The sequence below is a fragment of the Pseudoalteromonas peptidolytica genome (genome assembly GCF_012641745.1).
GTDB lineage: Bacteria > Pseudomonadota > Gammaproteobacteria > Enterobacterales > Alteromonadaceae > Pseudoalteromonas > Pseudoalteromonas peptidolytica.
This window is the reverse complement of sequence record NZ_WEHZ01000010.1, coordinates 57,092-152,736: the sequence shown is the minus strand read 5'-3', so window position 1 is coordinate 152,736 and position 95,645 is coordinate 57,092. Positions and strand designations below refer to the sequence as shown.

Genomic DNA, 95,645 nt, shown 5'->3' with positions numbered 1-95,645 from the left:
AGTAAAAAATGGACAATGCCCATTCAAAACTGGCGTCAGGCGATGAGTCGATTTATCATCGAGTTCGAGGAACGCCTCGAAAGACATATTAACTAAGTGGCAGTTACACAGAATCTGTTACAGGGTCCGTCACTGCCCCTAGTGTTTCGGTGCAACGTCAACAATCAGTTAAAATACACCTTGATTAGTATCCCCTGATTTTGTCGCTGAACATTCAGTATTAACCAAATGAACAGTACCTTTTTAACTACATTAACCGCATTTGTTTAATAAAGGTGGTAAGGTCATCAGCTATGTTTTGATGCTCTGTGGCGGTTGGATGCCAAATACAACCCTCTAAAGGGGTATCAAAGACGTGACTAAACAACATAGACATATTTTGCTGCTTGAGTCTTGCTATTGCCTCATTCGTTGCTGGAATAATAAAGTTATACGGGTAGGCAGGGCGTGGCATATAAATAATGGGCACAGCAGGGTAGCGGGCTCGTAACTGTTTAGTAAATGCAACCATAGTGTCCACCCATTGTGTTTTAACCTCTGAGATATTCTCCCATGGCTCGTTAGGGATTGGATCGGTACTAAAGTCATTAGTACCCACTTCAATTACAATGAGTTGAGGAAATTTATCTTCAAAGCTGCTGTTATCAGTAAATACAGCAGACATTTTATCATAGTAGTGTGTCAGCGTATGATGAGGCTGGTTGCCTCCCCAATTTCGGATCAAACCTAGGCCAGAATATGAAACTTGGGTGAAACTTGCATTCAACTGCTGAGCACTTATATAGGGAAATGCGTGGCGCGCATTACTTAAGTCGACAATTTCACTCCATTCACATTGCCTTTGGGTAGATTCACTACCAAATCCAGCGCTAATTGAATCGCCAATAAACAAAATGTGAGGCTTAGCCGTTTGTATTGGTGTTAATCTTCCTTCTACGTCGACACTCACGATTTGTGCATTATTTGAATAGTTTTCCCAGCGTTTGACCAACTTAATGATAACGGTTTCTTCTGTGGTACTTTCAAAAAGCGTAAAAGTTTGAGTAGCGCCACTGGGATCCGTCAGTAATTTTTTCGAGAACTCTCCATTGATCAATACGTCAAATTGGTCGCCGAAACCCTTTAGTGCAATATGAAAAGCCCGGCCGGTCAACTTTGTGTGAAGCTGTGTGCCTGGCCAGTTAAAACTGACATGCCCATTTTCATAGTTTTTATTAACACGCCCTTCATAGTGAATAGCGTGGTGTGTTGCGCTGAGCGATGAGGCAACTGCGAGATTTAGGGATGCAATCGCAGCGACAGTCATTAAGGTTTTAAACATGTTGTATTCCTTGTGAAATTATTCGCCTATTACTGTAACTGCTTTGTGTTGGTTTTTGAGTGGTGAAGAGGTTGAATTTTATTCAACTGAGCTTGCTTTTTTGTACCTGAAATATGGTATAAATCCATCTGTTGTTGCAGGTCAGCTTGTATTGGCGCAGATCCGATAAGGAGTTTAGGATGTTAGGGGGAATATTACTCAATGTATTAGTGACACTGTTGATTGTCACATCATTGGCTTGGACACTTTTCCATTGGAAAGTCGTTTTACTGGGTGTACAAAAAATAGCAGTAATAGCTTTTATCAGCTGGGTCGAGCAGCGTGGTGGTTTATCATTTTTATCCACCCTGTATTATTAGTTGGCATTTGGTTTTTGGCGCTCAACTTAAGTATGTTGATCTTTTGCCTGATAATGGTGCATGGCGCGTTTGGACGTATTTTTGCTACCAATATTGACGCGCGTTAACGGCCATGTAACGCTACAAAATTGCACGAGTGATAAGTAATATTAAAAATATCATAGCGCTTGAAATACAGCTACACTAAGACCTATTGATGTTGTCAGCTTTTTGACAAAGCTGACTGCTCTCAAACACAATATAAAAATAACATCAGCCAAATCATGCTCTAAGGAACGATTATGCCAAACTCGCAACCCGGTACTGTACTAAGTAATGCACAAATAAGAGCGGCAGCCTTAACCACAACAAATACCAATGAAGTACCTGCTACCAAGCAGTTTGCCGTCAATGCTACCGGTAATTTATTTATCGCAAGCACGCTCAATAGCACAGCAGGTGGCAGTGTGTTGCCACAAGAGGCTGAAAGTGCCTTTGGTGAGGTGAGTGTGTTTTTTGCCGCACTCACTAAAGCCATGGCGCAGGCAGGAACTAGCTTGTATGACTATGATGCGCTGAATAAATTGGTGTCAAGCTCGGGGCTGTTTGTCAAAGTGACAGAGAGCAATATCGAGTTTGAAAGCAAGCAAAGCGGTGTAACTTTATCGGGTCAACTTATCCAAACCTTATTGGGGCTTAGTGGTAACCTTGCCTCTATCGGTAAGTCGTTGATGGATATGATAGCGGGTATGGGGCAGGCCTCGGTCAGTATTAGTGCAAACTCAGATAGTCAGGACAAAAAGGTCGGCACCATTATTTTTGTGTGTGAATATTTGCTTGGCGCTATTTCTATTTCACCAATTATTATCTCTGCGGATGCAAGTGATGTTAAATCTATTTGGCAAGCGGGTCCCTGTTTAAAAGGCGGTCATACAGAAATACAATTGACGCTCTGCAAGTCAGTCTATTTATTTGTGCCCCCCGCTTTTGTGAAACAGGCGGCGTCGTTGAATGAAGCAATGTCAGATCCTGAATTTAATAATCTGATTGAGTCTATGCGTAGCGTGATTGCGCCGCCTTCAAAAAGCGCTCCTGTGGACAACGCGGCTAAAAAGAACAACTAATTTTGGGAGAAAGCAATGTTCTCAAAATGGTTTAGTAAAACAGCGCCGCCGATACAGGCAACACAGCAACCAATTTACACGCCAATCACTAAACATTATGTGTTTAATGAAACGGGTAACATTATGTTGTGCGCAACGGCAGATAGCATTCAAAGCTTTGACGTCGACTTAAAGAGTGCGTTTGTTGATATTAGTGTGTTTTTTGCTGCCATGACAAAGGCGGTCACATCAACTATAAATCCAGTGACTGGGAAACCATTTTCGATATTTAACTATCAAGCGGTAAAAAATATCTTGGCCGGATCCGGTTTATTTATAGAGACAAACGTGGAAGAAGGAACCTTCAGCCATGATGGTGTGGGAAACTCTCTTGGTAAAGCTTTGTTCCAGCATATTTTGAATCGAGAGTTTTCTGAAAAACAATTACCCTTTGCGAAGTCGATGTTTAATGGCATGCAGTACCAAAGCACAAGGGCGGCAGAGCAATCTTCCATGTCTGAAGAGCAGAAAAAATTATGCCGCAGCGGCAGCATTTTTTTTATCGGTGAATTATTAATGGGGGTGCCGCAAACGTCGGCTATTTTGTTGAGCATTGAGCCACAAAGTGTTGCAGACACACCCTCTGACACGCAAAGTGACTGGCAGGATTTGTTTTCATTGGTTGGGCTAGATGAAACAAGGCATCAAGCAAAGCACATTGTACGCCACTGGAAATTTAAAAAACGTACTTACTTGTTTGTCCCACCTCAGTTTATTGCTCACGGTGTGGCAGGGCTTGGAGATCTAGCCAACGCTGATTTTGAAGAGTATAGCCGCACATTAGCACAGAGCATCTCTAAATAATCTGAGCAAAAAAACGAGAGTTAGCCCATTCCTTATCCAAACTTCAGGTTAAATAACCCGAAAAAATTGGTATTAAAGTGCTTTGATTATCTCAGTTAAGGCGCTTTTTGCTATATCTAAATCAACTTGCTCAGTTTGCCAATTGCTCAAGGCTGCGCGGATCACCTTTTGCCCTTGCCAGCTACCCGGGCTGACAAAAATGCGGCCATCTGCGTTAATTGCTTGGAGTAATCGTTTGGTGGCGCTATCGTCTTGACCCTTAGGTTTGAATAACACCACGTTGAGCTTGCCGTAGTACACCAATTCATAGTCAGGTGAGCATGCAAACCAGTCAGCAAGTTGCTGGGCTTGGTCGATATTCTTACCCACCCATTGGCGAATTCCCTGTTTACCGTAAGCAAGTAACGACATCCACACCGGCAGTGCTCTAAAGCGACGCGAGTTCTCGACTCCCATTGAAAAGAAATCAGGCTCACACTTTGAGGTGACTAAATAAGGTGCTGGCACGTCACAGCTGGCAACTAAATAGTCAAGATGGCGAGTTAAAAACACACCGCAGTCGTATGGGACATTGAGCCACTTATGGGCATCAAGGGTAATGCTGTCTGCCAGCTCAATCCCTTTAGTGCGTCCATTTGCGCCATTGATAATTCGCTCAAAAATACCAAAGGCGGCATCGACGTGGAGCCAAGCTTGATGTTTGTCGCATAAGGCGCGGATTTGTATTAAGTCATCAAAATCCGTTCCTGTCACGGTAGCGGCACTGGCGATCACAATCTTGCTTTTAGCTTGACTGTTGTCTAATGCTAATTCTAGTGCGCGGATGTCGGTGGCTTCATTATTTGGCTGGGTTTTTATACGAATAAGTTGATTGCGCCCAAGTCCTGCAAGGCCTAACGCTTTCAACATGCTGGCATGTGGAGTTGCGCAAAAGACGGCAACATCTAAACCAAACACACCATCTTCTGCGACATTAATACCTTGCTGGTGGCCTGCAAATTGCCTAGCGACAACTGCCCCTAAATAATTGGCAGCAGTTGCTCCTGTGGTAAAAAGGCCATCAAAACTTGAGGGTAGCTCAAATAACTCGGTTAACCAGCGAATGGTTTGCCTTTCAATATTCGTTGCAATTGAGCCATCACCTTTAGACACATTTTGGTCATAGGTCGAGACCAACCAATCGGCAAAAGTGGCAATTGGGGTTGCTCCACCTGTAACAAATCCCCAATATCGCGGTCCTGTACTGACACTTAGGTTCGGGACTATGTGCTCACTAAATTGTTTAACAAGTTGTTCAATTGTCATGCCGGAGTCACTCAGGCAGAGCTCAGGCGGCGCAATATTTTGTCCTGCGACGGGGCGATTTTTACTTGATTCAATAAATGCAGTGGCGAGTTCAGAAAATGCAGAGAGTAACTGCGGCAATTCATGCCATGCGTTTAATGCTGCTTTCATGTGTATCCTTTGTGTGAAACGGTTACTGGAATTTCAGTGTAACTTACGCAAAAATAAGGTACAGATACAAAAAGGTGAAAGTTAAGGGGTACAGATGGCGAGAAAGTTTATCGCTTTGAGTGAGCAGGTGATTACTGACATCAACAATGGTGTGCGTCAGCAGGGAGAAAAAATGACTTCACTTCGCACGTTTGCAAGTCAACATAAGGTGAGTATGAGTACCGCCATACGAACGTATGAAGAGTTACAGGATAAAGGTTTTTTGGTCGCGCAGGCCAAGTCTGGGTTCTATATATGCAAACCGAGTTACACAAGTAATCATATTGATTTTGCTCAATTTAATAGTGAAATCAAGCCACCCAAACGTATAGATGACAATGCTTCTCTCACCCTAAATACGATGCTGTCTACCGCACAGGTAACTCCGGAATTTATGCCAACTCAGCGGCTCACCAAATTCGTGAAACAGGCTTTTGACTCACCGCAACTTCACCACTTTCATTACCCAAATGCAAAAGGGCTTACGGCATTAAAAGACAGTATAGAAAACCATTTTAAGCAAAAAGGCCTGGCAATAAAATCAGAACAACTTGTCGTGACCAGTGGTTGTATTCAAGCTGTCATGGCTGCGCTCAAAGCGGTAACGGTGGCGGGGGATTGTGTGGTGGTATCATCTCCTTGCTATCAAGGTTTGTTGCAATTACTCGGTGCGTTGGGACTCAACGTGATTGAAATTCCGTCGACCCCTGAGGGACTAGATCTAGCAGAGCTTGAGCGTGTGGTGAAGGAGCTGCCTGTCTCTGCGTGCTTGATCACCGCAAATCATCAAAACCCAACTGGGCATAATCTATCTATTACACAGAAGAAATGGTTGGCACAGTTTGCCAGTGACAATCAGCTTGTCATTATAGAAGATGACGTGTTTGGTGAGCTTAGTCACAACCATACAATGCCATTGCCTATCAAGGCGTGGGACAAAGACGGTTATGTGATCTGGTGCAGCTCGGTATCGAAAACTTTAGCACCGGGTTTGCAGGTAGGGTGGTGTGAAGCTGGGCGTTACAAAAATCAAGTAAGTAGAGTGTTACAAGCATTCCATGGGATCCCGAATCCTTGCTTACAATTAGCGGTGTCACGTTTTATCGAAACCGGACATTATCAACGTCACTTGAGAGAGCTCAATCGAGTGCTTGCATCACAATGCCACGCGTATCGAGACTATCTGAAGTTACATTTACCGAGTACGTGCAAAATTTCATCGCCACGAGGCGGAATGGCGCTTTGGTTAAAATTGCCTAATATTGATTGTGAGCAACTGGTCGTATATATGGCAACACTCGGTGTGGAAATACGCCCTGGTAGCGCTTTTACTAGTCGAGATTTATACCAAGATCATCTTCGTATAAATTGTGGTTGGCCACTGGCGCAGGTAAGACCCTGGTTAGATAAGTTATGTGACTATGTCCTCCATAATTGAGCCAAATTACCGCGTTAGGATATGGCTAAAATTACAAGGAAAAAATACAGATGACACCATTACTTAATGCGAACTCAACTATCACGCAAGCAGTACTTAACGCAATTGCACATATGCCAACTCAAAGTCTTGGGGTATTAATCAATGATGAGTTTGCTCGTAAGTTTAAAGATAGTGATTTTATGCGTATAGCCGTGTTACTCGCACAAAAAAGCTATGATGAGGGGGGATGTCCAATTGGCGCTGTGATTGTTGACAACAATACGAATCAAATTGTTGGTAAAGGACACAACACCCTGGTGCAAGAGAGCCACCCCTACAATCATGGTGAAACCTCAGCGATTAGAGATGCAGGCCGTATGGACTTTAGCAAAACAACCTTGTTTACCAGCCTCAGTCCTTGTGATGTGTGTGCTACTTTACTCTATATGCGTGGCTTCCAACGTGTGGTAGTTGGAGATATTACTAACGCATCAGGCAATGAGCCATTATTAGAAAGTAAAGGCGTGCAGGTGGATATTCTCGAAGATCAGCAGGGGATTGAACTATATGGGCGGTTTCGTGCCGAAAAGCCAAATCAAGATCTAGAAGATTGGCAGGGAGTGGCTGCAGTAAAAAGCGCAAGTTGTGAGTAGTCGCTGATGTTAAAAAGGGACAGTGTGAAGGTGTTATGTTTTATGCTGGTTGGATGAGCAATGTTAGGGTTCACTCTAAATTGAATTACAAGGTGAATACAGGCACACTGATGATATGATTATTCAGCTTATAGAGATAAAATGACTCGGGTCGCATTATTGCTTATCGCGCTGTTTGTTTCGGCTCAATGTATAGCACAGAATCGTGCTGTGGTTCGTTTTGTGGCGGAAGATTTGCCTCCTTATCATTTTATTAACGCTGAAGGTAAAGCGGATGGTGGTTTAGTTGTCCTTGCTCAAGCACTTGCAGCACAGGCGAATTTAATTGCTGAAATAGAAATAATGCCGATGGCTAGAGTGCGTCATCAATTTGAAAGTCAGTCAAATGTAGCGCTGTTATCTTGGTTAAAAACCCCCACTCGTGAGATGCACTTTAGATTTTTGGGGACTATGTGCCATGCGTCTGCCTCGCTCATAGGACTAAAAAAGTCACCGACACTTATCCAAAACCTGGATGCCGCGAAACGCTACCGAACTGGCACAATTCGGGGCTATTATAGCGAGACATTTCTTAAACAACATGGTTTTACTGAAGGGTATGAATTAGTACTAGTATCGAATTATGAAAGCCTGTGGAACCTTTTGTTTAAAGGGCGAATTGATTTCGTCTTAACGAATACCCTAACGTTAGAAAAAGAGCTGAGCGCCTTAAAGTTGGATCCTTCAGCGATTGAGCATAAGCTTATCTTAGCGCAGTTTCCAAGTGAGCTGGCGCTTGCTGTAAATGCAAAGTTTCCAGATGACTTAGCAAAACGTTTGCAAGACTCGTTGGCAGAGCTTCGTCAAAATGGCCAACAGCAGGCTATCCTTGAAAAGTGGAAAATACGTTCAGTAATACCAATTTGACTTAATACTTGCTCAATTTGAAGGAGTAAATCTGACGCTAACAGCGTTAAAAATTTCTCATTTAGAACAACTAAATAGCAAAATTTTTGCCTAGTTATCGACAAGATTTTCTCGCCTCAAAATAGACCACTTAATTAAGCAAATTGGTATAAATTCGTATTAATCTTAAATATAAGAAGATTGTTTGTTCTTACACTTAGTACAGAATGGATGACGCGAGATGTTATGTTGCAGGGATAGATAAAGTGTATCAAGAATGGATGAGCTACTTAGGTGTGGTAGCAAGCGTATGGTTTTTTGCTGGTGTATACCTAGCTGCCAAGCGTTACCCTGATTATAGTCATTGTTAATCAATTTTGTAGTGAACTAGGGGCCTGTGGTAGTCCAACACAGGACTTATCACCAAGAGTTAATAATTATCCACTAGCTTTGATATTTTGCGGTTTTGGTTTTTATGTGATCTCACATCCACAGGGCAATTGGGCACTTGACAGCATCGGCGTATTAATTATGTGCCACGGTATAGCAACAGCGGTAGCGGGGGTTTTTCCGATGGACGCTGATCCATATACAACAACTCCAAGTCAGGCATGTAATATTCATTCATGGGCTGGGGTTGTCATGTTGCTAAGTTTACTTATTGCACCATTGTTGGTGTGGTTTGTAACCCTGCTTGAAAAAGGCTTTGCGTGGTTTTCTACGGCGTGTGTACTGATGTGCATTGGTTTTAGCTTCAAGTTGGCAAAAGCCTACAAGCTAAAGCGCGGCGTAGGCTTGTATCAGCGCCTCAGTTACGGTGCTCAATTAGTGTGGTTAAGTGCGTTAGCCGTTATATTTTAACTTTCTGGTACGCCGCTAAAACAGCCTGCGCTTCAGGTTTACCTTTTGCGACGCGGGTATAGTGAGTTTGGACTTTTGCTAAATAGCGTGCTGATAGTTCCCCTTGCTGCCAAATTGCATCACCTAGAGTAGTAATCATGCTGCCCGTTTTATACGTGCTCAGGTAAAGCACTTCGTAGATCCGGTTATTCTCTTCCACAAGGCGCTCTTCTACCACATTTAAGTTTAGGGTTTGTAGCGTGTTTCTCAGTGTATATTGGTGGTGCACTGGACAGAGTAAAAAATCAACATGATTATCGTAATTGGCACAAATATCCCGCATCAAGTTAGCCGTTAAATCGCCACCAACGCCTGCGATAATAACCAATTGCCTACCGTGATGTTGGGCGAGTGGTAGCTTGGCAACATCGAGAGCGTATAGGCTATAGCGTGAGACTTGAGTGTCAAAAAAACGCTGTAAGTTGCTTTTTACTTTGTCAATGAGTTCAGGCACTACATCTACGAAGTGGATATGTGCTTCACTCGAGAGCAAAAACTGTGCACCTAATTGACCATGGTCGCAGCAGCAATCCCAAATATGTTGATAGTCTTTATCGACAATATCGTGCAGAGCTTGTAAACGTTTTCCTAACTTCAAATGCGTACCTATTCATTGCGAGAATAATGATGTTCAGTATTATACCGACTTGCTTAATAAAGTGTTCGACTTTGAGTAAGAACCTTTTGATTTATATCGGTGCACAGCTCAATTCAAGCGCGGTATAGCCATCATCTATATAAAAAAGTGAATGAACTTTTTTATATCTAAGGTCTAGTATGCAATAGCAGATGAAGAGGTTGGATATGTATTCCAAAACAGTTGATTATTCCGTTGCAAGCTTATTGGTGGTGAGCTTAGTGTTGCTTGGTATTTCATTTTTATTTGGTGCTGGTGCCAATTCGGTATCGAGTGCATTTGATTTTTATGGTCTCACCGATGTCATGCCTATATCTAACCTAGGGATGTTATCTGGCGTTGTATTAATGGTAACTAGTGGTTTTGTGGTGTTGCACCAAAGCAAGAGCATCGCAGCGCCTCTGCCACTGGCCGCGATAGCAGTTGTGTGCTTGTTCACTTTAGTCACTTTGTTTGCTGATAATCGTTGGATAGCTGCACATGGTGGGTTCCCAGTTATTGGCTCAGGGCAGGGAGTCATAAAATATTTTGCTCTCTTACCTATTGCTCTTTTTCTTTATTGTCGCCATCAGCTGAGTAAAAAGACGTTAATTTGGTGGAACTATTTCCCAGTCGCTTTGGTATTATTTTGGATTGGTGGAATGAAGTTCCTTGAGCTTGAAGCCAAAGCCATTGTTCCCTTAGTTGAAACTTCACCTTTTATGTCTTGGATGTATGAGTTATTTACCGTTCAAGAAGCTTCAAATGTAATCGGTATATACGACCTCTTGATGGCGATACTGTTGGGAATTGGTATTTGGTTTAATTATCGGCCACTGCTTATCGTCGCTTGGCTTGGTTGTATCGCGGTGTTTGTGATGACACAGACCTTTCTATTTACAGCGATGGGGGCATTGAGTGACACGAGCTTACTGACGGGACTTGGGCAGTTTGTGATCAAAGATCTGTGGTTTATTGCAAATATGCTCATTATTGCTTATCTCACCTTCGATCACCGTCAAAATGAACAGTAAGGTGTGACAGCGATTCATCGTTTGGATGTTGTAAAGAAGTGGTTTAGACGGCCACTTTTTTACTTTCTAGGGGAGCTGTTGGGCACAAGTGCGGTTGTGTTAATTTTTTTATAAAAATAAGCCCGTCGGCAGTGAAAATTAAATGTGAATAAGTTAAGGTCATAAAAAGTTTATTTGTGTGGTCTAAGCTTCATGGACGTACGTATAGACCTCATTCATCGAGCTTAACCATCGCTGAGTGCTGTGTAGCTGGCGTACAACATAGCGAAAATCCAAACTATATGGGTGTGCTATGTATTAGCGACACTGTGCGGTGAGAGGTTATCGGTAAAAGATTAAGAGCTGCATGCAGCGACATTGTGTGTACCTGGTTAGCAAGTTTAAAGAAGATTATTTTATGGAAAGACCAAATACATTAAAGCCGATCTGGCTTTCGGGTGATGATGTGGCGAAGAAGCGCGCACAAATTAAGGCGTACTTCAACAATAGCTGGCAACAATACGAATCCTTATTTAGCAATATCAACAATGACGACGCGTACTTTGTAAAAGCGGAAAGGTTAAGGCACCCACTAATTTTTTATTTTGGTCACACAGCTTGTTTTTACATCAATAAATTGATGTTAGGAAAATACATAAATCAGCGCCTTAATCCGCATATTGAGTCTACTTGTGCTGTTGGTGTAGATGAAATGTCTTGGGACGACCTTGATAGTAATAACTATGATTGGCCAAGTGTTGATGAAGTGAGAGCTTATCGGCAGCAGGTTAATACGTTGATTAATACACTTATCGATTCAATGGATATCAGTTTACCTATCACACAAGACAGCCTTGCTTGGGTGATTTTAATGGGAATTGAACATGAGCGTATTCACCTTGAAACTTCTTCTGTAATAATCCGCATGTTACCGCTAGCTGATTTAACACTCCAGCCCGGTTGGAGTGCGTGTGACGAGCATGGCGATGCGCCGGAAAATGCTTTGGTTCCTGTGGCGGGAACCGATATTCGCCTAGGCAAGCCTGAGTCAAACCAAACGTACGGGTGGGACAACGAATATGGCGTACAAGACGTTAACGTCGCGCCTTTCAAAGCCAGTAAATACTTGGTTTCGAATCAAGAGTTTTTAGCATTTGTTGAAGCCGGTGGTTACAAAAGCCCAGAGTTTTGGACTGACGAGGGCAAAAAGTGGTTGGCGTCAACAAAATCAACAATGCCACGTTTTTGGCTTTCAAAAGAAGGGAGCTATTGGCAGCGTAACTTGGCACAAGAGATCCCGCTTCCGCTCAATTGGCCGGTAGAGGTAAATTATCTTGAAGCCAAAGCATTTTGTAATTGGAAATCAGCTCAAAACGAAGCTCATATACGTTTGCCAACAGAAGCTGAGTGGCAGGTACTTCGTGACAAGTTAGATACCGATCTGCCTACATGGAGCGAAGCGCCTGGCAATATCAACCTTGAAGTGAGTGCTTCAAGTTGCCCAGTTAACCGTTTTGAAACGGCAGGTTTATTCGACATTATTGGTAATGTCTGGCAATGGACTGAAAGTCCGATTGATGCGTTTACCGGTTTCAAAGTGCACCCTTTGTATGATGACTTTTCGACTCCCACTTTTGACGGTAAACACAATTTGATCAAAGGTGGTTCGTGGATCTCAACGGGTAACGAAGCGGTTCGTGATTCTCGCTATGCGTTTAGACGGCACTTCTTCCAGCATGCAGGATTTAGATACATTGAAAGTGACAGTCCAGACGTACCGGTGCAAAAAGTGAACTTATGCGAAATGGACGTGGATGTAGCCAATGACTTACTAAGCCACTACGGTAAACCGGTTATGAATTTTGACAACCCGTTGCAAAGCGTTGTGTCGCACTTAATGAAACACTATCAAGGTCAAACAAATAAAGCACTTGATCTTGGGTGTTCTGTTGGCCGTGCGAGTTTTGAGCTTGCTCAATATTTTAGTCAAGTAGATGGTATTGATTTCACAGCTCGTAATATCCAGCATGCGTTAGCATTAAAAGACGGGACGCCAGTGCGCTTTGCCACAGAAATTGAGGGTGAAATAGTTGACTTTCATGAGGTGTCTACAAAGCAGCTAGGCTTTAACGAACTGAGCGAGCGTATTCATTTTTGTCAGGGAGATGGCCACAACCTTAAGCCACAATTTGCAGATTATGATTTGATTTTGTGTCATCGCTTAGTGGAATACTTATACTCACCTAAAACCTTTTTAAATCAAATTAAATCGCGTTTAAATTCAGGTGGTATTTTGGCTATCAGCTCAGCCTATCAGTGGGACAAATCGTTGACTGAATCAGAAAATTGGCTTGGCGGTTATAAGGTGAGTGGCGAAAATGTCACAGGGCGTGATGGCTTAGAGATTTTGCTAGGCCGAGATTTTGAGTTAGTTGCGCAAGATGAAGTCATGTCTGCCTTTGCTAAAAATGCTCGCAAAGTGGAGCTAGAGCGTTGCCAGCTGACGTTATGGCGACTGAAATAATTAGCGCTAGGCTGGCTTTGAGTCTGCCATTCGCTGTCTAGTGCCGAGCTTAAATGGCAAAGTACGTCAATAAAACATACCAGCCGCTGTGCTGGTATGTTACTTATTAGGTTGAATAATGGAACTAGTATTACCCGAACACATCAAGTTTGGTCAAAGTCTTACAGCGCCTGTTGATATTAATTTAAGCGATTCTTGTGCCCAAGGCGTGGCACTTAACACGCTTGTAGAATTGGCAGGTGAAGCTTGGTTTGAGCGTGAGCTTAGTTATAGCCCAATGGCGGGCAGCGACATGCTGCGGGCTGCGATTAAAGCCTATCATTTGCAACCACAGGTAGTGTTAAGCCAAGAGCAGATAGTCACATTTAGTGGCGCGCAGGAGGCTATCTTTACGGTGATGGCGCAACTGCTAAGTCCGCAAGATGAAGTATTGGTCTTTACGCCAAGTTATCCATCACTGGCAAAATTACCCACTCAATTTGACGCCGTAGTTAAATCCATCCCTTTACAAGCTAATAACCAGTGGCAATTTGATATCGAGCGACTTAAGCGTGAGGCAAACGCTAAAACCAAATTGATTATCATCAATGCGCCCCATAACCCCACTGGCGCTACCTTGTCTGATAAGGATGTGGAGGAAATTAAAAGGCTTGCACAGCACTTTGATGCTTATATCTTAAGTGATGAGGTATCAGCACAACGTGCAGATGATGCACGTATTGCAAGCGGTCGCTTCGCTGATTACGCAAAGTCAATTACCTTGGGTGTGTTATCTAAAAGCTTAGGGTTACCAGGAGTTCGGGTTGGTTGGGCAATATGTGGTAACAAAGCGCTTGCCGATCTCCTGTTGGCAGGTAAAAGCTACTTGAGCATTTGTGGCAGTCAAGTAGACGATATGCTGGCTTCAACCGCATTAAATCATAGCGACATTATCTTAAAAGAAAATGCCAAAATAATGGCTCGCAACGAAGCGGCAATGTGTGAATTTGTTCGTCAACATTCGCACAAAGTGAGCTGGGTAGCTCCCCAAGGTGGTGTGCTCTCGTTACTACAAATTCACTCAGTTAAAGATGCTAAGAGCTGGTCTCGGCAATTTGCAGAAGCGACAAGCACGCTACTGCTGCCTGCAAACTTATTTGTGATGAACAGTGAATGTCATTTTCGTTTAGGCATCGGCAAGCAAAGCTTTATTGAAGGATTAACTCGCCTCGAGTCATACCTACAATAATACTTGCTCATCATCACAAGCTATCCAGACAATATAGTATTAATCCCGCATTCAAACTGATTGACTATGATAGAAGGTAGAACGAAAAATACTACCGGAAGGAAAAAGTGATGATCAACGTTAAATCTGTGATGATGGGCTGCTTTGCTATGTTGCTCAGTGCCTGTGCGTCTATGGGAGATGGTGACACAGCACAAAAGCAACGCGCAATCTTGGATATGAAAAATGAAGTACTGACTCAACTCTACAGTACAAAGCCAGATACACGCGCCCAGATAGCCGCAGCACCGGGATACGCGGTTTTTTCCAATGCCAATGTCAATTTGTTATTTGTATCAGCTGGAACGGGTTATGGTGTTGTACATGATAACACTGCTGGACAAAATACTTATATGAACATGGCCGAAGGGGGCGTAGGTCTCGGAGTGGGCGTTAAGGACTATCGTATAGCCATGGTTTTTCATAGCAAAGCGGCAATGGATAAGTTTGTGACTTCTGGGTGGACCTTTGGTGGCAACGCAGATGCTGCGGCAAAAGCTGCTAACAAGGGGCGTTCGGTAGAAGGCGAGGCGTATTATGGCGATGTCACTGTGTATACCTTTACACAAAGCGGCTTGGCCTTACAAGCAACAGTAAAAGGTACCAAATTCTGGAAAGATAAGGAACTGAACTAATACCAATTAGACTTAATACTTGCTCGCTTTGAAGGAGTAAATCTGACGCTAACAGGACGCTGAAGCGGTGTCATCGACAAGGTTTTCTCGCCTCAAAATCGACCAATTAATTAAGAAAATTGGTATAACTTTAAAAGAAGCCCCGAATAGTGACGGGGCTTTTCTTTTTATTCGGCGACGTTTTCACGCTTGAGCCGTTTTTCAAAACGTCGAGTGAGCAATTGGCAGACGATGATCAATACAATAGCTGCAAACATAAAGCTAGAAAACGGTAAAGGTGACTCAGGAGTCGCTAGTGCAAGGAGCGGGCCGACCAACGCGCCGCTACCAAACCTCAGCGTTCCAATTACAGCCGTTGCCGTGCCTGTTTGATGTTCAAATTGCAATAGTATTAACGCATCAGCATTACTGGCAATAATGCCAAGACTCATCATCAATGGTGCTATTGCAGAGGCTAGCACCCATACTGACACTGACTGACTACTCAATATGACCAAAAGTGTGGAAAAGATAACGCCAATTGTCAGGCCTATATTGAGCATTTTTCTTGAGCCTAATCTTGGAACTAAGCGCGTATTCGCGAAGTTACCCAACATAAGGGCGATTACATTCATAGCAAATAGCACACCGAACAATTGCTCTGTGATACCGTAGTATTCAAGGTAAATAAATGAAACTGAAGTTAAAAAACAAAAGAATGCGAATGAGGCCAACATCGAAGACAGAATGTCGTAGCGTGCCTTTTTTTCTGTCAGAACTATACGATAGTTTTTCAGGAAAAATGACAAGCTAAGCGGTACGCCAGCTTTGGTTGGAATTGCAATACAAAAAAACTGTAAGACAACAACTACCAAAACTGCATATAGTGCTAAAAACCAAAAAATAGCATGCCAATCAAAGTACAGCAAAATCACAGCACCCAAAGACGGAGCAACAAGTGGTGCGATCATCATAATCATCGAGACATAGGACATTCCCTTGGCGGTGTGCTCTTTGTAGTAGTATCGTATTACACCCGGCACAACCACCGTTGCAGCAGCACCACAAAATGCTTGAACGACACGTAAGAGGCAAAACATATCGATGTCATTGGTTAATGCGAGCCCGACAGACGCTGCGGTAAATCCAGCCAATCCGAATATTGCCAAGGTGTGCCTAGAAAACTTGTCAGCAAGTGGACCAAATACCATCATGCCGACTGCATAGCCTGCCAAGTAGCTACTGAGAGAGACTTGTACTTGCTCAAGCGGGCTATTCAAGCTATCAGCAATCGCAAGCATCGCAGGGAGATAAAGGTCGATAGCCAAGGGTGTAATTGCAACAATACTAGCCAATAACGGTAATAGAATTGCAGGGAGTGTTGATGACTTCATATGTTGGTATTGTTACCTTATTGCTCTAATAAAAATATACTCATCAGATGAACTTAAAATGATGAAGAAGCCGTACACGCTAAAGCAGTACGATTAAAAATGCTGTTCTGATAAGCCGTTGTTCATGAAAAATTTTTTATATTGTACTAAGTTAGTCTCGTTAAGTGACGAAATTGCGGTAAACTTAGAACACTTTGGTTGTAAAATAAGAAAAGGAACAAGTTATGAAAAAACTGGTTCTCGCGATCGCGGTTGCAGCAACGCTGGTTGGCTGTAAAACATCGCCTACTGGACGTACTCAGTTAGCACTATACTCAGAACAACAAATGGACCAAATGGGTGTTGCAAGCTTTGAGCAGATGAAACAGGAGCAAAAGGTTGACCTGAGCGCAAATACTAATCGCTACGTCAAGTGTATTGCAAATGCTTTAATAGCGCAACTGCCAACGCACTATGCAAATCAGCAATGGGAAGTGGTGGTATTTGAGGATGACTCTGCGAACGCATTTGCGCTGCCTGGGGGCAAAATTGGCGTACATACTGGCATTCTAAATGTAGCTGAAAACCAAGATCAATTGGCGGCGGTGATGGGTCACGAGGTCGGTCACGTTATTGCAGAACACGCAAATGAGCGAGTGTCTCAAAGCAGTATTTTGCAATTAGGGCTTCAAGCAGGTGCCGCTGTGCTTGAAATGAATAACGTCGAATACCGAAATGCGATTTTACAGGGGTTGGGCTTGGGGGCGCAATATGGTGTTGCGTTACCGTTTAGTCGCTCACATGAGAGTGAGGCAGATGTTATAGGTCTGGACTTGATGGCTAAGGCCGGTTTTAACCCAGAAGGTTCTGTTGCGCTTTGGCAAAACATGGCCAAAATGAGTGAGCAGCGCCCACCAGAGTTTATGTCTACACACCCCGCGCCAGAAAACCGCATAAAGCAGCTTGAGGCAAATATGGTCACTGCTAAGGCAACCGCGAATAAGGCCAGAGCTAGTGGCTTTACTCCAAGCTGTAAACGCTAGCTATCCTCAGCACTTATCGAGCTTATAAATGCACCAATTGCAGTTTAGTTAAATGTAATTGGTGTTACCTTCAGTTTCACACATTAATATAAACAGCCGTAATTCTAGCTCGAGCTGATGGTAGCTTGGTTCCATGTGCTGGCAAAGCTTATAAAATGCTTTGTTGTGATCCTTCTCTTTAAAGTGTGCTAGCTCGTGAACAACTAGCGCCCGCAATATCGCTTCAGGTGAGTACTTTAGCTGAGCCGCTATGTGTATTTGGTGTGAAGTTTTGTGTTTGTGACCGTGTCGTGTGGTTTTAAAAGTATGTGTTCCTAAGGTATTAACTACCATGTTGTGGCGTTTCTCAAATTTAGCTTGCGAAACCCTTGGAGTATTTTTTAAGTACTGTTGTCTTAACCCTTCGACATATTCGTAAAGCAACTTATCGTTTTTTATTTGATGTGGTTCTGGGTAACGGCTTTTGAAAAAAGTACCTAATTTCTTGTGCTCAATTAGTTGAGTTACTTGAGCTTGAACTTCTTCAGAGTAGTGTAAAAAATAGGGATGGGGCATTAAAACAGCGCCTCTTGCTTTGCTTCTTTTTCAGCGGGGAATGGATTGCTTACTTGGTGCTGCATATTCAAGTCAGCGATAAATTGTCTTGCTAAAAATGGTGCATCAAAATTATCAGCGGTATGAAAAAATACATAAGGTGATTTACCTTCGTTGAGCCACTGAGTAAGCTTTACTAACCAAGGTTGGTAAAACTCTCGATTTGACTCAAGTTTGGAGCAGCCAACAAAGCGCAGGACTGGGTTGTTCCCTGTGGCAATTGCGTGCACAGGTAATCGTGGCTTTTTTTGCTGTGCATCTATAATCGCAGGGGTACTGGCAGGCTCGCTAAAGAGTGCGCGAGTATCCATTACGATTCGGTTGTAATTATTTTCAATTAAATATTGGTTGTATCTGCGCTCAGCATCGCCCTTGCGATAAAAATCCCAATGCCGTACTTCAACACCAACAGTTAGCGATTTGGGTAGCCAAGACAAAAATTGTCGTATTTTATTTATCTGCTCTGGCGAAAACTGCGCGGGTAATTGCAGCATTAACATACCGATTTTAGGAAATAGTGGTGCCATTGTATTACACCAAGCAAGTAATTCATCTTGGCAGTGGCTAAGTGCCATTTCGTGACTAAATCGCTTTGGGATCTTAAACGTAAAACGAAAATCATCAGGTACTTGCTCAAGCCATTTTAGTACTGTTTGTGGGTTAGGATCGGCATAAAAAGTAGTATTCCCTTCAACACTATTAAACACTTGACCATACTCTTTGAGCATATTTGTGGCATTGCAGTGCGTGCTAAAAACGCGACCCTTCCAATGTGTGCTGCTCCATTGTGGACAACCCAGATACAACATATCAAATAAAATACCAATTAAATGTGCCAATAGTGTATCAGATCTTAGATTGAGGATGACAATGCAGCGTATTTTTATATAATTGTCGGTTATTGAAAACGAGTCTTAGCGACTGCCTTACCAATAGTGTGAATTCATATTGTGTGGTGAGAAATGATTAGTCGTAAGAGCAAACTGGACTGACAGGAATTTTATGCGCTCTATATACTGCGGAAAACTAAATAAGAGCCATGTAGATCAGGAAGTTGAACTATGTGGTTGGATCAATAAACGTCGTGACCTTGGCGGCCTAATCTTTGTTGACTTAAGAGACAGAGAAGGACTTGTGCAAGTGGTATTCGATCCAGAAGTGGAAGGCTTAATGGATAAAGCGAATACGTTGCGCCAAGAGTTCTGTGTTCAGATCAAAGGGGTTGTCCGTGCGCGTCCTGAAAGCCAAGTGAATAAAGACATGGCGACAGGTGAAGTTGAAATACTCGGTACGGGTCTGACGATCATCAATCGTTCAGAGCCTTTACCGCTTGATTTTAACCAACAAAACTCTGAAGAGCGTCGTCTTAAATATCGCTACTTAGACCTACGTCGTCTTGAAATGAGCGACCGCATCAAAATGCGTGCAAAAGCTAGTAGTTTCGTTCGTCGCTTCTTAGATGAAAACGAATTTTTAGATATCGAAACACCAGTACTGACAAAAGCAACACCTGAAGGCGCACGTGATTACTTAGTGCCTAGCCGTGTGCATAAAGGCAGCTTTTACGCGTTGCCTCAGTCACCGCAGCTATTTAAGCAGTTGTTGATGATGTCTGGTTTTGATCGTTACTACCAAATCGTTAAGTGTTTCCGTGACGAAGATTTGCGTGCAGACCGCCAGCCAGAATTCACTCAGATCGATATCGAAACGTCATTCATGAGTTCAGACCAAGTACGTGGCGTTACAGAGAAGATGGTTCGCGAAATGTGGCAATCTTTCTTAGACGTTGACTTAGGCGAGTTTCCAGTGATGCCTTACAGCGAAGCGATGAGTAAATATGGTTCAGATAAACCAGATTTACGTAATCCACTTGAACTGATCGATGTCGCTGACATTGTAAAAGATGTTGAGTTTAAAGTACTAAGTGGCCCTGCAAATGACGAAAAAGGTCGTGTAGCTGTGCTATCCGTACCTGGTGGGGCACAACTTTCTCGTAAGCAAATTGATGAGTACACTAAATTTGTAGGCATCTATGGCGCTAAAGGCTTAGCATGGATGAAAGTGAACGACCGTGATGCTGGTATCGAAGGCGTACAGTCGCCAATTGCTAAGTTCTTGAACGAAGAAGTGATCAATGCACTGCTTGAGCGCACAGGCGCAAACACAGGTGACATTATTCTATTTGGCGCAGACAAGCGTAATACTGTAAACGAAGCCATGGGCGCGCTACGCCTTAAGATTGGTCTTGATTTAGAAATTACAGACTTATCAAAGTGGGCACCACTTTGGGTTGTTGACTTCCCTATGTTTGAAGAAGACGACGAAGGTAACTTACACGCTGTGCACCATCCATTTACAGCACCGAAAGGCGTCAGTGCGGCAGAGCTTGAAGCAAACCCAGCAGGTACGCTTTCTGATGCTTATGATATGGTACTTAATGGCTATGAAGTTGGTGGCGGTTCGGTTCGTATCCACAACAATGAAATGCAGCAGGCAGCCTTTAGAATTTTAGGTATTGAAGAAGCTGAGCAGCAAGAGAAGTTTGGCTTCTTATTGGATGCACTAAAATATGGTACTCCACCACATGCCGGCCTTGCGTTTGGTCTTGATCGTTTGGTGATGTTACTGTGTGGCACAGATAATATTCGTGATGTGATTGCATTCCCGAAAACAACTCAGGCATCATGTTTGATGACTGATGCGCCAAGCCCTGCCAACCCAGATGCACTTAAAGAGCTTGCTATTTCAGTTGAAAAGCAGCTTGCCGAGCAAAATGCAGACGAATAACATTTCAGCACAAATATAAACAGGCGACTAAGGTCGCCTTTTTTGATCTTATGTACTAGCTTATAACTGGTAATCTATACAGTATTTTGGCATTATAACCAAAAAACAAAGAGACAATGCTTTTGGCTGTCATTTTAGGAATTGATCCGGGTTCACGATTTACTGGATATGGCGTGATTGCTCACCAGGGCGCAAAGTTCCAATATTTGGGAAGCGGCTGCATCAAAGTGGGTGAACATGAATTCCCCATCCGCTTAAAAATGATCTATCAAGGGATCACCCAACTGATAGAGCAGTTTTCGCCTAGTGATTTTGCAATTGAACAAGTGTTTGTTGCACACAACCCAAGCTCTGCGCTAAAGCTTGGTCAAGCCCGAGGAGCGGCCATCGTGGCAGCGACAATGCAGTCGGTTAATGTCAGCGAGTATTCTGCAAGGCAAATTAAACAAGCGGTTGCAGGGACAGGTGGCGCAGATAAAAACCAAGTACAAGAGATGGTTAAGCGCATTCTAAAGCTGCCAGGCACGCCTCAAGCTGACGCCGCTGATGCCTTAGCTGTAGCAATTTGTCATGCCCACTCAAGGCAAAATTTAATAAAGATGGCCGGAGCCGCACGTAAAACAGTAAGAGGAAGGTTAAGATAACTATGATTGGAAAGTTAAGCGGTACACTGTTAGAAAAACAGCCTCCAGAAATACTAATCGACGTTGCAGGTGTTGGGTACGAAGTGCAAATGCCAATGACCTGCTTTTACGAGCTACCAAATGTGGGAGAAGCAGTCTCGGTGTTTACCCATTTTGTCGTTCGTGAAGACGCACAATTGTTATTTGGTTTTAATAGTAAGATAGCACGAGCGCTGTTTAGAACCTTAATTAAAGCAAATGGCGTAGGACCCAAACTTGGGCTTGCGATTTTATCGGGCATGTCGGCAGAGCAATTCGTTAGTTGTGTTAATCAAGGTGATGCGACAACTTTGGTTAAAATTCCAGGTGTTGGTAAGAAGACCGCTGAGCGTTTAGTACTTGAGATGAAAGACAAGTTAAAAGACTTTGGCAATGACTTGCTCACACCATTTAGTGATGCTGCTGTACTTGCTCCGCAAGAAAACCCAACGGTAAGCGACACCCCGTCAGATGAAGCGATTGCGGCATTAATGGCATTAGGGTATAAACAAGTTCAAGCACAAAAAGCGGTAAAAGCCGTGAACAAAGAAGGCATGACGACAGAGAGTATCATCAAAGATGCTCTTAAATCGATGATGTAACTATGATTGAAGCAGATAGATTAATTGAGCCTGAGATCCAAGGTAATGAAGACGTAGTAGATAGGGCGATTAGGCCTAAATTACTAAACGATTATACCGGTCAGCCGCATGTTAAAAAGCAAATGGAAATCTTTATTGCAGCAGCGCGCTCAAGGCAAGAAGCGTTAGACCACTTACTGATTTTTGGCCCGCCAGGTTTAGGGAAAACGACGCTTGCGAACATTGTTGCAAACGAGCTTGAGGTCAATATTAAAACTACCTCTGGGCCGGTGCTTGAAAAGGCAGGTGATCTTGCTGCGTTACTGACTAACCTTGAAGAAGGTGATGTGTTATTTATTGATGAGATCCATCGTTTAAGCCCTCAGGTGGAAGAAATTCTTTATCCTGCGATGGAAGATTACCAATTGGACATCATGATAGGAGAAGGTCCAGCTGCACGTTCAATTAAACTGGATTTACCGCCTTTTACTCTAGTAGGGGCTACGACACGCGCTGGTTCTTTGACCTCACCATTGAGAGACCGTTTTGGCATTGTACAGCGTTTAGAGTTTTACTCGGTTGCAGACTTATCTTCGATTGTTACTCGCTCAGCGTATCACTTAAATCTAGAGATCACCGAATCTGGTGCGACAGAAGTTGCTCGTCGTGCGCGAGGTACACCACGGATCGCAAATCGTTTATTGCGTCGAGTCAGAGACTTTGCTGAAGTAAAAGGGGATGGCTCTATCACTGAAGAGATTGCCCACTTAGCACTGGATATGGTTGATGTTGATAAATGCGGATTTGATTATATGGATCGCAAATATCTGCTGGCAATCATTGAAAAGTTTACCGGTGGCCCGGTGGGGCTCGATAACCTCGCGGCGGCAATCGGAGAAGAAAAAGAGACCATCGAAGATGTCATTGAACCATTTTTGATCCAACAAGGTTTTATTCAACGTACGCCAAGAGGGCGTATTGTTTCAGATAAAGCGTATTTGCATTTTGATTTGTCTAAGCCTGAGTAATTTAGCTTTGGGCTAAGCAGATATCTTGACATAATGAGGTGAAGGAACGGCGATGTTTCTCACCTGTTATTCCCTCGCAAATAGCGAACCTGCACTCAGTAATTCTTTATTCAAGCCCTAAGTTATTTATGCATTACTTTACGTGGCCGTTTTCTCTCTAACATGAATAGCCGCGCAAATCCCCTATCATTTCAAAGCGTAAGCTCAGGCTATTCATTTCCTGACAATTCAAGCAAGGTTCATGACGACATGGTTAATCTAATTCAGCAATATAGATTAACCCAAATTTGTTTTAATGCTAGCTCGATATGACGGAGAAAGATTAATACCACCGACATTAAAATTTGCTATGTGAAACAACTAAATAACCTGAGCTGCGGATAATTAATGCCTTTCTAGCATCCAGTTTTAGCGCTAACTGCTAGCTATTGGTGCGTAAATTCGCCTTGCCTACAGGATGTAGGTACTTTAGCGAGAGCAGGACGCGGGAGTGGTGTTTTCCCTAAAACTCTCTGGCTAGATAAGGAAAAAACTAAGTTGTGATTTAGCAACAATGAGTTGGAGCATTCCTTATCCAGACCTCAGGTTAAATCGTAAACCTTTTGTCTTACCTAGATTGGCTGGTACGTTGATGATAGCAGGGCATATGAGTGGGTTATCAACAAGGTTTTCTCGCCTCAAAATAGATCACTTAATTAAGATAATTGGTATTAGAATTGAGCTCTGAATTTTTGGCAAAAAAAAGCCCGCACATAAATGCGGGCAAAACAACAAGTTGAAGGAAGTAATCCAGGGAACAGATGATCAACTTTGGGTTTTATCCGCAAAGTGTTCCATCTAAGCAATACGAAAAATCAGAATCCTATTGCAAGTAACTGTGCTTGCTGAAACTTCAGCTGCTCGCTCAGTACAGGGTGTATATTAAAGAGGTTTTGACTTTTCATCAAACTAGAAAAATTCTTTTTTCGGATTAAAAAAACTAATCCTGCTGTTTTTCATTAGTACGAAATTCAACCGTATGATCAGAGTTTAATTTTTTTAAGTGTTTGTAATATATAGGTTTGTTATATATTCATACAAAGTGTGAATATTAGATAATTTGTTGTTAACTGGTAAGACCAATCTGTTTTTTGAGGTTTTATTCTATATTTGTGCATAAAAGCAGTGTTTTATGCAGTTTTTAATCATATTTACAACCAGTAGGTCAGGGAGCTAAAACCATAGAAAAAGTATGAAATAGAAGGACAGTAAGGATTTGAGTTATTTATCGTCAAATACAATGAATTCGCAGTATTGAGATTGTAAGGTATTTACAGTGTGGTTAAACTAGCTGAACCTTTTGGTAGTAGTTCTAGTCTATCACTAGATGCAGCCTCTAAGCGCTCAATAATATAAATGGCTACCATCGCCGAAACACTTTTGGGAGTATAATAACGTGGAATCGGGACTAAATTTTGTCGATTTAATTTTAAAAGCCAGTTTTTTAGTACAACTTGTGATGTTGACTCTGGTTGGTCTATCAATTGCTTCTTGGGCAATTATCTTTCAGCGCAAAACCATTATTTCGCAAGCCCAAAGCCAGTCAAAGAATTTCGAGCAAAAGTTTTGGTCAGGTATGGATCTAAGTAAGCTCTATAATGAAATCACCGCAAGAGCTGGAACAGCTTCTGGGTTAGAGGCGCTATTTGTGTCGGGCTTCAAAGAATTTGCAAAGCATAAAAAAGGCAATATCCAATCGCCTTCAATTGTGCTGGAGGGCACTCACAGGTCAATGCGAGTTGCGCTTTCCCGAGAGGTTGAAAAGCTAGAGTCCAGCCTTTCTTTTCTTGCAACAGTCGGTTCAATAAGCCCGTATATTGGCTTGTTTGGTACTGTGTGGGGAATTATGAACGCTTTTATTGCCTTGGGCGAAGTCAAACAAGCCACGCTGCAAATGGTTGCTCCGGGTATCGCTGAGGCGCTGATTGCAACGGCAATGGGCTTATTTGCCGCAATTCCGGCTGTGATGGCTTATAACCGCTTTGCGAAAAATGTTGAAAAGTTAGAAAACCAATACATCAACTTTATGGAAGAGTTTGCCAATATTCTTTATCGTCAAGCAGCAACACAAGTAGAGGCTAAGCAAAATGTATCAGCGTAAGAAGCGCCGTCCCGTAGCGGAAATTAACGTCGTTCCTTATATAGATGTCATGTTGGTGTTGTTGATCATTTTTATGGCTACAGCGCCGCTGATCCAGCACGGCGTAAAAGTAGATCTTCCTCAAATGGAGGAATCTGAATTAGTTGAAACTAAGGACTCGCCTCCTATTATTGCGACGATTGATGCCGAAGGCCGCTACTTTGTTACAGTGGGTACTGATCCTGAAGCACCAATGGATGCTGTAGAAGTTGCTGCAGTTATTAAGCTTAAGCTCGAACAAAACCCCGATACTCCAGTAATGATAAAAGGCTCAGGAAAAGTGTCTTATCAAGAAGTACTTTATCTGATGGACTTTTTGAAAAAGGCGGGAGTGCCTTCTGTTGGGTTAATGACGAAATCGTTTGAGGATGAGTAATGAGTTCATTATCTAGCAGCGTAGTTAAGTCAGTCTTGCTTCATGGTGCAATTGGTGGGTTGCTTCTTGCTACTGCAAATTTTCATATGGATACGCCGACAGTGATGGAAGTGACGCTAAACCCGCAACAGGAAGACAAACAACCTGAGCGAGTGGTGTCTGCTGTTTCTGTCGATCAGCAAGCTGTCGAAAAGAAAATTTCGGATCTAAAAAAGCGTGAGGCAGATAAAAAGGCCGCAGAGGAACGGCGTATTCGTGATTTAGAGCAGCGTGCACAGCAAGCTAGAAAAGACAGAGAAGCAGAAGCTCGCCGTATTAAAAAGCTAGAGCAAGAGCGCCAAGCAAAGCTTGAAGAAAAGCGTCGTGCAGAAGCTCAGGCCAAGCGTGCAAGAGAGATAGAGAAAAAGCAACGTGAGCAAGCCGATAAAGCCAGAGCAGAAAAAGCTGCCGCAGAGGAAGCAGCCAAAAAAGCTGCCGCGCAACGTAAAGCAGAAGAAGATAGGCTGAAAAAGGCAGAGGAAGCACGCAAACGTCGTGAAGCTGAAGAGAAGCGAAAAGCTGAAGAAGCAGAGCGCAAGCGTCAAAAAGCACTCGAAGAGCAAATGTTACGAGAGCAACTAGCAAAAGAGCAAGCAGCAAGAGCTAAAATTCGTCAGCAGCAAGTGTTGAGCGAAGTAGATAAGTATAAAGCCCTTATTATGCAGCGTATTCAAGCTAATCTTCTGATTGATGAGACAATGAAGGGTAAGCAATGTCGTGTTAACATTCGACTAGCTTTCAATGGCTTGGTGACCCATGTTGAATCACTCGGCGGAGACAGACTGGTTTGTGAAGCCGCAATACGAGCGGTGAAAATGGCTGACACTTTACCTGTTTCAAAAGAAAAAGACGTATTTGAACAGCTTAAAAATATCAATTTAACAATCAAACCTAATTTATAAAGGACGAACATGTTAAAAAAGTTCTCAACCTTATTACTGGTTTTAACCCTTGGTATTTCACACTACGTGCAGGCCGCGTTGGAGATAGTGATTACCGAAGGGGTGGACAGTGCTAGACCTATCGCAATTGTACCGTTTAAATACAATGGTACAGGGGAGATGCCCTCAAGTTTAACTGAGGTAATTTCAGCAGATCTTATGCGCAGTGGTAAGTTTAAACCGATTGCGGAAAGCAATATGCCACAATTACCAACGACAGATACTGAAGTGGATTATGCCGCTTGGGTTGATGCTGGCGTTGAAGCTGTGGTTGTTGGTACAGTGACGCAACAATCTGCAGGACGTTATTTGGTAAAATATGAGCTTATTGATGTGATAAGAGCACAGTTGACAGGTGGTGAAACGCGTATCATGTCAAATGGCCGCTTGATGCAGAGCGACGATCATGTACTTGAAGGACGTCAAAGCATTATTAACGCCAGTGGGTTTAGAAACTATGCTCATCAGATAAGCGATGTTGTTTATGAAGCACTGACCGGCGAAAAAGGTGCGTTTAGAACCAAGATTGCTTATATCATTGTTCGAGATGAACAAGACAAACCTTATCAGTTAGTTGTTGCCGATTATGATGGCTACAATGAGCAAGTATTACTACGCTCAAAAGAGCCACTGATGTCACCAGCTTGGTCACCAGATGCGAATAAACTTGCTTATGTCACTTTTGAAAACCGTCAATCACAAATTTATATTCAGGACATCTATACCGGAAAGCGTGAACTTATTACAAGCTATCCTGGCATTAATGGTGCTCCACAATTTTCGCCTGATGGCACCAAACTGCTAGCTGTGTTTTCTAAAGATGCAGGCGGTGCAACAGAAGTTTACTTGATAGACTTAAAAACCAAGCAAGAAACGCGCTTAACACGCCACCGTAGTATAGATACTGAACCGTCTTGGCATCCAAATGGACAAGAAATTGTGTATACATCTGAAAGGGGTGGTAATGCTCAGATTTATAAGTTAAATTTAAAATCTGGTCGGTCTAAGCGAGTTACATTCGACGGTGATATGAACTTAGCGGGCTCCATTACTCCAGACGGAAAGCGTTTGATAATGGTAAACCGTACACTTGGCCGTTACCATATTGCTAAAAAAGAATTAGATTCCGGGCTGTTTCAAGTGTTGACTCGTACGAGATTAGATGAATCTCCGAGTATCGCGCCAAATGGTTCAATGATAATATACAGCACCTTGCACAATAATAAGCAGGTATTGGCATTGGTGTCTATGGATGGCCGTTTCAAGGCAAGACTACCGGTCTTGGACGGTCAGGTTAAGGCACCAGCCTGGTCGCCGTTTTTACAGTAATTTTGCTGGTTAGATTTATAAAGATATAGGAACATACTCGATGCAACTTAACAAAACTTTAAAAGCTTTAATGGTCGCGTTGCCTGTGATGACACTTGCAGCATGTAGCTCTTCTTCAAGTGTTGACGAAGGTGCGGCTAATGAGAGTAACAGAGCGGCAACCACAGAGAGCAACACTGTAGACGTAAACACAATGTCTCGCGAAAAGTCGGCTGAAGAGAAGCTACGCGAAAAATATGAAGCGTTACGCCAAGAGCAAATTGTTTACTTTGATTTTGATAAATCTACAATTCAAAGCAAATATGCAGAGCTACTTCAAGCACATGCTGACTTCTTGGTTAAAAACCCAAGTGTAAAAGTTCTTGTAGAAGGTCATGCGGATGAGCGTGGTACACCTGAGTACAATATTGCTCTTGGTGAAAGCCGCGGTAAGTCAGTTGCTAAGTACCTGCAAAGCTTAGGTGTTTCAGATAGCCAGATTTCAGTCGTGAGCTACGGTGAAGAAAAGCCTATGGTTAAGTCTCGTACAGAAGAAGCATTTGCTAAAAACCGTCGTGCGGTATTAGTGTACTAAGAAAGAGTTATTATGAAGCCGAATACTATTTTGGCAGCATTCTTTCTCATGAGCGGGAGCGCCCAAGTTTGGGCTGCTCCCGCTCCTGTTTCAGAAGCTGCAAATTCAGATCAAACAATTGAAGAACGGATCTCTCAATTAGAAAGTATGATGAGAACCCGAAACCTGCTACAAGCAGAGCTCCAGCAGCAACTCAACCTGTTGCAAGAGGAAGTAAGTCAAGTTCGTGGTGTAACTGAAGAACAAAGCTATAAACTGGAAAAAGTCTTGCAACGTCAACGTGAGCTCTATCAGGAAATTGAAAACCGGGTTAGTCAGGCCTATGATCAGTCTCAGACAAGCACCGCGACAACAGATATTACCCCTGAACAAGCGTTTAGTAGTAATTTGTCTGAGAATGAAGCTTATGATCGTGCAGTAAACATGATCATGAAGGATAAGCGCTATGATGCCGCGATACCAGAGTTCCAACGTTTTTTACAGACATACCCAAATTCAGTTTATGTTCCTAATGCGCATTATTGGCTAGGGCAGCTATTCTTAATTAAAACGAAAAGTAGCGATGCAAAATCTCACTTTGAGACAGTTGTAACGAACTTTCCTGAGTCAAACAAGCGCCCAGAGGCTATGTTAAAGCTAGGAACGATACTTAATGAGCAAGGTAAAACAACTGAAGCCAAAACGCTCTTAAATAAATTGATTAAAGAGTATCCAAGTACGACTCCTGCAAAATTGGCAACAGAGCGTTTAGCTAAGATGTAATTATCACTTTTTGAGCTGAGTGCCTTAAAATTAGGCGCTTAGTCATAAAAAGTGAAAAAAACTAGCTATTTCAGTTGCACTCAAAATTTAAATAAGTATTATAAGCGCCCGCAGCAGGCGATTGGTAACAAAAAACTGCTGTGTAAAGTGGGTCATTAGCTCAGTTGGTAGAGCAGTGGACTTTTAATCCATTGGTCGATGGTTCGAGTCCATCATGACCCACCACTTTATAAGCTTTAGAATTCATATTTGAGCGGGTCATTAGCTCAGTTGGTAGAGCAGTGGACTTTTAATCCATTGGTCGATGGTTCGAGTCCATCATGACCCACCACTTTATAAGCTTTAGAATTCATATTTGAGCGGGTCATTAGCTCAGTTGGTAGAGCAGTGGACTTTTAATCCATTGGTCGATGGTTCGAGTCCATCATGACCCACCACGTTATAAGCTTTAGAATTCATATTTGAGCGGGTCATTAGCTCAGTTGGTAGAGCAGTGGACTTTTAATCCATTGGTCGATGGTTCGAGTCCATCATGACCCACCATTTTATAAGCTTTAGAATTCGTATTTGAGCGGGTCATTAGCTCAGTTGGTAGAGCAGTGGACTTTTAATCCATTGGTCGATGGTTCGAGTCCATCATGACCCACCACATTATGAGCTTTAGAATTCATATTTGAGCGGGTCATTAGCTCAGTTGGTAGAGCAGTGGACTTTTAATCCATTGGTCGATGGTTCGAGTCCATCATGACCCACCACGTTATAAGCTTTAGAATTCACATTTGAGCAGGTCATTAGCTCAGTTGGGTGAAAAAGACCGAAGCTTCGCTTCGCAGCTTTTGAACACGAGTCAGGACGACGAGTTGGAACACTCATTCAGGATGAATTAATGGCACTTTTTATGCTTGAGCGGGTCATTAGCTCAGTTGGTAGAGCAGTGGACTTTTAATCCATTGGTCGATGGTTCGAGTCCATCATGACCCACCACTTTATAAGCTTGAAAACTTATCTTTTAGTGTAAATCAGGAAGATGAGCTAAACTTTTTCTTAAAAAGCATCATTCGCATTTTAAATGCTTGAGCGGGTCATTAGCTCAGTTGGTAGAGCAGTGGACTTTTAATCCATTGGTCGATGGTTCGAGTCCATCATGACCCACCATTCTCACAAGCTTCATATATTATTCAAATTACTTCCTTAAACTCGTCACTTTGAGTTAAACAATCGCTAGGATTCATACGCTATTTTTCGTATAATTCCATCTAATTATGCAATGTGGACTAGTGGTTGAGAAATGAGTCTAGCTGAACGTATTATGCCGGAAGATTATATCTTCCCACCAAAACCTGCCCCTCTTACCGTCGAAGAAAAAGCAGAGTATAAAGCGCGTATCAAAGCGCTGTTAGTTGAAAAAAATGCGGTACTCGTTGCCCATTATTATACAGATCCTGAGATCCAAGCACTTGCTGAAGAAACTGGTGGCTGTGTGGCCGACTCTTTAGAAATGGCACGCTTTGGTGCTAAGCAAGAAGACAAGGATATGATCATTGTTGCCGGTGTTCGTTTTATGGGCGAGACAGCAAAGATCTTAACGCCGCACAAAACAGTTGTTATGCCAACACTTGATGCAACTTGCTCGTTAGATGTCGGTTGTCCAATTGACGAATTTTCAGCATTTTGCGATCAGCACCCAGATAGAAAAGTCGTTGTTTACGCAAACACTTCAACTGCAGTAAAAGCAAGAGCTGATTGGATCGTAACGTCCTCTTGTGCACTTGAAATTGTTGAGCACCTTGACGAACAAGGCGAGAAAATCATTTGGGGACCAGATAAGCACTTAGGCTCTTATATCCAAAAGAAAACCGGTGCGGACATGATTATGTGGAATGGCGCTTGTATTGTTCATGACGAGTTCAAAACTAAAGCGCTAAGAGACATGAAACAGCTTCATCCGGATGCTGCTGTGCTTGTTCATCCTGAGTCACCTGCGGAAATTGTAGATTTAGCAGATGCAGTAGGCTCGACAAGCCAGTTAATTAAAGCGGCACAAGAAATGCCGAATCAAAAATTTATCGTAGCGACAGATCGCGGCATCTTCTACAAGATGCAGCAGCTTTGCCCAGAAAAAGAGTTCTTCGAAGCGCCCACCGCTGGTGAAGGTGCAACGTGCCGTAGCTGTGCACACTGTCCTTGGATGGCAATGAACGGCTTACAAGCAATTGAAGAAGCACTTATCAGTCCAAAAGGAAAAGAAGTCTTTGTTGATATGGAACTGCGTGAAGGTGCGCTACGTTCGTTAAATCGTATGCTAGATTTTTCAGCTTCAATACCAAAGTAGTTGGATTTATAGCCAGATAAATTCAAAAAGTAAAAAACTACTTGATAAAGTGCGAGGCTTTTCATAGTATTAGCCCCGCAATTCAGTGCGGAGAGATGGCTGAGTGGCTGAAGGCGCACGACTGGAACTCGTGTATACGTTTGTAGCGTATCGAGGGTTCGAATCCCTCTCTCTCCGCCATTCTTCCTGATTAGAACTAATCACTTATATCACTTACACTCTTTTTTAGTCGCAAAAGTCTAAAACTGAGTTTTAATCACCAACGATGATACTTTCTCAAATTCAATGCGTGCTCCTGCATGTCGACTTGACAAGATTTTCTCGCCTCTAAATAGACCACTTAATTAAGAAAATTGGTATTACAGGCACCGAACAAAGGTATTTTGGAAAAGTTGTGTGTTTAATACTCCGGCTCTCGGAGCGTTAGCATAATCTGTTAGACCAACTGATATAAAACTGGAGCAATTAATGCTCGCCCTCGTCACTATTTGATGCTTCATTGGCATCTTGTTGGGCTGCAATTTTCTCACGTTCAGCTTTTGAGATGTAGCGTGGCTTATTGCTTTTATGAAGTTTAGCATTTGCACGCTTGTCTTTTTTCTTTAGTGTTTCGTAAATTTTCTTTTTGCGATTCATGTTCGAAGCTCATGGTAAATGAAAGACTATTTTACCTCAGAGTAAGTCGGTTCAACAATGGTAAATGTAATGCCACTCTTATCAGTGCTGTGGATAATTAATACTATTAAAAGGAGAGGTGACAAAATTTCCCGCTTAATATTAGCAAACAGCGACTAGCACCAATTAATTTTAATAATTGCTCAATTTGAAGGCGTAAATCTGACGCTAACAGCGTTAAAAACTTCTTATTTACAACAAGTAAATAAGAAGTTTTTTCTGCCTACATGGGTATAGTGAGCTCAGCGTCAACAGGGGGGAGCGGAGTTAGCAGCAAGGTCTTCTCGCCTTCAAAATAGACAGCGTAACAAAGATAACTAGTATAAAAATCGTATTATACAAAGCCTTTAGTCAAATTGCTGATAATGGATATTGGCACGGTGGTACATCAGCTTGGTCTACTTATCAAGGGCTAAGGGAAGCGGCTAAGGTTTGATCAGCGAGAGCTTGCAATTCAGCGCTGTTACATTGGGTTGCAGAGTATGTTCGAATACCGTAAACACACATAATAAAAAATCGTGCTTTGTTCGTTGCAGCTTCCTCACTCATGACTTCGCTATCAGGCCATGGAGTCAAAAACTGCTGTTTTATCAACGATTCAAACTGTTGCAAGTGGGTGCTTAGTGCACTTTGGATCTCTTTATCCTGTTCACCAATTTCATTGAGCGTTTTAGTCAATAAGCACACTTTTTTTGACTCGTCGGCAACACACTCATTGGTTAGATCTTGCAAAAAACGCTCAAGTGCACAGCGAAGGCTTGTACTGTTTTCAAATAGTTGCTGATAATGCGCTCGTCTATCTGCCTGATATTGTTCTATTGCAGCAAGTAACAACCCCTTTTTGTTTTTAAATGCACAGTAAATAGAGCCAGGGTGTAGCCCAGTGACTTCAGTCAGTTTGGGCATACTGGTTTTGTTGTAACCGTATGTCATAAATGCTTGCATTGCATTTCTTAATACGGATTCTCTATTAAACTCTGCTGTTCTCATTGCATACCTATGGCTATCAACTACAAATTCCGCCGCCATTATAACAAATGTCATTGGGTTTGATGGTAGCAATAAAAATAAAAGAAAGGAAATTACTTGAATAATGATTCAAGAATACATATCTTGAATGTATATTCAAAAAAAGGAGATCCCCAAATGACCCAAGTACTTTTTGAGACGCTAACTCTCAACGACAGCATCACATTGAACAATCGCATTTTAATGGCACCTCTAACGCGTTGTATGGCTGATGATGAACTCGTGCCAACAGCCGATATGGTGAAATATTACGCCAAGCGTGCAGGAGCTGGTTTGATCATTAGCGAAGCGACGATTATTCGCCCTGATGGCCAAGGTTACCCGAATACTCCAGGGCTGTTCACTCAAGCGCAAATTGCGGGCTGGAAAAAAGTAACAGAAGCTGTGCATGCTGAAGGGGGTAAAATGTTTGCGCAGTTATGGCATGTGGGGCGCGTTGCGCATCCGCATTTTTTTGATGGAGAAGTACTAGCCCCTTCTGCAATTGGTATTGAAGGCTCTGTTCCTAGAATGCGTGAGCTGACTTATCAAACTCCAAAAGCGGCAACAAAAGCAGACATTAAGCAGTTAGTTGATGATTATGCAAAGGCGGCAGAGAATGCCATTGAAGCGGGTTTTGATGGCGTTGAAATCCATGGTGCTAATGGGTATTTGATTGATCAGTTTCTACACTATGCAGCAAACCAGCGCTCAGATGAGTACGGTGAAACACCAGCAAATATGAGCCGTTTTGCACTGGAAGTAACAGATGCTGTGATTGAGCGCATTGGTTCGCACAGAGTTGCTTTACGAGTGTCACCTGGTGCCTACTTTAATATGGAGGGCGATAAAAGAGACAGAGCCGTTTTCGATTACTTAATCACCGAATTGAACGCTCGTAATCTTGCTTATTTACATCTTGGTATTTTTGATGACGCTATGGAGTTTGACTATTTAGACGGACGTGCATCTGCTTATTTACGCAAAGTATACGATGGAACTCTTGTAGGAGTCGGCAGTTATACAGCGGAAACTGGTGCTAAAGCAATTGAAAACGACCAATTTGACTTGTTAGCAATTGGCCGACCTTTTATTGCAAATGGAGACTATGTTGAAAAGGTAAGAGCAGGAGAAGTACTCGTGGAATATAACGAGTCTATGTTGGCGTCACTAGAATAAAGAGGCGACGATTTTCGTCAATAAAAAGGAATCAACTCTAAAAATGTCGAACCCTTACGTTTGGCATTTTTTTATTTGTGGCATAAGCTTAACGCATATCCGACATGCTATCACCTATGGTATTAAATATAGGAGCTCTGTTTTTTTGAGTGAGGTAGGCTGTTAACTCAATATTTTGCTAATCATTATTCAACTGCTTAGAGCTTTATTATTAACATTGGTACGAATAAAGGCGTATTTTTCGGTTTATTTGTTCACCAGTTATGTAATAATACGCAAGCAGAGTAGTTGTGAGTGCGCCAAACATGCAAGAAGATTTACTTAATTCAGTTATCAAAATCACAAAAACGCGAGATGTTGATTCTCTCGAATATAGCTTGGTATCAACCATTCAAGAGTTTATAGGGTGTGAAGAGGTCGCTGTTTTTAAAGACCTACTTGTACCTGGTGAGATAACAATAGAAAGAAGCTTATTGCTGAGAAAGCTCTCTGATAAAGAGTTTGATTGGGAAGAAAGAAGCTTGATAAAAGAGCCTGATAAAGAGCTTATTTCTTGTTTGCAGTCAGCATGTATTATCACAGTGCAGGCAAAGGACGGTACCGAGCGTCGCTGGGTGCCTATTAGTCTGCTCGATAAGCCCGTCGGTGCCATTGCCGTAGTGAGTAACGGTCTGTCGAGTTCTGATCAGGTTCTATTGAATGCGTTTTGCCGTATTTTCGAAAACTACCTCACTATTCTTCATGAAAACGAGAGAGACAAGCTGACAGGTCTACTCAATCGTCAAACCTTTGAAAAGCGCATAAAGCAGCTCATTGAAAAGCAAGTTATAAAGCAGCATAAAACCGTATGGCATGGTGACGTGCGCTCAATTCATAAAGGGGCGACATCTTGGCTTGCGATAATGGACATTGACCACTTTAAAAAAGTGAATGATAACTACGGTCATGTATGCGGAGATGAAGTCTTGCTTTTGCTTGCTCAGCGTATGCGCCAGTTTTTTCGCTCTACTGATTTACTTTTTCGTTTCGGTGGTGAAGAGTTTGTGCTGGTATTTGAACCGACCGATTATGACTCGATAAAAGCGAAAATGGACGAGTTTATGGATCTTGTCAGAAGTACACATTTTCCGTTCGTGAAAAAGCTAACAGTAAGCGTTGGCATGTCTCGAATAAGCCCTTATGACTTTCCCATTACGGTCTTAGAAAATGCGGATAAAGCATTATATTACGCTAAAGAAAATGGGCGTGACATGCTATGTTTTTATGAAGCACTTCTTTCAGAGCATAAAATAGAAATACCAGAAGGTAACACGGATATTGATCTGTTCTAGTGACTCTTAATAGTATAAAGCATTGAGTATGTCGTTTTTATATGCACCTAACAGCCTAAAAGGTGCTATTACTACCGCTCACAGGGAGATTCAGATACACTTAACCTAGCGTTAAACTGCATGGCAGACAACATGTTACACATCATTCAATCAAACCGAATGGAAATCTTGCAGGCGCAACTCTGCACGTTGATAAAATCCGCTCCGCTTACCAATCCTTTTGCCAAAGAAACTGTATTGGTACAGTCTCCGGGTATGTCCGAGTGGTTAAAACTTGGTATGAGTCAGCACTTGGGGATCAGCGCACAAGTAGATTTTCCTTTACCCTCCAGTTTTATTTGGAAGTTATATCAACGTTTTATCGACGATGTGCCAAGTGAGTCCGCGTTTAATAAAGGTAACATGGCTTGGAAGCTTTTTACGATATTACCTACTTGCATTGACAACCCAAATTACGTTGCGTTAAAACGCTATTTGGGGGAAGACCCTTCAGGAATCAAACTATTTGCGTTATGCGAAAAAATTGCTGACGTATTTGACCAATATTTGATGTACAGACCTGAGTGGATAGAGCTTTGGGAACAAGGTCACGATAGTCTCCTAGACGTTGATGTGGCTGCTATTGCACCTTGGCAGCCACATCTTTGGCGGCGCTTGGTAAATCACGTGACTAAGCTTGAGCAAAGCCCATATCATCGCGCTAACATGCATGAGCAATTGTTACAGGCATTGGATCACATTGAAGCAGAGCAACTCCCAGAGCGGATCTGTATTTTTGGACTGTCGGCCATTGCGACAAGCCAGCTAGAGATCTTCCAAGCGCTTGGTAAGAAAACCAATGTATTTTTGTTTTTTTTCAATCCCAGTGAACATTATTGGGGGGATTTGGTTGATGAAAAAACACAGGCCAAAGTTGCAGCAAAATATGCCAAAATGCCTGAGCTTGAAGCGAAAGATGGTGAGTATTATTACATTGGTAATCCGCTATTATCGTCGTGGGGGAAACTGGGGCGAGATTACTTTGAACAGCTACTACAGTTAGACGCGAGTTGGATTGATGGCTTTGATTGTGAATTTAACGATCATCTGTTGGGTCTGGTACAGCGAGAAATTTACCAATTGGCATTTAAGGGTGAATCATTAACTGCCGATCCAAACTGGTTTGTCTCTGAAGAAGGCAAATTACCAATTCCAGCGCATGACCGCACTTTAGTATTTCAAGATTGCCATACTCCACTGCGTGAAGTGGAACGGTTACATGATTATTTACTGAATCTTTTTGAGCAACACCCAACACTTACCCCCAAAGATGTAATCGTAATGATGCCTGATGTTGGTGCCTACTCACCCTTCATTAAAGCTGTTTTTGATAGTACGGATGAAGCAATTCGCATTCCATACGCGATCTCGGATTTAGCGATTGAACAAGAGCGACCTATACTTACATCCTTTGTTACTTTAACCGACCTAACTCATAATCGCTTTTGTGTGTCTGACATTTTAGATTTGTTGGGGGTGGCACCGATTGCGGAGCAGTTTGACCTAGAAGCACATGAATTTGACTTGATCCGCTATTGGCTTGAGCAGGTGAACGTAAAGTGGGGCTTGAACGAGCAGCATAAGTATGAGTATGGGCTGCCTAAAATATCGTTAAACACATGGCAACATGGTCTAAACAGATTGCTTTTAGGTGTTGCGACTAACGACGAGCTTACCTCGTTTGCGTCAATTTACCCAGCTGATGAAGTTGAAGGCATGTCGGTGGCTGTGCTAAACAAGCTGATCGGTTTTATTGATGCTTTGATATGGTTGAAGCAAGCCCTGAGTAAGGAGCAAACGTTAGCGCATTTTGCCACCATTTTGCGTCAAGCAATGGCACTATTTTATTTTGCTGAGTCAGAGCAGAGTTGGGATTTGCTCAAGCTTGAACAGATCATCGAAAATATTGAAAAGCATTTTGAGAATGGTGATATTCAAGAGCCTGTGTCGGCAAAGATATTGGCTTACTTGGTCAAACAAGGTGTAAAAGAGAAGGGAGTAGGACAACGCTTTTTAGCTGGCGCTATTAATTTTTGTACACTGATGCCGATGCGGGCAATTCCATTTAAAGTGGTTTGCATGCTTGGATTAAATGATGCGGACTATCCCCGCACGGTGCAGCCCATAGGCTTTGATTTAGTTGCTCATTCAACACGAAGAAAAGGTGACCGCTCGCGAAAGTTAGATGACAGATATCTATTTTTGGAGGCGCTACTAAGTGCTAGAGAAAATCTCTATATCAGTTATATCGGTCGGTCATGCTTCAATAATGAAGTGCAAGTGCCCTCAGTATTGGTCAGTGAATTGGCTGAGTATCTGGCGCGTAGCTTTTATTTTGAGGATACGTCTGAGCAGCCTGTCGTATCTAGATTAACGCAACAGCTGCCATTGCAACCATTCAATCCCGAACATTTTAAAGCCGGTTCGCTGCAAAGTTATAATAAAACCTGGTTATGGCAACATACAGCGATTGAAAATAAGACTGAGGACGCGCCGCTTGAGGTGCCGCTGGATACCGAAATTGAGTTTAGTGATTTGCTACGCGGAGTCTGCGAACCACAAAAGTTATTTTATCAGCAATCTCTTGGTGTAAAACTAAAGCCCATAGAGGCACTTGCTCCAGACGAGGAACCATTTGCATTAAATGCCTTGGAGCGCTATCAATATCTGGATGAAGTTCTTGAAGCACAACTGCGACAAAAACCTCTCAATATTGAGCAAATTTTGCAGCGGGGGTCATTACCACAAGCGAACATAGGTAAACTTCAGTTAGATGGGCTTTTGATGCGTATTGAGCCTATGACGAGAGTACTGACTCCTTTACTCTGTGAAGCTAAAGAGCCCATTGAGCTCAAGTTGCACCTCGATAGTCATATTGTAGTGGGATGGCTCGATAGTTTATATGAAAATCGCCAAGTGTATTACCGCAGCGCCAGTATTAAGGCTAAAGATTTGATTAAGGGCTTTCTAAACCACTGTGCTGCTTGTGCGATAGGGCAGGAAGTGACGACTTATATTGTGGGTCTAGATCAGAGCATTAAATTTGCTGTGCAGGGACAGCAGCAATCACTTGAATATCTACAACAGTGGCTAGCGTTTTATAAACAAGCGCTTAGCGAACCAGTTCCTTTTTTTGCAAATACCAGCATGGAGTTTGCCAAAACACAAGACCTCAAAAAAGCAGCGAGTAAATTTAAGCCGCAATATATTGGTCGTGGCGAGGGGGAGGATCCCTATGTACAGCTTTGCTTTAATGATCTCTCTACTCATGAGTTGCGCTTTTGTGAACTAAGCCTCGCTCTACTTGAGCCGATATTAAAGACTGCAACGGAGGTGGCTCATGGAAATACTTAATCCCGTCACTATGCAGCTGAGTGGGTTAAACCTTATTGAAGCCAGTGCCGGCACAGGAAAGACTTATACTATCACGGGCCTTTATCTGCGCTACTTACTTGGTTTGCGCACACCGGGTGAGCAAACCACTCCATTAAGTGTTGAACAAATTCTTGTGGTTACTTTCACTGAAGCCGCGACGCAAGAGATCAAAGACAGAGTGCGCAAACGTATCATCCAGGCCAGAGATGTATTGCTTGGTGAAATAGTTAACGATGATTTGATAGCCGCAATTTTAGCTCAAGTTACAGATAAAAAGCGGGCTTTTGATCTACTCGATGCGGCGGCTAAATCGATGGATGAAGCAGCGATTTTCACCATTCACGGCTTTTGTCAAAGAATGTTAAAGCAACATGCTTTTGAGTCTAAAGTGGCATTTAACCTAGAGTTTATTCTTGATGAAAGTGAACTTATTGAAGCTGCAATGGCAGATCATTGGCGGCGTTTTGTTTACCCTCTAGACGAAGAAAAGACCCAAGCGGTGGTCGAACAATTTGCTACGCCTTATGCACTTGCCAAGCAAGTCAAGCCACTACTTAGCAAAGAAAACGCTGATATTAAACCTGCGATGTCGTTAGATGCGGTGTTTGCCGCGCGCGAAAAGTACCAAACGCTAGCGCTTTGGTTAAAGGCTGAGATAGTCAAAGCGGATTATCTTAACGTACTTAAAAATGCAGGTTTGGCAGGTAATCGTGCGCCTGGTCGAAAGGCAAATTTACAAGCCCTTGAAGACTATGTAAATAGTGAACAGTGGTGGTTTGAGTTTGGTTCTAGCAATCACTCCTTTGGTTTGTGGGGCAGCGAAAGCTTAGCTGATCCTAAACAGTATAAAAAGAATACTACACCTTTGCAGCATGAACTCATTCGCCATTTTGATACCTTAGCTGAATTACATCATTTAGTGAGTAGTGGTCTCAATATTGCCTTGGTGCGCCAAGCAGTAACTGAGGTTAGTGCATTGCTACGTGTACACAAAGAAGAATATGGACTAATTTCTCCTGACGATTTATTGAAACAGTTACATCAAGCATTGCTAGGTGATAGCGGTGAAGCTCTGGGTGAGAAGATAGCGCTGCAATATCCTGTTGCTATGATCGATGAGTTCCAAGACACCGATCCTGTGCAGTACGGTATTTTTAGTGAAATTTACAAGCGTGAGCATACCGCTCTGACAATGATTGGCGATCCAAAGCAAGCAATTTATGGTTTTCGAGGGGCAGATATTTTCACCTACATTGGCGCTAAAAAAGGGATTGCAAGTCACAACCAATTTACGCTAGCCACCAATTATCGCTCTGACAGTGATGTTGTGGCTGCGGTAAACACTATTTTCACGCGTCACCCAAACAGCTTTATCTATAACCAAGACATCCCCTTTATTGAAGTCAGTGCTAAAGGCAAAGCGCAGGATGCACGCTTTACCATTAACGGTGAAAAACACACCGCCTTGTGTTTTAGTGCACTGCCCAATGGCGATGAAGCTCTCAATAAAAGCGCAGCACAAGCGGGGTTGAGCCAAGCGTTTGCTGCGAAAGTTGCAGCCTTGATAGAAAAAGGACAAGCAGGGCTTGCTAAAATTGGTGAAGAGCCAGTGGTACCTGCCGATATTTGTATTTTGGTACGTGACCGTATTGAAGCCAGTTTAATGAAACGTGCTTTAAACCAGCGTGGTGTTGCCAGTGTTTATCTTGCCAGAGATAGTGTGTTTAGCCAGCCGTTAGCTACTGCCTTGTATCAGTTATTAGAAGTGCTGCATGGTAGCTATGATGAGGCTGCCCTTAGAGGTGTGCTTGCTGGGCCTTTGTTTAACCTTGAGCATCGTGCATTATTTGAATTGCAATTTAACGAACAAGAGTGGCAGCATTATTTGCAGCTATTTAGTGAGTTAACTCAGTTGTGGTATCGCTCTGGTGCGATGGCGATGTTAGAGCACCTGCTTTGCGTATGTGAGCTTCCTGTTGTTTGGCGGCAAAAGGGGATTGAAGTTGAGCGTTGGCTCACAGACTTTCGCCACTTGGCAGAGCTGTTACAGCATAAGCAGCTGGAGTTGGATGGCAGCGGTCGAGTGTTACGCTGGTTCTTATCACAATTGAATAATGCGCAAAGTGATAGCAGTCAAATTCGACTAGAGAGCGATGCTAACTTAGTCAAGATAGTGACGATGCACGCTTCAAAAGGGCTGGAATATCCTCTTGTTTTTATGCCGTTTGCGCTGGGCTATCGAGAATCAGATACCTGTGTGTACCATCAAGAAGGAAAGCTCGTTGTTGACCTTGATGCGGGTGAGGAAGCGAAAGAAAGTGCTGAACAAGAGCGCTTAGCTGAGGATATTCGTTTACTCTACGTTGCGCTCACCCGAGCAGTGCATTACTGTGAATTGGGTCTATACGACATACAGCAAGGCAGAAGTAAAAAATCGGCGCTTCATAAAACTGCGCTGGGCTTTGTGTTATTTGGCGCGCAGACGTTTGATACGGAAAATGAATGGCAAAGAGAATTATCACAGCTTTGTGATACACACACAGCAATGGCCTTCACTTTGGTAGAGCAAGCGCAATACCCCAATCAAATTATTACCACCTCGGCAAATGAAGCGCCATCGCGACTGACTGCCAAAGTATTTACCGGTAGCATAGAAAGGCACTGGCGTACTACCAGCTTTAGTCAGCTTAGTTATCATACCCACCATGGTGATAAACCCGCTGGCGCAGTAGATGAAAACCATTTACTCGATTTACCCGAGCAGCGCCAAGAAAGGGAAAAGAATGCCTATACTTTTCCAAAAGGGGCAAAACCTGGAAGCTGCTTGCACGAAATTTTTGAGCTGATTGATTTTACAGCACCGCATGTGCCACAAGGGGACGACAAACTCACGCTCACAGAGGCGGTAGCCAAATCGTTGGACAAATATGGTATTGCCGATGACTGGCAAACTCCTACAGAGCAGTGGATAGCTAGTAGCTTAGCTACGCCACTACTTCCTCATACTGAACTACAACTTGCTCAGCTTAAACCAGAACATTGTATCGTTGAAATGGAATTCTATTTGCCTTTAAAGCCTCTCAGTGCCATGAAACTTAACAAGATCTTGAGTGATATTACCGGGCAAAAGTCATTTTTAAACTTTGATGATGTAAAAGGCATGCTAAAAGGCTTTATTGATTTGATATTTCAATGGCAAGGGCAATTCTTTATTCTCGATTATAAATCGAACTATTTAGGTGATAGTTCAGACGATTATCAACATGATAACTTAAGTGCGGCGATGTCCTCTCATCAATACCATCTACAATATATGATTTATACCGTTGCGCTGCACCGATTATTAAAGCAACGCCTACCTGACTACCAAGTGCAGCAGCATCTAGGTGGGAACTATTATCTGTTTTTGCGCGCGCTTCCAGATAACCAAGGTATTTTCTTTAATCAATTGAGTGTAGAGCAAGTGTTACAATTGGATGCGTTGTTTGAGGAGTCGGTATGAGTCAATTAAGTATGGACTTTGATGCCTTTGACCATGATAGTTTTATCTCTCTATTAGTAGAGCATAAACGTATAGGAAAAGCCGATTTAGCGCTGGCTAAGTTATTGAATGAACAGCGCCTAGATGATTATTTATATGTCTTTTTGTTGTTGTTAATTGCGCACTCACGCCAGCATAGTTGTTTAGCGCTCGAAGAGATTAATTTGCAAGACCCGTTTGAGCTGAACTATCTTGTTGAAGATGCCAGCCAAGCATTGTCACCTTTTATAAATACGACCATGACAGTACAGGCGCTCTTGCAACACCCGGCTATTGGTGAGGATAAACCGCTCAGGCTTTACGGCAGTAAGCTTTATTTGGCTCGTTTAGCTAATTACGAAGCGAAACTCGCCGGTTATTTTGAGACACTAGCAAGAGCTCAGGTTACATTAGATGAAGAAAAACTCAGCAGCTTGTTAGACTTCTACTTTCCACCGCAACAGGGAACAGACGAGCTTGACTGGCAAAAAGTGGCTTGTACGCTGGCAGTTGTAAAGCGCTTTTGTGTGATCACGGGTGGTCCCGGAACTGGCAAAACGACCACAGTCACTAAGCTATTAGCGATTTTGCAGGCACTGTATGCACGTGCACCCCTCACGATTAAACTCGTCGCACCAACGGGTAAAGCTGCGGCTAGGCTAAGCGAGTCTATTATTGGTGCAAAAGCCAGACTTACTTTACCTTCTGATTTAGCCGAGCTACTTCCAGAGCAAGCGCAAACGGTTCACCGTCTGCTCGGTGTGATCCCGAATAGTTTGCACTACCGTCACAATCAAGATAATCCATTACACTTGGATGTACTGATTGTTGATGAAGCCTCTATGGTTGACTTGTCTTTAATGGCAAAGCTGGTGGATGCGTTACCAAAACATGCTCGGTTGATTCTGCTTGGCGATAAAGACCAGTTGGCATCGGTGGATACAGGCAATGTACTTAGCGATTTATGTGAGAATTTAACGCTGGGGCAAGTGCCTAACTATAGCCATGAACTAAGCACTAAATTGACCAGCTTAAGTAGGCAAGCGTTACCAAAAGGCGGTCATGAACCTGCCCAATTTATGCTTGAGGACAATCTCGCATTTTTACAAAAAAGCCACCGTTTCGATAGTAATAGTGGTATTGGCCAACTGGCATATGCGGTAAATAGCAACAATAAACGAAAATTAGACGCAGTGATTAAGCAAGGCTTTGCTGATCTGCAACTACATGAACTCAATAGCGATGCTTATAATGCGCTTATTACTCGTGCAGCAGCACATTATAAATGTTATCTTGAGGCAATTAATAGCTCACAAAGCGAAGCGTATATACACAGTGAATTTGCCAGTTATCAACTGCTCGCCGCCGTACGCGAAGGGCCATATGGCGTTAACGAACTAAATCGCCGAATTGAACTTAAGCTCGCTCAAATGGGACTTATCCAGCCTACAGGTCGTTTTTATGTTGGTATGCCGATTATGATCACGCAAAATGATTATCAGCTGAAACTTTTTAATGGAGATATCGGTATTATTCTGCGAGATGAGCAAGGAGACTTACAGGCCTCCTTTATAGATGAACAAGGTAACGTGAGGCGCTTTTACCCTGCGAGATTACCGAGCTTTGACCGAGTTTATGTAATGACAATACACAAGTCTCAAGGATCTGAGTTCGCTCATACCGCGATGATCTTGCCTCCAATCCAACGCGCTCAGCAGGGCATTAATCGGCAGCTCATTTACACCGGTATTACTCGAGCTAAAAAACACTTTGAATTAGTTGCACAATATAAGGTTTTACTCAGTGGTATGAACCGCACAGTGAGTCGCAGTAGTGGCCTTCGGGAGCGACTCTCGTTTACGGAATGAGCCATTACATCAGCCTAGTTAGCGATTTTCATACGCATCATACTTTTTGGCAAATCGTTCAAATGCCGCTCTTAGCTCTGGGTTTTCATTGATCTGCGTTAGGATGTCGGCTTTTTGTGCCTTTCTTTTGGTGTTAGTGACTGAACGAACATCTGAAGCATCAGGCATGGAGAGATACTTTAAAGAATAAGCGGGGTTTTTTAAGTCTTGGATATTAAGCTGTATGTGCTGCTTGGTGAGGCTGTGAAAACTTTCCTTTGTGAATCGAGTTTCGCATTTGAATGATTTTATTTTGCTGCCATGTCGCGGCTTTTTATCACATTTAGTCTTGAATGAATCATCCGAAGCAAACTTGTTGTACAAATCATAAAAGTCTTTTTTGGCACTTTCCATTTCGAGCTTCAAGACATATTGAGGCTTTTCGCCAATGACTTCTATACGTTCAATCACTTGCTGATTGTTGTCATCTACAGATGCGACACTAAACAACGGAAAAGTCGCAACCAGAGCACCTATCAACTGACGTAAGTATACTGATGTCATTATTATTATCCTTATTATAGATACAATTTTAGTTAACGGTATCACAAGCAACTACATTGAACAATAAATAGCCGCACTTGAATCTATCTATTTTGTTATTAGTTTTTTGTTATTAACTTGTTTTATTTTTGGGGTGTTCTAAGGTTAGAGAGAGCTTAAGAGCTAGCTCGCCCAGTGAGTAGATTTGCCATCAGTTAACGCGTTAACTGATGGCGTTTTTTAAAACTTAATTTTCTCTATAAGAGTATTGGGGTCAATTTCCAGCTCATCCATTAAAGACCATCGGGTCTGTTTCTGAATACTGCCTTTACCTAAAATCCAATAATCGTAGGTCTTATCGATATGGCCATTGGTGTGCTGAATAGTAAGCCAAGAATTAACATAACTGAGTAAGTCTTGATTGCGTTTTGCCACTGCAAAGCCTACGGGATATTTCAAGTCAGCACCCTTTGGTACTACAACCCCAAACTGGGGGTAAAACATACTCCAAGCAAAGCCAGCTTCAGCGCTAATCACCAAAGCGTCATATTGATCTGGATGTTCGAAATAGCTTTGTAGGTTGTTAATACTGGATACTTGCACTTTTGGGTTTTGCAGGGCTAATTGTTTGAGTATTGGCGCATACTCCATATGTGCAAGCTTCAGCTTTTCCAAAGTAAGTAATGCGGACTTGTCTGTGAATCTTTTTAAATCATGATCTTTTGCTAACAAAGCCAGTTGTAATTCCAGTACTTTGTCACTAAAACGTACATTCTGTAAGTCAGTTATATTTATTTCAAGACCTGACATTGCAACATCAAAATAGCCTTTATTAAGGTAGGTTGCTAATTGCGGTTTTTTAAATGGAATAAACTCAACTCGTACTCCCAAATCAGATGCCAATCTATGAGCCAAACTGACATCAAAACCGACCAGTTGATCTTTTTGATTGAAGTAACTAAACGGAACATTATCAACGAGGTATCCAACACGCAGTAGATTACGCTTTTTGATCACATCAATATTGGTAAGTGATAATTCACCGCTTTGGTATGCCTTGGGTACATAGCTAAGTACATGCGCTGGCACAGTATCTGAAATCACCATATTTGCAATCGCTTCATCTGCCGACTTAGTTTGTTTGCCGAGGTAATTATTTGCTGTAAAACTCAACAACATAAATGCCGGGAGTAAAGCAGATAGTAAGGTCAAATAGTAAACTGATCGTACTCGTTTCAAGTGGAGCTGTTTACGGTTGATAAAAATACACAAAAATACAAAAGCAAAGATATATACCACAGTGGTAGGAGAAACCACTTTGGCAGTCAGTACAGACATAGAGAGATACAGCTGATAAGTGTCTGCGGGAACGCGTAAAATATCCAGTAAATAGGGAATAGCAATATGCACATTCGCAAAGTAACTCAGCATCGCCGACAAAGACACATTAGGGATTTGTTCGAAGCCGATTTGGTTGCCGGTAAGCCATGCTGCAAAAGAGACGAAAATTAAGGTAGTTAGCTTACCTAAACTTGGGAAGGTATAAGCGATAGGTACGAGCACCTCAGCAATGTGATCAGAGTTTTCATCGCTTTGCTTGATTTTGCGTAAATGGTCTTTTATCCCTTCGGTGATCACTGGTAATACAATAAAAACGTTGCCGGTACTGAATGCGGTGATCCACGCATTGCGCATAACCATGATGAGGTCGCGATACTTTACAGGGGTGAGTGCGGCAACAAGCATAGGGAGCAGCACTAACATCAAATACACGCCGACACATAAAACCACAACCCAGTACACCTGTAATTCAGACAGTTCTTCAGCGCTCATCGTGCCTGCCGTGCTTGCTGTCATAGCAAAAATACCGATAGGGAAGATGGCTATGATCTTCTTCGAAATGACCGACAGACCTTGACCGACGACTTCTAATACATCGAGTAACCGGTTCTTCTTTTGGTTAGAAATAAGCGCCATGCCCAGAGCGATACAAAATATGACTAAGGCCGGTACATTACCTTCTGCCATAGAAGCAAAAGGGTTTGAGGGAATATAATGTTTTACAAAGTCTATTTCGGGCGCTGCTGCAACCAGCGCAGGGGAGAAAAAGGTGCCAGCATCATGCGCTGGTAATGTCATAATAAAGCACCAGATCACAGCAAGACCTATCACCCAAATAGAGAGCATGACTAGCGCCGCTTTTGCAAGAATGCTTTTAACTTGTTCTGGATTAAATTTCCCCAACCCCACGATGAGGCTGACGACGATATAAGGAAGAATAGTGATTTGCATCAGGTTCACAAAACCTGTACCGATAGGCTTTAAAAATGATAACCGTTCACCGAAAATTAAACCAGCAAAAATACCAAGTATGAGCGCCCAAAGCATCCAGTTAATGTTTTTTAGAAAATTAAGCAATTTCGTCATGTGCTCAGTCGGAAAAAGAGCGGTATTTTAATTAGCTTAGCTTAAAACTTACTGAATGTTTGAGCGATTTGATTACAAATCATTGAGTGTTTACTCAAAGTTCATAATCATCCCCATTTTTGGCACGATAGCAGGCTCTTCCCGCGGGTTGTTGCACACCATGATAAAAGCTCATCCACAGCTTTTGAAGCTGGGTTTTAGTCTTTTTCCCAACCACAGATGCCAATGGTGTTTCAACGATGATATCTTCGATATGTGCATTATCAAATTGGCCAAGTGCTCCGCAGCGATTGAAGGTAACTTCAATATGTAAGCCATCGTCTTGCTTTAACAAAATAACTTCCGGCGTTTCACGGTGACCGCAAAGCGCGACGAATTGGCTACACTTTTTTAAGCCACAATGGGTGCCGTTGGCAAAAAACGCAAGCAGGTGGTTGTAGTAAATCACATAGTCTGTCACCTCCATGTGTGAACCAAATTCTAAAGGACACTGTTCATCAAGATACTGTTTTGCCAGCATTGACTGTTGCGCTTTCGTATCGTCAATTAGTTGCTCTGTATGCGGTTGTAATTGCGCTGCCATGATCCACCTCTCTTGTTCATGTTGTCATAAATTGGGAAATATATTCTGGTTGTTTTGTATACATCTTGAGTGTAAGTTAAATATCTAAATAATTTCACAAAAAGAATTTCACAGTGTGAATTTCACAAAAAGGGGTGTGAAATAATGGCAAAAGCTGCAAGTTTAATTCGAAAATCTCACTTTTTGGGTACGAAAATAAGAAATTTAAGAAAGCGTAACCACCTAACTTTGGAAGATTTATCGGCAAGGTGTGTTAAGCAAGACCCGAGTAGTGCACCATCCGTTTCATACTTATCCATGATTGAACGGGGTCAGCGTACGCCAAGCGAAGCGATGCTAGAAAACTTCTCTAACGTATTTCAAAAGCCGATTGAGTGGTTTTTAGATAGTCAACCTGAGGCACCTGAGATTGCACCTGATAAGGGCAGCTCTGGTGGTATCGTGGGTATGGCGCTAGAGCCCAATTTTTTATTTGAGAAAGACATTTTACAAATCGCTATTCCAGAAATGCTCTCTCAAGCTGGTATTAGTGGTAGGCAGTTTGCGCACCTTCTGATCCGTGCCCATCAAGAGCATCACCAAAATCATTTTCCAGATTTGGAGCGTGTAGCCGATGAAGTTGGCGGTAAAAATTTATATTTAAGTTGTGAAGATCTGATGTCTCTTTTACTGGCCAAGGGAAGAAAGGTAGAGTGGTTCGAGCAATCAGGAAGTCTCAATGAGGGAATTGTGACTTCCTACTTTAAAGAGCCAAATGTGGTGTTTATAAATCGCATACTGCAATCCCATCCGGCGAGGATGAAATATGACTTAGCCGTTCATATTGGTCATGCAGTGCTACACAATAATGAGGGACTAGACTGTGTACTAAGTACAGGAGAAAGCCGTAAGAATAGTGACAACCCAGACCACGATACGCCAAATGCACAGGATATTCTTGGTGCTTGGCAAGACTTTGAATCAAGTTTTTTCGCTGGGGCACTGCTGTGCCCTCGCACGCCATTTCGACAGCTACTTGAAAGTAGAGGGTATGATGTTCGTGTGCATGAGTCGTTGGGGATTTCTGCGTCAGTAGCAATGCGTCGGATGACTTCCGTATCACCTTACCCGCATTGGCACTACTTTGACGCATATCAGGCTGGAAAGCTAAAAGCAGTATACCGAGGCAATGGGATCCCATTACCGTGGGGCAATATGCGCAGCGTTGCCGATCCTTGTCAGCATTGGGCCGTCTTCAGAAAGTTCCATGATGATAGTAATGCCGCCAGTGCCCAGCTTTCTATTCTGAATGTTAATGGCAAGCCAAGGTTATATTGCTGTGAATCAGTGAAAATCACAGATGTGGCAAATCGTCCTAGGGTGCTCTGCGCAGGTCTTGACTTAAATCCTGCCATTCGGGCTCAAGGTATAGATGCAGACACTTTAGTGGGAGAGCTACAGCAAGCGTGTATCAGTTATGGAGGCTCAAGTGTTGTGCCATACCATATGAAAACGCAGTTATTGAGGGTTGCAAAAATTTTGAATATTCAGTGGGTTGAGAGGGGGCTTGAAGGCGCTGTCCGAGTCATATGTACTCGCGGCAAAAGTTGCCCCAGAAAGCCGGGGTGTTATCTCAACGGTCACGGATAATAAAAATGATAGTTATATCGAATTCTTCTATTTTTGCCTTGAGATAGTATACACATTTAGTTTACACTTTTCATGTTCATAAAGTGGGTACTAAAATAATTTACTCTATGACAGATTATTTTGATTAAGATATTTTTGCAGTTTCTGCGTGAAATATGCGTTATTTGAGAGGAAGCTATGCTGTATAGACTGGGGGTCATCTTCCCAACATAGACTGCTTAACTAATCAAATGGGTATTTAACAAAACTTATAAAGGGAATATTTAATGTTTAATCGAAAAAGCGCCTACTTATCAATTTCTTGTTTGTTGTTTTCTATATCAGCATCTGCTGAAATTATAACTGTACACTTTGATGCAAAAGTTAGATCTGTACAAACTCCTAGCGGTACTGAAAGTCCACAGGTACAAGATGGAGAGAACTTAAACTTTACGATTGCATACGACACCGAGGCAGAATTAGTGAATAATTACTATGTCGATAGTAATCCTAACAGTTATTTTTCTGCCAGTTTTGAAGGTGGGTTAACAGCTTCAAATAAAAACCTTGGTGGCACAGTACATAAAATCGAGTCAAACAAAATGGAGTTCCCGGAGTATAACGAAGTTCATTACAATACGAACTTTTCTCCAAAAAACGCAGTGACAAATAACGGTGAGAGCATCTACTTTTACCTGCAGTTTAAGCAAATCACTGATGAATTGCGTGATGTAAAACTAATATCTGATTGGAATGTAGCACCAAATTATTTTGTTTGGACTGAAGCTTTAGTCCAGTACAATCGTTCATTTATCTACGCAGATATCACGAACTTTACTGTTGGAAACACAACGTCCGTAATTACCAGCGTTGAAGCGGGTAACCAGCAAATAGCAGCAACAGGTGGCACAATAAACTATGCTTACTCCATCGCTAACCAAGAAGAGACAGGAGCAACTGTTGAAGCATGGGAATATATCACCATGCCAGATGGTACGGCATATAATTTAGGTGGGACATCAGAAATCAAGCTGGCACCAAAAGAAGAGTATGTTCAAACCGGTCGTTACTTCACTATTCCTGCCTATTGGCCAGCCGGCCAGTATACGTACAATTTCCAGTCTCTGCTCATCGATGGTGGTGACAAGAAAGGAGAAATGTCGAAAAGTGCTTTTACATTTATTAAGGAATGACAATATATTCCTTTAACAGTCGCTCAATTGAGTGAATAAGAGTACTTAATAAAAGGTAGACAGTAAAAGTGCGTACTTGTACGCGCTTTTTATCAAGCAACCTGAGCTGGGGATGCACATTGCTTATCCACAGCTTAGGTTTATTACGCAAACTAATGTCAAATTTTTTTTCTGATCAGATCTCTGACAAGTAACCTCGCTGGGTGAATGGCTTGATGAACACGCTCGCTAAACGGTCTTGCCTCGCCAAGTAGACCAGCAACTAAATGCTCTGTCGCAAGTGGTGCACTGCACAGTCCTCGAGCGCCAAAACCTGTAACAATGTGAATTCCTTGATAGGGCTGCGCAGCTTCATCAAAGCCGTAGTGTTTTCCCTTTCGTAAATTGGCAAATGCGGAACAAAATTCCTCATTATGTTGCACTTGACCAAGCATAGGTAAGTGGTCGTTGAAGCAGCAACGTACCGCAGCCTTTTCTGAGACAATATCACCAAGGCTGTTTACCAAATCGGTACCTTGATAAAAGTTTTCAAGTTGTGCACGGTTGGTCACATTGTCCTCATCCTTTATTGCCCGACTTTTAGTGTTTTTATCAAAGGTGGCTCCCATGCAATGTAGCTCGTCCATCGCGGGGGTAAAATAACCTTTATGACAAAGTACAGTTGTAAGTGCCTTGGACGCTTGACCAGCCTCAATATGAGAAACTTGACCACGAACACCATGCAGTGGCACATGTTGAGTCTGTTCGAAGCGATCTGAGTGCTCGCCACCGCAGACAAAGACATCTGAAAAAGGTCCAAACGTCTGCTCTTCGGTATGAAGTATCCAGCCTTGGGTCACTTTTTCTAGCCTGATAATATCTGTATTGAAATGTGTTTCGATTGGCGTAAGGGCATGGGCGGCCTCAAACACCGCTTTTGTTGCTTCTGCTGGGTTTAACCATCCTGCTTCGGGAATAAAAAGTCCACCGTATGGTAGCTGTGTGTTAGCAATAGCCGACGCTTGCTCGCTATCTACTGGGTATACTAAAGCATGTGGCCAGGCTGCTTTATCGACTAGATTTTGGTGTTGCGTTTGTTTAGCCTTGGTTACCGATTGCAGTAGTACACCACACCAGTCGTGAGCAAATTCATAACCACTGCTTGCTAGGTGTTGATATAGACGCTTAGCATACAAAAAGCTATGAGCGTAAAATTCACTTGGTGGTGTGTTATCTGCTTGTAAGTTCGGATAAACAGCGCCTTGGCGATTGTGTGATGCGCCTTTTGCCAGGTCATCATCTTGACAAAATAGTGTTGCATTTAGGTTTCTTTTACTGAGATGGTAGAGCAAGCAGCTCGACGTAATACCACCACCAATCACTGCTATATTATTAAGCTGACGCGGCTGAACAGAGTAATATTGTGGCGTATTAGATTGTTGATTTGCGTGTTTGAGCTTGCCCACAACCATTTCGCGTTTGCGGCCAAATCCTTTTACTTTTTTACACTCAAACCCTGCTTCTTGTAGTCCTCGACGGACAAAACCTGCGGCAGTAAAAGTCGCAAAAGTTGCATTGTCTCGGCTCATATTAGCCATGGCGTTAAATAAGCTTTGTTGCCACATGTCAGGGTTCTTGCTCGGCGCAAAACCATCTAAGAACCAAGCATCAATAATCCCGTTTTGTTCAAAACTTATCTGCGGTAGATTATCGTGAATATCTCCAAACCATAAATCTAATGTCACTGAGCCACTATCAAACTCTAGCCTGTGGCAGCCTTCAAGTGCCATAGGGTATTGTTGGCAAAGTTTTTTGGCAAGTGGCGCTAGAGTTGGCCAAGCTTGAAGTGCTTTAACTAAATCATCGATATGAATTGGATACTTTTCAAAAGATACAAAGTGAAGTTGGTTAACACTGGCGTCTTTGCTACGCTGGTTAAACTGATGCCAAGCATTGAGGAAGTTTAAACCAGTACCAAAACCCGTCTCTGCGATGACAAATCGATCTTTGCCATGATTTTGTAATCGCTCGTCGATATGGTTTTGAGTATAAAAAACATAATGTGATTCGGCTAGGCCATCATCATTAGAGAAATAGACATCGTCAAAACTATTTGCAACTGGTGTACCTGCATCATTGAAGTGTATTTGAGCGTTTTTTATCATGAAAGACTCTATATCTGACTTGTTATAGTGTATTTTACTGACTTTCTGCGCAATAGTCTGGTTGCATTTTTGTTTATTTAGGTTCAGAGTACATGTGTACGCTGGAAAGCTGACCACTTGACGCTAGAATTCAGCGTATAATACGCATAATTTGTAATATCGAAGGGAATATACCCATGAGAAGAGCCGTTATTACGGGGATCGGTGTCGTTTCGAGCATCGGCAACAACAAGCAAGAAGTTTTAGAGTCATTAAAAGCTGGTAAAAGCGGCATCGCTTTTAATCAGGAGTTTGCAGATAACAACTTACGTAGTCACGTGTCTGGTAATATAGATATTGACGTAAAATCTCTAGTGGACCGTAAGGCACACCGTTTTATGGGAGACGCGGCAGCGTTTTCTTATATTGCGATGGCGCAAGCAATTGAAGATTCAGGTTTATCAGAAGAACAGGTATCAAATGAACGCACCGGCTTAATTGTCGGCTCTGGTGGTGGTTCATCTAAGTATCAAGTTGAAGCTGCTGACATCTGTCGAGAGAAAGGAGTTAAGCGCGTTGGGCCTTATATGGTTCCGCGTACTATGGCTAGTACAACATCAGCATGTTTGGCCACTCCATTTAAAATTAAAGGCCTAAATTATTCTATCAGTTCTGCATGTGCGACCTCTGCGCATTGTATCGGTAACGCGGTTGAGCAAATTCAGTTAGGCAAACAAGATGTACTTTTTGCCGGCGGTGGTGAAGAGCTGCATTGGACACTGGCAATGGAGTTCGATGCAATGGGTGCATTGTCAACCAAGTATAATGAGACACCAGAGCTTGCATCTCGTACTTATGACGCAAACCGAGATGGTTTTGTCATTTCTGGTGGTGGCGGTATTGTTGTGGTCGAAGAGTTGGAGCATGCTCTGGCACGAGGCGCACACATTTATGCTGAAATTGTTGGCTACGGCGCAACATCAGATGGGTATGATATGGTTGCACCTTCAGGTGAGGGTGCCGTGCGTTGTATGAAGCAAGCGATGCAAGACATAAATACACCAATCGATTACTTAAACACGCATGGTACATCAACGCCAGTCGGTGATGTAAAAGAGCTTGGCGCAATTCAAGAGCTATTTGGAGAAAACTCACCAGCTATTAGTGCAACTAAAGCAATGACAGGCCATGCGCTTGGCGCAGCTGGTGTACACGAAGCTATTTACTCTTTGTTAATGTTAGAAAATGACTTTATTGCACCGTCGATCAATATTGATGAACTGGACGAGCAAGCTCAAGGGTTAGATATTGTAACGCAGCGCCGTGACGGTGCATTAACAACCGTGATGTCGAACAGCTTTGGCTTCGGTGGTACAAATGCGACGCTCGTGATGCAAAAGTATAAAGGTTAAGTTTATACACTGTGTATCAGACATAAAAAAGCAGGCTAGGCCTGCTTTTTTAATGTTTTGTACTTTAACGCACTTTATGTTTCATTAAGCGTTCTTTATCTCGTGACCAGTCGCGGTCTTTTATATCGGCACGCTTGTCGTGTTGCTTTTTACCTTTTGCAAGATAAAACTCAAGTTTGACCCAGCACTTTTTCCAGTACATTGCTGTGGCGATTAAAGAGTAGCCATCACGTTCTGTTGCACCAATCAGACGAGAGATTTCGCGTTTATTTAGTAGTAGTTTACGATAACGAAGTGGATCGCATATCACGTGGGTTGAAGCACTATTTAATGGCTGTATCTGACTTGCCAACAAATACGCTTCACCATCTTTGATATGGATATAAGTATCTGAGATATTAACCTTACCGGCACGGATACTCTTTACTTCCCAGCCTTGTAATTCGATACCTGCTTCGAACTTTTCATGTAGTGAATACTCGTGACGCGCTTTTTTATTTAGCGCTATAGTATTGCTATTTGATTTACTTGAATTTTTCTTTGCCATAATGGCTTAGTCTACCTATAAATCCTGTTTTAAGACAGCGCTTTTTCATCAATGTGGTGTATTTTTACCTAGTCAGTGGCTGCAAACAAGATAAATCTGCAAAACCTTGATAAAATCCCCTTATTAAGAGTTGGAGTGTCTATGCCACAGATAGAAAAAAGTGCTTTGGTGATGTATAGCACCAAAGAAATGTTTGAACTTGTGAATGATGTTGATGCGTACCCTAATTTCCTACCTCATTGCTCAGATGCCAAGGTGATCAATAGCGATGAACAGGGAATGACTGCTAGCTTGGAAATATCAAAAGCAGGCTTAAAAAAATGGTTTACCACCAAAAATGAATTCGATGGTAATCGTGTGAGAATGTGCTTAGTTGACGGCCCATTTAAATCACTGCATGGTTATTGGGAGTTTACTGAGCTGGATGAGCAAGCTTGTAAGGTGAGCTTAAAATTGGAGTTTGAATTTGCCAGTAAATTGATAGAAATGGCATTTGGTAAATTATTCAATGAAGTAGCCAAAAATATGGTATCTGCTTTTACTCAGCGTGCTAAAATCGTGTACGGAGCAAGATAATGATAAAAGTTGAAGTGGTCTTTGCATTACCTGACAAAGCGACATCTGTGTCAGTTGACGTACCAGAGGGAACCTCGGCTGAGCAAGCGGTTTTACAATCGGGCATATTGGATAAGTGTCCAGAGATTGATGCAAATAATTTAACGCTCGGAGTTTGGAATCGCACGGTGAAGCTACATCAAGTAGTGAATGATGGCGATAGAATAGAAATATATCGTCCACTTATAGCTGATCCAAAAGAAGCGCGCAGACGTCGAGCAGAAAAAGCAAAAGAGGAAGGGCGAGCGAGTAAAATCACTGGAGGTCGTCCAACGACACCTGGAAATAATACCAATTAGACTTAATACTTGCTCAATTTGAAAGAGTAAATCTGACGCTAACTGGCTGCTAGAAAGGTATTAATTATCCGAAGCTCAGGTTACTTAGCTTCAAGTACTGAATGGGTGTTGAGCATTAAAAAAGGGGAAATCATTTCCCCTTTGACTACGAAATACTGACCGACTAGTTATGAATCTAGCGGCGTGTTAAATTCTTCAGGTTCTTCAAAGTCACCACTGATCCGCACTAGCTTGTCATTCTCAAAATAGACACTGAATGATTTTCTTACCTCTGATGGTCTATCAATATTAAACACATATTGATAGTGCCAGATATTATTGTTAAACGCGTCTTTCGCCAATGGTGTGCCGAGTACATATAATACTTGCTCTCTGGTCATTTGCACTCGAAGCTTATCTACATCTGACTGCTCTAAGAAATTACCTTGTGGCACGTTGATGCGATAAATCCAGCTTGAACAGCCAGACAAAAACACAGTCATAACTACAGCGCTGAGCCAAACAGAAAGGGTTTTATTAGACAGCATGAAATTGTGTATCCTTATTATCAGTTGTTAGCATGATACCGATTGCACAGAGAAGGTAAAGTCTCTTAGCGGATTTGGACTGCGTTAAGTGTAAAAAGTTCGTCTGTAAGTTGCAATAGGTGCAAAAAACCGTTTTAGGTGCAAATTAAGGAGGTAAGTAAATTGCTTGGGCAAGCTTTACTTAATCAAACTGACAAGGCAGATCATCAGGCAGTGTGGAGTTTGTATATTATAGAAACACGCTTTGGGCATTGGTACACCGGTATCACGACTGATGTAGAGAGGCGTTTTCATCAACACCAAAGCGGTAAAGGAGCAAAAAACCTAAGAGGAAAAGGACCTCTTGTCCTTAAATTCCAATTTGCTGTGGGCTCTAGAAGGCATGCCTCCAAACTCGAGTGGCAAGTTAAGCAGCTCACCAAGGCTCAAAAGGTTCAGCTGGTTGAGTCTAAAGGAGAGCGTGTCAACGATAAAATAAAGTCACTGATGAGCGCAACCCCAGCCTGATATTTATCAATATCCATGTTTTTTACAGTGTCTTTGGTAGTGTGGTGATGCTTGTCCTCTCCAATACCAAAATAAATATAGGGTATTCCGTTGCGATAAAAAGCGTAATGATCACTGGCTTTATGCCAATCGATACTGGGGTTATCGGCATAGCGTGCCATTTGTCGCTGTGATGAAACGACAGTTAATTTCAGCGGTGCTTGCTTCATACTCTTTAATTGCGATTTGAATTGACTAAACCCTGGAGAAAATAACGCAAATAGGCGGTTGCTCTTGTTTACTCCTAACATATCTAAATTAATATTAACGGCGATGTCTTGGTTTAATTGTTTGGCGTAAAACTTAGCCCCATGAAGGCCGCGCTCCTCAGCATCTGTTGCGACGAATAAAATATCTCGAGAGCGATTCGTTTTAGCTAGTTGTCTTGCGATGTAAAGCATTGCGGCTGTACCCGAGGCATTATCATTTGCGCCTGGGTAGTGCTTTCTTCCCGTCGTGCCCAAATGATCATAGTGAGCGCTGATCACAATCGGGGTGTCACATCGAGGCTGTGTGCAGGGGAGAGTAGCGGTGACATTATGGCCGGTATCTTTGCTAAAAATGCCCGCTCTAAAAGTAAATTGTTGATATTTAGGATTGGCGCCTGACGCCCGAAAGGCCTCATAAATATACCGCGCGCTAATGTTTGGGCTTTTGCTACCACTTTTCCTTCCACGATGACTGACACTTGTGAGCGTTTCTAAATCGGTTATCAGTGAGCCACTTTGAGCTTGAACGCTTGGTAGTGACCCCCAGACGAATAGGACACACGCACAAGCTATGCCGAAGTTACGTCCTAACATACGAAGTTTACCTCTCTTTATTATTGTTTTCAGAAGGTTGGTTATTTGCGATACTTTTGAGTAGTGCTAACTTTCCTTCATAACGCAGCTTGTCGTGCTCGAATGATGCTGTGTTATATGCTTTTTTTAGGTATCGGTCCGCAGCTTTTTTGTCATTTTGTGCAAAAGCAACTTTAGCTAAGCCAAAATAGCTTTCATGAAGGTTTTTATCCAGCTCCCTTGCTTGTATGTAAAAATGCTTAGCGCGGCTAAAATCACCACTGTTAAATGCTTCGTTGCCTAGCACCAGCATATAATAAGGGTTGTTTTTTCTTTGTTCGTGAATATTTCTTTCAATCGTCTTTGCGTCATCGTTTCTTCCGGTTAAATAATATAGCTTTGCTAAATTGCCAAGAGCATTACGATTATCCTTATTAATTGCAATGGCCTGCTGGTAAGCCCGCTCCGCAAGCTGGTATTGATCTGTGATCCGGTAGAGAATGCCGAGATTGCCCCAAGCTCCATCGTGATATTGGTCACTCTCTATCGCCGCACGATAGTAACTGTACGCCATATCTAGATCGCCTTTGATCATCTCCATTGCACCTTTGTTATTGTAAAACATAGACAAAATAGTGCCTGTCGAGATTGAACTGGTGCTAAAGTGTTGGTTTCGACTGTTTGGATCAAAATCAACGGTTACCGAGGTGGGTTTTACATATAGGGTTTTAATAGCATCTTGAGTATTGTCTACTTCAAATATTTTTATATTTACATGGCCTGTGAGCAGACTATAGCCTTGGCTTTCATCCCAATATTCTGGGATATGTACGCGCTGAAACTGAGTTTTCAACCCCACTTGTTTTGCGATGGCATGTGTTAGAATTGACAGCGATAAACAATTGGCGTTCATACTACTGAATGCTTGGCTAGCGGTTAGGTTTGCACCTGATAAATAGGATAATGAATCATCTCCGCTATTGACCAAAAACTCCATTAGCATTTTTGCACGTTTTACCCCAATTTCTTCATTATGGAAGTAGTGCTCTAGTTTAGCCTTGATCTCATTATTCAACTGAAAAACATCTTTGTGAGATTCAACTTGTTGGATATTAAAGTGATGTGTTGAGTTTAGAATTGAGGTATCGATAGTCGCTTTGGGTGTGCTGTTACACCCGCTGAGTAAAGCCGTTAGGATAACCACTAAACACTGAGTAACCGCCTTCATACAACCTCCTAGCAGTGTTCTATTCGCTGTAACTAACTCGATAACTCCGCTATCGTGTCCTGATATCGCTAAAGTAGTTATCCGAATGAGCTAAAAAAATATTCCAATTAAGTTTTTACTATAAGCTTTTCAGGCAGTCGGTGTCGAATTTTCCACCATATATTATTTTGATAGAACGCTAAAATGGTATCATCGATTTTGGTTTATCAAGTCACAGATTAACTGTTTCTAGTTATGAATGTAGACTAAAAGCGCTATGAATGCGCGACTATATTTGTTACCTGATGTAACAACGGGGAGAGTACCCAATAAAAGTGCGCCCACACAATGTGGTGCAGGCGCTGTTACTTTGGCTGTTTAGAAGCTGGCGACCAAGTCATCCAGCGTTTTGGCAGAATCCGCTAAACGTTGAATCGCTTGTTCAGTGTCGAGCTGTTTATTCATTACAGCATCACTAATTTCACTAATTTGCTCAATGTTACGACCCACATCGGCCACTACGTTGCTTTGCTCTTCCGTTGCTGTTGCGATCAATGCAGTCATGTCGTTTATTTGATTTGCAGTTTCTGAAATCTCAAGCATTAGCTCTACTGAGGCTTGCATAGTTTGGACACTTTGCTCCGCTTGAGTGCTAGACTGCTGTATTTGATTGACTATGTTGTCAGATACTTGAGTGAGTTCAGAGATTGTTGCTTGAATTTCATCTGTAGAGTGTGAAGTTCGACTTGCTAAGGCTCTCACTTCATCTGCTACTACTGCAAACCCTCTACCATGTTCACCGGCTCGAGCTGATTCTATTGCCGCATTTAGGGCAAGCAGGTTAGTTTGTTCAGAGATCCCTCTAATGACGTCAACAATATTAGCAATTGATTGGGTCTTTTGTGCCAATGTCGCCACTTGACCTGCCATATTATCAATATCTCCAGCCAATAGATGAAGTGTTTCTTGGCTTTGTTGAACACCCAGTCTGCTGTCTTTGGTTGAAGCTTTACTTTGCTCAGTGAGCTTGGCTGTACTCGTTGCACTGCTGGCAATTTCTTGTACTGTTGCACCCATCTCATTAATCGCGGCAGCAACAGACATAGTTTGTGACTTTTGATCGTCCAAAGATTGTGAGTTTTGTTGGCTTTGTTTAAACACAGCTTCACTAGTAATACGAATTGAGCGGCTCTCTTCAGCTACTGAGTGGATCGCTTCCTCAATTTTACTAATAAACTGATTAAAGCCGCCAGCTAGCGCTTGCAATTCAGGCTGTGCGGAATCTGGCAAGCGATAGTTTAGTTTTGCATTGCCACTTCCTAGCTGCTCGAAAAGTTCAGCCATTTTCTTCAGTGGTGCACTGAGATTTTTAGCTAATAACATACTAATGATGCTGGCAACTAAAGCTATCACCAGCGAAAAGCCGATGATTTGCCATTGCAGGGCCGTGATCCCACTGTTAACTTCACTGGTTGGGACCTGAGCAATCACAAATAAATCGGTCTCTGGAATTGGGCTTGCGGCAACTAAATTAGCTTCGCCATCAACTTCGAGCTCCTTAACAATAAATTGTCTTGATGAAGTTAGGTCATGGCTTTGTTGGCCATAGAAATCCTCAAGTGAAGATTTTGCGACTTTGCTTGCGTCAGGGTGCAATTGCACAACCCCTTCTTTATTGACAACGAATACAAAGCCTGTTTGCTCGATTTTCATGTTGGCGAGCATTGACTGCATATCGTCAATACTTTTTGCAAGTCCAGCTAAACCTACCCCAGCTAATTGCTGGTGGTTAACGAACATCTTCACATCCCCTGGTGCTTCTTGGTAGATGCTGATTGAGTAAGCTTCAGCGCTGTTGGTAAAGCCAAAAAACCAACCATCTTGCTGCCGGTCTAAGACACGTAAAAAGCCTTTTTGATTCCAATACTGGCGGGTATCGCGGTTTGCCCAAGATGCTGTAACCAAGTCATATTGCGCTGCGATACGCTTGAGTTCGTCAATCAACAGTTGCTCATCTAAGGTATTTTGTTTTGCTGCTTGTGTGATAAGCAGGTTACTAGAAAGCTGTTGAGCTGCGTTTTTTAGTGTATCTATTTGCATGTGTAACGACTTGTTGATGCTTTCGATTTTACTAGGTAACTCCGACTGCATCATTCGTTCGTTGATTAATGTCTTGGCGCTGTAAAGCGAGGTAAACCCGATTAAACAAGCGACAGCAATCGCAATGATACTACCCAACAGGGTAATTCTCTGAGTAATTGTTAAGCCTGTGTTTTGCATTCGATTTGTGTGTGTAATCCCGTGGAACCGATTATTCTAGCATAGTAAATAACCAGCTCGGAACAAGTAACGGCGTTAGTTTCGAAAAAATAATTTAGAATTATAAAATAACGTTAATATCAGAACTTAGTGTTAAATCATGATGAGATAAATGAGAGTTAAGGTTGAGAGTAGGTGATAAAAGGCCACGATCTCAGGGAAGAAGGCGGCCTTGGTTACTAACAAGCGAACTGTATTTGTTGCAAATTTATCTATACTGATTACACGATTTTCTTCATCTCAGACATGTAACCACGCAGTGTTTCACCAATTTTTTCTACCGGATGATTGCGGATAGCTCGATTGACCGCGATGAGCTTCTGGTTATCAACATAATTATCATCGCCAGCTAACCCCTCACCAATTTCTTGTTTTGTAATGGCCTCCATGAAGGGCTTTAACAAAGGCAAGCAGGCATGGTTATATAAATAGCAGCCATATTCAGCTGTGTCGGAAATAGTTCGGTTCATCTCAAATAGCTTTTTACGCGCAATAGTATTGGCAATTAATGGGGTTTCATGAAGTGATTCATAGTACGCAGACTCTTCAATGATCCCCGCGGCTGTCATGGTTTCAAAGGCAAGCTCTACACCTGCTTTTACCATTGCCACCATTAAAATACCTTTGTCAAAAAATGCTTGTTCTGAAATCTCAGTATCGGCATTGGCTTGTTTTTCAAATGCTGTCTGTGCGGTCTCAGCGCGCCAAGTGAGTAATTTTGTGTCATTCTCAGCCCAGTCAGCCATCATACCGGAAGAGAATTCACCACTGATGATGTCATCCATATGTTTGTTATACAGAGGGCGCATCAGCGCTTTTAGTTGCTCACTCAAGTCGAATGCTTTTACTTTTGCAGGGTTTGAAAGCCTATCCATCATGTTGGTTATGCCACCATGCTTTAGTGCTTCAGTGATGACTTCCCAGCCGTATTGTACTAGTTTCGATACGTATCCAGGCGCGAGCCCTTCTTCGACCATTTTATCAAAGCATAGCAGTGAGCCAGTTTGTAACATGCCACATAAAATAGTCTGCTCGCCCATCAAGTCCGATTTTACTTCTGCGATGAATGAAGATTTTAACACACCGGCACGATGGCCACCGGTTCCTGCTGCGTAAGCTTTAGCTTGTGCCAGACCTTTACCCTGAGGATCGTTTTCTGGATGAACTGCAATCAGCGTAGGTACACCAAAGCCACGTTTGTACTCCTCGCGTACCTCAGTGCCAGGACATTTTGGCGCAACCATAATGACAGTGATGTCCTCACGCACCTGCATGCCTTCTTCGACGATATTGAAGCCATGAGAATAAGCGAGTGTTGCACCTTGTTTCATTAACGGCATAACTGCATTAACTACCGCGGTGTGCTGTTTATCTGGCGTTAAATTAAGTACTAAGTCAGCATCCGGGATCAATTCTTCATACGTGCCTACTACAAATCCATTTTCTGAAGCGTTTAAAAAAGATTGACGCTTTTCTTCAATGGCAGAAGGACGCAACGCGTAGCTTACATTGAGCCCCGAGTCACGTAGATTTAACCCCTGGTTCAAGCCTTGTGCGCCACAGCCGACAATGACTAGCTTCTTTCCGATTAGCACGTCGACACCTTGTTCGAATTCTTTGGGATCCATGAATTCACATTGCGAAAGTTGAGCCAATTGCTCACGTAAAGATAAAGTATTAAAGTAATTCGACATGGTATTTCCTGACTCTGGATAGAAATAAATTAAGCTCAGAGTAGGGCTAACTTTTAATTACGTAAAATGATATATTTGAACCATAGTGTTTCAAAAGGTGAAATACCGTGAACCATAAACAATTAAAATATTTCTTGGCGCTAGCAGATACATTACACTTTTCAAGAGCAAGTGAACGATGCTTTGTGAGTCCGCCGACCTTAAGCCGACAAATTAAACAATTAGAAGAAGAAGTTGGTGCCGCTTTATTTTTACGAGACAACCGAACGGTTGAATTAACCCAGCAAGGCAAAGCATTTGTGCACTATGCTCAGTCAACGCTTGCGAGTTGGCGTCAATTTAAAACCGAGTGCTTGGATGATGATAAGCCTTTAACCGGTGAGCTTAGCTTGTTTTGCTCGGTAACCGCGACATACAGCTTTATTTATGATTTATTTGCACAGTTTCGTGCACAATATCCAAACGTTGAGCTGAATTTGATTACCGGAGATCCGGCTCATTCTATTGCAGAGGTTGCCAGTGGTAAGGAGGACGTTGCTGTCGCGGTTAAGCCCAAACACTTACCAAGTGGCATTGAGTATTTACCAATCGGGCGTTCACGGTTAGTCTTTATTGGCCCAACGATGGATTGCCCGCTGAAACAGTTGATTGAAACACATAGTCAGGGTGAAATGCCTTGGCAGCACCTGTCTTTTATCATGCCAGAGCAAGGCGTACTAAAAGAGCGTATTGATCTCTTTTGCAAAAAGTACAACTTTTCACCGAAAGTATATGCGCATGTTTCGGGCCATGAAGCAATGGTTGCACTTGCAAGTTTGGGCTTTGGGATTGCCTGTGTGCCAGAGATTGTGATCAGCCAAAGCCCATTTAAAAATCAAGTTCAGTTGCTACAGCTTAGATCGGATGAGATCGAAATAGGGCTTGTAACTAAGAATAAAAGATTATATGACCCAGTAGTAAAAGCCCTTTGGGGTACGGCAAAAGGATTATTTAAGCTGTAAAGCATCCATTCAGGTTGCGTGACTACACTGTGCCCATCCATGTTGAATGAATGAGGTGCGTCCGTGTCTACTATCTTGGTTGCACAAAGCAATAATAATATATTGACATCGCAACAAAAAATGCTCGAAGAGCAGGGCTATACAGTTGAGTTGTTAAGAGAGTTAGGTCAATTAAATGGCCTTTCTGGTAAGTCGATAAACGGCATTGTGTTGGATCAGACTATTGCGTCTGTACCGACCTGTGACTCAATTAACCAGTTTAGACAAAAGTTTAAAGCGCCTGTTATTGTGAGTCTTGATAGCGATGATGAAGATGTTCATAGCTTGTTTTTAGAATTAGGTGCAGATGAAGTTATTTCTAAAGATGCCAAGCCTAGATTATGGCGAGCAAGACTTGATGCTCTGCTCAGAAGGCAGTCAGCGAATGCACATTATGATGATACACCGCAACAATTAAGTTTTGGTCAACTGCATATAGACAAAAATACGCGTCGGGTAAGTTATGGGCAAGAGCGCATCGATCTGACCACCCATGAGTTTGAATTATTATGGCTACTCGCCAGTAACGGTGGCAAAGTGGTGAAAAGGGAGTTTGTATATGAACAGATTTTGGGTAAGTATTACCGACCAGACACACGCACAATAGACGTTCGAATTTCCCGCCTTCGCAAAAAGTTATATGACAACCCAAGTCGGCCTGAAAAAATAAAAACAATATGGCGCCAAGGTTACTTGTTTGTAACAGATGTCTGGAACTAGCAAAATATAATTTGATTTAGCGCAAAAGATACTTCGAATTTTTCGAAGATACACTTCGTACAAATTTGTTAAACTAATCGATTGAACAACAGCATAAACTTATTTTAATAAGTTTATGCTGTTGTTTTTTATTAGATAATATCAATCTTATTCCACAGCTACGGTGATTTGCAGAAGTGTATCAAGGTAGCAAAGTTGGAAAAATTGTTATTTATACAATGCAAATAATATTGATTGCTATTTAGGTGTGTGTATACTTTACGCCTAGTTATGAAAAAATATAAACATAATTAGTCTCAAAGGAACAAATCAATGGCACTTAAAAAGTCTCTGTTAACGACTGCTATCCTTGCTGCTACTTTAGGCCTCACTGCATGTGGTGGGAGCTCTTCTAGCAACGATTCAAACAATAATGACAATACCAACACAACCCCACCGGCTACTAATGCTGCACCAACTATTACAGTTGAAAGCGCTTCAGTTTCTGAAGACAGTCTCGGCGCTGCGGTTGCAAATATTTCTTTCGCTGACGATAGTGATGCAATTAATGCGTTGACTTTGACTATCTCAGATAATCGCTTTGAGATAGTGGAAGGTGTAGTAAAACTGAAAGCTGCAAACGCGCTAAACTTTGAGCAGGTTGAGGGCGGAAAAGTGTCAGTAACTATTACTGCAACTGACAGCAAAGGTGCAAAAACAGAAGTTGAAACCGAGATTTCAGTTCAGCAAATCAGCGAAGAAAATAAAACAGGTGTTAACCGTTATGCTTTCAACAACACCCAAGGTGCTTCTTCGGTATCTTACTCAGGGCAGATTGCTCGTCATGCAGCAATGGTTCATATTAAGGGTTTGATGGGTAAGTTAAACAATGAAACGGTTGGTAATGCGGCAGATCAGACAACAGCGGCTGCGGCAATAGCACAAATCAAAAGCTTCTTAATGCCAACAGATGCAGTGGTACTTGACGAAACACTTGACTTTGCTGCAGCAATTAATGCACAACAAACCACACTTGGACAAATCTCTAGCTCACTTAAAAAAGTAGCTGGTGAAGGTGGCAAAATTGCAGGTCGCGACAGTACTTACATGCACAAGGCATGGGAAGAAAACGGCAATATGGTCGGCTGGAATGATTTTGGCACGCAGCCGAAAACTCCTGAAGGCCTAGTGTTACATTATCTAGACCTGCTAGAAGCTCAACTGACTCAATTTGAAAATGGCTCGACCATCGAAGCTGAGCACAACGGCACAAAAGTGACCCTGAATAAATTGTACGTGACACCAGACGGCCTAGACTTAGCTCAATTGGTACAAAAGCACTTAAACGGTGCAGTATCTCTTTCCCAAGCAGCAGATGACTACCTTGATGACTTACTAATTGGTGATAAATCAGCAAATAATGCAGCACTGGCGGATGGCAAGAGCTACACTGACCTAGAGCATAAGTTTGACGAAGGTTATGGATACTTTGGCGCTGCTATCGACTATCTTGATTACACCGATGATGAAATTGCAGGAAAAGGCGGCCGTGAAGCATATAGCAGTGGTTATCATGATTTAGACAAAGACGGTAAAATTAACCTACTGTCGGAGTATAACTTTGGTAACTCAACTAACGCTGCGAAGCGAGACCGTGGTACAGAGTCAAACACAAAACCGACAGATCTTACAGCTGAGGCTCAGCTAGCCTTTATTGAAGCACGTAAACTTATCGCAGATAACTTTGGTACTAATGTTGCTCAGTGGTCAGACGAAGATAAAGCGCGTTTAGAGACATTGCGTAACCAAGCACTGCTTGCGTGGGAAAAGTCAATTGCAGCAACAGTTGTACACTACATCAACGACACAATCTCTGATGATGACGGCGATTTAGACGATATTGCATCTGGTAATTTTGACGCTGATAAATTCTATACTGTCGCGAAGCACTGGTCTGAGATGAAAGGATTTGCTTTGAACTTCCAGTTTAATCCATTTTCTCCAGTAACAGACGCTGACTTTGCTAAAATTCATGAGCTAATGGGTGATAAGCCAGAGCTTGCTGCTGATAAAGTAGAAGCATATAAGAGCGCATTACTAGAAGCTCGTAGCATTATTGCAAATGCCTATGGCTTTGATGCAGAGAATGTTGCCAACTGGTAATCTACACTTTGCTTTATAACGTAAAAAGGTTAGCCGATGTATCAGCTAACCTTTTGTTGTATATAGATAATAGAGAACGCTAATGAGAGTATCTACACGTTTAAGCGCCGCAGCGTTTGCGGTCGCGTTAATATTGTCGGGCTGTGGAGAAAGCACTTCAAGCAGTCAAGGGTCTGGGGTAAAAGACAATGACAATTCAGGCACTGACAACCCGACCTTACCGACACAGTTTGATGAAGCTGCTTTGGTTGCTAATTTGGTAAACAATGTGCTGACCCCAGCGGTAACACAGTTTAACGAACTGGCTGTAACGCAACAGCTGGAAGTTGCAAATTACTGTTCAGGTGAAAAAAACTCAGCACAAAATGTAGCGACGTTGAAGCAAAGAGCTCAAGATAGCTGGCGCGCAGCCATGATGGGGTGGCAATACGTTGAGTTGATGCAGGTGGGACCTCTTACCACCAACAGTAAAGAATTAAAAAATAATATTTATGTTTGGCCTGCAACGGGCTCTCTTTGTGACATAGATTTAGATGTGGTGTATTTTGAAGCTGGTGTGATTAATGGGAATAGCAACAACCCTTACGACATTACACAGCGTACCGCGAATCGCAAAGGGTTAACTGCACTTGAACACTTATTATTTAGCACCAACCTTGCGCATAATTGTTCAACCGTGAATGATGCACTGGCACCATGGAATAACCGTCCTGATCAAGAAAAGCGTGTTGCTCGCTGCGAATTTGCAACGGCTGTTGCTAAAGACATCGAAGGGCATAGCGACACGTTACTCACTCAATGGAGTGGTGATAATGGCTACGCAAAGCAACTACTGAATGCGGGTCAACCAGGCTCAGCATTTGACACCCCACATTTGGCACTTAATGAAATTTCCAAAGCACTTTTTTATATGACTGAAGAGCTCAAAGACGGCAAAATTGCGACGCCTCTTGGTTTGGGCTTTCCGAATGCTTGTGGATTAGAAGCGTGCCCAGAAGCGGTTGAGTCGCCAATTGCTGAACACTCAAAAAAAAACCTACTGGCGAATATTCGTGCATTTAGGAATATTTTTACAGGTAATGGTCAAGATCCAGAAAATACGCTGGGCTTTGACGACTTCCTCGAAGCTGAGGAAGGTGATGAGGTCAAGGCGCGTATGCTTGCCGGTCTTGATGCCGCAGAAGCAACTTTGTTGGCAATGACGGGGAGCTTAAAAGCAGAGCTCGCGACATCTGCTGAACAAGTTACGCAGGCACACTCAGATGTTAAAAAGGTAACTGACGATCTGAAAACAGAATTTATTGAGAAACTTGCATTAGAGCTTCCAAAAACTTCGGCAGGTGACAATGACTAAACACACTATAATAAAGAAATCTTTACTGGCGGCAGCGGTGATAATCGCGCTACCTCAAGCACAAGCTGCAGACGATAAACAAGATATAGAACATATCTCTATTATTAGCCATCATGATAAACTGAGAAAAGAAGCAGGCTCTGCAACTTTGCTTTCAGAAGCGCAGCTGGCGGAATATGAATATGATGATATTCACCGTATTCTGTCGAACGTGCCTGGCGTTAATATCCGTGAAGAAGATGGTTATGGCTTGAGGCCGAACATTGGATTTCGCGGTGTGACACCAGAGCGCAGCAAGAAGATCACGATTATGGAAGATGGCGTGTTAATCGGCCCATCTCCTTACTCGGCTCCCGCTGCCTATTATTTTCCTGTACCGACCAGAATGACCGCTGTGGAAGTCTTTAAAGGACCAGCGGCAATTAAACATGGCCCACAAACGGTAGCTGGCGCACTTAATTTAGTAACCCGTCAAGTTCCTGAGTTTACCGAAGGCGGAATCGACGTGGCTGTTGGTAGTGACGGCTACACCAAAGCACATGGTTACTACGGCTCAGTGGTAAATAATGTTGGTTTCCTATTTGAAGCGGTAAATCTGCAAGCCGATGGTTTTAAAGAGCTAGATGGCGGTGGAGATACTGGGTTTGAAAAAAATGATATATTGGCAAAGTTTAATTATAAACTTTCTCAAGGTGGATATGACCACACGTTTGGTCTGAAGCTAAGCTATGCAGATGAACTATCTGATGAAACATACCTTGGCTTAACAGAGGAAGACTTTGCTCAAAATCCTTACCGCCGATACGCAGCTTCTCAGCCTGCTGAAATGGATACTAAGCACTCCCAAATCATGCTTTCGCATATACTTGACGGTAACGGCGTAAACGTGACCACAAGACTTTATCGCAATGACTATGAGCGTGCATGGCTAAAGCTCAATGGTGTAGGCGCTAAAGGTGGTGCTTCATTATCCAAAATTATTGCAAACCCAGAATCGTTTGCAAATGAATATGGTGTGATCACAGGGGCACGAGACTCCGTTGTGGCTGGCTCAAATATTTTCTTGAATATGGGAACCAATGACCGCGAGTATTTCTCTCAAGGGCTGCAAGTCGACGCTAATAGTAATTTAACAATGTTTGGCTTGACTCACGATATTTCAGTCGGGGTTCGTTTTCATGAAGATGAAATTGAGCGCAAGCATTTTGAACAAGCCTATGCCATGGAAAATGGGATCTCGACACTGATTGAGGGGTCGAAACAGTTCACTTCTCTCAACACAGAAAACACCAAGGCTTGGTCAGTCTACATCGAAGATAAAGTGCAACTTGATGCCTTGACTCTCGGTATGGGTTTGCGTGGTGAGCTGATGGATATGTCATATCAAGATAACAAAGACGCAGATGTGTGGATTGATAAAACAACTAGAATTTGGTTACCAAGCCTTAGTGGTTTTTATCAACTCTCTGATGATGCGGGTCTGTTATTCGGGGTGCATCAAGGGTTTGTGCCTTCATCACCACTGCAAGATCCAGATATAGAGTTAGAGAAAAGTGTCAACTATGAGTTTGGTGGTCGCTTTAATGATGGCGTAACGCAGTTTGAAATTGTGAGCTTCTTTAATGACTATGAAAACTTGAACGAAAGCTGCGGTCAATCGAACTGTGGCGTAAACGATCAGCAAGACCAACAGTTTAGTGGTGGTGAAGTTGATGTTTATGGTCTAGAAATGCAGTTTGCACAGCGTTACCCATTAAATCTGCAGATAGATATTCCGTATAGTTTGACATACACCTATACCAAAGGTGAGTTCCAAAATGAGCGTGCTACAACATTCGCTCAGTGGGGTTATATCAAAGCGGGCGATGAGCTTCCATACTTACCATCGCATCAAGCAACCTTTAATATAGGACTAGCTGCAAGTGACTGGAAAGTAAATGTAGCGGTGAAATACATCAGTGAAATGTCTGAAGCTGCGGGCAGAAGTACAGAAGACTTCGAGCTTGTACTAGAGGGCGCAGAAGTGCCTAATACGACGATTGTTGATATATCAGCCAGCTATGAATTAGGTCGATATGGCCAAGTATATGCGAAAGTAGACAACCTTTTTGACGAAACAGAAATCGTCAGTCGTCGACCTTATGGTGCACGCCCGGGTAAGCCTAGGCAGTTTAGTTTGGGGTATAAGTACCAATTCTAAGCTTTCTTTTGGCGGCTCTTATACTAGAGCCGCCCAGTTGAGCATATTATTATTTTGTGATGGAAGTAACTATGTTAGAGCAACTATGGCAAAGCATTATCGATCTCCCAGGTTATTTATTTGATGCTAATAAGAGAGTGTATTTGCCATATTTGTTTAGTGCTATCTTAATGGCGATTCCCGTGTACTTTGCAGCAGAGCAAGCTAGAAGCGGCAAAGGTTTTTTAAGATTTATGTTCCCCAAGCGGGTATGGTGGTGTCAAAGTGCAAAATTAGATTATTGTTTGCTCGTGACTAATCGTTTAATAAAAGCTGCGACTTTTACGCCAATCGTATTGACTATGGTGCCTGTAGCGCTCGCTCTGTCTAGTGCACTTGAAGCGATGTTTGGTCCTGCATTACACTTGGACGCACCCGAATGGGTAGTTGTATTACTCTTCACTTTATTTTTATTTATAGTAGACGATCTAACCCGTTTTCTATTACATCTTATGCTGCATAAAATTCCATTCTTATGGGAATTTCATAAAGTACATCATTCTGCAAGTGTATTAACACCATTTACTATCTATCGCTCTCACCCTATTGAGAGTTACCTATATGCGTGCCGTATGGCGCTTACCCAAGGAATTGTCGTTGGTAGCGGATACTATGTATTCGGTAGTAGCCTCAGTATGTACGATATTCTTGGTGCGAACGCGTTTGTTTTTATCTTTAATATTTGTGGTGCCAATTTACGGCATTCTCATATTTGGCTGAGTTGGGGAGATAAGATAGAGGGGTGGTTTATTAGTCCTGCACAACATCAGGTGCACCATAGTGATAACCCTGCGCACTTTGATACCAATTTAGGATCTGCTTTGGCCATCTGGGATAGAATGTATGGTTCACTGATTAAAGCTTCCAAGGCAGGAAAAATAACGATTGGTGTTGGACAATATGATGCAGGTCATGACACCTTAACGGCTATCTATTTAAAGCCTTTTAAGCTGGCTTGGAAAACCTTGCTGCCAAAGAACAAGAAAAATCATCCCCCATTAAAGCCTCGCTAATTGTAAGATTTCAGGTTGATAAGGCAAAAGGAACTGAAGATAGAAAGAGGAAAATAGGCTGACGACGGGCATTGTCAGCCTATGTGGGAGAGTAGGCTCCCTAAATCGTTTTAATGTAACTGTGAAGCCGAACTGCGGTAGAATCCCAACTCATTTAGCTTTTTTATCAGCATTTTTGGATCTTCTAGTCCGCTAGGTGCTTCTTGATCTCTTAGAAAGTGATCTGACGGCACCGAGTGTAGATCTAGCATTTTATGGAACAAAACACTGCGAATTGTTAGCGCTGTCATTCCACCGTCCTGTATTGCATCAAGTCTATCTTGGAGGTCTGAAAAAGGCGCAGCCTTGACATCATCCACTACTGCAGAAAATTGACCATTTGATTTATTTTTCATCATGAAACCCCCAAAGGTATAGCTTGCTCACAATCCGGCGAGCAGAAGTAAAAAAGCCACTAATTATCAATTTATGTTCATAAAATAGATACTTACGGCAAATCCGATGTGTCCAGTTTACTCTGAAGTTGGTGTCAATTACCATCTTGGATGTAAAGCTTTGTAAATCGAATAATGAGTAGAATGAAATAATAGAATAGACGTCTAGAAGTAACTTAATGATATGAATATGGAAATAGTTCTCAGTACCAATAATGATACTGAGAACTGATTACCGAATTTAAGTGAACAATTTTTCTTTCACATGCTCTGCAAAACCACTACCAGCTTCTAGGTAGAAGTTATAGGTAGAATTTACTCCCATTTCCTCTAACTCTCTTTGCTGATCTGGATAATTAGCAATAGCGGTAACTTGTCCATCGTATCCTGATGCTTTCAGCTGCTCTAAGGCGTAAATGTTCTGCATATGTTTAGGCATCGCCAGCATGACCATTTCTACTTCAGAGTGATTTACCCGCTGCCAAAAATCAGGATCTGTGGCATCGGCAGTTAATACTCTACGACCTCGAGATACGTGCTTGTCTACTACTTCAGGTTTTATATCTACGCCTGCGACGGTATTGGGAAAGCTTGCTTGAATGGTTTCATAGGCACCAGTACCAATTCTGCCCATGCCAAAGATAACAATCTTAGTATCGGTAAGATTAACAGGAAGCTCTTCTTCTAAGCGATCCTGGCTTTCAAATTTTAATAGCCAAGGCTCCAGCTTGACATATATCTCATTTGAGCGTTTGTTCAAAGGGGATGCAACGACAAAGGTGATAGATACGGCGATAGCAACAACGGCTAACCAATCAGCAGCAACAGCGCCAGATGCTGAAGCTACAGCGCAAACAATAAGGCCAAACTCACTATAATTGGTTAAGGTAAAAGCGCTTAACAAGGAGGTACGAGCACGTAGCTTAAACATATTGGTGAATAGGTAATATAGAGACACTTTTATTGGCAATACCAGCACAAGTAACATAGCGATAAGTAACGCATCTAATGTGATAGTGGCATTCAAGCCAATATTTAAGAAAAACCCGACGAGTAAAATGTCCTTCACATTGAGCAGCGCCTTAGAAAGTTCACCCGCCTTTTTATGAGGTGCGAAAATCATGCCCATTATTAGTGCGCCTAAGTCACCTTTTAGACCTGCAAACTCAAAGGCATGATAACCTGCCACTAAGGCAAAAAAGAAGCCAAATAGAGGGAGTAACTCACCGTGTTTCGAGCGACTCAATATCCAAAACATCACGGGGCGAACCAAAGGTAGTGTGATCAATAATGCTAACGCCCAGATATTTGGTGCCTTCCCGGTGCTAACCGCAAGAAAAATAACAGCAAAAATATCTTGCATAACCAAAATACCAATCGATATTTTACCATGTAGGCTTGCCATTTCTCCTCGTTCCTCGAGGACCTTTACCGCAAACACCGTGCTAGAGAAGCTAAAGGCGAAACCCACAAGCAATGCACTTTGCCAGTCAAGTTCAGTAAACAGTGGTAAGCTCATCGCACCTAACATCAGTAAAAGGCTTGCAAAGAATGCGCTGCTCGTGATGATGTGCATGCTAGCTGGTGCCCAAACTTGTGGTTTGATTAGGTTTCCAACACGTAATTTCAAACCGATACTAAATAATAACAGTGTGACGCCAAGATCAGCGAGTTGGGTGAGTAGATCTGTGGTTTTGTGACCGAGCAAGTTTAAGACAAAGCCAGCCATTAAAAAACCAATGAGAGGGGGAAGTTTCAACTGGTAAACTGAAAACCCACATGCAAACGCGACAGCAAAATAGAGCAGTTCCATAACTTAATATTTTAATCCAAGATAACAGCAGTGTATCAAAACATCCTGATATATAAATTATAAATTTTCGCTGACAAGTGTGAAAAAATATGGTTATGATGCTGGTAAGGACATACCGGACAGGAGACGTAATGTTTAAGAAGATCCTAGCATCTGTCGGTATCGGTGCGGCAAAAGTTGATACTGTGTTGGAAACAGAGCATTTGCACCCGGGACAGAAGTTTCAAGCGCAAATTGTAGTAAAGGGTGGTGATGTTAGCCAAGAGGTAACTGGCCTTGAGCTTGCGCTATTAACGAGAGTAAAAGTTGAAGGTGAAGACGGTGAGTACTTTACCAACCATGTTATTGACCGATGGCGAGTAGGCGGGAGCTTTACAATAGAGCCTGGGGAGCAAAAGGTGATCCCGTTTGAGGCAAGGCTTCATTCAGAAACCCCAATCACAGAGATTAATGCTGGATTTAATCGCTGCCATGTTTGGGTCGAAACTGGATTGGACATTGATTTAGCTCTTGACCCTACAGATAAAGATGCACTGCATATTTATCCTAACGAAGCTGTTAAAGCATGTATGACAGCGATGGAACGTTTGGGCTTTAACTTGGTTAAGGCTGATGTGGAAAAAGGCTACTTGCGAGCATCAGAGTTTCAGTCTGTCTCTGGTTGCTATCAAGAACTGGAATATAGGCCACAATCACGTTCTCTGTTTGGTTTACAAGAAGTTGAACTTTCTTTTGTGCCAGAGGCACATAAAACCCATGTTTTGATTGAGCTTGACAGAGCGTTTAGGGGAGATGGGTACGTCGATCTAACGATTGAGCACGATCATGTCAATATTTCTCAGCTTTGCGATCAGCTCGAACGTTTGTTTTCATAAGGGGCAACTCGGCAAACCAAGAGGGTATTAACCCATATTGACACAAGTATATTTTTGCGCCCAACGATGCTTGGGCGTTTTTATTTTAAACCATACCATTTGTCCTAGCTGGTCAGTCAATCTCATGGCTTTGAGCATGCAGCAACTAAAGCCGTGAAGCTAGAACCACTTCCTAGATTGACGTACATCAAGCTCAAATGGCTATAACAACTTATTGAGGCAGTGATGGATTGGCGGGTAGAAAGTTATGATACGCTCACGAAAGATGAGCTATTTGAGATTTTAAAATTAAGGGTGGATGTGTTTGTTGTCGAGCAGGCATGCCCTTACCCTGAGATTGATGATGTAGATAGAGCACCAGAAACACAGCATCTATTTTTGCAAAGTGACACGAAAATATTGGCTTACGCACGTTGTTATCGACAGTCAGATTCGGTGGCTTCAATTGGTCGTGTCATTGTTTCTGCAGAGATGCGTGGTAAGGGCGTCGCCCATACATTGATGGAAAAAGCCATCGCCAGCTGTGAGCAATCAATACCGCATCAACGCTTAGTTATCTCGGCGCAATGTTATCTTGATAAATTTTATTCGGGAATAGGTTTTGTGAAACAAGGATCAGAATACCTGGAAGATGGGATCCCACATCAGGATATGGTGTACACACAGGGTAAGCATAGCTAATACCAATTTGACTTAATACTTGCTCAATTTGAAGGAGTAAATCTGACGCTAACTGCGTTAAAAATTTTTTATTTAGAACAACTAAATAGCAAAATTTCGCCTAGGTATCGACACGATTTTCTCGCCTCAAATAGACCACTTAATTAAGAAAATTGGTATAACAACATAGATCATTATAGCGGGGGCAGAAGTTCTGCCCCTTTTTGAAAAGCTTGGTATAAATTGTGTTTACAATGAGTTTAAGAATACTGCAGCAATCGCAACTGGGCAGACAAAGCGAATATACCAAGGCCAAATTTTCCAAAACAGGCCATTTGCGACTTCGGGGCAGCCTGATTCAATTTCTTTGAGCAATTTTGCACGGTGCCAAATCCAGCCGACAAATACACAGCAAAGCATACCTAATAACGGTTGACCAAATTTGGTTGTCAGGCTAACCGTGAAGCCAAATAACGTTTCAATATTGACCAAAATAGTCAAGCTGACAGCGGTTACCAGCGCTCCAATAATCCAAGTTGCTTGAACTCTGCCTAAAGCAAAACGTTCAACAGCATAAGAAACCGGTGCTTCTAACATTGAGATTGAAGAAGTTAGCGCTGCAATGCTCATTAACGCAAAAAATGCAAAGCTTACCAACAGACCAATGCTACCCATACTATCGAACAACGCTGGAAGTACTTGGAAGACTAAGGTGTCTTCGTTGAGCAGAGCACCATCAGCTGCAAAAATCTCAACGCCTTGAGCCTGTGCAACGTACATCGCTGGAATAATCAATAGACCTGCGACAAATGCGATAAACACATCGATAAGTGTAACCATGGCACCGAGTGATACTAAGTTCTCTTTCTTACTAATATAGGAGCCATAGATAATCATTACACTCGTACCAAGTGATAGTGAGAAAAATGCTTGCCCCAGTGCATCGACTAATAACTGCGGATTGAGCACAGATGAAAAATCAGGCACTAAGTAAACCTTTAACCCTTCAACAGCCCCATTTTGTGTTAATACGTACGCTATCAATGAAAACAGAATGCCGATAAGTGCTGGCATGAGTCGTTTTGACCATTTTTCGATGCCATTCTCAACTCCCTTACTGATGATAAGCACTGTAAGCGCAATAAAGGCCGCCGTAAAGACAATATTGCGTGACATTGAAGCGTCTTCGAGCCATGGCTGTGCCTGCACTGCGCCGGTGATTTCTGCAATTGGCTCTAGCGTCGCACTAAACATCCAGCCAGCTACAATGGCATAAAAGCTCAGGATCAGACCCGCACAAATAATCCCACCAAAGCCCACCACAAAGGCAAGCTTACTCTGCCAGGCTGTATTGGTGAGCTTGCGCAGCGAAGAAACTGCGTTCGCTTGACCATGACGGCCAATAACTAACTCTGCCATTAACGCTGGATATGCGAGACAGAACGCCAAAACTAGATAAACGAGAACAAATGCTGCACCACCATTTGATGCGGTTTGTGTCGGGAACCCCCAAATGTTTCCCAAGCCAACCGCAGAACCTGCGGCAGCCATAATAAAACCAAAGCGAGAGCTGAACTCTCCTCGGATATTGCTCATAATTATTATACTTCTCTAAAAATTGCTAACGGCGATGACAATCTACTGTAATTAAAAAGAAATAAAAAGAGTAAATTACCTTGATTTGGCGCAAGGTTGAGGCGGATTTTTAGTCGTAACTCGTATGTTGCACCAAAAGCACGTTTAAGCACTTATAACTTAATGTTTTCACAATTAATTCTACAATGGGTATGTCACAGTGTAGCGACTTATTTACATTAATTATTTTTCTTTACAGGGGAGTGAAAGAACAAATTTTGCCCCTCCTAACCGCTCTGATTGACTCACTGTAGCTTTTCCATGGTGCCAATCCATGACCTTGGCTACGATAGCAAGGCCTAAACCATAGCTTTTTCCAGCTCTATTACGATGAGTTTGTTCCTGGAAAAACGGACTGAAAACTTTGTCCCAGTTTTGTCTTGCGATCCCAGGGCCATCATCTTCAACAGTAATCGTTAACCAATGCTCAGAACGATAGGCACTGAGTAATACTGTACTGGTAGCAAAGTCACAGGCGTTACTAATCAAGTTACTGATAGCGCGGGCGAGCCAATGGAGATCGCCTGTGATTGATAACGTGTCAGGCACCTCAACGCGACCTGATAGTTGGTTTTTTTGCAGTTTGGGCTGCATTTGCTCCATAAGGTCATTACCGTAGCGAGATAGGCTAGTACTTTCATGTTTTAGCAAATGTGACTTCTGCTCAAGCGTAGCAAAGGAAAGATAGCTAGACAGCATGTCTTCCATTTGGTCTAAATCTTTCTCCATCCTTTCCAAATAATCATGTATTGCGCTGATGTCGTCTTCATCTAGGGCCGCATCTAGCCCAAACCTCAAACATGCAACTGGTGTTCTTATGTCATGAGATAAACTTGAAGCCATGAGTTTATTTTCGGCCATTAACTTTTCTATTTGACTGGCCATGCGATTAAATGTGTTTTCTAAATCTCGTATGTAAGTGAAGTGATTTGGAGTAATACGTGCACTCAGGTTGCCGCTGGCAAAATGCTTTGCTGCGGTATTGAGCACAATTAAACGCTTAACTAACGGTGATAAGATGAACCACAAAATTGCACAAATGCCGCCATAGAAAAATAATGTCAGTAAAACGTCATAATCCGCTTGTTCGACTTCAGGACGCCACTCCAGCTCTATATAATCTGGTGCCATGTCGGGCGTTGTTTTGAGTAGATAGACATTTTCGTTTTCAATTACCAGCCCTTCAGGTAATAGCATTTGCTGCTTTAGCTCAGTGGGCATGGCGAGGGTGTCACCATCCTTGTAGGTAATATGAAGACCAAATTGTTCGGCAATAACTGTTGTAGCCGCAAGGCGAGCATCTGGTTTCTTTTCAGCGACTTGTATCGCTAAACCTGACATTAATTTACTTTGCCATTCAAAGCTATTTTCAATTGGGGCAGTTTGTTGATTATAGGTATCTATAACCCAGCCGAGGGCAAAAATAGAAACCAGCGCTCCGGCAAGCAGGTAAATATAAAGTTTTTTCACAATAACGGTATGCTTTAGACGTTACCAAGCTGAGGGGACAAGCAAGTAGCCTTTTCCCCACACGGTTTTGATTTTTTCAGGGTTTTGAGGGTCATCATTAAACTTTTTGCGCAATGCAGAAATCAATACATCAACACTTCTGTCAAGGCCATCATATTCACGCCCTTTTGTCGCTTTAAATACAGCGTCACGAGATACGACTTCCCCAGCATGGCTTGCTAAAAATTGTAGCAATAAATACTCTGCGCTCGAAACGATAATCTCTTGAGCGCCGACAGATACCTTGCGAGCTTGCGTATCTATCGTTAGTTGACCTACGACTAACTCATGCTTTGCTGCTTGATGGTCAAGGGGCTTTTCTTGTGCTGCTCTTACGTTAGCTTTTATCCGAGCAAGAAGAGCACGAGGGCGAACAGGCTTAATTACATAGTCGCTAGCACCGACTTCTAAACCGATGACTTCGTCCATTTCTTCATCTTTGGCGGTAAGCATAATTACGGGTTTATTATAAAATTGACGTAAATCTCGACAAACGCTAATGCCGTCTTTACCAGGTAACATCAGATCGAGCAGTACAAGATCGGGGTCTAAAGACTTAACGCGCTCAATGACTTCATCACCACGATAACAGCAATGAGTTTTATAGCCTTGATTATCGAGGTATTCCGCTACCCACTGTGCCAGTGAGATATCATCTTCAACCAGTAAAATAGTACCGTATTGCTCCATCTTTTGCTCCAAACTTTAGTATTTCCCTGTCGAGTATAATCACAGAAGCGCTTGTGTCTGTAAATAAGTGTAGGTTGGTAATCTAAAATTTATTCCATTTTTTAAATTCAACTTACCTACAGGACGTAGGTACCCTAGCGAAAGCTGGACACGGAAAAGTTAACTTGTGCTTTAGCAACAACAATGAGTTGGAACATTCCTTATCCAAACCTCAGCTCATATAGCAAGCTAGATAGACAGCAGAAAGGTGTAGGAAAGTGTCTAGGAAAAGCAAAAACTTTGGTCGCAACGCTACGGCAAATTGCTTTTCCTAAATATTGAGTTTAACACTGTACTTATTTGACGTTGAGCTTTTCAATCAAACTCTCTGCAAGATGTACCTGCATGTCAGCTGTTAGAGCTGAAACTTCAGTTTGCGTACACGCACCAGCTGTTTTTTCCAGCGAAGACAGCGTTTTAGTCACTTTGTAGCTTGGTATCTCAACAGGAGAACTTGAGCGCTGACGGCGAGCTTCTTCAGTGTTTTGAGCAGCAATAAATGACAATATTTCACGCTCATTGGCAATTTTTTCTTCTTCAGTGAAGGTAAATTGTAAGGGGATCCCTTGAAATCCAGCACTATCGACTGATGACTTAGCAAACCAGACAACATCAGAAGATGCTTGGTGTGATAAGCGCATACTTACTGAAGCGACAATATTGCTACATTGAAATGCCGGAGAATTTTGTGCCAGCTCCGCAATGTGTGGGTGCGGATTTCTAGGCCTATCTAGTGCATATGTTTTATTCGCCGCGAACTCTAAATCTAGCTGGTGAATAGTGAGCGTGTAGTCTGCCTGTTTTGTGGCGACAACCTGTAACCCTTTTTGCTCTAATAAACTAACAATCTGTTTTCGTAAGGTATCTGTAAGGCTGACTTTAGCCGCGTTGATAGCAATGGTGTTACCTTGAATGAGTGGGTGTGCAGGCAGTTGTACAGACTTAATTCGTGCCGAATTCAGTTCAGTACTATAGCTGATTTGGTAAACTGACTTTTTCAGTAATGGCTTCTGTGGCACCGCTAGTTTCGGCGCTAATGGCGCTGTGGTGACACATCCAATAAGTAGACTTGTACATAGAGCTGCTAGCACTAAACGCATTAAAATACCTCAAATAAACAGTTATTTTCTTATATTTAGTGAGTTCCGCCAATTCATCATGTTAGTATGGCGAGCGAGTGTTAATGAAATGAGTCATTATGAAGTCGCTAATTCTCACATTAGTTTGTATTTTTTGCTGTAGTTATTCAAAAATAACGGTCGCGAAAACTCCAAACCAGCAATGGTCACAATTTTTAAAGAGCTATTCTAAGCAAGTCGAGCGTAAACTGAAAGAAAAATCGGTACCTGGTGCTGCTTTGTCTGTTGTGCATATTGAGCATGGTAGTTACGTAAAGGGGTTTGGCCAGACAAAAAGCCGAAAAGGCAGTCGTGTTGATGAACATACTCGCTTTCGGCTAGCCTCGGTTTCCAAAACATTTGCAGGAAGCTTAGCTGCGAAGCTGGCGAGCGAAGGTCATTTTAATATCGATGACAAAGTAAGCTTATATCTTCCGCAGTTTATCGATGGTGACTATAGCCAACTTAAACTTTACCACCTTCTGAGTCACTCCAGTGGCTTGGTACCAAACGCGTACGATAATTTAATTGAATCGCGAATGGAGTACCCACAGATTGTAGAACGCTTATTACAGGTTGAAGCTCTGTGTCAGCCCGGCCAGTGTTACGGGTATCAGAATGTCATGTTTAGTTTGATCGGTGATGTTATCGAGAAAACAACGGGGATCAGCTATCAAACATGGATGCAGGAGTTCATATTTGCTCCGCTTAATATGCGAGATGCAGGCCTTGGAGTCGAGCAAATGACGAAGGATAATAATTTTGCGTGGCCGCATGTCAGGGGAAGAAAACGTTGGCACACTGCTAAATTGAAGCAACACTATTATAAAGTATTACCAGCGGCCGGTGTGAATGCTAGTGCGACAGATATGGCACAGTGGTTGAAAGCGCAATTGGGCTTATATCCGAGCGTATTATCGCCTGAGGCATTAAGTAAACAATCAATGCCTTATACTTTAACTAAGCGTGAGTTACGTCGACGGGTATGGCGTGAACATGTTGAGGCCGCATACTATGGCCTGGGTTGGAGAATCTATCAATATGATGGTAAACGCCTTTACTACCACAGTGGTTGGGTGCAAGGGTATAGAACAGACGTGGTAATTATTCCCGAGCTAGGCATTGGCTTTAGCTTGTTGCTAAATGCTGAAAGCGGTGTAATAAATCAACTCACCAATGACTTTTTGATAGATGTACTCACGGGAGATGCTATTTTAATGCCGGTGTTGAGTGAGCGAGAGATTAAAAGAGTTAAGGCGGAAGAAGCTGAGCTACTTGAAGGTATCACGCCACCTTTGACGCAAGGCAGCGTGACAAAAGAAAATTAATTACGTGGCAATTGAATTTTCTTGTCTTCGCTTTGACGATACAACACGATGATGTGGCCAATCGTCTGTACCTTGTGCGCGTTTGTTTCACGAACAATTGCTTCAAAGATCAGTTGCTTAGTTTCACGATCGTTTGTTGGTACTTTCACTTTGATCAGCTCGTGAATGTTTAGGTTTTGCTCAATTTCGGCCATTACGCCTTCGGTGAGGCCATTAGCGCCTAGAAGCACAACTGGATTTAAGTTATGAGCGAGCCCTTTTAGGAACTGCTTTTGTTTATTTGATAAGGTCATATTGATACAATCTTATTTATTAAAAGGCTTGAATTATCGATATTCTAACGCCATCTAGACAATATTACTAATGAGTTATAGTTAATATGGCAAATAAAAAACACTCCGCCAGTTCTAAACGTTGGTTAAAAGAACACGTAGAAGACCCTTATGTACATGAAGCCCAAAAACGTGGCTATCGATCACGAGCGGTTTTTAAGCTGGAAGAAATCCAGCAAAAGGATAAATTGATCCGTAAAGGTATGACGGTAGTTGATTTAGGGGCCGCGCCGGGTAGCTGGTCCCAATATTTAGCTGAACAAGTAGATATTGATGGGCAAGTAATAGCGTGTGATATTTTACCTATGGACTCGTTAGCGGGCGTTGACTTCCTTCAGGGAGACTTCAGAGAAGAAGCGGTATTAAATGCACTGCTTGATAGAATTAACGGCAAAAATGTGGATGTGGTGTTTTCAGATATGGCGCCAAATATGAGCGGTAATATGTCTACTGATCAATCTGGCAGTATGTATTTGGTCGAGCTAGCATTAGATATGTGCCATCAAGTGCTAAAACCAAACGGGGCATTTGCGGTTAAAGTTTTCCAAGGCGAAGGCTTTGATCAATTTGTGCAAGAAGTACGTAATTGTTTTAAGGTTGTAAAGATCCGTAAACCAAAAGCGTCTCGTCCTCGATCACGAGAAGTATATGTAGTGGCGACAGGTTACAAACTGTAGTACAGTTGGAAAGCATCAAGTTGAATTTGAATTTTTTTGGATACAAGAGGTTAACTCCTTGAGCGATATGGCTAAAAATCTAATACTCTGGTTAGTAATTGCGGTTGTACTAATGACCGTGTTCCAGAGCTTTAACGGTGGCGAACAATATGATCGCCAAACGAGTTACACACAATTCGTGAAGGACGTGCGCAGTGGTTCTGTTCGTGAGGTCAGTATTGACCGTCAAACAGGCGTAATTAGTGGCGTTCGTTCTAGCGGAGATCGTTTCCAAACAGTGATCCCATTGACTGATTTAGACTTGGTCAACGATTTGCTTAAGAACGATGTAAATATTAAAGGAGTAGCGCCAGAAGAACAGTCTTTCTTGGCAAATATCTTTATATCCTGGTTCCCAATGCTTCTGCTCATTGGTGTATGGATCTTTTTCATGCGCCAAATGCAAGGCGGGGGCGGCAAAGGCGCAATGTCGTTTGGCAAGAGCAAAGCTCGCCTAATGAGTGAAGATCAAGTCAAAACAACATTTGCGGACGTTGCAGGCTGTGACGAAGCGAAAGAAGACGTGACTGAACTGGTGGACTTTTTACGAGATCCATCAAAGTTCCAAAAGCTAGGTGGCAGCATCCCGAAAGGGGTATTGATGGTAGGTCCTCCTGGTACGGGTAAAACTTTACTTGCTAAAGCGGTAGCAGGTGAAGCAAAAGTACCTTTCTTTACCATCTCTGGTTCTGATTTCGTTGAAATGTTTGTGGGCGTTGGTGCTTCTCGGGTTCGTGATATGTTCGAACAAGCGAAAAAAGCAGCACCTTGTATCATCTTCATTGACGAAATCGATGCCGTAGGTCGTAAACGTGGTGCAGGTATGGGTGGTGGTCATGATGAACGTGAGCAAACACTAAACCAGATGCTAGTAGAGATGGATGGTTTTGAAGGCAATGAAGGTATTATCGTTATTGCTGCTACTAACCGTCCAGATGTATTAGACCCTGCATTATTGCGTCCTGGTCGTTTTGACCGCCAAGTTGTTGTGGGTCTTCCTGATATCCGTGGTCGTGAACAAATCTTAAATGTTCACATGCGCAAAGTTCCATTAGATGATAACGTTGAAGCATCGGTAATTGCACGTGGTACACCAGGCTTCTCTGGTGCTGACTTAGCTAACCTTGTAAACGAAGCCGCCTTATTTGCAGCTCGTGGCAATAAGCGTAAGGTAAGCATGGCTGAGTTCGACGCTGCAAAAGACAAAATCATGATGGGCGCTGAGCGTAAGTCCATGGTAATGAGTGAGCAAGAAAAAGAAATGACGGCGTATCATGAAGCTGGTCATGCTATTGTTGGTCGCCTAGTACCTGAACATGATCCGGTTTATAAAGTATCCATTATTCCTCGTGGTCGCGCCTTAGGTGTAACCATGTATTTGCCGGAGCAAGATCGCGTAAGTCACTCAAAGCAACATCTAGAGTCTATGCTTTCAAGCTTATATGGTGGTCGTATTGCTGAAGCGTTGATTTACGGTGACGACAAAGTCACGACAGGTGCAAGTAACGACATTGAACGTGCCACTGATATTGCCAAAAAAATGGTTACGCAGTGGGGGTTAAGTCCTAAGCTTGGACCACAAATGTATTTAGAAGAGCAGGGCGAGATGTACATGGGTGGTGGTTCTCACCGTATGTCTGGTATGTCAGATGAAACTGCTAAGCTTATTGATGCGGAAATTAAAGATTTCATCGATCGTAACTATCAACGTGCTGAGCAAATCCTAAAAGACAATATGGATATTCTTCACACAATGAAAGATGCGTTAATGAAATATGAAACGATTGATGCATTGCAGATTGATGACTTAATGGAGCGCCGTGATGTTCGTCCACCAAGGGATGCGCATGACGTCAAGCCAGAAAAAAAGGTAGAGTCTGAATCTGCCAAAGTGACAGAGTTAAAACCGGAGTCAAAAGCTGAAAAGCCAGCAGATGACCAGCCTAGTGATAGCACATCAAACTCAGAGCTTGATGACAAATCGTAAGGTCAGGTAGAATATGACAGCCCCGAGCAATCGGGGCTTTTTTGTATCAATAGATTCAGGGTGTTATTATTGGATTATGCGTGTATGAATAAGTACACACTTATACCAGTTAGTCTTAATGTTTGCTCAATTTGAAGGAGTATATCTGACGCTAACGGCGTTAAAAGTATCTCATTTAGTACGACTAAATAACAAAACTTTTGCCTAGTTATCGATCAGATTTTCTTGCCCTAAAATAAAGTGTCATTTAGCGCTTGGTATGAAACGAGACCTGAGTTCTAAAGCTACGCCCCTTTCGAGATCATCCAAAACATAGTAATAATGTAGGTATAGAATGTACGAGTTACGCTTGCCAAGAGCCCGCAGCCTTTCCTTAAATAAGCCTCAAGTAATGGGGATTTTGAATGCTACTCCTGACTCATTTTCAGATGGCGGAAAATTTATTCACCTAGATAGTGCGGTTGAGCAGGTAAATATGATGCTCGCTGACAGAGCTACCATTATTGATATTGGCGGTGAGTCTACTCGTCCAGGGGCGCCAGATGTAGAGTTGAAGGAAGAGCTTGAGCGCGTGATCCCGATCATCAAAGCTGTTAGGGCACAATCTGACTGTGTTATCTCAGTTGATACCAGTAAAGCTGAAGTAATGAAGCAAGCTATTGAAGCTGGTGCTGATATCATCAATGATGTTCGAGCTTTACAGGAGCCAGGTGCATTAGAGATAGCAGCTCAGTACGCAGAGGTACCTATTTGCCTGATGCACATGCAGGGTGAACCTCGCTCAATGCAAAATAATCCAAAATATAATGATCTATTTTCAGACATTAATCAGTTTTTCGAAGCTAGGATCCGTGCGTGCAAGCAAGCCGGAATTGATACCAGTAGGCTGATCTTAGATCCAGGTTTTGGCTTCGGTAAATCTCTGGAGCATAACTTTCAGATTTTAGGTGGACTGAAACAATTTAATTCGTTCAATTTACCTATTCTGACGGGACTCTCTAGAAAGTCCATGTTTGGACAACTACTTACTCGAGAAACTCATGAGCGCGTCGCTGCGAGTCTTGCCGGTGCGCTAATATGTGCACAGCAGGGCGCACATATCATTCGTGTTCATGACGTAAAAGAAACAAGCGACGTACTTAACGTATGGTTAGCGTCGGTCAATGGAGTTACTCAATGACAACAAGAAAGTACTTCGGTACAGATGGTGTAAGAGGTATGGTGGGCGAGTTCCCAATTACACCAGAATTTGCAATGAAGCTAGGCTGGGCAGCCGGAAAGGTTCTGTCTGAAAGAGGAACCAAAAAAGTTATCATTGGTAAAGACACCAGAATATCAGGGTACCTGTTAGAAACAGCACTAGAGGCGGGGTTGATAGCCGCTGGGATCAATGTAATCTTGTTAGGGCCTATGCCTACTCCTGCTGTTGCATATTTAACACAAACCTTCAGAGCTGAGGCTGGTATCGTCATCAGTGCTTCTCACAACCCTTACCATGACAATGGCATAAAATTCTTTGGTGGTGACGGTAAAAAACTGCCAGATGAAGTGGAACTTGCAATAGAAGCGAAGCTCGATGAGCCAATGACGTGCGTAACATCAGAAAAGCTGGGCAAAGCCAAGCGCTTAGACAGTGCAGATGGTCGTTATATTGAATTCTGTAAAGGCCAATTTCCAAAAGAGCTTTCTCTTGAAGGGTTGAAAGTGGTGTTAGATTGTGCGAATGGCGCAACTTACCATATTGCACCGAGTGTAATGCGTGAATTAGGTGCTGAGGTGATCACCACAGCTTGTGAACCTAATGGTTTGAATATCAATGAAAAATGTGGCGCAACGCATGTTGAAACATTAAAAAAAGCAGTACTGGAGCATCAAGCTGATGTTGGTATTGCATATGATGGTGATGGTGACCGAGTGATGATGGTGGACCATGATGGCCATGTATTTGATGGTGATGATATTGTGTACATTATTGCCTGCCAAGCCCATAGTGATGGTACACTCGGTGGTGGTGTTGTTGGTACCGTTATGTCTAATATGGGTTTAGAGAATGCGCTTAAAGCTAGAGGTATTGCATTTGAGCGCAGTAAAGTGGGTGATCGCTATGTAATGGAGTTGCTCGCTGAAAAGGGCTGGAAAATTGGTGGTGAAAGTTCAGGGCATGTGCTTAATCTTGACCTAATTAGTACTGGTGATGGAATAGTATCGAGCTTACAAGTACTCGCCGCAATGGTTGCACAAAACAAAACCTTGAAGGACTTAGGTGAAGGGTTCAGTAAATACCCGATGAAAATGATTAACGTACGTTACAGTACCAAAGATGACCCAACAGCACACCAATCAATAAAAGAAGCGGTGTCTGAAGTCGAAGCACTACTTGCTGGAAAGGGAAGAGTGTTACTACGGAAGTCGGGTACCGAACCAGTCGTAAGAGTCATGGTTGAAGCACAACAACAGAAGCAAGTCATCGATTTTGCACAAAAAATCGCTGAAGTTGTTGAATCTGTGAGCAATTAAATTAAAAATTGAATTTATTTCTTGTAACTTCGGGTGAGTGGCGTTAGTATCTCACCCGCTTTCTGCTACGGAGTATCGTAATGGCAACTAGGAAGCAAATTGTTGCTGGTAATTGGAAAATGAATGGCTCAAAAGAGCTACTTAGCCAAATGTCAGAAACATTAAACAGTGAATCATTCCAAGCGGATGTAATTATATTTCCCCCAGCAATGTTAATTGAACAAGCTGTTGAAAAGGGACTCACTGTAGGAACGCAAAGCGTTTCAGAATATAAAGAAGGCGCATACACTGGAGAAATTCAGGCATCACTTGCCAGTTCGTTAGGCGCGACTTACACCTTAGTCGGACATTCCGAGCGACGTGCTTTATATGGCGAAAGTGATGAGGTTGTAGCGAATAAATTTGCCCACGCTCAAGAACAAGGTTTAACTCCGATACTATGTGTTGGAGAAACCGAAGAAGAGAGAGAAAGTGAGCAGACAGAAGAAGTTGTAGCTAGGCAAATAAACGCAGTTATCGAGAAATTAGGTATAGCGGCACTAGCTAACTCTGTGATAGCATACGAACCGGTTTGGGCAATAGGTACTGGTAAAACAGCATCTCCTGAACAAGCGCAAGCAGTGCACAAATTTATACGTAATTTGCTGTCTGAGCAAGACGAGCAAATTGCAAAAACACTACGTTTACTTTATGGTGGCAGTGTTAATGAAAAAAATAGTGAATTATTATTCGCACAAGAAGATATAGATGGTGGTTTAATTGGTGGCGCAAGCTTAAAACCTGAAAACTTCCTTTCTATATGTAAAAGTGCAAAAGGATAAGTAAATGTACGAAATTTTAATGGTTGTTTACTTAATCGTTGCTTTAGCGCTTATTGGTATGGTGCTGATTCAACAAGGTAAAGGCGCAGACATGGGTTCTTCGTTTGGTGCTGGTGCATCAGCGACAGTATTTGGCTCGTCAGGCGCAGGCAACTTTATGACAAAGACAACAACAATACTAGCTACAGTGTTTTTTGTACTAAGTATTGTTCTAGGTAACTTAACAACTGGTCAAATAAAGAAAACCAGTGAATGGGAAAACCTAGAGGCACCAGCTGCAACAGTAGTACCTGCTGACAGCGATGTGCCAGCATCAGAAGAAAATCCAGCTTCTGATATTCCTAACTAAGAGTTAGGAAAACACCGAATTTGCGAATGTGGTGGAATTGGTAGACACGCCATCTTGAGGGGGTGGTGGCTTCGGCCGTGGGGGTTCAAGTCCCCCCATTCGCACCAAAATAAAAAAACCAGCTTATGCTGGTTTTTTTTCGTCTTTAATTTAGCTACACCGCTCTCGAGTTAATTTATGCCAATTTTCTTGATTAAGTAGTCTATTATGAGTCGAGAAAATCTTGCCGATAACTCCGCTACTGCGTCCTGCTCTCGCTAAGGTACCTATATCCTGTAGGCAAGGCGAATTTACGTACCAATAGTTGGCTATTAGAGGTGAAGTCAATGCAGCTAGCACTAAAACTTCTGCTAGAAAGGTATTAATTATCCGCAGCTCAGGTTATTTAGTTATTCTAAATAAGAAACTTTTAACGCTGTGAGCGTCAGATTTACTCCTTCAAACTGAGCAACTATCAAGTCTAATTGGTATTACCCTAATTGGTATGACTGACCTCAACTATCTGATGGATAGTGCAATAGCTAGTATGAGCTACTAGATAGCAGCAGCAATTTCAATTTTTTAATATATAGTACTGGTTTTTGGTATAATATCTTGTTGTATATAGACTTTTCTTAAAAATTAAATTTCCAAAATTGGTATTGTTTTGGTTACAAAAACCTAAAAAGTAATTTTTATTAAATAATTATTTCAATTTTACTCAACTCTGACTATAATACCCCTCCAGAGGAAATAGATGCACCTAACGCATCTTTTTTTATGCCTGAAATTTGTATCGTGCTTATCCTTACTCGAACAAAGTATAAGGCAGAAGCAATGGTAATAGACCCTTGCTTCTCTAGTTCACGACCTCTCGTAACTAGTTCACACACGGTGATTCCTTTGGAGATTATATGATTACAGTTTTACCTCGTCTTGGTTTATCTGCGATTTCAGCTGCTGTATTAGCAGCGGTAGCCCTTCCTAGCACAGCCTTGGCTGAGCAAGCTAATATAGAGAAAGAAAAACAAGTTTTTGAAAAAATTGAAGTAACCGCTCGTAAGCGTACAGAAAGCTTGTTCGAAACACCTACCGCTATTACTTCGATCGGTGCAGGTGATATTGATAAGGCAAACATCAGTAACCTAGACGATATTGGTAAATTCGTCCCGAACTTGAACATCACTCGCTATGGCGTTGGTAATGCGGCGCATGCTTCTGTATTTATTCGTGGTATTGGTTTACAAGATCACGTGATCACAACTGATCCAGGGGTGGGTGTTTACGTCGATGGTGTTTACCTTGGTCGCCAGATGGGCTCTAACCTTTCACTACCAAATATTGAACGTGTAGAGGTTTTGCGTGGTCCTCAAGGCACGCTATACGGTAGAAACACACTTGGTGGCGCTGTCAACGTGATCACAAAACAACCTGGTGCAGAAGAAGTTGCACGTATTGAGGCAAAAATAGGTTCTCGAGGCCGTTTAGCGACCGATTTATACACAAGCCAAGCGTTAACGGACACACTAAGCTTTTCTGCTAGTGCATCTTATAAAGAGCGTGACGGTGTTGGTAAAGCCGTAAATTTAGCTAATCCTGAAAAAGAAATTGGCGAGGAACAAGAGTATAGCGGTCGTTTAGCCGTAAGATGGCAAGCAACTAACGACTTAGTGATTTCTGCAGCGTTCGATGGTGTTGAAAATGAGTCTGGTCAGTCTCCTTATACCATTGAGTTAACAGCTCCACTAGACCCTAACGATCCATTTAATGGTGACTTCTCACTATTAGATGCGTCAATGTTACCAGACAATCCTGATGATTTGGCAACAACAGTTGCAGGCATCGAAAGCACTGATTACTCAGGGTGGGGTGGGTCAATTACAGCAGATTGGCAAGCAAGTGACGTTTATTCTGTCAAGTTTATTGCCAGCAAGCGTAGCTCTGAATACACCGGTGGTCTTGATGATGATGCCGTGGCGCTTAATCTCTCTGAATTTCCTGAAGAAGGTGGTGCTGATCAGTATTCATTTGAGCTACAGCTAAATGGTACTTATGATTCTTGGGATTTCGTATCAGGTCTTTATTATTTTAACGAAGACGGCTTCACCAGCTCTGGCCCATTTGTATTTAGTCCATGGAATACACCAAACGGCTTATTAAATGATGGTCAGACAGCTTCTTTTGGTGGTTACGGTTATTTCGATATCAATCAAGAGACTGACGCTTATGCGGCGTATATCAATGCAAGCTTTGATGTGACTGAACTTCTTAGCATTGGTGGTGGTTTACGCTACTCTGAAGACAAAAAAGAAGCAGATGCACTGTTCCCAAGTTTTGGTACGCGTAAATACGTAAGTGCAGATTTTGACGAAGTGACGTGGGACGTGAATGCGTCATATCAGCTAACTCGTGACATTAACGTTTACGCACAAGTTCAAAAAGGCTACCAAAGTGGTGGGTTCCCACCACGCCCATTTGGTGAACCAGATCAATTTGCTGCATTTGAAGAAACCAAAGCGATTAACTACGAAGTCGGCTTCAAAGGTCAAGTTCACGATAATGTGTCTATGATGGTTGCGGCATTCGTAACTGATTATACTGATCTTGCGTTACCATTTAATGACCCAACAGCGGGCGGCGGCTTCGTTACTATCGTAGAAAACGCAGGTGAGTCAAAAGCACAGGGTATTGAACTTGAAACAACGATAGCAATTACGGACGATTTTTCAGTTCGTAGTTCAATCGGCTACTTAGACTCTGAAATTACGCACGTTGATGAAGGGGTGATTGGAATTGGTAAAGGTGACGCTCCAGCACTGACGCCACGTTGGACAGTGATGGTAGCACCATCATACTTCCATGATCTAGAACATGGTGCAACCATTGCTGTAAATGCAAGTTACTCATATCGCTCGGATATGCAGGGGCAGTCTGTTACTCGGGCAAGCGAGTATATTGACTCTCGTGAACTACTAGGTTTTAACATCTCGTATACCAATGCTGAAGGTGATATGGAAGTGACGCTTTACGGCGAAAATGTGCTAAATGAAGTCTACGATGTTGGCCGATTGCAACAAAGTGGCTTCGTTGGTGTGATGCGCAGTAATGATAGAAGTGAGTTTGGTATTAAGTTTAAAAAAGAGTTTTGGCTAGATTAATCGAGTCCTAATTTCAATACAAAAAAGCCGCTTAGTTTAATTGCTAAGCGGCTTTTTATTTTCCAACTAATCTGAACTTAGGATAATACCAATTTGACTTAATACTTGCTCAATTTGAAGGCGTAAATCTGACGCTAACAGCGTTAAAAATTTCTTATTTAGAACAACTAAATAGCAAAATTTTTACCTTGCCTACACGGATGCAGGCACCTTGGCGATAGCAGGACGCGGTAGCGGTGTTATCGACAAGATTTTCTCACCTCAAAATAGACCACTTAATTAAGAAAATTGGTATAAAATGTGAGTTAATCAACTAAAATACCCATGCTCAAAAGTTATGATTACTATTATCAAAAGGTGTAAGCAACACTGAACTTAACGCTTCTTGGCATGATATAGCGGCCGTTGGGTGAGGTTGGATTACGTGGGTCACCTTCGGTGATCCCTTGTTTGTCAGTGAGGTTATCCACTGCCAGTTGCAGTTTTACCCCTTCCGCAGGCTCAACGATCAGGCCAATATCCAGTTTTTCGTAGCCTTCTAACACGACGGTATTTTCATTATCACCAAAGCGGTCGTCCACAGCTGAAAGCGTACCATACAAGGTGGCGTACATACCTGACATTTCAAAGTCATAGCTTGGGGTAATACGCAGCATCCAATCAGGTTGACGTTGTGCTTTGTTGCCTTCATTGGTCGGACTGTCAGTGATTTCGGTGTCTTGCCATGTCGCATTTAAGTTGACCGATAAACCTGATTCATGGTTATAGCTATAATCGACTTCTACGCCGGTGGCTTCATTGGTTAGGATCTCAGCTGGTACACCTGGGCGTCTAACGAATGTGTCGCCCTTTACCTCATTGGTAAACAAAGTAACAAAGAGGTCGCCAGTTTCACCCATATATTTGTAACCAAGCTCTGCTTGTGTCACTTCTTTTATAAGTGACTCACCTGATTTATAAGTGTTGTAGTTGTCTCGAAAATCATCAAAGTAAGGCATTTTGTAGCCTTTATTCATGCGAGCAAATACCCCTGAATCCAAACTTAAACTGTAATCAGCACCAAGTGTCCATGAAGCTTTTCGCTCATCATAGTCAACTGTCTTGGTGATCACACCGTCCAAATCTTCATCTACTGAATATTCTACCTGATGCTGTTCGCTGCGTAGACCTAAATCCAGTTTTAATGCGTCAGTGGCTTGGTAACTCTGCGTTGTATATACAGCCCATGTAGTAGCGTCTCCCGAGCTGCTAATATCATAGTTAAAAGCACAACCCGTCACATCGCTATTACATGCTATTGCGTTTAGTGCTTCTCCGCCTTGCTCCAAAACATGATAAGCACTATTCCCTAAGCTCCACCAATCCTGTGCCGAGGTGGTGGCGGTATAAATACCAAACGCACTCGACCAGTCGCCATAGGTTTTACTCAAGGCTAAATCATTTGTGAAAGCTTCAATATCTTTTAAAACGACCCATCGGCCATATTGTTGCACTATGGTATCGCCACTATATTCATTACCAGTGACGCTTCCCGTCGCTGTTTCACCATTATCAGCTACTTCACTTAAGCGTACCGCGGCGCCTGCAGGCACTAAGCCAATTGTATTAGCGTCGCCTTTAGTAAGACTAAAGCGGTCGTTTAGCTGCCAACCATTATCGAAATTAACTTTTAAACTACCACCTGATACATGGCCTTTCCAGCCGCGACCATCTCCTATATCGATGTTCATGGCGGTGTTATGCTGACCAAAATAAATTGTTGCCTTGCGATTATTTGTGCCTAACTGAGTAAAGCCAGCATCGACACCTTCAACGTTAAGTGGAGTTGGTAGGTACCACGCACCAGTATCGTTGGTTTGACGGGTATAAAGGTTAAACTCACCGTTAGCGAATTCTTTGGTAAGATTGATTGTGAATTGATGGCCTTTTTCTGAAGTAAATCCGGCATCGCGGATCCCCGAAGATCGTTTGATATATCCTCCGACCATGTAATAGAGATCATTGGATATTTCGCCACTCAATACGCCGTCTATTCTATTGAGGCCATAATCTGTTGTGGTGTACTTGAAGGTTCCTTCTGTATCTGATTGACCACGTTTAAGCTGAAAGTTCGTGGTCAATCCCGGTTGTCCGTTAGACACAACTGGGTTTGGGCCACCACGCAAGCCTTCCATCATACTAATGGTTTCATCGAGCCTGAAGATTGACGTATTTTCTAAAAAAGAGAGTGTCGGGGCAGGGTAAATAGGACTACCTTGCAAACTCACTGTTAAGAAAGGCGCGTCACCACCGCCCGGAAAGCCGCGAACAAAAACATTAGCACCGGACTCACCACCTGAACTTTCAACCCATATCCCTGGCACAGCTTTAAGTAAATCAGCTGTACTTTTGGGTGCAAGCTTATCGATTTGTACGGCATCAATATTGGTTACCGCAAAACTGGCATCAATTTTTCTTATACCGGCACCGCCAGGGGTACCTGATACAATAATTGTTTCTACTTTTTCTTTGTTTTTATTCGACTGTTGCTCAGCCTGTGCTGTTGTGCTTAACGCAAGTGTTACAGCAGCGGCGATTAAGCTTAATGAGTTCGTTTTTATCACGGCTAAAGCCCTCTTGTTGTTGTCATAGACTGGTATTTTACGACTGTCTATTTTTTAAAATAGATCTTAATGCAAACGTTTGCAATGGTGTTGTTTAAAAATTTGTCATAAAACGATGAAAGGCATGGCAAATATACTTTGATTGGTTATCTTTTATGCTTATTTAGGATAGGAGATTCAATTAGTTATGGTTTAAGATCAAAAAAATTGTAAGAATACTACTCTAGTGAACTGCATGAGTAAGGGGATTTGCTTGGCTTCAACACAATTAAAGTTATCAGACTTGGCAAAATTAGCTGGTGTTTCAACCTCGACGGCGTCCCGTGCACTCAACGATAACCCACTGATAAAAAAAGAAACTCGAGAGCGTATTCAGGCGTTAGCGAAAGAACATCACTTTAGTATCAATGCTGCAGCAAGTCGCCTGCGGATGCAAAAAACCAAAGTTATCGCTGTTATCATCAATCTTGAAGCAGAAACCAAGCAATCGGTTGATGATCCCTTCTTACTAAAAGTTGTCAGTGATATAAACCGTGCCGTGAATCGTCAAGGGTATGAGTTGCTTCTGTCTAACTCACATATGGCAGGTGAGGATTGGCACGGCTACTTTATTTCTGGTCGTAGAGCCGATGGCGTAATCGTAGTTGGGCAAGGTAAGGAGCAAGCAAAAATCGAACTAGCTGCAAAAGCTGGTACTCCCATTGTAGTGTGGGGCGACCCGAAAACCTCTGCAAACTATCCGATTGTAGGTAGTGATAATTTTGTCGGAGGGTTAACAGCTACCGAGCACTTAATTGCCAAGGGGGCTTCTAAACTGCTGTTTATGGGAGATCCAGCACACGCAGAGTTGGGAGAGCGCTATCGAGGCTTTTGCCACGGGGTGGAGAAGGCCGATGTTACTGCAAAGCTGGTTAGAATTGATATTACCTCAGAAGCCGCCTATGCCAGTATTAATACATTGCTAAGAGAAAATGGGCTGACTTTTGATGGTATTTTTGCGTGTAGTGATATGGTTGCGCTTGGGGCATTAAAAGCATTAAAAGAGCGCTATGTCAGCGTGCCAAATGATGTCAAAATTATAGGCTTTGATGATATTGCTATGGCGCAGATAAGTTTTCCAGCGCTCACAACAATTAAACAAGACACCCATGCAGCAGCGCAATTACTAGTAGAAAAACTACTAATACAGCTAAGTGGTAAGATGTGTGAATCTCAAGAAGTACCTTCGTCACTGCTTATCAGGCAATCTAGTTAACCTGAAGTTCGGTTATGAGATGAACTAACTCATTGCTGTTAAAGCAGAGCTTAATTTTTCAACTCGTATTAGGAAATAACACTCTGGGTAGCGTGATAGCATGTTTCCAAGCAGAGGTATTTTAGTTGACTCACTAGTTCTAGCTTTGGTTCAGGTTAAATCAGAAAATACAATTACTATCGCAATCATAACGTTAAGGAACTCTTAATGATTTTGAAATGCAAACGATTGCAAAAGCAAAAAAGTCTGTCTAGACTAAAAAGGAATCACAGTGTCTTAACGAGAATAACAATGAACCGAGCACGTAT

78 protein-coding genes, 10 tRNA genes and 1 pseudogene (1 of these 89 cut by a window edge) are annotated in these 95,645 nt (G+C 42.4%); 62 read left to right on the top strand and 27 right to left on the bottom strand.

Going from position 1 to position 95,645, the window contains the following annotated elements; genetic code table 11:
- Nucleotides 1-247: 247 nt before the first annotated feature.
- Entirely contained in the window at nt 248-1,321 is a 1,074-nt protein-coding gene (locus F9Y84_RS09010; protein WP_147391241.1) for an SGNH/GDSL hydrolase family protein, read from the bottom strand.
- Nucleotides 1,322-1,500: 179 nt separating this feature from the next.
- Between F9Y84_RS09010 and F9Y84_RS09005 the strand changes: the two genes are divergently transcribed.
- From F9Y84_RS09005 to F9Y84_RS08995, 3 genes are all read left to right on the top strand, one after another.
- On the top strand, nt 1,501-1,680 hold the full coding sequence (locus F9Y84_RS09005; protein ID WP_128731997.1) for a hypothetical protein: 180 nt from the start codon (nt 1,501-1,503) through the stop codon (nt 1,678-1,680).
- A gap of 281 nt (nt 1,681-1,961) precedes the next feature.
- Nucleotides 1,962-2,783, top strand: coding sequence for a hypothetical protein (locus tag F9Y84_RS09000; RefSeq protein WP_147391240.1), 822 nt, complete (start codon nt 1,962-1,964; stop codon nt 2,781-2,783).
- 15 nt (nt 2,784-2,798) lie between these two features.
- Nucleotides 2,799-3,626: a hypothetical protein gene (locus F9Y84_RS08995; protein WP_147391239.1), complete on the top strand. Its 828-nt coding sequence runs from the start codon at nt 2,799-2,801 to the stop codon at nt 3,624-3,626.
- Between the two features lie 72 nt (nt 3,627-3,698).
- Here F9Y84_RS08995 and F9Y84_RS08990 read toward each other — a convergent pair whose 3' ends face one another.
- Entirely contained in the window at nt 3,699-5,081 is a 1,383-nt protein-coding gene (locus tag F9Y84_RS08990) for a pyridoxal phosphate-dependent decarboxylase family protein (protein WP_147391238.1), read from the bottom strand.
- A 94-nt stretch (nt 5,082-5,175) separates the two neighbouring features.
- Between F9Y84_RS08990 and F9Y84_RS08985 the strand changes: the two genes are divergently transcribed.
- The 4 genes and pseudogenes from F9Y84_RS08985 to F9Y84_RS08970 all read left to right on the top strand — a co-directional run bounded on the left by F9Y84_RS08985 (nt 5,176) and on the right by F9Y84_RS08970 (nt 8,939).
- Nucleotides 5,176-6,558, top strand: coding sequence for an aminotransferase-like domain-containing protein (locus F9Y84_RS08985; protein ID WP_147391237.1), 1,383 nt, complete (start codon nt 5,176-5,178; stop codon nt 6,556-6,558).
- Nucleotides 6,559-6,608: 50 nt separating this feature from the next.
- Nucleotides 6,609-7,193 (top strand): nucleoside deaminase, encoded by a 585-nt coding sequence (locus tag F9Y84_RS08980; RefSeq protein ID WP_147391236.1) that lies wholly within the window; start codon nt 6,609-6,611, stop codon nt 7,191-7,193.
- A gap of 141 nt (nt 7,194-7,334) precedes the next feature.
- Nucleotides 7,335-8,099, top strand: coding sequence for a substrate-binding periplasmic protein (locus F9Y84_RS08975; protein WP_211091580.1), 765 nt, complete (start codon nt 7,335-7,337; stop codon nt 8,097-8,099).
- 245 nt (nt 8,100-8,344) lie between these two features.
- Nucleotides 8,345-8,939: pseudogene (locus F9Y84_RS08970) on the top strand (DUF998 domain-containing protein).
- On the opposite strand, the gene F9Y84_RS08965 reads toward F9Y84_RS08970, so the two are convergent.
- Nucleotides 8,929-9,576 carry a tRNA (adenine(22)-N(1))-methyltransferase TrmK gene (locus F9Y84_RS08965; RefSeq protein ID WP_147390550.1) on the bottom strand — a complete coding sequence of 216 codons (648 nt, stop codon included), beginning with the start codon at nt 9,574-9,576 and terminating at the stop codon, nt 8,929-8,931. The pseudogene F9Y84_RS08970 and the gene F9Y84_RS08965 overlap by 11 nt on opposite strands.
- Before the next feature lie 206 nt (nt 9,577-9,782).
- On the opposite strand from F9Y84_RS08965, the gene F9Y84_RS08960 reads away from it, so the two are divergent.
- From F9Y84_RS08960 to F9Y84_RS08945, 4 genes are all read left to right on the top strand, one after another.
- Nucleotides 9,783-10,628, top strand: a complete 846-nt coding sequence (locus F9Y84_RS08960; RefSeq protein ID WP_128732004.1) for a DUF417 family protein — start codon at nt 9,783-9,785, stop codon at nt 10,626-10,628.
- A 397-nt stretch (nt 10,629-11,025) separates the two neighbouring features.
- Nucleotides 11,026-13,131, top strand: a complete 2,106-nt coding sequence (ovoA, locus tag F9Y84_RS08955) for a 5-histidylcysteine sulfoxide synthase (RefSeq protein WP_147390549.1) — start codon at nt 11,026-11,028, stop codon at nt 13,129-13,131.
- Nucleotides 13,132-13,249: 118 nt separating this feature from the next.
- Nucleotides 13,250-14,359, top strand: a complete 1,110-nt coding sequence (locus F9Y84_RS08950) for an aminotransferase class I/II-fold pyridoxal phosphate-dependent enzyme (protein WP_147390548.1) — start codon at nt 13,250-13,252, stop codon at nt 14,357-14,359.
- Nucleotides 14,360-14,469: 110 nt separating this feature from the next.
- On the top strand, nt 14,470-15,033 hold the full coding sequence (locus F9Y84_RS08945; protein WP_147390547.1) for a lipid-binding SYLF domain-containing protein: 564 nt from the start codon (nt 14,470-14,472) through the stop codon (nt 15,031-15,033).
- A gap of 167 nt (nt 15,034-15,200) precedes the next feature.
- On the opposite strand, the gene F9Y84_RS08940 is transcribed toward F9Y84_RS08945, so the two are convergent.
- Nucleotides 15,201-16,406, bottom strand: a complete 1,206-nt coding sequence (locus F9Y84_RS08940) for a Bcr/CflA family multidrug efflux MFS transporter (protein ID WP_147390546.1) — start codon at nt 16,404-16,406, stop codon at nt 15,201-15,203.
- Nucleotides 16,407-16,630: 224 nt separating this feature from the next.
- Between F9Y84_RS08940 and F9Y84_RS08935 the strand changes: the two genes are divergently transcribed.
- Nucleotides 16,631-17,428: a M48 family metallopeptidase gene (locus F9Y84_RS08935; protein ID WP_128731822.1), complete on the top strand. Its 798-nt coding sequence runs from the start codon at nt 16,631-16,633 to the stop codon at nt 17,426-17,428.
- Between the two features lie 48 nt (nt 17,429-17,476).
- On the opposite strand, the gene F9Y84_RS08930 is transcribed toward F9Y84_RS08935, so the two are convergent.
- Together F9Y84_RS08930 and F9Y84_RS08925 are read right to left on the bottom strand one after the other, a co-directional pair.
- The gene (locus F9Y84_RS08930; protein WP_147390545.1) at nt 17,477-17,983 is read right to left on the bottom strand and encodes a M48 metallopeptidase family protein; all 507 of its coding nucleotides are present in this window, start codon (nt 17,981-17,983) and stop codon (nt 17,477-17,479) included.
- Nucleotides 17,983-18,831: a DUF72 domain-containing protein gene (locus tag F9Y84_RS08925; protein WP_176032737.1), complete on the bottom strand. Its 849-nt coding sequence runs from the start codon at nt 18,829-18,831 to the stop codon at nt 17,983-17,985. Before F9Y84_RS08925 ends, F9Y84_RS08930 begins: the two co-directional genes overlap by 1 nt.
- A 193-nt stretch (nt 18,832-19,024) precedes the next feature.
- Here F9Y84_RS08925 and aspS point away from each other — a divergent pair, with 193 nt between their 5' ends.
- The 20 genes from aspS (at nt 19,025) to F9Y84_RS08825 (ending at nt 31,792) form a co-directional block, all read left to right on the top strand.
- Complete coding sequence (gene aspS, locus F9Y84_RS08920; protein ID WP_128731819.1) at nt 19,025-20,809, top strand: aspartate--tRNA ligase; 1,785 nt, start codon at nt 19,025-19,027, stop codon at nt 20,807-20,809.
- A gap of 122 nt (nt 20,810-20,931) precedes the next feature.
- The gene (ruvC, locus tag F9Y84_RS08915) at nt 20,932-21,453 is read left to right on the top strand and encodes a crossover junction endodeoxyribonuclease RuvC (RefSeq protein ID WP_125254374.1); all 522 of its coding nucleotides are present in this window, start codon (nt 20,932-20,934) and stop codon (nt 21,451-21,453) included.
- Between the two features lie 2 nt (nt 21,454-21,455).
- On the top strand, nt 21,456-22,073 hold the full coding sequence (gene ruvA, locus F9Y84_RS08910) for a Holliday junction branch migration protein RuvA (RefSeq protein ID WP_125254373.1): 618 nt from the start codon (nt 21,456-21,458) through the stop codon (nt 22,071-22,073).
- A gap of 2 nt (nt 22,074-22,075) precedes the next feature.
- Nucleotides 22,076-23,080 carry a Holliday junction branch migration DNA helicase RuvB gene (ruvB, locus tag F9Y84_RS08905; protein ID WP_125254372.1) on the top strand — a complete coding sequence of 335 codons (1,005 nt, stop codon included), beginning with the start codon at nt 22,076-22,078 and terminating at the stop codon, nt 23,078-23,080.
- Nucleotides 23,081-24,515: 1,435 nt separating this feature from the next.
- Nucleotides 24,516-25,220, top strand: coding sequence for a protein TolQ (gene tolQ, locus F9Y84_RS08900; protein WP_125254384.1), 705 nt, complete (start codon nt 24,516-24,518; stop codon nt 25,218-25,220).
- Nucleotides 25,207-25,635, top strand: coding sequence for a protein TolR (tolR, locus tag F9Y84_RS08895; RefSeq protein WP_099643373.1), 429 nt, complete (start codon nt 25,207-25,209; stop codon nt 25,633-25,635). Before tolQ ends, tolR begins: the two co-directional genes overlap by 14 nt.
- Nucleotides 25,635-26,576, top strand: a complete 942-nt coding sequence (gene tolA, locus F9Y84_RS08890) for a cell envelope integrity protein TolA (protein ID WP_147390544.1) — start codon at nt 25,635-25,637, stop codon at nt 26,574-26,576. The genes tolR and tolA overlap by 1 nt, the downstream gene beginning before the upstream one ends.
- A gap of 9 nt (nt 26,577-26,585) precedes the next feature.
- Nucleotides 26,586-27,944, top strand: coding sequence for a Tol-Pal system beta propeller repeat protein TolB (tolB, locus tag F9Y84_RS08885; protein ID WP_125254370.1), 1,359 nt, complete (start codon nt 26,586-26,588; stop codon nt 27,942-27,944).
- 40 nt (nt 27,945-27,984) lie between these two features.
- On the top strand, nt 27,985-28,518 hold the full coding sequence (pal, locus tag F9Y84_RS08880; protein ID WP_125254369.1) for a peptidoglycan-associated lipoprotein Pal: 534 nt from the start codon (nt 27,985-27,987) through the stop codon (nt 28,516-28,518).
- 12 nt (nt 28,519-28,530) lie between these two features.
- Entirely contained in the window at nt 28,531-29,280 is a 750-nt protein-coding gene (gene ybgF, locus F9Y84_RS08875; RefSeq protein ID WP_147390543.1) for a tol-pal system protein YbgF, read from the top strand.
- A 149-nt stretch (nt 29,281-29,429) separates the two neighbouring features.
- A tRNA-Lys gene (locus F9Y84_RS08870) sits at nt 29,430-29,505 on the top strand.
- Between the two features lie 30 nt (nt 29,506-29,535).
- Nucleotides 29,536-29,611 (top strand) — tRNA-Lys (locus F9Y84_RS08865).
- A 30-nt stretch (nt 29,612-29,641) separates the two neighbouring features.
- Nucleotides 29,642-29,717, top strand: a tRNA-Lys gene (locus F9Y84_RS08860).
- Nucleotides 29,718-29,747: 30 nt separating this feature from the next.
- A tRNA-Lys gene (locus F9Y84_RS08855) sits at nt 29,748-29,823 on the top strand.
- A 30-nt stretch (nt 29,824-29,853) separates the two neighbouring features.
- Nucleotides 29,854-29,929 (top strand) — tRNA-Lys (locus F9Y84_RS08850).
- Between the two features lie 30 nt (nt 29,930-29,959).
- Nucleotides 29,960-30,035 (top strand) — tRNA-Lys (locus tag F9Y84_RS08845).
- Nucleotides 30,036-30,188: 153 nt separating this feature from the next.
- Nucleotides 30,189-30,264 (top strand) — tRNA-Lys (locus F9Y84_RS08840).
- A 95-nt stretch (nt 30,265-30,359) separates the two neighbouring features.
- A tRNA-Lys gene (locus F9Y84_RS08835) sits at nt 30,360-30,435 on the top strand.
- A 133-nt stretch (nt 30,436-30,568) separates the two neighbouring features.
- Nucleotides 30,569-31,612 carry a quinolinate synthase NadA gene (nadA, locus tag F9Y84_RS08830; protein ID WP_125252829.1) on the top strand — a complete coding sequence of 348 codons (1,044 nt, stop codon included), beginning with the start codon at nt 30,569-30,571 and terminating at the stop codon, nt 31,610-31,612.
- 89 nt (nt 31,613-31,701) lie between these two features.
- Nucleotides 31,702-31,792, top strand: a tRNA-Ser gene (locus F9Y84_RS08825).
- Nucleotides 31,793-32,077: 285 nt separating this feature from the next.
- Here F9Y84_RS08825 and F9Y84_RS08820 read toward each other — a convergent pair.
- Entirely contained in the window at nt 32,078-32,248 is a 171-nt protein-coding gene (locus F9Y84_RS08820; protein ID WP_125252830.1) for a DUF2986 domain-containing protein, read from the bottom strand.
- A gap of 444 nt (nt 32,249-32,692) precedes the next feature.
- Nucleotides 32,693-33,277 (bottom strand): TetR/AcrR family transcriptional regulator, encoded by a 585-nt coding sequence (locus F9Y84_RS08815; RefSeq protein ID WP_147390381.1) that lies wholly within the window; start codon nt 33,275-33,277, stop codon nt 32,693-32,695.
- 156 nt (nt 33,278-33,433) lie between these two features.
- On the opposite strand from F9Y84_RS08815, the gene F9Y84_RS08810 reads away from it, so the two are divergent.
- From F9Y84_RS08810 to recD, 5 genes are all read left to right on the top strand, one after another.
- Nucleotides 33,434-34,474 carry an alkene reductase gene (locus F9Y84_RS08810; protein WP_147390382.1) on the top strand — a complete coding sequence of 347 codons (1,041 nt, stop codon included), beginning with the start codon at nt 33,434-33,436 and terminating at the stop codon, nt 34,472-34,474.
- Between the two features lie 305 nt (nt 34,475-34,779).
- Nucleotides 34,780-35,805 carry a GGDEF domain-containing protein gene (locus tag F9Y84_RS08805; protein ID WP_147390391.1) on the top strand — a complete coding sequence of 342 codons (1,026 nt, stop codon included), beginning with the start codon at nt 34,780-34,782 and terminating at the stop codon, nt 35,803-35,805.
- 132 nt (nt 35,806-35,937) lie between these two features.
- Nucleotides 35,938-39,198, top strand: a complete 3,261-nt coding sequence (gene recC, locus F9Y84_RS08800) for an exodeoxyribonuclease V subunit gamma (protein WP_167508282.1) — start codon at nt 35,938-35,940, stop codon at nt 39,196-39,198.
- A complete protein-coding gene (recB, locus tag F9Y84_RS08795; protein WP_147390384.1) occupies nt 39,185-42,721 on the top strand; it encodes an exodeoxyribonuclease V subunit beta in 3,537 nt (1,178 codons plus the stop codon). The genes recC and recB overlap by 14 nt, the downstream gene beginning before the upstream one ends.
- Nucleotides 42,718-44,607 (top strand): exodeoxyribonuclease V subunit alpha, encoded by a 1,890-nt coding sequence (gene recD, locus F9Y84_RS08790; RefSeq protein ID WP_147390385.1) that lies wholly within the window; start codon nt 42,718-42,720, stop codon nt 44,605-44,607. The genes recB and recD overlap by 4 nt, the downstream gene beginning before the upstream one ends.
- Nucleotides 44,608-44,625: 18 nt before the next feature.
- On the opposite strand, the gene F9Y84_RS08785 is transcribed toward recD, so the two are convergent.
- The 3 genes from F9Y84_RS08785 to F9Y84_RS08775 form a co-directional block, all read right to left on the bottom strand.
- Nucleotides 44,626-45,150: a hypothetical protein gene (locus tag F9Y84_RS08785; protein WP_125252836.1), complete on the bottom strand. Its 525-nt coding sequence runs from the start codon at nt 45,148-45,150 to the stop codon at nt 44,626-44,628.
- Between the two features lie 219 nt (nt 45,151-45,369).
- Nucleotides 45,370-47,556 carry a cation:dicarboxylate symporter family transporter gene (locus F9Y84_RS08780; protein ID WP_125252837.1) on the bottom strand — a complete coding sequence of 729 codons (2,187 nt, stop codon included), beginning with the start codon at nt 47,554-47,556 and terminating at the stop codon, nt 45,370-45,372.
- Nucleotides 47,557-47,650: 94 nt separating this feature from the next.
- Nucleotides 47,651-48,139, bottom strand: coding sequence for an aldolase/citrate lyase/malate synthase family protein (locus F9Y84_RS08775; RefSeq protein ID WP_147390386.1), 489 nt, complete (start codon nt 48,137-48,139; stop codon nt 47,651-47,653).
- A 144-nt stretch (nt 48,140-48,283) separates the two neighbouring features.
- Here F9Y84_RS08775 and F9Y84_RS08770 point away from each other — a divergent pair, with 144 nt between their 5' ends.
- Together F9Y84_RS08770 and F9Y84_RS08765 are read left to right on the top strand one after the other, a co-directional pair.
- On the top strand, nt 48,284-49,768 hold the full coding sequence (locus tag F9Y84_RS08770) for a DUF3612 domain-containing protein (protein ID WP_147390387.1): 1,485 nt from the start codon (nt 48,284-48,286) through the stop codon (nt 49,766-49,768).
- A gap of 266 nt (nt 49,769-50,034) precedes the next feature.
- Nucleotides 50,035-50,940: an RbmA family biofilm matrix protein gene (locus F9Y84_RS08765; protein ID WP_147390388.1), complete on the top strand. Its 906-nt coding sequence runs from the start codon at nt 50,035-50,037 to the stop codon at nt 50,938-50,940.
- 158 nt (nt 50,941-51,098) lie between these two features.
- Here the strand turns inward: F9Y84_RS08765 and mnmC are convergent, their stop codons facing one another.
- A complete protein-coding gene (gene mnmC, locus F9Y84_RS08760; RefSeq protein ID WP_147390389.1) occupies nt 51,099-53,084 on the bottom strand; it encodes a bifunctional tRNA (5-methylaminomethyl-2-thiouridine)(34)-methyltransferase MnmC2/FAD-dependent 5-carboxymethylaminomethyl-2-thiouridine(34) oxidoreductase MnmC1 in 1,986 nt (661 codons plus the stop codon).
- A gap of 176 nt (nt 53,085-53,260) precedes the next feature.
- On the opposite strand from mnmC, the gene fabB reads away from it, so the two are divergent.
- The gene (gene fabB, locus F9Y84_RS08755) at nt 53,261-54,475 is read left to right on the top strand and encodes a beta-ketoacyl-ACP synthase I (protein ID WP_147390390.1); all 1,215 of its coding nucleotides are present in this window, start codon (nt 53,261-53,263) and stop codon (nt 54,473-54,475) included.
- A 64-nt stretch (nt 54,476-54,539) separates the two neighbouring features.
- On the opposite strand, the gene smpB is transcribed toward fabB, so the two are convergent.
- Nucleotides 54,540-55,022: an SsrA-binding protein SmpB gene (gene smpB / locus F9Y84_RS08750; RefSeq protein WP_099640520.1), complete on the bottom strand. Its 483-nt coding sequence runs from the start codon at nt 55,020-55,022 to the stop codon at nt 54,540-54,542.
- A 141-nt stretch (nt 55,023-55,163) separates the two neighbouring features.
- Here smpB and F9Y84_RS08745 point away from each other — a divergent pair, with 141 nt between their 5' ends.
- Nucleotides 55,164-55,598 carry a type II toxin-antitoxin system RatA family toxin gene (locus tag F9Y84_RS08745; RefSeq protein ID WP_128729854.1) on the top strand — a complete coding sequence of 145 codons (435 nt, stop codon included), beginning with the start codon at nt 55,164-55,166 and terminating at the stop codon, nt 55,596-55,598.
- Nucleotides 55,598-55,936: an RnfH family protein gene (locus tag F9Y84_RS08740; RefSeq protein WP_125252844.1), complete on the top strand. Its 339-nt coding sequence runs from the start codon at nt 55,598-55,600 to the stop codon at nt 55,934-55,936. The genes F9Y84_RS08745 and F9Y84_RS08740 overlap by 1 nt, the downstream gene beginning before the upstream one ends.
- Before the next feature lie 167 nt (nt 55,937-56,103).
- Here F9Y84_RS08740 and F9Y84_RS08735 read toward each other — a convergent pair whose 3' ends face one another.
- Nucleotides 56,104-56,463: an outer membrane protein assembly factor BamE gene (locus tag F9Y84_RS08735; protein WP_125252845.1), complete on the bottom strand. Its 360-nt coding sequence runs from the start codon at nt 56,461-56,463 to the stop codon at nt 56,104-56,106.
- A 162-nt stretch (nt 56,464-56,625) separates the two neighbouring features.
- Between F9Y84_RS08735 and F9Y84_RS08730 the strand changes: the two genes are divergently transcribed.
- Entirely contained in the window at nt 56,626-56,970 is a 345-nt protein-coding gene (locus F9Y84_RS08730; protein WP_208723418.1) for a GIY-YIG nuclease family protein, read from the top strand.
- Here F9Y84_RS08730 and F9Y84_RS08725 read toward each other — a convergent pair.
- The 4 genes from F9Y84_RS08725 to ilvC form a co-directional block, all read right to left on the bottom strand.
- On the bottom strand, nt 56,898-57,812 hold the full coding sequence (locus F9Y84_RS08725; protein WP_147390655.1) for a M20/M25/M40 family metallo-hydrolase: 915 nt from the start codon (nt 57,810-57,812) through the stop codon (nt 56,898-56,900). The two genes, F9Y84_RS08730 and F9Y84_RS08725, sit on opposite strands and share 73 nt — an antisense overlap.
- 7 nt (nt 57,813-57,819) lie before the next feature.
- Entirely contained in the window at nt 57,820-59,019 is a 1,200-nt protein-coding gene (locus F9Y84_RS08720) for a tetratricopeptide repeat protein (protein ID WP_147390656.1), read from the bottom strand.
- A 357-nt stretch (nt 59,020-59,376) separates the two neighbouring features.
- A complete protein-coding gene (locus F9Y84_RS08715) occupies nt 59,377-61,278 on the bottom strand; it encodes a methyl-accepting chemotaxis protein (protein WP_147390657.1) in 1,902 nt (633 codons plus the stop codon).
- A 260-nt stretch (nt 61,279-61,538) separates the two neighbouring features.
- Nucleotides 61,539-63,011: a ketol-acid reductoisomerase gene (gene ilvC / locus F9Y84_RS08710; RefSeq protein ID WP_147390658.1), complete on the bottom strand. Its 1,473-nt coding sequence runs from the start codon at nt 63,009-63,011 to the stop codon at nt 61,539-61,541.
- Nucleotides 63,012-63,118: 107 nt separating this feature from the next.
- On the opposite strand from ilvC, the gene ilvY reads away from it, so the two are divergent.
- From ilvY to F9Y84_RS08680, 6 genes are all read left to right on the top strand, one after another.
- On the top strand, nt 63,119-64,012 hold the full coding sequence (gene ilvY, locus F9Y84_RS08705; protein ID WP_125252850.1) for an HTH-type transcriptional activator IlvY: 894 nt from the start codon (nt 63,119-63,121) through the stop codon (nt 64,010-64,012).
- 63 nt (nt 64,013-64,075) lie between these two features.
- The gene (locus F9Y84_RS08700) at nt 64,076-64,771 is read left to right on the top strand and encodes a response regulator transcription factor (protein ID WP_147390659.1); all 696 of its coding nucleotides are present in this window, start codon (nt 64,076-64,078) and stop codon (nt 64,769-64,771) included.
- A 312-nt stretch (nt 64,772-65,083) separates the two neighbouring features.
- The gene (locus F9Y84_RS08695) at nt 65,084-66,913 is read left to right on the top strand and encodes a DUF4856 domain-containing protein (protein ID WP_147390660.1); all 1,830 of its coding nucleotides are present in this window, start codon (nt 65,084-65,086) and stop codon (nt 66,911-66,913) included.
- 82 nt (nt 66,914-66,995) lie between these two features.
- Nucleotides 66,996-68,267 carry an imelysin family protein gene (locus tag F9Y84_RS08690; RefSeq protein WP_147390661.1) on the top strand — a complete coding sequence of 424 codons (1,272 nt, stop codon included), beginning with the start codon at nt 66,996-66,998 and terminating at the stop codon, nt 68,265-68,267.
- Nucleotides 68,260-70,467 (top strand): TonB-dependent receptor family protein, encoded by a 2,208-nt coding sequence (locus tag F9Y84_RS08685; protein WP_147390662.1) that lies wholly within the window; start codon nt 68,260-68,262, stop codon nt 70,465-70,467. The genes F9Y84_RS08690 and F9Y84_RS08685 overlap by 8 nt, the downstream gene beginning before the upstream one ends.
- A 71-nt stretch (nt 70,468-70,538) precedes the next feature.
- A complete protein-coding gene (locus F9Y84_RS08680; protein ID WP_125252855.1) occupies nt 70,539-71,519 on the top strand; it encodes a sterol desaturase family protein in 981 nt (326 codons plus the stop codon).
- 110 nt (nt 71,520-71,629) lie between these two features.
- On the opposite strand, the gene F9Y84_RS08675 is transcribed toward F9Y84_RS08680, so the two are convergent.
- Complete coding sequence (locus F9Y84_RS08675) at nt 71,630-71,917, bottom strand: hypothetical protein (protein ID WP_125252856.1); 288 nt, start codon at nt 71,915-71,917, stop codon at nt 71,630-71,632.
- Between the two features lie 277 nt (nt 71,918-72,194).
- Nucleotides 72,195-73,766 carry a cation:proton antiporter family protein gene (locus F9Y84_RS08670; RefSeq protein WP_128729845.1) on the bottom strand — a complete coding sequence of 524 codons (1,572 nt, stop codon included), beginning with the start codon at nt 73,764-73,766 and terminating at the stop codon, nt 72,195-72,197.
- A gap of 131 nt (nt 73,767-73,897) precedes the next feature.
- On the opposite strand from F9Y84_RS08670, the gene F9Y84_RS08665 reads away from it, so the two are divergent.
- Together F9Y84_RS08665 and F9Y84_RS08660 are read left to right on the top strand one after the other, a co-directional pair.
- Nucleotides 73,898-74,641: a sporulation protein gene (locus tag F9Y84_RS08665; RefSeq protein ID WP_125252858.1), complete on the top strand. Its 744-nt coding sequence runs from the start codon at nt 73,898-73,900 to the stop codon at nt 74,639-74,641.
- 225 nt (nt 74,642-74,866) lie between these two features.
- A complete protein-coding gene (locus F9Y84_RS08660) occupies nt 74,867-75,322 on the top strand; it encodes a GNAT family N-acetyltransferase (protein WP_147390663.1) in 456 nt (151 codons plus the stop codon).
- A 228-nt stretch (nt 75,323-75,550) separates the two neighbouring features.
- Here the strand turns inward: F9Y84_RS08660 and F9Y84_RS08655 are convergent, their stop codons facing one another.
- From F9Y84_RS08655 to F9Y84_RS08640, 4 genes are all read right to left on the bottom strand, one after another.
- Nucleotides 75,551-76,897, bottom strand: coding sequence for a sodium-dependent transporter (locus F9Y84_RS08655; protein WP_147390814.1), 1,347 nt, complete (start codon nt 76,895-76,897; stop codon nt 75,551-75,553).
- A 222-nt stretch (nt 76,898-77,119) separates the two neighbouring features.
- Nucleotides 77,120-78,406 (bottom strand): sensor histidine kinase, encoded by a 1,287-nt coding sequence (locus tag F9Y84_RS08650; protein WP_147390815.1) that lies wholly within the window; start codon nt 78,404-78,406, stop codon nt 77,120-77,122.
- Nucleotides 78,407-78,427: 21 nt separating this feature from the next.
- Nucleotides 78,428-79,135, bottom strand: a complete 708-nt coding sequence (locus F9Y84_RS08645; RefSeq protein WP_147390816.1) for a response regulator — start codon at nt 79,133-79,135, stop codon at nt 78,428-78,430.
- A 335-nt stretch (nt 79,136-79,470) separates the two neighbouring features.
- Entirely contained in the window at nt 79,471-80,274 is an 804-nt protein-coding gene (locus F9Y84_RS08640) for a hypothetical protein (RefSeq protein ID WP_128731230.1), read from the bottom strand.
- Nucleotides 80,275-80,372: 98 nt separating this feature from the next.
- Between F9Y84_RS08640 and F9Y84_RS08635 the strand changes: the two genes are divergently transcribed.
- Nucleotides 80,373-81,620 (top strand): serine hydrolase domain-containing protein, encoded by a 1,248-nt coding sequence (locus F9Y84_RS08635; protein ID WP_125252864.1) that lies wholly within the window; start codon nt 80,373-80,375, stop codon nt 81,618-81,620.
- Here the strand turns inward: F9Y84_RS08635 and yhbY are convergent.
- Nucleotides 81,617-81,913: a ribosome assembly RNA-binding protein YhbY gene (gene yhbY / locus F9Y84_RS08630; RefSeq protein ID WP_099640497.1), complete on the bottom strand. Its 297-nt coding sequence runs from the start codon at nt 81,911-81,913 to the stop codon at nt 81,617-81,619. The genes F9Y84_RS08635 and yhbY overlap by 4 nt on opposite strands.
- Nucleotides 81,914-81,999: 86 nt before the next feature.
- Between yhbY and rlmE the strand changes: the two genes are divergently transcribed.
- From rlmE to F9Y84_RS08595, 7 genes are all read left to right on the top strand, one after another.
- Nucleotides 82,000-82,629, top strand: coding sequence for a 23S rRNA (uridine(2552)-2'-O)-methyltransferase RlmE (gene rlmE, locus F9Y84_RS08625; RefSeq protein ID WP_099028807.1), 630 nt, complete (start codon nt 82,000-82,002; stop codon nt 82,627-82,629).
- A gap of 67 nt (nt 82,630-82,696) precedes the next feature.
- Nucleotides 82,697-84,655, top strand: a complete 1,959-nt coding sequence (ftsH, locus tag F9Y84_RS08620) for an ATP-dependent zinc metalloprotease FtsH (RefSeq protein ID WP_125252865.1) — start codon at nt 82,697-82,699, stop codon at nt 84,653-84,655.
- 334 nt (nt 84,656-84,989) lie between these two features.
- Nucleotides 84,990-85,835, top strand: a complete 846-nt coding sequence (gene folP, locus F9Y84_RS08615) for a dihydropteroate synthase (protein ID WP_147390817.1) — start codon at nt 84,990-84,992, stop codon at nt 85,833-85,835.
- Entirely contained in the window at nt 85,832-87,172 is a 1,341-nt protein-coding gene (gene glmM, locus F9Y84_RS08610; protein WP_147390818.1) for a phosphoglucosamine mutase, read from the top strand. Before folP ends, glmM begins: the two co-directional genes overlap by 4 nt.
- An 80-nt stretch (nt 87,173-87,252) precedes the next feature.
- Nucleotides 87,253-87,993 carry a triose-phosphate isomerase gene (tpiA, locus tag F9Y84_RS08605; protein WP_147390819.1) on the top strand — a complete coding sequence of 247 codons (741 nt, stop codon included), beginning with the start codon at nt 87,253-87,255 and terminating at the stop codon, nt 87,991-87,993.
- A 4-nt stretch (nt 87,994-87,997) separates the two neighbouring features.
- Nucleotides 87,998-88,342, top strand: coding sequence for a preprotein translocase subunit SecG (gene secG, locus F9Y84_RS08600; protein WP_125252869.1), 345 nt, complete (start codon nt 87,998-88,000; stop codon nt 88,340-88,342).
- A 22-nt stretch (nt 88,343-88,364) separates the two neighbouring features.
- A tRNA-Leu gene (locus F9Y84_RS08595) sits at nt 88,365-88,449 on the top strand.
- Between the two features lie 603 nt (nt 88,450-89,052).
- Here F9Y84_RS08595 and F9Y84_RS08590 read toward each other — a convergent pair.
- Nucleotides 89,053-89,214, bottom strand: a complete 162-nt coding sequence (locus tag F9Y84_RS08590; protein ID WP_167508296.1) for a hypothetical protein — start codon at nt 89,212-89,214, stop codon at nt 89,053-89,055.
- A gap of 21 nt (nt 89,215-89,235) precedes the next feature.
- Here F9Y84_RS08590 and F9Y84_RS08585 point away from each other — a divergent pair, with 21 nt between their 5' ends.
- On the top strand, nt 89,236-91,479 hold the full coding sequence (locus tag F9Y84_RS08585; protein ID WP_147390820.1) for a TonB-dependent receptor: 2,244 nt from the start codon (nt 89,236-89,238) through the stop codon (nt 91,477-91,479).
- Nucleotides 91,480-91,829: 350 nt separating this feature from the next.
- Here the strand turns inward: F9Y84_RS08585 and F9Y84_RS08580 are convergent, their stop codons facing one another.
- Nucleotides 91,830-94,082, bottom strand: coding sequence for a TonB-dependent receptor (locus F9Y84_RS08580; protein WP_147390518.1), 2,253 nt, complete (start codon nt 94,080-94,082; stop codon nt 91,830-91,832).
- Between the two features lie 253 nt (nt 94,083-94,335).
- Between F9Y84_RS08580 and F9Y84_RS08575 the strand changes: the two genes are divergently transcribed.
- Together F9Y84_RS08575 and F9Y84_RS08570 are read left to right on the top strand one after the other, a co-directional pair.
- Nucleotides 94,336-95,337 carry a LacI family DNA-binding transcriptional regulator gene (locus F9Y84_RS08575; protein ID WP_147390519.1) on the top strand — a complete coding sequence of 334 codons (1,002 nt, stop codon included), beginning with the start codon at nt 94,336-94,338 and terminating at the stop codon, nt 95,335-95,337.
- Between the two features lie 291 nt (nt 95,338-95,628).
- Nucleotides 95,629-95,645: the 5' portion of an MFS transporter gene (locus F9Y84_RS08570; protein ID WP_147390520.1), read on the top strand. 1,246 nt of this gene lie beyond the right edge of the window; 17 of the gene's 1,263 nt are visible here — the first part of the coding sequence; the start codon lies at nt 95,629-95,631; its stop codon lies off the right edge, out of view.

What these genes read in the sequence shown, in the direction of transcription:
- F9Y84_RS08785 (WP_125252836.1), bottom strand. Translation starts at nt 45,150, where the DNA reads ATGACATCAGTATACTTACGTCAGTTGATAGGTGCTCTGGTTGCGACT.
- F9Y84_RS09010 (WP_147391241.1), bottom strand. Translation starts at nt 1,321, where the DNA reads ATGTTTAAAACCTTAATGACTGTCGCTGCGATTGCATCCCTAAATCTC.
- F9Y84_RS08675 (WP_125252856.1), bottom strand. Translation starts at nt 71,917, where the DNA reads ATGATGAAAAATAAATCAAATGGTCAATTTTCTGCAGTAGTGGATGAT.
- F9Y84_RS08950 (WP_147390548.1), top strand. Translation starts at nt 13,250, where the DNA reads ATGGAACTAGTATTACCCGAACACATCAAGTTTGGTCAAAGTCTTACA.
- F9Y84_RS08935 (WP_128731822.1), top strand. Translation starts at nt 16,631, where the DNA reads ATGAAAAAACTGGTTCTCGCGATCGCGGTTGCAGCAACGCTGGTTGGC.
- F9Y84_RS08945 (WP_147390547.1), top strand. Translation starts at nt 14,470, where the DNA reads ATGATCAACGTTAAATCTGTGATGATGGGCTGCTTTGCTATGTTGCTC.
- F9Y84_RS08715 (WP_147390657.1), bottom strand. Translation starts at nt 61,278, where the DNA reads ATGCAAAACACAGGCTTAACAATTACTCAGAGAATTACCCTGTTGGGT.
- secG (WP_125252869.1), top strand. Translation starts at nt 87,998, where the DNA reads ATGTACGAAATTTTAATGGTTGTTTACTTAATCGTTGCTTTAGCGCTT.
- F9Y84_RS08985 (WP_147391237.1), top strand. Translation starts at nt 5,176, where the DNA reads ATGGCGAGAAAGTTTATCGCTTTGAGTGAGCAGGTGATTACTGACATC.
- F9Y84_RS08685 (WP_147390662.1), top strand. Translation starts at nt 68,260, where the DNA reads ATGACTAAACACACTATAATAAAGAAATCTTTACTGGCGGCAGCGGTG.
- recB (WP_147390384.1), top strand. Translation starts at nt 39,185, where the DNA reads ATGGAAATACTTAATCCCGTCACTATGCAGCTGAGTGGGTTAAACCTT.
- F9Y84_RS08810 (WP_147390382.1), top strand. Translation starts at nt 33,434, where the DNA reads ATGACCCAAGTACTTTTTGAGACGCTAACTCTCAACGACAGCATCACA.
- tolR (WP_099643373.1), top strand. Translation starts at nt 25,207, where the DNA reads ATGTATCAGCGTAAGAAGCGCCGTCCCGTAGCGGAAATTAACGTCGTT.
- recD (WP_147390385.1), top strand. Translation starts at nt 42,718, where the DNA reads ATGAGTCAATTAAGTATGGACTTTGATGCCTTTGACCATGATAGTTTT.
- F9Y84_RS08690 (WP_147390661.1), top strand. Translation starts at nt 66,996, where the DNA reads ATGAGAGTATCTACACGTTTAAGCGCCGCAGCGTTTGCGGTCGCGTTA.
- F9Y84_RS08815 (WP_147390381.1), bottom strand. Translation starts at nt 33,277, where the DNA reads ATGAGAACAGCAGAGTTTAATAGAGAATCCGTATTAAGAAATGCAATG.
- ruvA (WP_125254373.1), top strand. Translation starts at nt 21,456, where the DNA reads ATGATTGGAAAGTTAAGCGGTACACTGTTAGAAAAACAGCCTCCAGAA.
- F9Y84_RS08725 (WP_147390655.1), bottom strand. Translation starts at nt 57,812, where the DNA reads ATGTTAGGACGTAACTTCGGCATAGCTTGTGCGTGTGTCCTATTCGTC.
- recC (WP_167508282.1), top strand. Translation starts at nt 35,938, where the DNA reads ATGTTACACATCATTCAATCAAACCGAATGGAAATCTTGCAGGCGCAA.
- F9Y84_RS08665 (WP_125252858.1), top strand. Translation starts at nt 73,898, where the DNA reads ATGTTTAAGAAGATCCTAGCATCTGTCGGTATCGGTGCGGCAAAAGTT.
- nadA (WP_125252829.1), top strand. Translation starts at nt 30,569, where the DNA reads ATGAGTCTAGCTGAACGTATTATGCCGGAAGATTATATCTTCCCACCA.
- F9Y84_RS08635 (WP_125252864.1), top strand. Translation starts at nt 80,373, where the DNA reads ATGAAGTCGCTAATTCTCACATTAGTTTGTATTTTTTGCTGTAGTTAT.
- F9Y84_RS08975 (WP_211091580.1), top strand. Translation starts at nt 7,335, where the DNA reads ATGACTCGGGTCGCATTATTGCTTATCGCGCTGTTTGTTTCGGCTCAA.
- fabB (WP_147390390.1), top strand. Translation starts at nt 53,261, where the DNA reads ATGAGAAGAGCCGTTATTACGGGGATCGGTGTCGTTTCGAGCATCGGC.
- F9Y84_RS09005 (WP_128731997.1), top strand. Translation starts at nt 1,501, where the DNA reads ATGTTAGGGGGAATATTACTCAATGTATTAGTGACACTGTTGATTGTC.
- F9Y84_RS08670 (WP_128729845.1), bottom strand. Translation starts at nt 73,766, where the DNA reads ATGGAACTGCTCTATTTTGCTGTCGCGTTTGCATGTGGGTTTTCAGTT.
- F9Y84_RS08930 (WP_147390545.1), bottom strand. Translation starts at nt 17,983, where the DNA reads ATGCCCCATCCCTATTTTTTACACTACTCTGAAGAAGTTCAAGCTCAA.
- F9Y84_RS08735 (WP_125252845.1), bottom strand. Translation starts at nt 56,463, where the DNA reads ATGCTGTCTAATAAAACCCTTTCTGTTTGGCTCAGCGCTGTAGTTATG.
- F9Y84_RS09000 (WP_147391240.1), top strand. Translation starts at nt 1,962, where the DNA reads ATGCCAAACTCGCAACCCGGTACTGTACTAAGTAATGCACAAATAAGA.
- F9Y84_RS08960 (WP_128732004.1), top strand. Translation starts at nt 9,783, where the DNA reads ATGTATTCCAAAACAGTTGATTATTCCGTTGCAAGCTTATTGGTGGTG.
- F9Y84_RS08645 (WP_147390816.1), bottom strand. Translation starts at nt 79,135, where the DNA reads ATGGAGCAATACGGTACTATTTTACTGGTTGAAGATGATATCTCACTG.
- tolA (WP_147390544.1), top strand. Translation starts at nt 25,635, where the DNA reads ATGAGTTCATTATCTAGCAGCGTAGTTAAGTCAGTCTTGCTTCATGGT.
- ruvB (WP_125254372.1), top strand. Translation starts at nt 22,076, where the DNA reads ATGATTGAAGCAGATAGATTAATTGAGCCTGAGATCCAAGGTAATGAA.
- F9Y84_RS08585 (WP_147390820.1), top strand. Translation starts at nt 89,236, where the DNA reads ATGATTACAGTTTTACCTCGTCTTGGTTTATCTGCGATTTCAGCTGCT.
- F9Y84_RS08640 (WP_128731230.1), bottom strand. Translation starts at nt 80,274, where the DNA reads ATGCGTTTAGTGCTAGCAGCTCTATGTACAAGTCTACTTATTGGATGT.
- F9Y84_RS08780 (WP_125252837.1), bottom strand. Translation starts at nt 47,556, where the DNA reads ATGACGAAATTGCTTAATTTTCTAAAAAACATTAACTGGATGCTTTGG.
- F9Y84_RS08770 (WP_147390387.1), top strand. Translation starts at nt 48,284, where the DNA reads ATGGCAAAAGCTGCAAGTTTAATTCGAAAATCTCACTTTTTGGGTACG.
- F9Y84_RS08995 (WP_147391239.1), top strand. Translation starts at nt 2,799, where the DNA reads ATGTTCTCAAAATGGTTTAGTAAAACAGCGCCGCCGATACAGGCAACA.
- F9Y84_RS08740 (WP_125252844.1), top strand. Translation starts at nt 55,598, where the DNA reads ATGATAAAAGTTGAAGTGGTCTTTGCATTACCTGACAAAGCGACATCT.
- tolB (WP_125254370.1), top strand. Translation starts at nt 26,586, where the DNA reads ATGTTAAAAAAGTTCTCAACCTTATTACTGGTTTTAACCCTTGGTATT.
- smpB (WP_099640520.1), bottom strand. Translation starts at nt 55,022, where the DNA reads ATGGCAAAGAAAAATTCAAGTAAATCAAATAGCAATACTATAGCGCTA.
- mnmC (WP_147390389.1), bottom strand. Translation starts at nt 53,084, where the DNA reads ATGATAAAAAACGCTCAAATACACTTCAATGATGCAGGTACACCAGTT.
- aspS (WP_128731819.1), top strand. Translation starts at nt 19,025, where the DNA reads ATGCGCTCTATATACTGCGGAAAACTAAATAAGAGCCATGTAGATCAG.
- F9Y84_RS08680 (WP_125252855.1), top strand. Translation starts at nt 70,539, where the DNA reads ATGTTAGAGCAACTATGGCAAAGCATTATCGATCTCCCAGGTTATTTA.
- F9Y84_RS08660 (WP_147390663.1), top strand. Translation starts at nt 74,867, where the DNA reads ATGGATTGGCGGGTAGAAAGTTATGATACGCTCACGAAAGATGAGCTA.
- pal (WP_125254369.1), top strand. Translation starts at nt 27,985, where the DNA reads ATGCAACTTAACAAAACTTTAAAAGCTTTAATGGTCGCGTTGCCTGTG.
- F9Y84_RS08720 (WP_147390656.1), bottom strand. Translation starts at nt 59,019, where the DNA reads ATGAAGGCGGTTACTCAGTGTTTAGTGGTTATCCTAACGGCTTTACTC.
- F9Y84_RS08765 (WP_147390388.1), top strand. Translation starts at nt 50,035, where the DNA reads ATGTTTAATCGAAAAAGCGCCTACTTATCAATTTCTTGTTTGTTGTTT.
- ilvC (WP_147390658.1), bottom strand. Translation starts at nt 63,011, where the DNA reads ATGTCGAATTACTTTAATACTTTATCTTTACGTGAGCAATTGGCTCAA.
- F9Y84_RS08805 (WP_147390391.1), top strand. Translation starts at nt 34,780, where the DNA reads ATGCAAGAAGATTTACTTAATTCAGTTATCAAAATCACAAAAACGCGA.
- F9Y84_RS08695 (WP_147390660.1), top strand. Translation starts at nt 65,084, where the DNA reads ATGGCACTTAAAAAGTCTCTGTTAACGACTGCTATCCTTGCTGCTACT.
- ftsH (WP_125252865.1), top strand. Translation starts at nt 82,697, where the DNA reads ATGGCTAAAAATCTAATACTCTGGTTAGTAATTGCGGTTGTACTAATG.
- F9Y84_RS08745 (WP_128729854.1), top strand. Translation starts at nt 55,164, where the DNA reads ATGCCACAGATAGAAAAAAGTGCTTTGGTGATGTATAGCACCAAAGAA.
- glmM (WP_147390818.1), top strand. Translation starts at nt 85,832, where the DNA reads ATGACAACAAGAAAGTACTTCGGTACAGATGGTGTAAGAGGTATGGTG.
- F9Y84_RS08655 (WP_147390814.1), bottom strand. Translation starts at nt 76,897, where the DNA reads ATGAGCAATATCCGAGGAGAGTTCAGCTCTCGCTTTGGTTTTATTATG.
- F9Y84_RS08775 (WP_147390386.1), bottom strand. Translation starts at nt 48,139, where the DNA reads ATGGCAGCGCAATTACAACCGCATACAGAGCAACTAATTGACGATACG.
- F9Y84_RS08980 (WP_147391236.1), top strand. Translation starts at nt 6,609, where the DNA reads ATGACACCATTACTTAATGCGAACTCAACTATCACGCAAGCAGTACTT.
- ybgF (WP_147390543.1), top strand. Translation starts at nt 28,531, where the DNA reads ATGAAGCCGAATACTATTTTGGCAGCATTCTTTCTCATGAGCGGGAGC.
- F9Y84_RS08925 (WP_176032737.1), bottom strand. Translation starts at nt 18,831, where the DNA reads ATGTTGTATCTGGGTTGTCCACAATGGAGCAGCACACATTGGAAGGGT.
- F9Y84_RS08820 (WP_125252830.1), bottom strand. Translation starts at nt 32,248, where the DNA reads ATGAATCGCAAAAAGAAAATTTACGAAACACTAAAGAAAAAAGACAAG.
- ovoA (WP_147390549.1), top strand. Translation starts at nt 11,026, where the DNA reads ATGGAAAGACCAAATACATTAAAGCCGATCTGGCTTTCGGGTGATGAT.
- tpiA (WP_147390819.1), top strand. Translation starts at nt 87,253, where the DNA reads ATGGCAACTAGGAAGCAAATTGTTGCTGGTAATTGGAAAATGAATGGC.
- yhbY (WP_099640497.1), bottom strand. Translation starts at nt 81,913, where the DNA reads ATGACCTTATCAAATAAACAAAAGCAGTTCCTAAAAGGGCTCGCTCAT.
- folP (WP_147390817.1), top strand. Translation starts at nt 84,990, where the DNA reads ATGTACGAGTTACGCTTGCCAAGAGCCCGCAGCCTTTCCTTAAATAAG.
- F9Y84_RS08990 (WP_147391238.1), bottom strand. Translation starts at nt 5,081, where the DNA reads ATGAAAGCAGCATTAAACGCATGGCATGAATTGCCGCAGTTACTCTCT.
- rlmE (WP_099028807.1), top strand. Translation starts at nt 82,000, where the DNA reads ATGGCAAATAAAAAACACTCCGCCAGTTCTAAACGTTGGTTAAAAGAA.
- F9Y84_RS08940 (WP_147390546.1), bottom strand. Translation starts at nt 16,406, where the DNA reads ATGAAGTCATCAACACTCCCTGCAATTCTATTACCGTTATTGGCTAGT.